The organism is Micromonospora sp. NPDC005172 (genome assembly GCF_040608555.1).
Lineage (GTDB): Bacteria > Actinomycetota > Actinomycetes > Mycobacteriales > Micromonosporaceae > Micromonospora.
In genome coordinates this window covers 1-97,158 of the sequence record NZ_JBEXIL010000024.1, presented here as the reverse complement: position 1 = coordinate 97,158, position 97,158 = coordinate 1, and the positions used below count along the sequence as shown (strand labels likewise).

Annotated in this window: 81 protein-coding genes and 3 tRNA genes; 33 read left to right on the top strand and 51 right to left on the bottom strand. The window is 71.6% G+C overall.

Features of this window, described 5'->3' with window-relative positions; translation table 11 throughout:
• Positions 1-130 precede the first annotated feature (130 nt).
• Positions 131-604: an NUDIX domain-containing protein gene (locus tag ABZV06_RS18370; RefSeq protein WP_355233003.1), complete on the bottom strand. Its 474-nt coding sequence runs from the start codon at positions 602-604 to the stop codon at positions 131-133.
• Positions 601-1,323, bottom strand: coding sequence for an XRE family transcriptional regulator (locus tag ABZV06_RS18365; protein WP_355233091.1), 723 nt, complete (start codon positions 1,321-1,323; stop codon positions 601-603). Before ABZV06_RS18365 ends, ABZV06_RS18370 begins: the two co-directional genes overlap by 4 nt.
• Positions 1,324-1,569: 246 nt before the next feature.
• Between ABZV06_RS18365 and ABZV06_RS18360 the strand changes: the two genes are divergently transcribed.
• Positions 1,570-1,827, top strand: a complete 258-nt coding sequence (locus ABZV06_RS18360) for a flavin reductase (RefSeq protein ID WP_355622761.1) — start codon at positions 1,570-1,572, stop codon at positions 1,825-1,827.
• 134 nt (positions 1,828-1,961) lie between these two features.
• On the opposite strand, the gene ABZV06_RS18355 is transcribed toward ABZV06_RS18360, so the two are convergent.
• From ABZV06_RS18355 to ABZV06_RS18345, 3 genes are all read right to left on the bottom strand, one after another.
• Positions 1,962-2,858, bottom strand: a complete 897-nt coding sequence (locus ABZV06_RS18355) for a TIGR03619 family F420-dependent LLM class oxidoreductase (protein ID WP_355622758.1) — start codon at positions 2,856-2,858, stop codon at positions 1,962-1,964.
• A 125-nt stretch (positions 2,859-2,983) separates the two neighbouring features.
• A complete protein-coding gene (gene recG / locus ABZV06_RS18350) occupies positions 2,984-5,182 on the bottom strand; it encodes an ATP-dependent DNA helicase RecG (protein WP_355622755.1) in 2,199 nt (732 codons plus the stop codon).
• Positions 5,179-6,792, bottom strand: a complete 1,614-nt coding sequence (locus ABZV06_RS18345; protein WP_355233000.1) for a DAK2 domain-containing protein — start codon at positions 6,790-6,792, stop codon at positions 5,179-5,181. The genes recG and ABZV06_RS18345 overlap by 4 nt, the downstream gene beginning before the upstream one ends.
• A gap of 279 nt (positions 6,793-7,071) precedes the next feature.
• On the opposite strand from ABZV06_RS18345, the gene rpmB reads away from it, so the two are divergent.
• Complete coding sequence (gene rpmB, locus ABZV06_RS18340; protein ID WP_091671657.1) at positions 7,072-7,263, top strand: 50S ribosomal protein L28; 192 nt, start codon at positions 7,072-7,074, stop codon at positions 7,261-7,263.
• An 84-nt stretch (positions 7,264-7,347) separates the two neighbouring features.
• Here the strand turns inward: rpmB and ABZV06_RS18335 are convergent, their stop codons facing one another.
• Both ABZV06_RS18335 and ABZV06_RS18330 read right to left on the bottom strand, forming a co-directional pair.
• On the bottom strand, positions 7,348-7,809 hold the full coding sequence (locus ABZV06_RS18335) for a GNAT family N-acetyltransferase (RefSeq protein ID WP_355232999.1): 462 nt from the start codon (positions 7,807-7,809) through the stop codon (positions 7,348-7,350).
• A 29-nt stretch (positions 7,810-7,838) separates the two neighbouring features.
• Complete coding sequence (locus ABZV06_RS18330) at positions 7,839-8,828, bottom strand: thiamine-phosphate kinase (RefSeq protein ID WP_355622752.1); 990 nt, start codon at positions 8,826-8,828, stop codon at positions 7,839-7,841.
• 96 nt (positions 8,829-8,924) lie between these two features.
• Between ABZV06_RS18330 and ABZV06_RS18325 the strand changes: the two genes are divergently transcribed.
• Positions 8,925-9,158 carry an Lrp/AsnC ligand binding domain-containing protein gene (locus tag ABZV06_RS18325; RefSeq protein WP_007456453.1) on the top strand — a complete coding sequence of 78 codons (234 nt, stop codon included), beginning with the start codon at positions 8,925-8,927 and terminating at the stop codon, positions 9,156-9,158.
• Complete coding sequence (locus ABZV06_RS18320; protein ID WP_355232997.1) at positions 9,159-9,854, top strand: DUF3515 family protein; 696 nt, start codon at positions 9,159-9,161, stop codon at positions 9,852-9,854. It begins immediately after the preceding gene.
• 49 nt (positions 9,855-9,903) lie between these two features.
• Here ABZV06_RS18320 and ABZV06_RS18315 read toward each other — a convergent pair whose 3' ends face one another.
• Together ABZV06_RS18315 and ABZV06_RS18310 are read right to left on the bottom strand one after the other, a co-directional pair.
• Complete coding sequence (locus ABZV06_RS18315) at positions 9,904-11,004, bottom strand: D-alanine--D-alanine ligase family protein (RefSeq protein ID WP_355232996.1); 1,101 nt, start codon at positions 11,002-11,004, stop codon at positions 9,904-9,906.
• Positions 11,005-11,177: 173 nt separating this feature from the next.
• Entirely contained in the window at positions 11,178-11,396 is a 219-nt protein-coding gene (locus ABZV06_RS18310) for a hypothetical protein (protein ID WP_088946586.1), read from the bottom strand.
• A 274-nt stretch (positions 11,397-11,670) separates the two neighbouring features.
• Between ABZV06_RS18310 and ABZV06_RS18305 the strand changes: the two genes are divergently transcribed.
• Together ABZV06_RS18305 and ABZV06_RS18300 are read left to right on the top strand one after the other, a co-directional pair.
• Positions 11,671-12,516 carry a helix-turn-helix transcriptional regulator gene (locus ABZV06_RS18305; RefSeq protein ID WP_355232995.1) on the top strand — a complete coding sequence of 282 codons (846 nt, stop codon included), beginning with the start codon at positions 11,671-11,673 and terminating at the stop codon, positions 12,514-12,516.
• A 5-nt stretch (positions 12,517-12,521) separates the two neighbouring features.
• Positions 12,522-12,722, top strand: coding sequence for a DUF397 domain-containing protein (locus ABZV06_RS18300; RefSeq protein ID WP_355232994.1), 201 nt, complete (start codon positions 12,522-12,524; stop codon positions 12,720-12,722).
• Between the two features lie 104 nt (positions 12,723-12,826).
• On the opposite strand, the gene ABZV06_RS18295 is transcribed toward ABZV06_RS18300, so the two are convergent.
• The 5 genes from ABZV06_RS18295 to ABZV06_RS18275 form a co-directional block, all read right to left on the bottom strand.
• A complete protein-coding gene (locus ABZV06_RS18295; protein ID WP_355622749.1) occupies positions 12,827-13,876 on the bottom strand; it encodes an ROK family protein in 1,050 nt (349 codons plus the stop codon).
• 333 nt (positions 13,877-14,209) lie between these two features.
• The gene (locus tag ABZV06_RS18290) at positions 14,210-14,980 is read right to left on the bottom strand and encodes a putative protein N(5)-glutamine methyltransferase (RefSeq protein WP_355622746.1); all 771 of its coding nucleotides are present in this window, start codon (positions 14,978-14,980) and stop codon (positions 14,210-14,212) included.
• A gap of 15 nt (positions 14,981-14,995) precedes the next feature.
• Positions 14,996-16,114, bottom strand: a complete 1,119-nt coding sequence (locus ABZV06_RS18285; RefSeq protein ID WP_355232991.1) for a cystathionine gamma-lyase — start codon at positions 16,112-16,114, stop codon at positions 14,996-14,998.
• A gap of 7 nt (positions 16,115-16,121) precedes the next feature.
• Positions 16,122-17,129: an NAD(P)H-dependent glycerol-3-phosphate dehydrogenase gene (locus ABZV06_RS18280; protein ID WP_355232990.1), complete on the bottom strand. Its 1,008-nt coding sequence runs from the start codon at positions 17,127-17,129 to the stop codon at positions 16,122-16,124.
• The gene (locus ABZV06_RS18275; RefSeq protein WP_355232989.1) at positions 17,126-17,860 is read right to left on the bottom strand and encodes a lysophospholipid acyltransferase family protein; all 735 of its coding nucleotides are present in this window, start codon (positions 17,858-17,860) and stop codon (positions 17,126-17,128) included. The genes ABZV06_RS18280 and ABZV06_RS18275 overlap by 4 nt, the downstream gene beginning before the upstream one ends.
• 129 nt (positions 17,861-17,989) lie before the next feature.
• Between ABZV06_RS18275 and cofC the strand changes: the two genes are divergently transcribed.
• From cofC to ABZV06_RS18250, 5 genes are all read left to right on the top strand, one after another.
• Positions 17,990-18,637 (top strand): 2-phospho-L-lactate guanylyltransferase, encoded by a 648-nt coding sequence (cofC, locus tag ABZV06_RS18270; RefSeq protein ID WP_355622743.1) that lies wholly within the window; start codon positions 17,990-17,992, stop codon positions 18,635-18,637.
• 72 nt (positions 18,638-18,709) lie between these two features.
• The gene (locus tag ABZV06_RS18265; protein WP_355232987.1) at positions 18,710-18,907 is read left to right on the top strand and encodes a cold-shock protein; all 198 of its coding nucleotides are present in this window, start codon (positions 18,710-18,712) and stop codon (positions 18,905-18,907) included.
• Between the two features lie 54 nt (positions 18,908-18,961).
• The gene (locus tag ABZV06_RS18260; RefSeq protein ID WP_355622741.1) at positions 18,962-21,307 is read left to right on the top strand and encodes an RNA degradosome polyphosphate kinase; all 2,346 of its coding nucleotides are present in this window, start codon (positions 18,962-18,964) and stop codon (positions 21,305-21,307) included.
• Between the two features lie 24 nt (positions 21,308-21,331).
• The gene (locus tag ABZV06_RS18255) at positions 21,332-22,852 is read left to right on the top strand and encodes a CYTH and CHAD domain-containing protein (RefSeq protein ID WP_355622738.1); all 1,521 of its coding nucleotides are present in this window, start codon (positions 21,332-21,334) and stop codon (positions 22,850-22,852) included.
• Entirely contained in the window at positions 22,840-23,718 is an 879-nt protein-coding gene (locus ABZV06_RS18250; RefSeq protein ID WP_355232984.1) for an NUDIX hydrolase, read from the top strand. Before ABZV06_RS18255 ends, ABZV06_RS18250 begins: the two co-directional genes overlap by 13 nt.
• 73 nt (positions 23,719-23,791) lie before the next feature.
• On the opposite strand, the gene ABZV06_RS18245 is transcribed toward ABZV06_RS18250, so the two are convergent.
• From ABZV06_RS18245 to leuC, 4 genes are all read right to left on the bottom strand, one after another.
• Positions 23,792-25,720, bottom strand: coding sequence for an endonuclease/exonuclease/phosphatase family protein (locus ABZV06_RS18245; protein WP_355622735.1), 1,929 nt, complete (start codon positions 25,718-25,720; stop codon positions 23,792-23,794).
• Positions 25,721-25,865: 145 nt separating this feature from the next.
• Positions 25,866-26,540, bottom strand: coding sequence for an HU family DNA-binding protein (locus ABZV06_RS18240; protein WP_355232982.1), 675 nt, complete (start codon positions 26,538-26,540; stop codon positions 25,866-25,868).
• A gap of 172 nt (positions 26,541-26,712) precedes the next feature.
• The gene (gene leuD / locus ABZV06_RS18235) at positions 26,713-27,300 is read right to left on the bottom strand and encodes a 3-isopropylmalate dehydratase small subunit (protein WP_355232981.1); all 588 of its coding nucleotides are present in this window, start codon (positions 27,298-27,300) and stop codon (positions 26,713-26,715) included.
• 14 nt (positions 27,301-27,314) lie between these two features.
• Entirely contained in the window at positions 27,315-28,760 is a 1,446-nt protein-coding gene (leuC, locus tag ABZV06_RS18230) for a 3-isopropylmalate dehydratase large subunit (protein WP_355232980.1), read from the bottom strand.
• Between the two features lie 49 nt (positions 28,761-28,809).
• Here leuC and ABZV06_RS18225 point away from each other — a divergent pair, with 49 nt between their 5' ends.
• On the top strand, positions 28,810-29,496 hold the full coding sequence (locus ABZV06_RS18225; RefSeq protein WP_091671614.1) for an IclR family transcriptional regulator: 687 nt from the start codon (positions 28,810-28,812) through the stop codon (positions 29,494-29,496).
• 220 nt (positions 29,497-29,716) lie between these two features.
• Here the strand turns inward: ABZV06_RS18225 and ABZV06_RS18220 are convergent.
• The 4 genes from ABZV06_RS18220 to ABZV06_RS18205 all read right to left on the bottom strand — a co-directional run bounded on the left by ABZV06_RS18220 (position 29,717) and on the right by ABZV06_RS18205 (position 31,307).
• Positions 29,717-29,789, bottom strand: a tRNA-Glu gene (locus ABZV06_RS18220).
• Positions 29,790-30,113: 324 nt separating this feature from the next.
• Positions 30,114-30,186, bottom strand: a tRNA-Glu gene (locus tag ABZV06_RS18215).
• A 137-nt stretch (positions 30,187-30,323) separates the two neighbouring features.
• Positions 30,324-30,395: transfer RNA gene (locus ABZV06_RS18210), tRNA-Gln, on the bottom strand.
• Between the two features lie 108 nt (positions 30,396-30,503).
• On the bottom strand, positions 30,504-31,307 hold the full coding sequence (locus tag ABZV06_RS18205) for a fumarylacetoacetate hydrolase family protein (RefSeq protein ID WP_355232979.1): 804 nt from the start codon (positions 31,305-31,307) through the stop codon (positions 30,504-30,506).
• A 175-nt stretch (positions 31,308-31,482) separates the two neighbouring features.
• On the opposite strand from ABZV06_RS18205, the gene ABZV06_RS18200 reads away from it, so the two are divergent.
• Together ABZV06_RS18200 and ABZV06_RS18195 are read left to right on the top strand one after the other, a co-directional pair.
• Positions 31,483-32,928, top strand: a complete 1,446-nt coding sequence (locus tag ABZV06_RS18200) for a hypothetical protein (RefSeq protein ID WP_355622732.1) — start codon at positions 31,483-31,485, stop codon at positions 32,926-32,928.
• A 34-nt stretch (positions 32,929-32,962) separates the two neighbouring features.
• A complete protein-coding gene (locus ABZV06_RS18195) occupies positions 32,963-33,826 on the top strand; it encodes a 3-methyladenine DNA glycosylase (protein WP_355622729.1) in 864 nt (287 codons plus the stop codon).
• 8 nt (positions 33,827-33,834) lie between these two features.
• Here the strand turns inward: ABZV06_RS18195 and ABZV06_RS18190 are convergent, their stop codons facing one another.
• From ABZV06_RS18190 to ABZV06_RS18150, 9 genes are all read right to left on the bottom strand, one after another.
• Positions 33,835-34,428, bottom strand: coding sequence for a TetR family transcriptional regulator (locus ABZV06_RS18190; protein WP_355622726.1), 594 nt, complete (start codon positions 34,426-34,428; stop codon positions 33,835-33,837).
• A gap of 73 nt (positions 34,429-34,501) precedes the next feature.
• Positions 34,502-35,500: an aldo/keto reductase gene (locus ABZV06_RS18185; RefSeq protein WP_355622723.1), complete on the bottom strand. Its 999-nt coding sequence runs from the start codon at positions 35,498-35,500 to the stop codon at positions 34,502-34,504.
• 112 nt (positions 35,501-35,612) lie between these two features.
• A complete protein-coding gene (arfB, locus tag ABZV06_RS18180; RefSeq protein ID WP_355232974.1) occupies positions 35,613-36,038 on the bottom strand; it encodes an alternative ribosome rescue aminoacyl-tRNA hydrolase ArfB in 426 nt (141 codons plus the stop codon).
• Positions 36,039-36,072: 34 nt separating this feature from the next.
• Positions 36,073-36,369 (bottom strand): hypothetical protein, encoded by a 297-nt coding sequence (locus ABZV06_RS18175; protein WP_355232973.1) that lies wholly within the window; start codon positions 36,367-36,369, stop codon positions 36,073-36,075.
• A 99-nt stretch (positions 36,370-36,468) separates the two neighbouring features.
• The gene (locus tag ABZV06_RS18170; protein ID WP_355232972.1) at positions 36,469-37,329 is read right to left on the bottom strand and encodes a trypsin-like peptidase domain-containing protein; all 861 of its coding nucleotides are present in this window, start codon (positions 37,327-37,329) and stop codon (positions 36,469-36,471) included.
• 32 nt (positions 37,330-37,361) lie between these two features.
• Positions 37,362-38,321 (bottom strand): VWA domain-containing protein, encoded by a 960-nt coding sequence (locus tag ABZV06_RS18165; RefSeq protein ID WP_355232971.1) that lies wholly within the window; start codon positions 38,319-38,321, stop codon positions 37,362-37,364.
• On the bottom strand, positions 38,318-39,349 hold the full coding sequence (locus tag ABZV06_RS18160; protein ID WP_355622720.1) for a DUF58 domain-containing protein: 1,032 nt from the start codon (positions 39,347-39,349) through the stop codon (positions 38,318-38,320). Before ABZV06_RS18160 ends, ABZV06_RS18165 begins: the two co-directional genes overlap by 4 nt.
• A complete protein-coding gene (locus ABZV06_RS18155; RefSeq protein WP_355232969.1) occupies positions 39,346-40,395 on the bottom strand; it encodes a MoxR family ATPase in 1,050 nt (349 codons plus the stop codon). The genes ABZV06_RS18160 and ABZV06_RS18155 overlap by 4 nt, the downstream gene beginning before the upstream one ends.
• 283 nt (positions 40,396-40,678) lie before the next feature.
• Positions 40,679-41,191: a hypothetical protein gene (locus ABZV06_RS18150; protein WP_355232968.1), complete on the bottom strand. Its 513-nt coding sequence runs from the start codon at positions 41,189-41,191 to the stop codon at positions 40,679-40,681.
• A gap of 294 nt (positions 41,192-41,485) precedes the next feature.
• Here ABZV06_RS18150 and ABZV06_RS18145 point away from each other — a divergent pair, with 294 nt between their 5' ends.
• Positions 41,486-42,481: an endonuclease/exonuclease/phosphatase family protein gene (locus tag ABZV06_RS18145; protein ID WP_355622717.1), complete on the top strand. Its 996-nt coding sequence runs from the start codon at positions 41,486-41,488 to the stop codon at positions 42,479-42,481.
• 90 nt (positions 42,482-42,571) lie between these two features.
• Here ABZV06_RS18145 and cimA read toward each other — a convergent pair whose 3' ends face one another.
• Entirely contained in the window at positions 42,572-44,155 is a 1,584-nt protein-coding gene (gene cimA / locus ABZV06_RS18140) for a citramalate synthase (protein ID WP_355622714.1), read from the bottom strand.
• A 291-nt stretch (positions 44,156-44,446) separates the two neighbouring features.
• Between cimA and ABZV06_RS18135 the strand changes: the two genes are divergently transcribed.
• From ABZV06_RS18135 to ABZV06_RS18125, 3 genes are all read left to right on the top strand, one after another.
• Positions 44,447-44,977: a carboxymuconolactone decarboxylase family protein gene (locus tag ABZV06_RS18135; RefSeq protein ID WP_355622711.1), complete on the top strand. Its 531-nt coding sequence runs from the start codon at positions 44,447-44,449 to the stop codon at positions 44,975-44,977.
• Between the two features lie 133 nt (positions 44,978-45,110).
• On the top strand, positions 45,111-45,569 hold the full coding sequence (locus ABZV06_RS18130) for a PRC-barrel domain containing protein (RefSeq protein WP_355622708.1): 459 nt from the start codon (positions 45,111-45,113) through the stop codon (positions 45,567-45,569).
• Between the two features lie 56 nt (positions 45,570-45,625).
• Complete coding sequence (locus ABZV06_RS18125; protein ID WP_355622705.1) at positions 45,626-46,372, top strand: tyrosine-protein phosphatase; 747 nt, start codon at positions 45,626-45,628, stop codon at positions 46,370-46,372.
• 46 nt (positions 46,373-46,418) lie between these two features.
• Here the strand turns inward: ABZV06_RS18125 and ABZV06_RS18120 are convergent, their stop codons facing one another.
• Both ABZV06_RS18120 and ABZV06_RS18115 read right to left on the bottom strand, forming a co-directional pair.
• On the bottom strand, positions 46,419-47,516 hold the full coding sequence (locus ABZV06_RS18120; protein ID WP_355232962.1) for a branched-chain amino acid aminotransferase: 1,098 nt from the start codon (positions 47,514-47,516) through the stop codon (positions 46,419-46,421).
• 163 nt (positions 47,517-47,679) lie between these two features.
• Positions 47,680-48,711 carry a 3-isopropylmalate dehydrogenase gene (locus tag ABZV06_RS18115; RefSeq protein WP_355232961.1) on the bottom strand — a complete coding sequence of 344 codons (1,032 nt, stop codon included), beginning with the start codon at positions 48,709-48,711 and terminating at the stop codon, positions 47,680-47,682.
• A 224-nt stretch (positions 48,712-48,935) separates the two neighbouring features.
• Here ABZV06_RS18115 and ABZV06_RS18110 point away from each other — a divergent pair, with 224 nt between their 5' ends.
• Positions 48,936-49,778 (top strand): FAD:protein FMN transferase, encoded by an 843-nt coding sequence (locus tag ABZV06_RS18110; RefSeq protein ID WP_355622702.1) that lies wholly within the window; start codon positions 48,936-48,938, stop codon positions 49,776-49,778.
• 7 nt (positions 49,779-49,785) lie between these two features.
• On the opposite strand, the gene ABZV06_RS18105 is transcribed toward ABZV06_RS18110, so the two are convergent.
• Complete coding sequence (locus ABZV06_RS18105; protein ID WP_355232959.1) at positions 49,786-50,811, bottom strand: hypothetical protein; 1,026 nt, start codon at positions 50,809-50,811, stop codon at positions 49,786-49,788.
• 370 nt (positions 50,812-51,181) lie between these two features.
• Here ABZV06_RS18105 and ABZV06_RS18100 point away from each other — a divergent pair, with 370 nt between their 5' ends.
• Positions 51,182-51,538, top strand: a complete 357-nt coding sequence (locus ABZV06_RS18100) for a hypothetical protein (protein WP_355232958.1) — start codon at positions 51,182-51,184, stop codon at positions 51,536-51,538.
• 108 nt (positions 51,539-51,646) lie between these two features.
• Here the strand turns inward: ABZV06_RS18100 and serA are convergent, their stop codons facing one another.
• The 5 genes from serA to ABZV06_RS18075 form a co-directional block, all read right to left on the bottom strand.
• On the bottom strand, positions 51,647-53,245 hold the full coding sequence (gene serA, locus ABZV06_RS18095) for a phosphoglycerate dehydrogenase (protein ID WP_355232957.1): 1,599 nt from the start codon (positions 53,243-53,245) through the stop codon (positions 51,647-51,649).
• A gap of 501 nt (positions 53,246-53,746) precedes the next feature.
• The gene (ilvC, locus tag ABZV06_RS18090) at positions 53,747-54,760 is read right to left on the bottom strand and encodes a ketol-acid reductoisomerase (RefSeq protein WP_355232956.1); all 1,014 of its coding nucleotides are present in this window, start codon (positions 54,758-54,760) and stop codon (positions 53,747-53,749) included.
• Between the two features lie 56 nt (positions 54,761-54,816).
• Positions 54,817-55,332 (bottom strand): acetolactate synthase small subunit, encoded by a 516-nt coding sequence (ilvN, locus tag ABZV06_RS18085; RefSeq protein WP_007456364.1) that lies wholly within the window; start codon positions 55,330-55,332, stop codon positions 54,817-54,819.
• Positions 55,333-55,414: 82 nt separating this feature from the next.
• On the bottom strand, positions 55,415-57,295 hold the full coding sequence (locus ABZV06_RS18080; RefSeq protein ID WP_355232955.1) for an acetolactate synthase large subunit: 1,881 nt from the start codon (positions 57,293-57,295) through the stop codon (positions 55,415-55,417).
• Positions 57,296-57,483: 188 nt separating this feature from the next.
• A complete protein-coding gene (locus ABZV06_RS18075) occupies positions 57,484-59,856 on the bottom strand; it encodes an EAL domain-containing protein (protein WP_355622699.1) in 2,373 nt (790 codons plus the stop codon).
• 111 nt (positions 59,857-59,967) lie between these two features.
• Between ABZV06_RS18075 and ilvD the strand changes: the two genes are divergently transcribed.
• Positions 59,968-61,815 carry a dihydroxy-acid dehydratase gene (gene ilvD / locus ABZV06_RS18070; protein ID WP_355232953.1) on the top strand — a complete coding sequence of 616 codons (1,848 nt, stop codon included), beginning with the start codon at positions 59,968-59,970 and terminating at the stop codon, positions 61,813-61,815.
• 115 nt (positions 61,816-61,930) lie between these two features.
• Here ilvD and ABZV06_RS18065 read toward each other — a convergent pair whose 3' ends face one another.
• Together ABZV06_RS18065 and ABZV06_RS18060 are read right to left on the bottom strand one after the other, a co-directional pair.
• Positions 61,931-63,916: a hypothetical protein gene (locus ABZV06_RS18065; RefSeq protein WP_355622696.1), complete on the bottom strand. Its 1,986-nt coding sequence runs from the start codon at positions 63,914-63,916 to the stop codon at positions 61,931-61,933.
• Positions 63,917-63,954: 38 nt separating this feature from the next.
• Positions 63,955-64,206 carry a hypothetical protein gene (locus tag ABZV06_RS18060; RefSeq protein ID WP_355622693.1) on the bottom strand — a complete coding sequence of 84 codons (252 nt, stop codon included), beginning with the start codon at positions 64,204-64,206 and terminating at the stop codon, positions 63,955-63,957.
• A 308-nt stretch (positions 64,207-64,514) separates the two neighbouring features.
• Between ABZV06_RS18060 and ABZV06_RS18055 the strand changes: the two genes are divergently transcribed.
• The 6 genes from ABZV06_RS18055 (at position 64,515) to ABZV06_RS18030 (ending at position 67,601) form a co-directional block, all read left to right on the top strand.
• The gene (locus ABZV06_RS18055; RefSeq protein ID WP_355622690.1) at positions 64,515-65,396 is read left to right on the top strand and encodes a helix-turn-helix transcriptional regulator; all 882 of its coding nucleotides are present in this window, start codon (positions 64,515-64,517) and stop codon (positions 65,394-65,396) included.
• Positions 65,389-65,583 (top strand): DUF397 domain-containing protein, encoded by a 195-nt coding sequence (locus ABZV06_RS18050; protein WP_355622687.1) that lies wholly within the window; start codon positions 65,389-65,391, stop codon positions 65,581-65,583. The genes ABZV06_RS18055 and ABZV06_RS18050 overlap by 8 nt, the downstream gene beginning before the upstream one ends.
• 415 nt (positions 65,584-65,998) lie before the next feature.
• Positions 65,999-66,262 (top strand): hypothetical protein, encoded by a 264-nt coding sequence (locus tag ABZV06_RS18045; protein WP_355622684.1) that lies wholly within the window; start codon positions 65,999-66,001, stop codon positions 66,260-66,262.
• A gap of 16 nt (positions 66,263-66,278) precedes the next feature.
• On the top strand, positions 66,279-66,539 hold the full coding sequence (locus ABZV06_RS18040; RefSeq protein ID WP_355622681.1) for a hypothetical protein: 261 nt from the start codon (positions 66,279-66,281) through the stop codon (positions 66,537-66,539).
• Positions 66,536-67,189 carry a hypothetical protein gene (locus ABZV06_RS18035; RefSeq protein WP_355622678.1) on the top strand — a complete coding sequence of 218 codons (654 nt, stop codon included), beginning with the start codon at positions 66,536-66,538 and terminating at the stop codon, positions 67,187-67,189. Before ABZV06_RS18040 ends, ABZV06_RS18035 begins: the two co-directional genes overlap by 4 nt.
• Positions 67,176-67,601: a hypothetical protein gene (locus ABZV06_RS18030; RefSeq protein WP_355622675.1), complete on the top strand. Its 426-nt coding sequence runs from the start codon at positions 67,176-67,178 to the stop codon at positions 67,599-67,601. The genes ABZV06_RS18035 and ABZV06_RS18030 overlap by 14 nt, the downstream gene beginning before the upstream one ends.
• 273 nt (positions 67,602-67,874) lie before the next feature.
• Here the strand turns inward: ABZV06_RS18030 and ABZV06_RS18025 are convergent, their stop codons facing one another.
• Complete coding sequence (locus ABZV06_RS18025) at positions 67,875-70,325, bottom strand: glycoside hydrolase family 2 protein (RefSeq protein ID WP_355622672.1); 2,451 nt, start codon at positions 70,323-70,325, stop codon at positions 67,875-67,877.
• A gap of 123 nt (positions 70,326-70,448) precedes the next feature.
• On the opposite strand from ABZV06_RS18025, the gene ABZV06_RS18020 reads away from it, so the two are divergent.
• Positions 70,449-71,468, top strand: coding sequence for a LacI family DNA-binding transcriptional regulator (locus ABZV06_RS18020; RefSeq protein WP_355232942.1), 1,020 nt, complete (start codon positions 70,449-70,451; stop codon positions 71,466-71,468).
• A 9-nt stretch (positions 71,469-71,477) separates the two neighbouring features.
• On the opposite strand, the gene ABZV06_RS18015 is transcribed toward ABZV06_RS18020, so the two are convergent.
• Positions 71,478-73,871: an EAL domain-containing protein gene (locus ABZV06_RS18015; protein ID WP_355232941.1), complete on the bottom strand. Its 2,394-nt coding sequence runs from the start codon at positions 73,869-73,871 to the stop codon at positions 71,478-71,480.
• Between the two features lie 232 nt (positions 73,872-74,103).
• Between ABZV06_RS18015 and ABZV06_RS18010 the strand changes: the two genes are divergently transcribed.
• Positions 74,104-74,496, top strand: coding sequence for a PH domain-containing protein (locus tag ABZV06_RS18010; protein WP_355232940.1), 393 nt, complete (start codon positions 74,104-74,106; stop codon positions 74,494-74,496).
• 39 nt (positions 74,497-74,535) lie between these two features.
• Here ABZV06_RS18010 and ABZV06_RS18005 read toward each other — a convergent pair whose 3' ends face one another.
• Positions 74,536-75,462, bottom strand: coding sequence for a 2-hydroxyacid dehydrogenase (locus ABZV06_RS18005; RefSeq protein WP_355232939.1), 927 nt, complete (start codon positions 75,460-75,462; stop codon positions 74,536-74,538).
• Between the two features lie 184 nt (positions 75,463-75,646).
• Here ABZV06_RS18005 and ABZV06_RS18000 point away from each other — a divergent pair, with 184 nt between their 5' ends.
• The 3 genes from ABZV06_RS18000 (at position 75,647) to ABZV06_RS17990 (ending at position 80,317) form a co-directional block, all read left to right on the top strand.
• Positions 75,647-77,464 (top strand): SpoIIE family protein phosphatase, encoded by a 1,818-nt coding sequence (locus ABZV06_RS18000; protein WP_355232938.1) that lies wholly within the window; start codon positions 75,647-75,649, stop codon positions 77,462-77,464.
• A gap of 47 nt (positions 77,465-77,511) precedes the next feature.
• Positions 77,512-78,684, top strand: a complete 1,173-nt coding sequence (locus ABZV06_RS17995) for a PQQ-dependent sugar dehydrogenase (RefSeq protein WP_355622669.1) — start codon at positions 77,512-77,514, stop codon at positions 78,682-78,684.
• A gap of 61 nt (positions 78,685-78,745) precedes the next feature.
• Positions 78,746-80,317: a metallophosphoesterase gene (locus ABZV06_RS17990; RefSeq protein ID WP_355622667.1), complete on the top strand. Its 1,572-nt coding sequence runs from the start codon at positions 78,746-78,748 to the stop codon at positions 80,315-80,317.
• A 41-nt stretch (positions 80,318-80,358) separates the two neighbouring features.
• Here the strand turns inward: ABZV06_RS17990 and ABZV06_RS17985 are convergent, their stop codons facing one another.
• From ABZV06_RS17985 to ligA, 6 genes are all read right to left on the bottom strand, one after another.
• Complete coding sequence (locus ABZV06_RS17985) at positions 80,359-86,724, bottom strand: hypothetical protein (RefSeq protein ID WP_355622664.1); 6,366 nt, start codon at positions 86,722-86,724, stop codon at positions 80,359-80,361.
• Between the two features lie 799 nt (positions 86,725-87,523).
• Entirely contained in the window at positions 87,524-89,023 is a 1,500-nt protein-coding gene (gene gatB, locus ABZV06_RS17980) for an Asp-tRNA(Asn)/Glu-tRNA(Gln) amidotransferase subunit GatB (protein ID WP_355232934.1), read from the bottom strand.
• 13 nt (positions 89,024-89,036) lie between these two features.
• Complete coding sequence (gatA, locus tag ABZV06_RS17975; RefSeq protein WP_355622661.1) at positions 89,037-90,512, bottom strand: Asp-tRNA(Asn)/Glu-tRNA(Gln) amidotransferase subunit GatA; 1,476 nt, start codon at positions 90,510-90,512, stop codon at positions 89,037-89,039.
• Between the two features lie 76 nt (positions 90,513-90,588).
• Entirely contained in the window at positions 90,589-90,894 is a 306-nt protein-coding gene (gatC, locus tag ABZV06_RS17970; protein WP_088991147.1) for an Asp-tRNA(Asn)/Glu-tRNA(Gln) amidotransferase subunit GatC, read from the bottom strand.
• A 122-nt stretch (positions 90,895-91,016) separates the two neighbouring features.
• On the bottom strand, positions 91,017-93,722 hold the full coding sequence (locus tag ABZV06_RS17965) for an EAL domain-containing protein (protein ID WP_355622658.1): 2,706 nt from the start codon (positions 93,720-93,722) through the stop codon (positions 91,017-91,019).
• A 152-nt stretch (positions 93,723-93,874) separates the two neighbouring features.
• On the bottom strand, positions 93,875-96,010 hold the full coding sequence (gene ligA, locus ABZV06_RS17960) for an NAD-dependent DNA ligase LigA (RefSeq protein ID WP_355233089.1): 2,136 nt from the start codon (positions 96,008-96,010) through the stop codon (positions 93,875-93,877).
• Positions 96,011-96,356: 346 nt separating this feature from the next.
• On the opposite strand from ligA, the gene ABZV06_RS17955 reads away from it, so the two are divergent.
• The gene (locus ABZV06_RS17955) at positions 96,357-96,917 is read left to right on the top strand and encodes a type II toxin-antitoxin system PemK/MazF family toxin (RefSeq protein WP_355622655.1); all 561 of its coding nucleotides are present in this window, start codon (positions 96,357-96,359) and stop codon (positions 96,915-96,917) included.
• Positions 96,918-97,158: the final 241 nt, after the last annotated feature.

Sequence of the window (97,158 nt, the reverse complement as noted above, 5' to 3'; positions counted from 1 at the left end):
GTCGACCACCCGGTCGACGCGCCCTCGGTCGTTGTGCGGTGACAGCGTCCGCGCGCAGTCGGCCGCCCCGGCTGAGTGTCGACCCCGACGACAGCGGGAGAGGGGTCGTCAGCGCGTCGAAGTATCGGTGCTATCCGAGGTAGGGAGTGCCGCGGTCTTCGACGTGGTGATCGAGGCGGAGTCGCACGGTGTCGTGGATGGGGATGTTGTCGAACTCGGCGGGATCGACGAAGCGGACGTCGCTCGACTCGTCGCTGATGCTGATCGTGCCGCCGATGACGTGGGCGCGGTAGGTGATCGTGAATTCCTGGCGGACCTCGCCGTCGGAGTAGGCGATGACGTGCGCAGGATCGCTGTAGATGCCGAGCAGACCGGTCACCTCGACGTCCAGGCCGGTCTCCTCCCGTACCTCGCGGACCACGCACTGTTGTAGGGTTTCGCCGATATTCATGGCACCGCCGGGTAGAGACCAGTTACCGGAGTCGCTACGCCGCTGCAATAGCACGCGACCGCGCTGGTCGGTGACGACGGCCGCGGCGGCGGGAACGAGACTGTTGGCGACCGGCGCTTGCGGGTCGCGGTAGTAGTCACGCCGTCCGTTCACCGGGTCTCCCTCGGGTAGGCAGTGGTGGTCTGCCAAACCTGCTCGAACTGGTCCGCGTGGGCGGCGAAGATGCCGTGCGGCGACAGTTCCCGTAGGTGTAGGGCTGGGTGCTGGTAGCCGCGAGCGCGGTACAGGTGTGGGGTGACGATCATCTGGTGGTCGAAGCGGAACACCGAGTTGTACAGGTGCACGGTGTGCAGGCCGATCTCCACACCGGCCACGCGGTGGAGGGGCTCGCAGAAGTTAAGAGCGTTACGGATTCGGCCGGGCAGCGTGCCCCCGATCTGTTCGAGAGCGTCGCGTTCAGCGACGTGCGGGCAGTCGGGATCAGCGAACGCGAACCGGACCTGAGCACCGTCGGCCGCCTTGTCACAGATGAGCTGCATCGTGTTGGGCAGCAACTCCAGCAGGAACGGGTAGGCGTAGCCGAGCAGGTCGATTCGAGTGGTCGCGCCGGTGAGGAGCGCGGCCCAGACATGGTGCGGGATGTCGGCGCGGTGGGCGTAGGCGGCGACGACCTCAGCAGTGGCCTCCGCACCGGGCGCCTGGTCGGGACGGGTCTGAGGCCAGAGGTCTGCTTCGGTCTCGCCGAGGGCGTCGGCGACGGCGAGGCGGGTGCGCTGGTGTGGGACGCGGCCGGCGAGCCAGCGAGTGACGGTCTTGACGTCGACACCGACGGCCGTGGCGAGGGCGGCCGAATCGAGGTGGGCGCGGAGCATGGCCGCGCGGAGGCGGTGACTCATACCGTCCCACCGTAGTGGACACAGCGGGACGCTTCAGGATCGCCAAAGTGTCAGCTCTAGTGTCCACGGGGACGTTGGAGTGCCCAGGACCGGTTCGTAGGTTCACCGGCAGGGCCTTGCTGGTTCGCACGCGGCAGATTCGCCGGGCTGGTGGGTGCCAAGGGGGAAGGGTGCCGACGCCTCTGGGAGGGACCCTTCCCCCTTCAACGATCCGGGAGGGTGGTGGGGTTGTTGTCCGCGCATCAGCCAGTACGGCCGCAGTGGATCTGCGCGGGTTGCAGGGCACCGTGGCCGTGCAGAACTGTAAAACGGCAGCTCATCAAGGAGTTCACCGGCGCACGGATATCGCTGATGCTGCACCTGTCGGCGTACCTGGTGCAGGCGTGTGCGGACCTGCCGCGGACACCGTCTGGAGTGTTGCACTCGCGGTTTCTCGCCTGGCCACGTTCGTCGGCACTGCGCGACGAGCAGCCACGGTGAGATTGGCGGCCGACCCGGTGCAGGAACACCGGAGTTCGTCGGCGGCATCGAATTGCGATGCCACCGACGGCCTTCATCGGCACGTTAGGCGATCACCCTCGTCGGGGTGTGCAGGCGACCACGTCCGCGACGGGTCAGCCGGCCCGGACGATCCCGATGAACCGGCCAGCGACATCCAGCAGTTCCGGGACCGACGCGCATGCCTGACCAAGGTCGATGAACGCCTCGTCGAGGCCGAGCGCGGACGCCTCTCGCACGTACGCGGCGGTCTGCTTCAACGCGTCGTCCGACACACCGGTCGGCTCGACGTTGATGCGCAGCGGCGCTCGGAGGGTCGCCGGGTCCCGGCCAACGCCCTCCCACTCGGCCCGCAGAGCGCCCCACAGGTAGGTCAGGTTCTCCATCGGCATCTGGACGGGCAGCCAGCCGTCCGCGCTGCGGGCGATGCGCTTCAGAGCAGGCGGCGCGAATCCCGCCAGTAGGATTGGCGGGTGCGGCCGTTGCGACGGCTTGGGCTCGATCGTCGTGGGCACGATGTCGAAGTACGTCCCGTGATGCTCGACGACCTCCTGCGTCCAGATCGTCTTCAGTACGTCCACGGTTTCGTCGAGGCGACCGCCGCGGTCCTTCCACGGCACGTTCACCGCGCTGTACTCGTCGTGCAACCAGCTGATGCCGAAACCCGCGTCGACCCGGCCGCCGCTGAGGATGTCCAGGGTCGTCAGGGTGCGAGCCAGCAGGACGGGCGGGTACCACAACGCGTTGAGCGTGCTCATGCCGAGCCGCATCCGCTCGGTGTGCGCGGCGGCGAAGGTCAACGCGGTAAGCGGATCGAAGTACGTCTTGAAGGGTGCCGGCATGGGCGCCCCGGGCACGCCGCCGTAGCCGTCGCTGGGATCGAGCGGCGCGAGGATGCGATCGCCCGTCCAGAGACTGTCGTAGCCCATCGCCTCCGCCGTACGGCTGACCTCGACGACGGCTTCCTTCGTCGTGAACGTGCCGTAGTGGGGCAGGCTGATCCCGATCCGCATGAACTTCTCCTGGCACCGTTCCTGGCGGCTGACGAGGACCGCCAGCTCACGTCAACACTCGCAAGTCAAGCACCACCGCCGTGACGGCGTCTTGACACTCACTGGACGTGCACCAGGGGGGTCCGTCAGCCCTTCTCCAGGTACTCCGCGCGATCCTCGTCGACAAGCGCGGCCACCGACGCGGCCAGCGCCGGGTTGCCCGTCAGCTCCGGATCGTCCCCGATGAGGGTGATGGCCTCGGCGCGGGCGTCGCGGATCAGGTCGGCGTCGCGGCGCAGCGACAGCAGCCGCAGATGTGAGCGGTGCCCGGACTGGGTGGCCCCCAGCACGTCACCCTCGCGGCGCTGCTCCAGATCCAACTCGGCGAGCTTGAACCCGTCGCTGGTGGAAGCCACCGCGTCCAGCCGTTCCCGCGCCGACGACCCCTCGGCGGCCTCGCTCACCAGCAGGCAGAGCCCGGCGGCGGCACCCCGGCCGACGCGGCCCCGGAGCTGGTGCAGTTGGGAGACACCGAAGCGGTCGGCGTCCAGCACGATCATCACGGTGGCGTTGGGCACGTCGACGCCGACCTCGATCACCGTGGTCGCCACCAGGACGTCCAGGTCGCCGGCCGCGAAGGAGCGCATGACCGCGTCCTTCTCGTCGGCCGGCAGGCGGCCGTGCAGCACCCCGATCCGCAGACTGTGCAGCGGCCCCTCGGCCAGCAGCGGGGCCACCTCGGTCACCGCCAGCGGAGGCCGCCGGCCGTTGTCGTCCTCCGGCGGCGGCTCCTCGTCCGACGTCGGGCCGTCACCGATCCGCGGGCACACCACGTACGCCTGGTGGCCGGCGGCCACCTCCTCGCGCAGCCGTCGCCACGCCCGGTCGAGGAAGGCCGGTTTCTCGGCGGCCGGGACCACGTGTGAGGCGATCGGCGACCGGCCCCGGGGCAGTTGCGAGAGGGTGGACACCTCCAGGTCGCCGTAGACGGTCATCGCCACCGTGCGCGGGATCGGCGTCGCCGTCATCACCAACGTGTGCGGCGGCTGGTCGGCCTTGGCGCGCAGCGCGTCACGCTGCTCCACGCCGAAGCGGTGCTGCTCGTCGACCACCACGAGGCCGAGGTCGGCGAAGTCGACGCCCTCGTAGAGCAGTGCGTGGGTGCCCAGCACGATCCCGGCGGCGCCGCTGGCCACCTCGCCGAGCGCCCGCCGTCGGGCCGCCGCGCCCAAGGAGCCGGTGACCAGCTCGACCCGGGTGGCGTGCTCGGCGGAATCCAGCTCACCGGCCCGACCCAGCGGCCCGAGCAGGTCGAGCATGCCGCGGTGGTGCTGCGCGGCGAGTACCTCGGTGGGTGCCAGCAGCGCGGCCTGCCCGCCCGCGTCGACCACCTGGAGCATCGCCCGCAGGGCCACCACCGTCTTACCCGAGCCCACCTCGCCCTGCAGGAGGCGGTGCATCGGATGCGCGCCGGCCAGGTCCTCGGCGATCTCCGCGCCCACCTCGCGCTGGCCGGCGGTCAGCTCGTACGGCAGCCGGGCGTCGAACGCGTCCAGCAGCCCGCCGGCGCGCGGCGGCCGGGGTCGGGCCGGCCAGTCGGCGGCCCGGTGCTTGCGCTGCACGAGTGTCAGCTGGACGGCGAACGCCTCGTCCCACTTGAGCCGCCGCCGCGCCCGGTGCAGGGCTTCCTTCGTGGACGGCCGGTGGATCTCCCGCAGCGCCGCGCCCAGGTCGACGAGGTTGCGGCTGGCCCGTACGGCGGCCGGCAGTGGGTCGTCCGGTGGGGTGAACGTGTCCAGGACAACCCGTACACAACGGGCGATGACCCAGGTCGGTACGGCGGCGGCGGCCGGATAGACGGGGATCAGCGCACCCGCGAACTCCTCGATCTCGTCGTTGACGGCCGCCTCGCCCTCACCGCCCTCGCCGAGCAGGACGTACTCCGGGCCGTTGAGCTGCCGTTTTCCCCGGAACTCGGTGACCTTGCCGGCGAACAGCCCCCACCGACCCGGACGCAGCTCCCGTTCGCGCCACGCCTGGTTGCCGAAGAACGTCAACGTCAGCACACCGCCGGAGCCGTCGCCGACGGTCACCTCGAGCAGGTTGCCCCGGCGCTGGCGCATCGGCCGTACGGCGGTGCGCTGCACCTGGGCCAGGACGGTGACCTGCTCGCCGACGTCCAGCGAACGGATGTCGGTGTGCTCACCACGCTCGTCGTAGCGGCGCGGGAAGTGGTAGATCAGGTCTCCCGCCGTGTGCAGGTCGAGCTGGGTGGCCAGCGCCTTCGCCGTCTTGTCACCGACGAGCTTCTTCAGCGGCGTGTCCACCGTGGCCGGCTCACTCATTCGACCCCCACCAGGAGCGGATAGAACGGCTGCCCGCCCGGGTACACGTGCACCTCGACGAACGGCCAGCGCCGCGCGACGTGCGCGCGGACGGCATCGGTGAGCCCGGCGGGGGCGTCGACGCCGGCGAGCAGGGTGACCAGCTCCCCGCCGCCGCCGAGCATCCGGTCGACCACGGCGGCGCAGGTGTCGGTGAGATCGGCGCCGATCAGGTGCACCTCCCCCTCGACCAGCGCCAGCACATCCCCGGGGCGGCAGGGGCCGGCGACCGTGAGCGCCTCCCGGCTGGCGTGGCAGACCTCGGCGTAGCGGCACGCGCCGGCCGCCTCGGCCATCGCGATCACGTCGTCCTCGAAGCGACGGGTGCCGTCGCGGACCGCGAGGGCCGCGAGGGCCTGCACCGGCGATCGCGTCGGCACCACGCTCACCTTGACGCCGTGCCGGTGCGCCTCGCGGGCCGCAGCGCTGGCGACCGCCTCCGTGTTGGCGTCGTTCGGCAGCACCACCACCCGCGACGCCCCCGTGCCGCGCACCGCGGCCAGCAGCTCAGCCGTGGACGGGTTGCCGGGCACCACCGTCGCGCCCTCGGCGGCGAACAGCTCGGCGATCCCCGCGCCGGTGGCCACCACCACGGCCGCGCGGCCGTCCTCGGTCGGGCCGCCGGGCGGCTCCGGCTGGTCGGCGAAGCGGGTCACCGAGATCCGGTACGGCCGGCCCGCGGCGATACCCGCCTCGACCGCCGCGCCCACGTCGTTGACGTGCACGTGCACGTTCCAGGTGCTGTCCGGCTCACGCCCGTCGCCGACGACGACCAGCGAGTCGCCGAGCGCGCCCAGCGTGCCGCGCAGCACGGCCACCGCGTCGGCGGGAGCGTCGAGCAGGTACTGCACCTCGTAGGCGTACTCCTCGGAACCGGTCTCGCGCGCGACGGTGGCCGCCGGACGGGCGGTGCGTGGCGGCGGCGCGGGCGGGGTTGCGCTCTCCCCGGTGAGCACCTCGACCAGGGCGTCGAGCAGGACGCAGAGCCCGCGCCCGCCGGCGTCGACGACGCCCGCGCGGGCCAGGGCCGGCAGTTGCTCGGGGGTACGGGCCAGCGCGTCGGCCGCCGCTCGCGCCGCGCCCTGGGCCACCACCGGCAGGTCGTCGCTGGCCGCCTGCTCGGCTCCCGTGGCCGCTGCGGCGACGACGGTGAGCAGGGTGCCCTCGACGGGACGCCCGACCGCCGTGTACGCGGCGGCGGCCGCCGCCCGCAGCGCGACGGCCAGGGCCTGCCCCCGCACCGCCGGCACGGCGACGACCGCGTCGGCGAACCCGCGCAGGATCTGCGAGAGGATGACCCCCGAGTTGCCCCGCGCGCCCAGCAAGGCACCCTGCGCCATCAACCGCAGCGCGTGCCCGTGGGCGGTGGAGCCGCTGTCCGGGAGGGTGTCCAGGTCCATCGAGAGGGCCTGCTGAGCCGAGGTGAGGGTGAGCACCAGATTGGTGCCGGTGTCGCCGTCGGGCACCGGATAGACGTTCAGCTCGTCGATCTCGCCCTGGTGGCGCTTGAGCGCGACCAGCCCGCTCGCACACCAGCGACGGACCGTGGCGGCGTCGAGGGTGTCCAGCACGGCCAGAAGCCTACTGGCGCACACCGACACGCGTCGGACTCGTCCGGCGTTTCCGTCCGCGTCCGCTCCGACGGTGCTCCCCGGCCTGGTCGGCACCTCCGGTACGGTTGCCGCCGGGCCGGCACACCGGCCCACCAGCAGGCCCGCACCGGGCCGTGCACGACCCGCCCCGACCGGGCCGGTTGGCCGGGCCGGCGGGGCATCGGGTAGGCTGACGCGGTTGCCCGTGCAGCACCTCTGCCGGCGACCTCATGAACGTTTCAATCCCAGGAGTATCCCGTGGCTAGCGTGTGCGACGTCTGTGGCAAGGGGCCGGGCTTCGGCCACAACGTGCCCTGGTCCAAGAAGAAGACCAACCGCCGCTGGAACCCGAACATCCAGTCGGTGCGCACCCCGGCCGGTGGCGGTAACACCAAGAAGCTGCAGGTCTGCACCTCGTGCATCAAGGCCGGCAAGGTCACCCGCGCCTGACGCGGTAGCGCCAACTCTTCTCGTTCGGCTCAGCCGGCGGGCCCCTGCGGCCCGCCGGCTCTGTCGTGTCCGTGCTCGGGCCGCTCAGAGTGTGCGGCCGAAGGAGACGCAGCCCTCCGCGTCCTTGTAGAAGCCAAAGTTCGGGATTCGGTCATAACCGGCGGACGCGTACATGGCGATCGCCTCGGGCTGCCTGTCCCCGCACTCCAGGACCATCCGCTTGCGGCCGTGCTCGCGGGCGGAACGCTCGACGGCCGCGAGCACCGTGCGTGCCACGCCGCGCCCACGGGCCGCCGGGGCGGTGTACATCCGCTTCAACTCGGCGGTGTCGTCACCGTGACTGCGCCAGCCACCGCAGCCGACCGGCTCACCGGCCAGGTAGGCGACGAGGAACGCGCCGTCCGGTGGCTCGAACTCACTCGCGGCGACCGGGGTGTCATCGCCGGTGCCGCCGTAGCGGACCGCCAGGTCGGCCAGCGTGGCCTTGATCAACTGCTGTGCCACCGGCGCGTCGAACCGCACCAGCCGGATCTCGATCTCACTCACGGTGTCCAGGGTACGGCCGTCGCGCGGCCCTATCGGAAGTGGTCCCAGCCCCGGGGCCCGTCGTAGGCACCGCCGTCGACGGTCACCCCGACACCCTCGGTCACCACGCCGACGGGACGCCACGGCGGCGGCAACGCCACCGTCGGGGGAAAGGTCGCGGCCAGCGCGTGGTCCTCGCCACCCGCCAGGAGCCAGGTGTACGGGTCGACGCCCAACGCCTGCGCGGCGTCGGCCATCTGCCGGGGCACCTCGAACGCGTCACGGCGTACGTCGATCGCCACACCGCTGGCCCGCGCCACGTGCCCGAGGTCGGCGAGGAGCCCGTCCGAGACGTCGATCATCGAGGTCGCGCCGAGCTGGGCGGCCTGCGGCCCGGCCGGGTACGGGACCTGCGGCCGGCGGTACGCCTCGACCAGCAGCCGCGGAGTGCGGAAGCCCCGGCTGAGCACGGTCAACCCGGCCGCCGCGTACCCGATGCGACCCGCCAGGACCAGCACGTCGCCGGGACGGGCGCCGGAACGCACCACGGGCGCCCGGCCGCCGAGGTCGCCCAGCGCGGTGACCGCGATGGTCAGGGTGGGACTCGACGACATGTCCCCACCGACCACGCTCGCGCCGACCGTGGCGGCCTCCGCGGCCAGCCCGTCGGCCAGCTCCTCGGCCCAGCTCGTCTCCAGGTCGGCGGGCATGCAGAGGGCGACCAGCAGAGCGGTCGGGACGGCGCCCATCGCCGCGACGTCGGCCAGGTTGGCCGCGGCGGCCCGGTGACCCACGTCGCGCGCCGACCCCCAGTCCCGCCGGAAGTGCCGTCCGTCGACGAGCACGTCCGTGCAGGCGACCACCCGGCCGTCCGGCGCGGCCACCACCGCCGCGTCGTCACCCGGCCCGAGCACTGTCGTCGGGCCCATCGACAGGCGGGCGGTCACCCGCCCGATCAGCCCGAACTCGCCGATCCCGGCCACGCTGGCACCACCGCCGACGTTCGACCCGTTCTGCCCGGCACCGCCGCGCTCGCTCACCGCTGCTCCTTGACCACCGATAGGGATCGGACCTGGTCCGTAAGGTAGTTTCACCCTTCGGGCCGCCTCCGGGCGGCGACGGACGGAGGTCGAGTCGTGGTACAGGCGTACATCCTCATCCAGACCGAGGTCGGCCGCGCACGCGACGTGGCGGGTCTCATCGCGGACATCGCCGGCGTGGTACGCGTCGACGCCGTCACCGGACCGTACGACGTGGTCGTCCTCACCGAGGCGAACACCGTCGACGAGCTCGGCAAACTCATCGTCAGCAAGGTGCAGATGGTGCCCGGCATCACCCGCACCCTCACGTGTTCGGTGGTGCGGCTGTAAGTGGACGAGATGACGACCCCCTCGGCTGCTCTGGACGACGACGGCAGGAAGCGGGAACCGGCGGACGAGTCGCACGAGCCGGCTGACGGTACCCACGCCGACACCGATCCGATCGTCGACGCGCCGGCCGGCCGGGACCGGACCATCCGGGGAGCGGCACTGCTGGCCACGGTGATCGCGTTGCCGATCACCCTTCTGGTGGCTGTGCTGGCCTTCACCAAGCTCGCCCCGGAGACGCCGGCCGCCGCCCCGAGCCCTTCGGCGAGCACCACCCGGGCGCAGTCCAGCGCTCCGGTCGAGATGGCCGCGCCGGCACTGGCCGGACGTCCGGCCACGGTCTGCCGCGCGCTGCTCTCCCAGCTGCCGCAGACCATCCGTGACCTGACCCAACGTCCGGTCACGGCGGGCCCGGAGCAGAACGCCGCCTACGGCGACCCCGCGCTCACCCTGGCCTGCGGAGGCACCGAGCCGACCGTCCCGGCCACCGACGAGGTCTGGATGGTCAACCGGGTCTGCTGGCACCCCGTCGAGGAGACGGACGTGACAGTGCTCACCACCGTCGACCGGGAGACTCCGGTGACCGTCCGCATCCCGCGCTCCTACACGCAGCCGCTGCAGTGGGCCGCCCCGATCTCCAGCGCCATCGTGGCCTCGGTGCCCTCGGGCGGTGCCGTCCCCGCCGGTTGCAAGGGCTGACGCGACGACGCGTGACCCGCCACACGGGTCACGCGTCGAGGGCGGCGGCTCAGTGCAGGCCGACGCCGCGCCGCTGGGCGGTACGGATCAACCGGTTGACCAGCTTGGGGTACTCCAGGCCGGAGGCCGCCCACATCCGGGGGAACATCGACGTCGGGGTGAACCCGGGCATCGTGTTGACCTCGTTGAGGTAGATGTCCAGTTCGGGAGTGACGAAGAAGTCGGCCCGGGCCAGACCGGCGCAGTCCAGCGCGGTGAACGCGCGGACGGCGTACTCCTGCACCTGGCGGGTCACCTTGTCCGGCAGGCCGGCCGGGATGTCGTACTCGCAGGAGTCGTCGAGGTACTTGGCCTCGAAGTCGTAGAAGTCGTGGTCGGCGACGACGCGCACCTCGGCCAGCACGGACGCCTCGGGGGTGCCGCCCGCCTCACCCTCCAGCACACCGCACTCGACCTCGCGACCGATGATCGCGGCCTCGATGATGACCTTGGGGTCGAACTGCCGGGCGGTGGCGACCGCCTCGTCCAGCTGGGCCCAGTCGGTCACCCGGGTGATGCCGAACGAGGAGCCGGCGCGGGACGGCTTCACGAAGACCGGCAGGCCGAGCCGCTTCTTGTCCTGCTCGCTGAGCGTCATGCCGTTGCGCAGCACCGCGTACGAGCCGACCGGGATGCCCTCGATCGCGCAGAGCTTCTTGGTGAACTCCTTGTCCATCGCCGCGGCGGAGGCGAACACGTTCGCGCCCACGTAGGGGATGCCGGCCATCTCCAGCATGCCCTGGATGGTGCCGTCCTCGCCGTACGTGCCGTGCAGCACCGGGAAGACCACGTCCACGTCGGCCAGCGCCCGCGGACCCTCGGTCGGGTCGAGCACCATGAGCCCGTTCCCGGTGGGGTCGGCGCGTAGCACGATGTCCGCGCCGGAGTCGGCGGTGATCTCCGGGAGCTGGCGGGCGTTGATGGCGAGCTGGGCAGGATCACCGCTGGTCAGCACCCACTGGCCGGCGCGGGTGATGCCCACCGGCACCACCTCGTACTCGTCGGGGTCGAGGGCGCCGAACACGCTGCCGGCGCTGACGCAGGAGATGCCGTGTTCCGGGCTGCGGCCGCCGAAGACGATCGCCACGCGGGTCTTGCCTGGGGTGGTCACTCCGGTCACCTCTTCGTACGCGACTGCGGCTGGTCGTGCTCGCCGGTGGCGCTCACCCGGTTGACCTTACTGTGCGTGGCGATCAGACGCGGCGATACCCGGCGAGCCACGAACCGACACGGCATTCGGTCAACAGAGCATATACGGTGCGTGACGATTGATGAGGGTCGGAATCAGTCCCGTGAGTGCCGGCGACCGACCGCGATCACCTTGACCCGCTGCCGGCCGGCCCGGACCATGCCCAGCGCCATGAAGGCCCCGGCGATCCGGTCGGCGGCCTCCCTGCTGCTCGCGCCGACGACCTGGCGGCGGCGCTCGGGGGCGACCCGCTCGTTGCGGTCGATGCCCTCGACGGGCCGCACGTCGGTCAGGACGACCAGGAAGCGGGTCATCGCCGACCCCCCGGGCGCGGGGGCGGAGACTTCGAAGCGGTAGGCACGTCGTCTCCTTCCGGCGGGCTGGCGCGGGCGGCACGCGGCGATCGGGTACGGGGGAGAAACCCGATCGCCGCGCGCCCTATCCCCTCCGGTCGCTCACCACCACCGTCGCCACGACAACCGGCGGTGAGGACGCGATAACAGATTGACACGTCTACAGCCATGAATGCAACTCTCATCGGCCATCTCTCATGTACCCGTTCCCGTAAATGTGTGCGACCATCGATGCATGGCCCCGAAGACCGCCCGCGCCCGTCGACTCGGCATCGCCCTACGCCAGTTCCGGGAAGCCGCCGGGCTGACGCTGGAGACCGCCGCGGACGAGATCAACAGCACCCGCAGCACCCTCTCCCGCTACGAGAACGCCCAGACGCTGGTCAGCCCGGCCACCGTGCGCGCCCTGCTCACCTCGTACGGGGCGAACGCCGAGGAGGTGGCCGCAGCGGTGCAACTCGCCAAGGACGCGCGCAAGCCGGGCTGGTGGGTGTCGTACTCGTACCTGCTCGACCCGCGCACCATCGACTTCATCGCGCTGGAGGCCGAGGCCACCGCCATCTCCAACTTCGAGCCGTCGGTGGTGCCCGGTCTGTTGCAGACGGCCGACTACATCCGCGGAGTGATGCGCGGCGGCCCGCACACCCTCGGCGACGAGCTGGTGGAGCAGCGGGTGAAGGTCCGGCTCGACCGCCAACAGCGGCTCACCGCCGACACCCCACCCATCCTCGACGCGATCATCGACGAGGGCGCGCTGCTACGCCCGGTCGGCGACGAGTCGGTGATGGAGGGCCAACTGCGGCACCTCGTCAAGATGGCCGAGCTGCCGAACATCACCGTCCAGGTGATTCCGCTCTCCGCCGGCTACCACCGGGGCACCCGTGGCTCGCTGCACATCCTGGAGTTCGCCGATCCGGAGGACCCGATCATCGCGTCGGTGGAGACCGTCGCCGGTCAGATGATCCTCGACCGGGCGGGCGAGACGCGTACCTGCACCAAGATCATGGAGCATCTGCGCAGCGTGGCGCTCAGTCCGGCGGACAGCCGGGCGATGCTCCTGTCAGTCCTGAAGGGACGGTAGGACCGATGACACCGACTATCACAGCGGCGTTGGCCGCGGCGGCGTGGCGCAAGAGCAGCCGCAGCGGCGACGAGGGTGCCTGCGTGGAGGTGGCCACGATCCCCCGACTGGTCGCCGTCCGCGACTCCAAGGACCCGGCCGGCCCGGCCCTGCTGTTCCCCCCGGCGGCCTGGGCCGCCTTCGCCCAGGCTCCACCGCACCGCTGACCGCCGCGCTCCCGCACGACACCCGCGCCCCGCCGACCGGGCTGACACAGCCCGGGACGCGGGGCGCGGGCGGGTCAGAGCGGTCGTCGGTGTTCGCGCGACGGTCAGGCGATCAGCGGGCGGGGCTCCGGCGCGGCGCGTACCGCCTCCAGGGCGGCGATCGCCACCCCACGGGCGCCGGCCATGTCGCGGTCCGGCACGAGGGCGAAGGTGGCGACGGCGGCCTGCTCGGCGCGGAGCACGGTGTGCTCGCGGACCGTCGCCAGGAACCAGTCCCGGAACGCCGGCGCGGCTTCCACCACCCCACCACCGACGAAGTACGCGTGCGGGTCGGTGAAGTTGGCCGCCAGGGTGAACAGGCGACCCAGCGCCATCGCCTGCTGGGTGAAGAGGTCCCGGGCCAGCGCGTCACCCCGCTCGCCGTAGCCCCGCACGAGCTTCGCCGCCCGTGCCAGCGGCTCGGCCGCGAGGGGATGGTCGGGATGACGGGTCAGCCAGTACGGCAGCAGGTTGCGCTCGATGCCGGTCAGCGACGCGACGCTCTCGACGTCGCCGCTGAAGCCACAGGCACAGGTCGGCTCCGGCTGCCCCGGGCCGATCAGGGCACCCAGCGGGATGTGCACGTGACCCAGTTCCCCGGCCATGCCGGAGGCCCCGGCGATCACCTTGCCGCCCTCGACCACCCCGCCGCCGAGGCCCGTGCCGACGATCGCCGAGACCGACGAACGGGTCATCGCCTCGTCGCCGAAGTACACGTGGTGGGCGTAGAGCGCGGCCGCGTTGCCGTCGTTGTGGTAGGTAACCGGCAGGCCGAGCCGCCGCTCCAACGCGCCCCGCACGTCGAAGCCTCGCCAGGCCGGCTGGGAGAAGTTGGTCGAGCCACGCGACGAGATGACGCCGGTGGCGCTGGCGGGACCGGGGGTGTCCAGCCCGACCGCACGGACCAGCTCACGCGGGACACCGGTCTGCGCCAGCGCCCCGTCCAACGCCCGCGCCAGGGCCTCGATCGCCGCCTCCGGGCCGGCCTGCACCTCGCTGGGGATCTCCAGCAGGCCGTCCACCAGGAATCGGCCGTCCACGGTCAGCACGGTGGCGTTGTTGCTGGTGCCACCGTTGTCCAGGCCGACGACCACCGGCACCCCTGCGCTGCCCACCGCAACCGCCTCCTGCCCTCATGAGTGTGAGCCGAGGCTAGTGCCAACCCCGCTCCCCCGCCACGCCGCCCCACGCCGCCCCACGCCGCCCCGCACCGCCCGCCGCGCACCGCGCCACCGGGCGGGGAGGAGCACGGGTGCTCGGGTCGCCCTTTGCTCTGCTTCAACCCGGGAAACACCTGACGTCCGGTAATCGGACAGCGCGGTGTTTCCTCCGTTGAAGCAGAGCAAAGGGCGCGAACAGCAGGTGCGTACCCAGCGCCGCCGCCATGACCGCGCGCCTGGACGACCTGATCCCGCGCACCACCACGACACCGACGGAGCGGGGGCAGCTCAACCCGGGCGGCGAGCTGTCACCGCAGTGGCGTCGAGGTTCTCGTCCGCCCGCACCGTAGGGATCAGTCCTGCGGCCTCGAACGACCGGCAGAGGTCGACCACCTGCGTCTCGCCGGCCTCGACGATCAGGTGCCCGCCCGGAGCCAGCCAGGCTGCCGCCTCGACGCCCACGCGGCGTAGCACGGCGAGCCCGTCCGGCCCGCCGTCGAGCGCCACCGTGGCCTCGTGCAGCCGCGCCTCCGACGGCATCAGGGCCACCGCGTCGGTCGGCACGTACGGGGCGTTGGCGACCACCAGATCGAGTCGCCCCCGCCAGTGTCCCGGCAGCGGGGCGAACAGGTCACCCTCGTACACCTCGGCGGCCAGCCCGGCGAGGTTGCGGCGGGCGCACGCCACCGCCGCCGGGTCGATGTCGACGGCGGCCAGCCAGCGGGGCGCGAGCCGGCGCACCAGCGCGACGGTGGTGGCACCGGAGCCGCAGCAGAGGTCGACCACGGCCGGGGCGGGGCCGGTCAGCTCGGCCGCCAGCTCGACCAGCAGCGCCGTCCGGCCACGTGGCACGAAGACGCCCACGTCGACGGCGATCCGCAGGCCACAGAACTCGGCCCAGCCGAGCAGGTACTCCAGCGGCTCACCGGCCACCCGTCGGTCGGTCAGCTCGGCCAGTCGCATTGGATCATCGGTGGCGGTGATCAGAAGTTCTGCCTCGTCCTCGGCGTACACGCAGCCCGCGCCGCGCAGCCGGCCCACCAGGGCGGAACGGTCCACCGACGGTGACCCCACTCAGGCCCCTCCGCTGGCGTCCAGCGCGGCGGCGATGTCGGCGACCAGGTCGGCCGGGTCCTCCGCGCCGCAGGACAGCCGGACGAAGCCGGGAGCGGTGTCGTCCCCCCACTGCGCCCGCCGGTCCGCCGTGGTGTGCAGGCCACCGAAAGAGGTGGCGGCCGCAACCAGCCGGGCGGCGTCGATGAAGCGCGCCACCCGATCGGCGTCACCCAGGTCGAACGACAGCACCCCCGGCATCCGGCGCATCTGCGTCGAGGCCACCGCGTACGCGGGGTCGCCCGGCAGCCCCGGCCAGCGCAGTCCCGTGACGTCCGAACGGGCCGCCAACAGGTCGGCGACGGCGGCCGCGTTCGCGGTCTGCCGGGCCAGCCGCAGGTCGAGTGTCGCCAGCGACCGGTGGGCCAGCCAGGCGTCGAACGCGCCGGGAACCGAGCCGGTGCTCGTACGCCACAGCGTCGCCGCCTCCAGCACCTCGGCCGACCGGCTGGCCAGGTAGCCGAGCAGCAGGTCGGAGTGGCCGGTGAGCGCCTTGGTGCCGGAGGCCACCACCAGGTCGGCGCCGAGGTCCAGCGGACGCTGCCCGAGCGGGGTGGCCGTGGTGTTGTCGACCGCGAGCAGGGCACCGGCGGCGTGCGCCCGCTCCGCCAGGGCGGCCACGTCGACCACGTCCAGGCCGGGGTTGGCCGGAGTCTCCACCAGGACCAGCCGGACGCCCTCGAAGGACGGGTACGGCCCCACGGTCGGCACGAAGAGCACCCGTACGCCGATCGTCTCCAACACGGCCGTGGCGAACGCCCGCACGGGGAAGTACCCGTCGGAGGGCAGAACCACGGTGTCCCCCGGCCGCAGCAGGGTGAACAGCGCCCCGGTGATGGCCGCCTGGCCACTGGCGAAGACGCGGCAGTCCCCGCCCTCCAACTCGCCCACCGCGGCCTCCAGCAGCCGCCGGGTCGGGTTGTCGGGGCGACCGTAGCCGTTCGGCGACGTGCCCTGACCCTGCCACGGGTCGAGGTGGTACGGCGCGGCGAAGACCGGCCCCGGCAGGAACGGATCACCCGGCGCCGGCTCGGGCAGACCGGCGCGGACGCAACGGGTGCCGTCTCCCAGTTCGCTCATCGAATCCTCACTCGTACGACTCGGGCTTGGCGGTGCGGCTCATCAGCGCCCGGACGGCGAGGCGCGGGTCCATCCCCTCGTGGCAGATCCGTTCGACGTGCTCGGTGATCGGCATCTCCACCCCGTGGGCGCGGGCCAGGTCACGGATCGCGAGGCAGCTCTTGACGCCCTCGGCGGTCTGTCGCGTGGCGGCCTGGGCCTGTTCGAGCGTCTCGCCCCGGCCCAGGTGCTCGCCGAAGGTCCGGTTCCGGGCCAGCGGGGACGAGCAGGAGGCGACGAGGTCCCCCATGCCCGCCAGGCCGGCGAAGGTGATCGGGTCCGCGCCGAGGGCCACCCCCAGGCGTGCCGTCTCGGCCAGCCCCCGGGTCATCAACATGGCCCGGGTGTTGTCGCCGAAGCCCATCGCCGTGGCGATGCCGTAGGACAGCGCGATCACGTTCTTGACCGCGCCGCCCAGCTCGCAGCCGATCACGTCGTCGTTGGTGTACGGGCGCAGGTACGGCGTCCGGATCGACGACTGCACGAGCACGGTCCGGTCGGCGTTCGTCCCGGCCACGACCGTTGCGGCCGGCTGCTCGGCGGCGATCTCCGGGGCCAGGTTCGGGCCGGAGACCACCACGACCCGGTCCGCGGCAACCCCGGCGGTCTCCACGATGACCTCGCTCATCCGCTTGGTGGTGCCGAGTTCGATGCCCTTCATCAGCGACACCAGGGTCGAGTCCGGGTGCAGGTGGACGGCCCACTCGGCGAGGTTGCCGCGCAGGGTCTGCGACGGCACGGACAGCACCACCACCTCGGCGCCGCTGATCGCCTCGGCGGCGTCGGTGGTGGCGGTGACCCGGGCCGGCAGCAGCAGGTCCGGCAGGTACTCCGGGTTGCGCCGCTCGGCGCGGATGCTCTCGGCGACCGGGGCTCGGCGGGCCCAGACGGTCACGTCCCGCCCAGCGTCGGCGAGGATCTTGGCGAAGGCGGTGCCCCAGGAGCCGGCGCCCAGGACGGCGACGTGGCCGCTCATGCCGCTTCGCCCTGAGGCCGCTCGACGGACGGGCGGACCGGTCGTTCCCAGAGCGGCGGCGGGGTGCCGCCACGGATCTCCGCGAGCATGTCCCGCAACCGCAGCATGATGGCGTCCGTCATCTCTTCGAGGGTCTCCCGCGTCGGCGGCGCGTCCGCCCAGCGGCTCAGGTCGACCGGTTCGCCGGCCACCACGGTGACCGGAATCCGGGGGCGCGGGTTGAGCCGACTGGTACGCGGGTCGAAGATCCGCTCGGGGCCCCACATGACCACCGGCACCACGGGCGCGCCGGTGGCCAACGCCAGCCGGGCGGCACCGGTCTTCGCCTTCATCGGCCACAGCTCCGGCTGCCGGGTGGTGGTGCCCTCCGGGTAGATCACGACCGCGCCGCCCGCGTCGAGGGCGGCGATCAGCGCGTCCAGCGACCGGACCGCCTCCACGCTGCCCCGCTCGACCGGGATCTGGAGGCACCGGTGCAGGATCCAGCCGACCACCGGCACCCGGAACACGCTGGCCTTGCCCAGGAACTGCGGCCACCGGCCGGAGTCGTAGACGAAGTGGGCGGAGACGAGCGGGTCGGCGTGTGAGATGTGGTTCGGGACGATGATGATGCCGCCGTCCCCGCCAAGGTGCTCCTGGCCGCGCCAGGTCCGCCGGGTCCAGATGGTCATCACCGGCTTGACCAGCCCCACGGCGAACCGTTGCCAGAACCCCAGCCTTCGCCGTGCCACTGTTGCCTCCTCGTCGCGCCCCGACCCCGCCGCGGGGCCCCACCCGCAACACCCGCAGCGGAAATCATGCCTGCTCGCCCCCGGTACGGCCAGCGAGGGTCCCGCCGCCCGGCTGGCAGGATTGCGGACGTGAGTCAGCCGAGGTGGACCGTCGTCGTGCCGGTGAAGCGTCTGACCGAGGCCAAGAGTCGGCTGCGGGGCGGGCTGCCCGGCGTACCGCATGAGGAGCTGGCCCTGGCGCTGGCGGCCGACACCCTCCGTGCGGTGCTGGCCTGCCCGGCGGTCGCCGAGGTTCTGGTGGTGACGGACGACCCTCGGGTGGCGCGGGCGACGCGGGCCGCCGGGGCGCGGACGCTCGCCGACGTGCCGGAGGCCGGCCTGAACGGCGCGTTCCGGCACGGCGCGGCACAAACCCCGGCGCGGTGGGTGGCCGGGCTCACCGCCGACCTGCCGGCGCTGCGCCCGGACGAGCTGGCCGCCGCGCTGCTCGCGACGCAGCGCGGCCCCGAGGGGGTACGTCGGTTCGTCGCGGACACGCCCGGCACGGGAACGGTGCTGCTCGCCGCGCCGCCGGGCGTCGACCTCGACCCACGGTTCGGGGTCGGCTCGGCGGTGGCGCACGAGGCGAGCGGGGCGCTGCCGCTGACCGGCGACTGGCCGAGCCTGCGACGCGACGTGGACACCGCCGAGGACCTGGCCGCCGCCGCCCGACTGGGGGTGGGACCACGCACCGCCGCGCTGCTCGCCGCCGCCCGACCGGCGCCCGTCACGGGCTGACGGCCACCGCCCGAGGAGCCAGCTGCCGGAACGGCGCCGCAGGGCCGGACCCCACCGGTGTACGGTGCCAGCATGCAGGGCACGGTGGCCAGCTACGACGCGGCGACACGCAGCGGTGTACTGCTGCTCGACGACGGCACCGAGCTGCGTTTTCCCCGGCGGGCGTTCGATGCCTCCGGCCTGCGGCTGCTCCGGCTCGGTCAGCGGGTGCGCATCGACACCGATCCCGACGGCGAGGTCGTCCGGGTGACATTGCCGACGATGAACTGAGCTGGCAGGGCCAAGTTCATTTTGCGTTAACTCGAATCGGGTGATTATGAGCGGGTGAGCACCCCTCGCGAGCATCCGGTCACCCCACCCGCCACCGACCCACGCAACGGCACCCGCATCCGCGGCACCGACGGCCGTTTCCGTCCCTCCCGGGCCGAACGGGCCGGCGCCGCCCGCGCCGACACGCTGGCCGACGACCCCGGCGGAGCCTCCTCCGGGTTGGACGAGGTCCTCGACCCCGCCGTGGCGACCCCCGAGACGGACGGCCCGGCGGCCGGCGGCCTGCAGCCGACCGCGCCATCAGCGGCCGACGACGACGAGTCGCCGGCCCCGCCTCCGCTGCCGGAGGACCGCTTCCTCAACCGGGAGCTGTCCTGGCTCGACTTCAACGCCCGGGTGCTCGCCCTCGCCGAGGACCAGCGCACTCCCCTGCTGGAGCGGGCCAAGTTCCTGGCGATCTTCGCCAGCAACCTGGACGAGTTCTACATGGTGCGGATCGCCGGCCTGAAGCGGCGGCTCTCCGCCGGCCTGCCGGTACGCGGAGGCGACCGCCTCCCCCTGCGGGCGCAGCTCGATCTGATCGCCGAGCGGACCGCCGCGCTGGGCGCCCGACACGCCGCCTGTTTCGTCGACGACGTGCTGCCCAAGCTGGCCGACGAGCGCATCCGAATCCTGCGCTGGGGTGAGCTGGGCGACGGTGAGCGGGAGCGGCTGCGCACCTACTTCCGGGAGCACATCTTCCCGGTGCTCACCCCGCTCGCGGTGGACCCGGCACACCCGTTCCCGTACATCTCGGGACGTTCGCTGAACCTGGCGGTGGCCGTCCGGGACCCGGACGGCGGTTCCGAGCTGTTCGCACGGGTGAAGGTGCCCAACAACGTCCCCCGCTTCGTCCGCGTCGACCGGGACCAGCCGGGCGTACGGATGCTGCCCGTCGAGGACCTGATCTCGGTACATCTCGGTCAGCTGTTCAGCGGAATGCAGGTGGTCGAGTGCCACCTGTTCCGGGTGACCCGCAACGCCGAGGTGGAGGTCGACGAGGACCGCGACGAGGACCTGCTCCAGGCCCTGGAGCGGGAGCTGGCCCGGCGCCGGTTCGGCCCACCGGTCCGGTTGGAGGTCGCCGCGTCGATCTCCGACCACATGCTGGAACTGCTCGTCCGCGAGCTGGACATGGACGACCAGGACGTGCTGCGCGTACCCGGTCTGCTCGACCTCTCCGCGCTCTGGCAGGTGTACGGCGAGGCCGACCGCCCGGACCTGAAGGACCCGCCGTTCGTACCGGCCACTCACCCCCGGCTCGCCGAGGGTGAGGTGCCGCGCAGTGTCTTCGCCACGCTGCGGGACGGGGACATCCTGGTGCACCACCCCTACCACTCGTTCGCGACGAGTGTGCAGCGCTTCATCGAGCAGGCCGCGGCCGACCCGAACGTCCTCGCCATCAAGCAGACCCTCTACCGGACCAGCGGCGACTCGCCGATCGTCGACGCGCTTGTCGACGCGGCCGCCGCCGGCAAGCAGGTGGTGGTGCTGGTGGAGGTGAAGGCCCGCTTCGACGAGGTGGCGAACATCGGCTGGGCCCGCACCCTGGAACGCGCCGGCTGTCACGTCGTGTACGGGCTGGTGGGGCTCAAGACGCACTGCAAGACCGCGTTGGTGGTCCGGCAGGAGGGCAACCAGATCCGCCGGTACTGCCACATCGGCACCGGCAACTACCACCCGAAGACCGCCCGGCTGTACGAGGACTTCGGCATGCTCACCGCCGACCCGGAGATCGGAGCGGACCTCACCGACCTGTTCAACGTGCTGACCGGCTACAGCCGGCAGACGGCCTACCGACGGCTGCTGGTGGCCCCGCAGGGCATCCGCAGCGGGCTCATCGAACGGATCGAGCGGGAGATCGCGCACGTCCGGCTCGGCATGCCCGGCCTGGTCCAGTTCAAGGTCAATTCGCTGGTCGACGAGGGCGTGACCGACGCGCTCTACCGGGCCTCCCAGGCCGGCGTCCACGTCGACCTGCTGATCCGGGGAATGTGCACACTGCGTCCGGGGGTGCCGGGCCTGTCGGAGAACATCCGGGTCCGCTCGATCCTGGGCCGCTTCCTGGAGCACTCCCGCATCTTCCGGTTCGGCAACAACGGCGAGGCGGAGTTCTGGATGGGCTCGGCGGACCTGATGCACCGCAACCTGGACCGGCGGGTGGAGGCGTTGGTGCAGGTGAGCGATCCGATCGCCCGGGCCGAGCTGGACCACGTGCTGACCGCCGCGATGAGCCCGGACATCGACGCGTTCGAGCTGGCCGGCGACGGCACCTGGACCCGGCGTACCGGCGGCGACGAGGCGGCCCGCGTGCATCTGCAGGAACTGCTGCTGCGCCGCGTCGGTGGCACGGCCGGCTGAGCGATCACCGCATAGGCTGAGCTGATGCTGGAGGAGGAGCAGAAGTACGCGGTGGACGACACCTTCGTGCTGCCCGACCTGTCCGCCAGCGCACCGACCGGTGGACGGGTCCGGGCGCTGCCGCCCGTGACGCTCGTCGCCCGCTATCTCGACACTGTCGACCTGCGGCTGGCCCGGTCCGGGGCGTCCCTGCGCCACCGCGACGGTGACGAGCTGCCGTGGACGGTGAAGCTGCCCACCGGCACCCCCGGCGTCCGGCACGAGATCTCCCGCCCCGGACCGGCCGGGCAGCCGCCGCCGGAGCTGGTCGAGCTGGTCACCGCGCTGCACCGGGGTGCGCCGCTGGCGCCGGTCGCGGTGGTGCGTACCGTCCGGCACGCCCACGAGGTGTGCGCCGGGGACGGCACGGTGCTCGCCGAGGTGGTGGACGACCGGGTGCGGGTCCTGGACGACGCCGGTGCCACCACGGGCGCGTTCCGCGAGGTCGAGGCCGAGCTGAAGGCCGGCGACCGCGACCTGCTGGGCCGCGTCGGCGAGGTGCTGCGCGACGCCGGGGCGCGGGCCGGCGCGTTCACCCCGAAGCACGTACGGGCGTTGGGGGCGGCCGCGCGGGCCGAACCCGACCTGGTCCCACCGGGCGGGCTGGCCGACGACCCGAGCGCCGGCGCGGTGGTCACCGAGGCGGTTCGCAAGGAGGTACGCCGTCTGCTGACGCACGACCCGCTCGTCCGGCTGCGCGGCTCGACCGAGGGCGGCGACAGCGCCGTACACCAGATGCGGGTGGCCTGCCGACGGCTGCGGAGCGACCTGCGGACCTTCCGGCCGCTGGTACGACGGAGTTGGGCCCGTCCCCTGCGCGACGAGCTGCGCTGGCTGGCCGGGGTGCTCGGGGAGGCGCGCGACGCCGAGGTGCTGCGCGACCGGCTGCGACGCACCGCGACCGCCGACCCGCTCAGCCCGCTCGACATGGACGCGGTCGGCCGGCTCGACGACGCTCTCGCGCGGCGGCAGCGACGGGCGCTCGCCGCCATCGACGGGGCGCTGCGCTCGCCGCGTTACCTGGCCCTGGTGGACGCGCTGGTGCTGGCCGCCCGCGCGCCCCGGCTCACCCGGCGGGCGGCCACCCCGGCGGCCCGGACGCTACCGAAGCTGGTGGCCCGCCCGTGGCGGCAGCTCACCGGTCCGGACGGCGTCGACGGTCTCGACCCCCTCGCGCCCGACGACCGCTGGCACGCCGTCCGCAAGGAGGGCAAGCAGGCCCGGTACGCGGTCACCGCCGTGCTCCCCGCGGTCGGCAAGGACGCCCGACGGCTGGCCCGCGCGCTGGCCCGGGTGCAGGACGTGCTCGGTGAGCACCAGGACGCCGCGGTGGCCGCCGAGACCTGGCTCGCCCTCGCCGCCGAGCGGCCGGACGACCACGAGGTGGCGGTCACCGCCGGACGGCTGGCCGAGCGGGAACGCGACACGGTCCACCGGATGCGGGCCCGGTTCCCGGACGCGTGGCATCGGGCAACCCGGCGACGGCGGACCAGATGGCTGCCGTGACGGGCATCCGGGCCGCCGGCGGGGTCTGCTGGCGGCCGACCGACGACGGCGTACGGGTCTGCGTCGTGCACCGCCCGCGCTACGGGGACTGGACGCTGCCCAAGGGCAAGTTGGAACCGGGCGAGCACCCGCTCGTCGCGGCGGTCCGCGAGGTGGCCGAGGAGGCCGACGTGCGCGGCGTACCGCAGGTGCGGCTGCCGTCGGTGCGCTACCGCAGCGAGGGCCAGGCCAAGCTGGTCGACTACTGGTCGATGCTCGCCGTCGCCGAGGGGGGTTTCCAGCCGGGCACCGAGGTCGACGACATCCGGTGGCTGACCGTCGACGACGCGATCCGGCTCGTCAGCTACCCGCACGACGCCGAGGTGCTGGCCGCGTTCGCCACCGTGCCACCGGTGACCGCGACTGTCGCGCTGGTGCGGCACGGGCACGCCGGCAAACGGGCCACCTGGACCGGGCCGGACACCGCCCGTCCGCTCGACGACGAGGGGTGGGCCCAGGCGTACGCGCTGGCCCCGCTGATCGCCGTGGTCCGGCCGGCCCGGCTGCTGTCGGCCTCGGCGCGCCGGTGCGTGCAGACGCTCGACCCTGCCGCCGCGCTGCTCGACCTGCCCATCGAGGTCTGCGGCGACCTGGACGAGCCGCAGCCGGGCCAGCAGCGCGACGAACGGGTGCTGGCCACCGCCGCCCAGCTGCTGGAGCTGGGCTGCGCCGGCGGGCAGGTGGCGGTGTGCAGCCAGGGCAAGGTGCTGCCCGGCGCGTTGGAGCGGCTGACCGGCCGCGCCGACGAGGATTTCACCACCCCGAAGGGCGGCGGCTGGCTGCTCGCCTTCGGCGGGGACAGACTGCTCGCCACCGACCGCCTGTGACGCGCCGACCGCCACGCTGGGGCGTTGGGCGGCGCAGGGTCACCGAGATCAGGCTCCGCTGACGCCGGGTGCGTCAGCGCGGCGGCAGCGCGACGGTCACCGCCACCGGCAGGTGATCGCTGGCCTCGCCGCGCGGCGCGACCGGGTCCGTCGCCGTCAGTCCGGGTGAGACGAAGACGTGGTCGATCTGCTCCCGGGGGTCGTCGGCGGGGCTCGTCGCCAGTGGTCGGGAACCCGCCAACGCGTCCACCAGGCCCGCCGCCGTGAACTGCCCGAACGCCTCGTCACCCGGTTCGGTGTTCAGGTCGCCTGCCACGACGAGTGGCCGTCCCGCCGCGTACCCCGTGGCGAAGTCGGCGACCGCGCGGGCCTGGACCACCGGCCCGCGCCCGGGCGGTGGTTGCAGGTGGGTGCTCACCACTGCGGCACGTACGCCGTCGCCGAGGTCGAGTGTCACGGCGAGGGCCTGCGCGCCGGTGGGCGCCCCGACTGCCGGCAACGGCAGGGACTTCGGCTCGGTGACCGGCCAGCGGCTGAGCACCGCGTCACCCCACACGGGGTCGGCGGCCGGCCCGAAGACGTACGGCATACCGAGCCGGTCGGACAGCAGGTCCAAGGTGTCGTGGCCGCCGTTGAGCAGCCAGCCCCGGTCCACCTCGCTCAAAAGCACCACGTCGGGCCGCTGCCCGTGGATCGCGGCGGTCAGCGCGGTCAGGTCGAACCGGCCGTCCAGGCCGAAGCCCATCCGGACGTTGTACGCCACCACCCGCAACCGCTCCGGCGGACCCTCCCGGTTGCTGGCCACCGGGAGTTCCTCGTTGACGAGCGGCGCCAGCAGGGCCAGCACGGTCACCGCGGCCGTGGTCGGCAGTGGTGCCAACGGTCCGGGGAGCCGGAGGTGGGTGGGACGGGCCGCCAGGGCCACGGCGGCGACCACCCCGGCCACCACCACCGGTACGGCGGCGTTGGGGTAGCCGAGGTCGTAGGCGGAGTAGTAACCGACCGAGCCGAGCACGAAGACGAGCATGCCGCCGGCCACGGCGTAACCCCGGCGGGCCGCCGCCCGCCGGCCGTCGTCGGCCTCCTGGGCAGCAGGGTCCCGGTCGGGTCCGTCGGTGGCGGCGGTCTCAGGCCCGGCGACGCCGTCGGTGACGGCGAGGCACGCGCCGAGGCCGACGGCGCTGAGCAGCATGGCCACGACCAGCAGGTCGCCACTGTCGAGGGCGAAGAGCACCGCGCCCGCCAGCAGGGCCGCCGGCCCGAGCGGTCGGGCCCACCGACGGTTCGGGCCCGTCAGCGCGGCCAGCAGGAATCCGCCGACCGCCACCGGCACCGGCGCCAGACCGAAGAGCGGTGAGCGGGCGACAGACCCACCCGCTTCCAGGTACGACATCCCGGCCTGCGCCAGCGCCGGAGCGAGGGCCACCATGCCGGACAGCAGCAGCGTCGGCCCGAACAGCAGCCACGATCGGGCGCCGGCGCGGCCGGGCGGCGCGGCGGGCAGGGCCGCGTCGAGCAGGAACAGCGCCACCGCGACGCTGCTGAGCAGCCACGCCACCCAGCCGCCACGCCAGACGAGATCGTAGGTGTCCAGTAGCGCGTGACCGACGGCGTTGACCGCCAACCCGAGCGCCAACCCGGGCACCGGGCGGTCGGTGCCGGCGGCGACGCCGACCAGCCACACCAGCCCGGCCAGCAGACCCGCGGTGGCCAACCAGAGCTGGGGACGACCGCCGGGAGTCGCGGTGAGTGCGAGACGGGCCACGGCCAGCGCGACGGCCGAGACGACGGTCACCGGGCGGGCACCGACCCGGCGGACCAGGGCCGGCGCGGCCAGCGCCAGGACGAACCAGCCGAGCGCGAACGCGCCCATCAGCTCGGCAGGAGTGGACGCGGCCTGCCCGAAGATGGTGATGATGCCGGGTAGCCAGACCCGCAGCACGTCGATGAGCAGGATGACGCCCAGCGCGAGCGATCCGGTGGTGAGCTGGCGGTAGCGCACCGGCGCCCCACTTCCCGTCGACGGACCGGCACGAAGGGGGAACCGGCACGGCGATTCTGCGCGTACGACCCGACCCGGTCAACGGTCCCGGCACGCGCAAGGGGCGCCCACCACGCGGGTGGACGCCCCTTGCGCTGGCCGTCGGTCAGCGCTTGCTGGCCGCCTTCTTGGCCGGAGCCTTCTTCGCAGGCGCCTTCTTCGCCGCCGTGCTCTTGCTCGTCGCCGCCGCGGTGGTCTTCTTCGCCGTGGCGGACTTGGCCGCGACGCTCTTCTTCGCCGGGGCGGTCTTCTTGCTGGCGACCGTCTTGGTCGCCGTGGTGGTCTTGCTCGCCTTGGCCGGGGCGGTCTTCTTGCTGGCCGCCGTCTTGGTGGCGGTGGTGGTCTTGCTCGCCTTGGCCGGGGCGGTCTTCTTGCTCGCCGTCTTGGTGGCGGTGGCCTTGGTGCCGGCCGTCTTGGCCGTGGCCTTGGTGGCGGCGGCCTTGGTGCCGGTCGCCTTGGCCGTGGTGGTCGCGGTCTTCTTCGCCGCCACCGTGGCCTTCGGCACCTTGCCGCTGGCCACCATCTCCTTGAACCCGGCGCCGGGACGGAAGGTCGGGACGGATGTCTTCTTGACCTTCACCGCCTCGCCGGTACGCGGGTTGCGCGCTGTTCGTGCGCCACGCACACGCTTTTCGAATGCTCCGAATCCGGTGATCGCCACCTTCTCGCCCTTGGTGACCGCCGCCTGGACCTCAGTGAGGACCGCGTCGAGCGCGGCCGTCGCCGTCTTCCGGTCCCCCAGGCGAACGGCGAGCGCCTCGATGAGCTCGGCCTTGTTCACGACTTCCTCCCGATTGTGCAACTGACTCGACGCGAGCCATTCTGCGCGCACCGTATGCCCTGTAGTGCCTGGACACAAACATTCGGCGGAAAAAAGCCCTTGTGTCGTAACGGATTCGCCCCCACCGGTTGGACCGGTGGGGGCGAAATCCGATGTGGGGGTGGGCGTACGGCTATGCCACCGAGGGCAGGAACGACTGTCGGGTCGCCTCGTAGGAGTCGATGTCAGCGGCGTGTCGGAGGGTGAGTCCAATGTCGTCCAGGCCCTCCAACAGGCGCCAGCGGCTGAAGTCGTCCAGCGGGAACGACCAGGTCGCATCCCCTGCCCGGAGCTGTCGGGCGGTCAGGTCGACGGTCACCGGCGTCGTCGGCTCGGCTTCGACGAGATCCCACAACTCCTCGACGGCTTTCAATTCCAACTCGACCGGCAGCAGGCCCTCCTTGAGTGCGTTACCGCGGAAGATGTCACCGAAGCGCGGGGCCACGACAGCACGGAAGCCCCAGTCCCGCAGCGCCCAGACGGCGTGCTCCCGCGATGATCCGGTGCCGAACTCCGGTCCGGCGATGAGGATCGACGCCCCGGAATAGGATTCATCGTTGAGCACGAATGACGGATCTTCCCGCCAGGCGTTGAACAGTCCGTCGGCGAAACCGGTGCGGGTCACCCTCTTGAGGTACACGGCCGGGATGATCTGATCGGTGTCCACGTTGGACCGACGCAGTGGCACGGCCGTACCGGTGTGGGTGGTGAACTTGTCCATCTCGTCGGTCCCTTCTACAGGTCGGCGGGGGCGGCCAGCCGGCCGACCACGGCGGTGGCGGCGGCGACCGGCGGGGACACCAGATGGGTACGTCCGCCCCGGCCCTGCCGGCCCTCGAAGTTGCGGTTGGAGGTGGAGGCGGAGCGCTCGCCCGGCTTGAGCGTGTCGGGGTTCATGCCCAGGCACATCGAGCAGCCGGCGAACCGCCATTCGGCGCCCGCGTCGGCGAAGACCTTGTCCAGCCCCTCGGCTTCGGCGGCCTCCCGCACCGCGGCGGAGCCGGGTACCACGAGCATCCGCACCCCGTCGGCGACCCGGTGACCGCGCAGCACGTCGGCGGCGGCCCGCAGATCCTCCAGGCGGCCATTGGTGCAGGAACCCACGAAGACCACGTCGATGGGCAGCTCCCGCAGCGGCGTGCCGGGGCGCAGATCCATGTACTCCAGGGCCCGGCGGGCGGCGGCGCGCTCCGCGTCGGTGACGAACTCCTCCGGGTCGGGCACCGGCGCACTCAGCGGCGCGCCCTGCCCCGGGTTGGTGCCCCAGGTGACGAACGGCGTGATCCGGCTGGCGTCCAGCGTCACCTCGGCGTCGAAGCGGGCGCCCTCGTCGGTGGGCAGCGTCCGCCACCAGTTCAGCGCCGCGTCCCAGTCGGCGCCCTGCGGCGCGTTCGGCCGACCCTTGAGGTACGCGAAGGTCGTCTCGTCCGGCGCGATCATGCCGGCCTTGGCGCCCCACTCGATGGACATGTTGGCGATCGTCATCCGCCCCTCCATGGAGAGGTTGCGGATCGCCTCGCCGCGGTACTCCACGATGTGCCCGCGGCCGCCGCCGGTGCCCACCTGGGCGATCAGCGCGAGCACCAGGTCCTTCGCGGTGACACCCGGCGCGAGCTGGCCGGTGACGTTCACGGCCATCGTCTTCGGTCGGCTCTGCGGCAGCGTCTGGGTGGCCAGCACGTGCTCCACCTCGCTGGTGCCGATGCCGAAGGCGAGCGCGCCGAACGCGCCGTGGGTGGCGGTGTGCGAGTCGCCGCAGACGATCGTCATGCCCGGCTGGGTGACGCCCAGCTGCGGGCCGATGACGTGCACGATGCCCTGGTTGTCGTCTCCGAGCGGGTGCAGCCGTACCCCGAACTCGGCGCAGTTGCGGCGCAGCGTCTCGATCTGCGTACGCGACGTCGGGTCCGCGATGGTGAGCAGGTCACCGCGGCGGAGGCGGAACGCCGGATCGTCGTACCCGGTCGGGGTGTTGTGGTCCTCGGTCGCGAGGGTCAGGTCGGTACGACGCACCCGGCGCCCGGCGAGCCGGAGCCCGTCGAACGCCTGCGGGCTGGTCACCTCGTGCAGCAGGTGCAGGTCGATGAAGAGCAGATCCGGCTCACCAGCGGCGGACCGTACGACGTGCGCGTCCCAGACCTTCTCGGCCAGGGTCCTCGGCTCAGGAGTGACTCCCACCATCTGGACATCCTAAATTCTGGGAGGTAAGTTTCGGCTTGTGGGACACAGTATGAGCGGTGTCGGCGTTCTCGACAAGGCGGTGGTCATCCTGGCCGCCTGTGTCGACGGCGCCAGCCTTGCCGAACTCGTTGAACGCACCAAGCTGCCCCGGGCCACCGCGCACCGGCTGGCGCAGGCCCTGGAGATCCACCGGATGCTGGTCCGGGACACACAGGGCCGTTGGCGCCCCGGGCCTCGGCTCGGTGAACTGGCCAACGCCGCCCCGGACGTCCTGCTGACCGCCGCCGAGCCTCTGCTCGCCGCGCTACGCGACGCCACCGGTGAGAGCGCCCAGCTCTATCTGCGCCGCGCCGACGAGCGGATCTGCGTGGCCGCCGCCGAGCGGGCCAGCGGCCTGCGGGACACCGTCCCGGTGGGCTCGGTGCTGCCGATGACCGCCGGCTCGGCGGCCCAGATCCTGCTCGCGTGGGAGCCGCCGGAGGCGGTGATGCCGCTGCTGCCCCGCAGCAAGTTCACCGGCCGCACCCTGGCCGAGGTGCGCCGCCGGGGCTGGGCACAGAGCGTCGCCGAGCGGGAGGCGGGTGTGGCGAGCGTCTCCGCCCCGATCCGCGACCGCACCGGCCGCGTGATCGCCTCGATCAGCATCTCCGGCCCCATCGAACGCCTCGGCCGCCGCCCCGGCGAACGCCACGCCATGGCCGTCGTGAGAGCCGGCCAACGCCTCTCCGGCCTCTAACCCCACCCCCACCACCCCCACCAGCTGCCCGCTCGCCCGCCCGCCCCTGCCCGCCCGCCCGCCTGCTCCCCGTTGATCATGAAGTTGTTGTCCCGACACGCCGACGCGGATGGCAATAGCTTCATGATCAACGGGGCGGGCCGGGCGAGGGCCGGACCCGGGGGCTGGGTGGGGATATGGAGAAAGGCTCACCTCGCGGGGCGAGGTGAGCCTTTGGTTGTAGCCCCGACCGGATTCGAACCGGCGCTACCGCCTTGAGAGGGCGGCGTCCTGGGCCGCTAGACGACGGGGCCAGAACTTTCCTGTTCACCACCCTTGCGGGCGGTGCGGCTTGTAGTCTAGCGGCACCGTGCGCGAAGGCGAGAACCGGGTACGGGCAACAGCCGTGGGTGGGGTGGCCAAGATCGACTCGGGTTCCGTGAACTCGGCCTATCAACCGCCTCAGGACACCACGGTCTCATGCAAGCCGAGTCGATCAAGCCAGGCCGCCACAAGCCAGGCCGCCACAAGCCAGGCCGCAACAAGCCAAGCCGCCACAAGCCAGGCCACGCCGCGACCGGCAGGCGGCGGACACGAAACAGCCCGCCTCACCGCAGTGAGACGGGCTGTGCACGATGTAGCCCCGACCGGATTCGAACCGGCGCTACCGCCTTGAGAGGGCGGCGTCCTGGGCCGCTAGACGACGGGGCCAGAACAACTTTTTGCTCCCCCACCCTCGTCGGGCGGAGGAGCTGCACTCCACCGGAGACCGCTCTCCGCCCCCGTAGGGACGGAGCCGATCTCCGTCAGAATCCAGCGTCCCGGGATTCTCGCGAATCCCAGCTGCGCTGGGGTACCAGGACTCGAACCTAGACTAACTGAACCAGAATCAGTCGGGCTGCCAATTACCCCATACCCCATTGGCCCCTTGCGGCGCCGGGAGTGAACATTACCCTCCCGGTGCCAGCAGGCCAAATCCGATCCCCCCGAACCGCCCGTGAGCTGCGGAAACAGGGGCATCGAACCGATCAGGCGACGGGGACCACCGGGTTGCTGAGCTCGCCGATGCCCTCGATCCGCACGGCGACCGTATCCCCCTCGACGAGCGGGCTAACCCCCGCCGGGGTGCCGGTGAGCACCACGTCTCCGGGCAGCAGCGTCATCACGTGCGAGATGTACGACACCAGGCCGACAACGTCGAAGACCATGTCCTTCGTCCGGCCGAGCTGACGTACCTCCATCTCGTCGGGGTTGCGACCCACCTCACACCGGATCTCCAGGTCGGAGACGTCCAGGCCGGTGGTGATCCAGGGGCCGATCGGGCAGAACGAGTCGAAGCCCTTGGCGCGGGTCCACTGCCCGTCCGAGCGTTGCAGGTCCCGGGCGGTCACGTCGTTGGCGCAGGTGTAGCCGAAGATGGCGCGTTCGGCGGCGGCCCGGTCGGCCCGGCGGGCGCCCGGTGCGCCGATCACGACGGCCAACTCGGCCTCGTGCTCGACCTGCTTGGAGAAGATCGGCAGCCGGATGGCGTCGCGGGGGCCGATCACCGAGGTGGACGGCTTGAGGAAGAGCAACGGCTCCTTGGGCACCTCGTTGCCGAGTTCGGCGGCGTGGTCCGCGTAGTTGCGGCCCACACAGACCACCTTGCTGGGCAGGATCGGCGAGAGCAGCCGTACGTCGGAGAGGGCCCAGCGGGCCCCACTGAAGGAGAGCTGGCCGAACGGGTGACCCTCGATCTCGGCGATGGTCAGGCCCTGCGGCCCGGCCTCCGGTTCGCCCTCGACGGCACCGAACGACATTCCCTTGGCATGAGCGAAACGAGCGATACGCACCCGGTCAATCTAGCCCCGCCGAGGCGTCCACCGGCCACAACGGCGGGCCGGTGTGCGCAACCCGTCAGTGGCGGCGGCACCCTACCCCTCTTCCGGGTGGCCGGGGCGGGATTCCGCGCTTCGTACCCGCACGGAGGCCGGACGGCCCTAGCGTCGGCTCCGGAGGTTCGTTCGTATGCCTGCATCGACACGACACCACAGAGCCCTGGCAGTGTTCGTACACTGCCTCGGCATCCTCGCCGCCGTGCCGGCCCTGCCCGCGGCGGCCCCGGAGGCGGCGGCCGCGCCACGACCAGCGGCCGTCACGACGCCACCGGCCGCGCCACCGCCCAGAGCCGCGCCGCCACCCACGACCGGGCCGACGGCGGTCGGACCGGCGATGGCGGTGGCGGTGGCCGCGCGGGCGACCAGCGCGGAACCGACCCCGCCCTCGGCGCCACCGGCGGTGGCACCACCCTCACGGGCACCCGCCCCGGCGCCCCCGCCTCCGGTCACGGTGGCGGTCGCGCCGGAGAGCAGTCCGGCACCGCGCTACCGGATCCACGTCCGCAACGTGGGCAACTCGCCCGTCGACACCACAGTGCGTCAGGAGCTGCCGTCCGGCTCGTCGGCGACCGCGATCAGCGCGGGCGGCCAGTCCAGTCGCTCCGGCGGGTCCAGGGCCGAGGTGACGTGGCGGTTGCGGTTGCCCGCCCACAGCAGCACCACGCTGGGCACGGCCCTGACCGCGACCGCGCCGGGCCAGCCGCTGACCGCGCCGGCCTGCGCGTTCACCAGTGACGGCACCCGGCCGTACGACTGCGCCACCGCCACCTGGCGGGCGGCGGGCGCCGCTCCGGCGGCCGAGGTCACCGAGGCGCCGCCGTGGCGGCGGTACCCGGTGCTGCTGGCCGGCCTGGGGATTCTGCTGCTGATCAGCGCCGTCGTGGTCTGGGTGTGGCGTCGACGACGCGGACGAGGAGGACGACGGGTGACCGCCGCCGCCCTCGCCGACGGGGCAACGGACGGTGGCCACGGAACGATCTACCCGCGCCCGGCGACGCCGAGCCCGAGCCGACGTCGGCGTACGCCGCCGGTCTGGCTGCTGGTCGGCGCGGCGGCGGTGGTCCTGGCGGGTGTGGTCGGCACGGCCGGCTGGACGGCGACCCGACAGGTCTCGTCGATCGACACCCAGAAGCAGCCGACCAGCGGCGCGTGGCGGGGTACCGGGGTTGCCGGCCCGATGGGCATGCCGCTGCGGGAGTCCGCGTTCGAGTTCACCGTCTACCGGATGACGTGCGGCGCGGCGGGGAGCGCGGCCACCGCACCGGGGGCCAGCGCGCCGCCGCCGGGTGCGCGCAGCTGTCAGGCGACCGTGGGTGTGCGCAACCTCACCGGAGCCCAGCAGCCCTGGCACGGCCAGTTGCAACGGGCCTACCTGCCCGGCAACCGGTGGGTGAGCACGGACGAGCCGGCCACCCGGGCGGCCAACCTGGGCCGGGACGTCTTCGCCAACCCGGTGGCCGCGGGCAGTCGGGTGGTGCTCCCGCTGGTCTTCACCGTGGACGGGCAGGACCCGCCCCGGCAGCTGGAGCTGCGCAGCGGGGTGTTCTCCGCCGGCGTCCGGGTGCAGATGCCCTGACCGGCGAGCGGGCGGCGGTCGTACCCTGGGGTCCGTGACCGCCGCCCTCGCCCCCGCCGTGCTCGACGTGGCGACCTGGCAGGCCCGCCGCCGGGCCCACGAGGAGCGGGTGGACGCCTGGCTGACGCCGCACCTGGCCCGCCGACGTCGTGGTGAGCGGCATCCGGTGGAAGACTTCCTGTTCACCTACTACTCGCACCGGCCGGCGCAGCTCCGCCGCTGGCACCCCGGCGCGGGGGTCGGGCTGCGCGACGCGGATCCGACCGAATTCGGTCGGGACTACCGCGCCACGTCCGTCGGGGTCACGCTCCACACCGAGGGAGTACGCGTCAGACGCGGCGAGTCGATCGCGTGGATCCGTTCGCTGCTGGGGGCCACGGCGGGCCGAGCGCCGCACTTCGGCTGCTTCGGGATGCACGAGTGGGCGATGGTGTACCGGCAGACCCGCGAGGAGCTGCGCCACAACGCCTGGCCGCTGCGGCTGGCCCCGGAGCGGACCGCCGAGGTCGTCGAGGAGCGCGGCGTGCGGTGCAGCCACTTCGACGCGTACCGCTTCTTCACCCCGTCCGCCCGGCCGCTGAACCTGCTCAACCCGACCCGCGAGACGCAGCACGCGAACGAGCAGCCGGGCTGCCTGCACGCCAACATGGACCTCTACAAGTGGGCGTACAAGCTGTCGCCGCTGGTGCCGTCCGAGCTGCTGGCGGACTGTTTCGAGCTGGCCCGCGACATCCGCACGCTGGACATGCGCGCCAGCCCGTACGACCTGGCGGCGCTCGGCTGTCCGCCGGTGCGGGTGGAGACGCCGGAGGGTCGGGCCGAGTACGTCACGGCGCAGCGCGGGTTCGCCGATCGCGCGGCCGTGCTCCGCGACCGTCTGCTCGCGGCGGTCCCCTAGCCGCCTTGTCAGCGCGGGCGGGACCGTAGGCCGTCGAGGAGCAGCGCGACCACCGCGGCCAGATCGTCGTCGAGGCCCGGCTCGTTCCATTCCGTCCGGTGCGACGGGTGGTGGAAGCGTGCGGTGGCCTGGAGCAGCGCGCGGCCGGCCACCGCCGGGTCGGGCACGCTGAACTCGCCGGCGGCCACGCCGTCCGCCACGATCAGGCTGAGCTGACCGGCGAGGACCTCCAGGTGGGTGGCGACCGCTCCCTCGGAGAGCGTGGCGAGCTGGTGGAAGTTGTCGAACAGCTCCGGGTCCTCCCGGGCCATCCGCCGCTTGGTGCCGCTCAGCTCGGCCAGCCATCGGCGCAGCCGCTCGGGTGCGGGACCGGTGCCGGTGGCGACGTCGATCAGCGGGGTCGACACCCGCGCCAGCCAGCGTTCGGCCACCGCCTCGCGCAGCGCGGCCTTGCTGGCGAAGTGGCGGTAGACGCTGCCGTGGCTGACGCTCAGCGCGCGGGCCACGTCGAGCACGGTGGCCTTCGCCGGGCCGTACCGACGCAGCACCTCCTCGGCGGTGTCGAGGATGCGGTCGGCCGTCAGGGCGGTGGCGTCGCTCATCGTCCCAGCCTCCCTGACGACGCCGGCGGTCGTGGCGCGACCCCCGGCCCGCGGTCGCGCCACGACCGGGCCGTCATGCCCGCTCGCTGTCCAGGAACGCCATCTGCGCCTCGTCGTACCGGGTGCCGGCGACCGCGCTGGACGGTACGGCAGCCTCGATCGCGGCCAGGTCGGCGTCGGTCAGCGTGACCGTCGCGGCGCCGAGCGCCTCGGTCAGCCGCTCCCGACGGCGGGCGCCGATCAACGGCACGATGTCCTCGCCCCGGGACAGCACCCAGGCGATGGCGATCTGCGCCACGGTGACCCCACGCGCCTCGGCGACGGCGCGCAGCGCGTCCACCAGGACGAGGTTGCGATCCAGGTTCGCGCCGGCGAACCGGGGCAGGTGGCTGCGGAAGTCTCCGGCGGTGGTCTGCCGCTGCGGCGTCCAGTGGCCGCTGATCAGGCCCCGGGACAGCACCCCGTACGCGGTGATGCCGACACCCAGCTCGCGGGCCGTCGGCAGGATCGCGGCCTCGATGTCGCGGGAGACTAGCGAGTACTCGATCTGGAGGTCACTGACGGGGTGCACGGCGTGCGCACGCCGCAGCGTCTCGGCGTTCACCTCGGACAGGCCGATGTGCCGGATGTGGCCCGCTTTCACCAGGTCTGCCAGCGTGCCCATCACGTCCTCGATCGCCACGTCCGGTGCCAGCCGGGCCGGGCGGTAGATGTCGACGTGGTCGGTGCCGAGCCGGCGCAGCGTGTACGCCAGGAAGTTCTTGATCGCGACGGGTCGGACGTCGTTGCCGTTCCAACCACCGTCGACGTCGCGCAGCGCGCCGAACTTGACGCTGATCACGGCATTGTCGCGGTTGCGGCCGCGCAGGGCGTCGCGCAGCAGCATCTCGTTGTGACCCATGCCGTAGAAGTCGCCGGTGTCGAGCAGGGTGACGCCGGCGTCCAACGCCGCGTGGATGGTGGCGATGCTCTCGGCCTCGTCGGCGGGGCCGTAGAGGTCCGACATGCCCATCAGGCCGAGCCCGAGGGCGGAGACGGTGGGGCCGTTGCTGCCGAGGGTGCGGGTGTCCATGACGTTCTTCCTCTCCTGGGTGACACGTCGACCATACACACTTCGACTAACAGATTCCAGATTCTGTCACCCGAGGGCAGGAGAGGTTGCCCACACGGTGCGGTCATCATCGCTAGTCGCCGTCGACGCGGCGGTCGCGCTTGCGCTGCGACTGGCGCTTCTTCTCGGCCAACCGGCGCTCCTTCGCACCCCGGGACGGCCTGGTCGCGCGACGCGGCGGCGGGGGCGGGGCGGCGGCCTCGCGCAGCAGCGCGAGCATCCGCTCGCGTGCCGCCTCCCGGTTGGCGAGCTGCGCCCGGTGCTCGCTGGCCGCGATCGTCAGCACACCGTCGACCAGGCGGTTGGCGAGACGCGCCAACGCCCGCGCCCGCAGCGACTCGGGTACGGCCGGGGAGTTGGCCAGGTCGTAGCTCAGCTCGACCCGGGAGTCCGCCGTGTTCACTCCCTGCCCACCGGGGCCGGACGAGCGGGAGAAACGCTCCCGCAGTTCCCCGGCGGGGACGACCCACCGGTCGGTCACCCGCAGTCCGTCGTCCACGCCCCGAGGCTAGCCCGCCGCCGGTCGTGCCGGGTCACCGGCGCGAAGGCTCACTCTGCGTCGTGGACGAGGTGGGAGCCGGGCCGGCGGTCTCGTCGTCCGAACCGACCGCGGCGTACGCCACCGCGCCGAACAGCAGCAACCCGACCACCGCGGCCTTCACGGCGACCCCGCGGATCAGCAACCACGCGCCGCGGCGAGCGCCGGGCACCGAGTTCTTCGCGGTCCGGTAGTCGGTCCACCCGCGCCGTGCCCGGGCGTACGCCGACCCCACCGCCCATCCGATGACCAGGCCCACCAGCAGGAGGACCGTGAGAAGAGGACGCTCCACCCGAGTCAGTATCCATACCGAGCGTCATATTTCCATGGTCCGATGGCATCGGGCCGGATATCCGACACTGGCGGCGGCCCGCTGGGCCGTTCGGGCAGGTCAGCCGCCCTTGCCGATGATCGTGTCGGCGGTCCGCTGCACCTGCTCGATCGGGATGGCGAAGCCGATACCGATCGAGCCGTTTCCGTCGATGGTGGCGATGGCCGTGTTCACTCCGACCACCTCGCCCCGGGCGTTGACCAGCGGCCCGCCCGAGTTGCCGGGGTTGATGGACGCGTCGGTCTGCACCGCGCGGTGCCGGTTGTTGCCCAGCCGCACCTGGCGGTCCAGAGCGCTGACGATGCCCGCGGTGACCGTCCCGGACAGACCCAGCGGTGAACCCACCGCCAGCACCGGCTCACCGACCCGGGTGGCACCCGGCTTGGCCAGCGGCAGCGGGGCGAGCCCGGCCGACGGTGGCACCTTCAGCACCGCCAGGTCGCTGCGTGCCTCCCGACCGACCACCTCGGCTTCGTACCGCCGGCCGTCGGGCAGTTCCACAGTCACCGGTCCCCCACCGCCCTTGGCCAGGATGTGGTCGTTGGTGACGAGGTGCTGCTGGTCGTCGATGGCGAAGCCCGAGCCCGTCGCGGACGCGCCGTTCGCGCCGCCGGCGAGCACCGACACCACGCCGGGCACGGTCCGCTCGGCGGCGGTGACCAACTCCGCCGGCACCGGCGCGGCGGATGCCGCCGCCGGCCCGGCGCCGCCGTCCCGGCTGGCCACCACCCCGCCGGCCAGTGCGCCCGAGACAGCCGAGACCGCCACGACCGCCAGGGCGGCGAGCAGCCGGCCGGAGCGCCGCCCGCCGGGGTCCCGCCCCGAGCCGGGAGCGTCCCACCACCCTCGCCCGTCCGGATCGAGGTCCGGTGAGATGAACCAGGGACCGCGCGGTTCGCCCAGTCCGGTCTGCACTGCCATGCGTACTCCTCACGGTCGACGTCTGCTGCGGGTCAGGGCAGTCGGGAGAACCAGCGCATCGAGCCGGCGGCGGCGCCCATCGCGAACACCAGCCCGAGGCCGATGAACCGCGCCGAGACGTCCTGGCGTTCGGTGCGGTAGCCGACCGAGCTGCCGATGTCGTCGTAGACGGCGCGCAGCTCGTCGATGGTGCTGGCCTCGTGGAACATCCCGCCGGTCTCGTCGGCGACGGCCCTGAGCGTCTGCCCGTCGACCGGCACCTGGATCGGCCGTCCGCCCCGGTCCACGAACCCCGACGGCGTACCGAAGGAGATCGCGTGCACCGGCACCTTCGCCGCGACCGCCTCCGCCGCCGCCTCCATCGGGTCCATCCCCGACGTGTTGGCCCCGTCGGAGAGCAGGATGATCCGGGCCGGCGGTGTCTCCTTCGCGGCCTCGCTGTCCAGGCTCTTGACCGCGCCGAGTGAGGTGTTGATGGCCTCGCCGATGGCGGTGCCCTGCACACCGGTCACCCCCTCGGCGAGGCGGCCGATGCCCTCGTCCAGGGCGTCCCGGTCGGTGCCGGGCGGCACCAGGACGGCGGCGCTGCCGGCGAACGCGACGAGCCCCACGTTGAACTCGTCGGGCAGGCCGTCGACGAACCGTCGGGCCGCCTGCTTCGCCGCCGCGAGCCGGTCCGGCTCGACATCGGTGGCGAGCATCGACGTGGACACGTCGACGGCCACCATCACGGTGGCACGCTCGCGGGGGACCCGGACCTCGGCGGAGGGCCGGGCGAAGCCGACCACCAGCAACGCCAGCATGGCCAGGAACAGCCCGGCGGGTACGTGCCGTCGCCAGGCCGGACGTTCGGGCGCCACCCGGTCGAGCAGCCGCAGGTTGGTGAAGCGGACGGCGTACCGCGCACGTCCCCGCTGCATCACCAGGTACGCGACGACCAACGCGAGCACGGCGACCAGCAGCCACAGCCGCAGTGGAGACTCCCAGCTCACGCGGCACCTCCCCGGGCGGCCCCGGCCGGCGCGGCGGCCATCCGCCGTTGGGCGTGCACGTGACGGACGATGTCCGCGCTGGCATCGCGGTCGGTACGCAGCGCCAGGTGTGCCGCCGCGCTCCGGCGCAACGACTGCCGGACCTGGTCACGCTGGGCGGCGGCAGCCGCGGCGTAGCGCTCCCGCAGTCGGCGGTCCGATGTGCACACCTCGCGGCGACGGCCGGTCTCCGGGTCGACGAGCGTGATCAGACCGACGTCGGGGAGCTCCAGCTCACGTGGGTCGGTCACCTCGATCGCCAGCACCTGGTGACGTACGGACAGCCGGCGCAGCGTCCGCTCCCAGGGCGGCGGCTCATTCGGGTCGTCCGGCAGACCGTCGAGGAAGTCGGAGACCACCACGACGAGGCCGCGCTGGTGGGCCACCCGGTGCAGGGCGTCGAGCCCGTCCGCCAGCTCCGGAGCCGGTGGGGACGCCGTCGACCGCCGCCCCGGCCGACCGGTGGGCGCGGTCGCACGCGGGGCCGTCAGCAACGTCCGCAGCAGACCAAGCAGATGGGTACGCCCGCTGCGGGCCGGAAAGCGTCGTACCCCGTCGGCACCCAGCACCTGGGCGCCCAACCGATTGCCGACGCCGGCGGTCAGGAAACCGACCGCCGCCACCGCGGTCACCGCCAACTCCCGCTTGTCCAGCTCCGCGGTGCCGAACTCCATGCTGGCGCTGGAATCCACGAGCAGCCAGGTCGTCAGTTCCCGGTCGGCGTCGACCTGGCGGACGTGCGGCACAGCGGTCCGGGCCGTCACCGCCCAGTCCATCCGGCGGACCTCGTCCTCCCCCGGCCGGTACTCCTTGCTGCCGGCGGGTTCGCTGCCCGGCCCGGGCAGCAGGCCGCGATACTGGCCATGCAGCAGACCGTCGAGTCGCCGGGTGACGGTCAGTTCGAGTCGGCGCAGCCGCTGATCGGGAGTCAGCTCGGCCAGGCCCGGGTCGGGCGACGGGCCCGCCGTCGTACGGCTGGCGCGTCTCATGCCGCCGCCAGATCGGGCGTTTGCTGCGGGTGCCCGGCGGCCAGTCGGGGCGGAGGCACCGCCTCCACGAGCCGCCGGACGATGCTCTCCGCCGAGACTCCGTCGGCCACGGCGTCGAAGGACAGCACCAACCGGTGGGACAGCACGTCCACCGCCAACTCCCGGACGTCCTCGGGCAGCACGTACTCCCGTCCGCGCAGCAGCGCCTGCGCCCGGGCGGCGGCGACCAGGCCCAGCGTGGCCCGCGGGCTGGCGCCGTACGCGAGCAGCGGCGCGATGTCCGCCAGGCCGAACCGGCCCGGGTCGCGGGTGGCGAGGATCAGCCGGACCACGTACTCGGCCAGGGCGTGGTGGACGAAGATCCGCTCGGCGGAGGCCTGCAAGTCCTGCAGCCGTTGCGGATCGAGCACCTGCCGCGCGCGGGGCCGGTCGCTGCTCATGCGGTAGAGGATCGCCAGCTCGTCGGCGTCGCTGGGGTAGTCGACGACCACCTTCATGAGGAATCGGTCGCGCTGCGCCTCGGGGAGTTGGTAGACCCCCTCGGACTCGATCGGGTTCTGGGTGGCCAGCACCAGGAACGGCGCGGGTACCGGCCAGCTGCGCCCGCCGATGGAGACCTGCCGTTCCGCCATCGCCTCCAGCAACGCCGACTGGACCTTGGCCGGTGCCCGGTTGATCTCGTCGGCCAGCACCAGGTTGGCCATGATCGGGCCCAGCTCGATGTCGAAGGTCTCCTTCGACGCGCGGTAGATCCGGGTGCCCACGATGTCGGAGGGGACCAGGTCCGGTGTGAACTGGATCCGGGAGAAGGTGCCGCCGACAACGGTGGCGAGGGTCTGCGCCGCCAGGGTCTTGGCCACCCCGGGCACGCCCTCCAGGAGGCAGTGCCCGTTGGCGATCAGTGCGGTGAGCAGGCGCTCGACGAGCCGATCCTGCCCGACGATCACGCGTTTGACCTCGAAGAGGGTCTGTTCCAGCTCGACGCCGGTCGGCTCGGGATCGACCGAGGTGGGCATGCTGGCCAGGGTGTCCGAGATGTCCGTCACGGTGCTTGCTTCCCGGGCCGGGGCCCCGACAAACGTCGGATTGTGCGGCCCGGACCGGCCCGGAGCACCCGCAACGGGCACGGTCCGCGCGAAAGAGTGACGAGCGACGCGAGCCGGGTCGCGGAGGGCGAAATCGCCCCGGGCCGGCCCCGACGGCACGACGCGGGTCGGTCACCGAGGCAGCGTGCGGGGCATCCCGATCGCCTGGGGAGCCGGACGGGTCGAGAACAACGCACGATCCGGCCCCCGCACAGGATGCGCGGGGGCCGGCCGGTCGGTTCGGTCAGGGTGTGTGGGTGAGCAGCGTGAAGCCCAGGTCGGTCGGCGTACCGGCCGAGTTGCGGGTCTGGACGAACACCGCGTTCGGGGTGCTGAGCCGCGGGGCGACCGAGACCTCGCCGGCCGGCGGGATGCAGCAGGCGTCGGACCGCGAGATCGTCGCCAGGAAGGCGCCGGCCGAGACGGTGTAGCCGAACTGCACCTCGTACTGGCCGGGGCCGTACTTGAGCACGGTGCCCGTGCCCCGGGCCTTGGTGCCGTTGGAGTTGACGACGGTGAAGACGGTGGTGGCCGCCAGGGTGGTGGCGTTGCCCGACTTCAGCGCGGCCTTCGCCGTGCGGGCCGACTCGGCCGTGACGGGCGGCTGGCTGTCCGTGCTGCGCGCCGCCGCCGGTTGGACGGACGCCTGCGGCGCCTTCGCCGACGGCTGGGCGACGGCGATACCCCCACCAGCGAGGGTGAGCGCCGCGACAGCGAACGTGATCGCCGCCGCCTTACGTCGGAAGGATGTACTCATGACAGGTCCCCCTTGTGTGACCGTGCGAATTCGGCCGACCCGCGGGGCGGGACGGATAACTGCCAACAATGGCTCTTACGGTTGATTCCTCGGTGATTTACACCTGCTCTGAGCTGCTGTTACTACTCAGAGTTGCGTCGTTTCAACCAGATGGAACGTAGCACCGCAAAAAGCCGCGAGTCAATAGTTGATCTCGCATTATCGGCCTGTCATCCAACCGTCAGATAATTGTGAAAGGTGAACGCGACACCATTCGCATAATTGCTCGGGACCGGGACCGTTAGGCTGACCGACATGATCGTCACCGACGGCCCGTCCACGCCGACCCGCCGCCGGACGCCGATCGGCACACTGCTCTGCTGGGTGGCCGTCGGGCCCACAGCCGTCTGGGCCGCCGTACGCCTCACCGGGCTGGACCGGGGGCCACTGGTGCAGGCGCTCGCGTTCACCCCGTACGTCGCCGGCTGGAGCGTGCTGGCCCTCGGGCTCAGCGTCGCGCTGCGGCGTCGGTGGCCGGCGGCGGTCGCGGCCCTGGTCGCGGTGGCGCTGCTCGGCGTGGTCGCTCCCCGGGCGCTGGCCGCGCCGCAGCCGACGGTGACGGGGCCGACGATCCGGCTGCTCACCGCGAACCTGCTGGCCGGCTCCGCCGACGCGGCGACGCTCGTGGATCTGGTCCGCCGGCACCGGGTCGACGTGCTCACCGTGCAGGAGTTCACCCCGGACGCGCAGGCCGCGCTGGACCGGCTCGGGCTCGACCGACTGCTACCCCACCGGCAGCTCAACGCGCACGACGGCGCGCCCGGCTCCGGGCTCTACTCGCGCTGGCCGATCAGCGACGTCGGTGTCCGGAACAACCGTGGCGGCTGGCGATTCAGCCAGTCGTACGGCACCCTCGCCGTCCCCGGCGGTCCACCGGTCCGCGTCGAGTCGGCCCACCCCGCGGCGCCATCCGCACTGGACCAGGTCGACGCGTGGCGTACCGACCTGGCCGCCCAACCGCCGGCCACCCCGAACGGTGGCCTGCGGATCCTCGCCGGCGATTTCAACTCCACCCTGGACCACGGGACGCTGCGGGCGCTGCTGCGCACCGGTTACGTCGACGCCGCGGACGCGACCGGGAAGGGACTGACCGGCACGTGGGGCCCGTACGACGGCGACCTCATACCCCCGGTCACGATCGACCACGTGCTTGTCGACCGCCGCATAGCCGTCAACGAGGTCAGGGTGCTGTCTCTCCCCAAAACCGACCACCGCCCCGTCCTGACCACCCTGAGGCTCCCCACCCCCTGACCCCGCGATCTTGCACTTTGTGTCGCCGCATCAGGGACAAAGGCCGCGTGACGTCGACACAAAGTGCAAGATCGCGGGGGTGGGTGGGGATCAGACCGTGGCGGGGGCCAGGCCGTAGGTCAGGGCGTCCACCAGAGCGTGCCAGCTCGCCTCGACCACGTTGGGGTGCACGCCCACCGTGGTCCAGTCCCGGCCGGCGCCGTTGGCGGTCTCCAGCAACACCCGCGTCACCGCGCCGGTGCCGTGGCTGCCCTCCAGGATGCGCACCTTGTAGTCGGCCAGCTCGAACTCGCGCAGCTGCGGATAGTGCCGGGCCAGCCCCACCCGCAGCGCCTCGTCCAGCGCGTTGACCGGGCCGTTGCCCTCGGCCGTGGCGATGATCCGCTCACCGCGTACCCGGATCTTCACGGTCGCCTCGGAGACCACGGAACCATCCTCGCGGTGCTCGACCAGCACCCGGTACGACTCCAGGGTGAACGGCCGCGCCGGACCGCCCTCGGGGAGTTCGGAGCGGACGAGCAGCTCGAACGAGGCGTCGGCGGCCTCGAAGGACCAGCCACCGGCCTCCAACTCCTTGACCCGCTTGGTGACCCGGGTCAGCGCCTCCGGACGGTCGGCCAGGTCCAGGCCGAGCTCGCGGCTCTTGAGCTCGACGCTGGCCCGGCCGGCCATCTCGGTCACCAGGATCCGCATGTCGTTGCCCACCACCGACGGGTCCACGTGGTTGTAGAGCAACGGGTCGACCTTGATCGCGCTCGCGTGCAGCCCTGCCTTGTGGGCGAAGGCGGCGGCCCCGGCGTACGCCTGGTGGGTGTCGGGGGCGATGTTGGCGATCTCGGCGATGGCGTGCGAGACCCGCACCATCTGCTCGAGGCAGCCCTCCGGTAGGACCGGCATGCCGAGCTTGAGTTGAAGGTTGGCGACGACGGCGAAGATGTCGGCGTTGCCGGGGCGTTCGCCGTACCCGTTGGCGGTGCCCTGCACGTGCCGGACACCGGCCTCGACGGCGGCGATCGTGTTGGCCACGGCGCACGCGGTGTCGTTCTGCGCGTGCATGCCGAACAGCGCGGGGTCGACGCCGAGGCGCTCGGTCAGGTCGTGGATCGCGGCGGTCACCTGGGACGGCAGCATGCCGCCGTTGGTGTCGCAGAGGACCATCCGCTCGGCGCCCGCGGCGAGCGCGGTCTGCACCACTGCGGCGCCGTACGCCGGATCGTGGCGGTAGCCGTCGAAGAAGTGCTCGCCGTCGACGAAGACCCGGCGGCCCTCGGAGACCAGGTGGCTGACGGTGTCGTGGATCATCGCCAGGTTCTCCGCGCCGGTGGTGCGCAACGCGCGTTCGACGTGGCGGATGTCGGCCTTGGCGACCAGCGCGACGGCCGGGGTCTGCGCGTCCAGCAGGCCGCGCACCTGGGGGTCGTCGGTGACCGCGACACCGACCTTGCGGGTGGCGCCGAACGCCACGAGCACGGCGTGACGCAGCGTCAGTTCGGTGCGGGCGCGACGGAAGAACTCGGTGTCCTTGGGCACCGCGCCCGGCCAGCCCCCCTCGATGAAGCCGACGCCGAACTCGTCGAGCAGCCGGGCAACCGCCAGCTTGTCGACCACCGAGTAGGTGAGCCCCTCGCGCTGGGCGCCGTCGCGCAATGTCGTGTCGAAGACCTGGAACGTCATCAGGATCCTTTCTCGGAGCAACAAAAAGACCTCCCGCGGGATGCGGGAGGTCTGCGCGCTCGGCAGAGGGGAGAGCCGGCGCGCTAGGTCGCAATAATCAGGGCGGTGCTGGTCACAATCGTTACTCTGCCACTCACCCCGGTTCTTGGGAGAAACTATCCACATCGCGGGACGGTACGAGCGGTGTCGCGACGCCTGACCGCCGGAGGACCACCCCGCCCGCAAGGAGGACCCGTGCTCACCGTGTCGCTCGACGCCGACGCCCCGCCCGCCGAGGTCGAGGGCTGACCCGTGGGACTGGACACCATCCGGGCGGCCCTGCCCGCGTACGCCGAGGACATCGCCCGCAACCTCGACGCCACCATCAGCGACTCGACGCTGACCCGGGCGCAGACGTGGGGCACGGCCCTGGCCTGTGCGGTGGCCGCCCGTAATCCGCTGGTACTGCGCGAGATCGCCGCCGAGGCGCTCGACCACCTCGGCCCGGACGGCGTCGAGGCGGCCAAGGGCGCGGCGGCCGTCATGGCGATGACCAACATCTACTACCGGGCGACCCACCTCGTCGGCGACGCCGCGTACGCCTCGATGCCGGCCCGGCTCCGCATGCAGATCATCGCCCGTCCGGGCGTGGACAAGAGCGACTTCAAGCTGTGGTGCCTCGGCGTCTCGGCGATCAGCGGCTGCGAGGTCTGCCTCCAGACCCAGGAGAAAGCGCTGCGTCGCCGTGGCGTCACCCGCGAACAGGTACACGAGGCGCTGCGGATATCCGCCGTCGTGCACGCGGCGGCGGTCACGCTGGACGCCGAGGCAGCTCTGGGCTGACGCCCGGCCGCCCGGGCACGCCACCCCGGCGCGCCGGCCGGTTGCCGTTTCCGGCACCCCGCCGCCGGGTAGCTCCTGCGGTGACCCAGGCACGCCAGGCCGAGACGATCGGCGACAGTCAGGAGTGAACGGCATGGACAGGATCGACCCGCACTCCGCCCACGCCGGGCCGGACCCGCTGCGCGGCGGCGACCAGGGCGCCATTGCCGGCGGCGCACCCGCCGGCGTATTCGACCCCTGGCGCTACCGCGACGTCGCCGCCGTGGCCGACGCCGACCTGGTCGGTTACAAGGTCGAGGCCACCGACGGCGGAGTCGGCAAGATCGACAGCGCCAGCCACGAGGTCGGCGGCAGCTACCTGGTGGTGGACACCGGGCCGTGGATCTTCGGCAAGAAGGTGATGCTGCCGGCCGGCACGGTCAACCAGGTCGACCACGACCAGCGCACCGTCTCCGTCGACCGGACCCGTGACCAGATCAAGGCCGCCCCGGAGTACGACGAGACCAGCCACAGCGACCCGGCGTACCGCGACAAGCTGGGCGGCTACTACGACGAGACGTACGGCGCGCTCCCCCCGGGCACCGCCCGTTGACCGATAGGGCTGCACGGCCGGTGGGGTACGAGCCCACCGGCCGTTACCGTGTGCGGGTGGACGCCATCGATGACGCACGACACCGCACACTGCCGGCGACCTTCAACTTCCGCGACGTCGGCGGCTACCTCGGCCACGACGGCCGCACCGTACGCCATGGTCGCCTCTACCGCTCCGACTCCCTGCACCGGCTCGACGAGCAGGACCGCGACGCGTTCGCCGCGATCGGCATCCGCACCGTCATCGACCTGCGCCGCCCCACCGAGGTGGAGCGCGACGGTCGAGTGCCGGCCTACCAGGGGCTGACCTACCGGCACATCCACCCGGAGCACGAGGACTGGTCGCTGACCCCGCACGAGAAGGGCACCGACCTGGCGCGCTACCTCGCCGACCGCTACGCCGCCCTGGCCCAGACCGGCACCGTGGGCCTGGGCGAGGCGGTCGGGCTGATCGCCGACGCGGTGAACGCCCCGGTGGTGGTGCACTGCGTGGCCGGCAAGGACCGCACCGGCATCGTCTGCGCCCTGACCCTCGCCGTCCTGGGTGTGGACGACGCCGACATCACCGCCGACTACGCGCTGAGCACCGAGGCGTCGGCCCGGTTCAGCGCCTGGCTGGCCGCCACCATGCCGGACGCCGCGGAGGTGCCGGCGCCGTTCCTGGCGTCACCCGCCGAGGCCATGCAGATGTTCCTGGACGAGCTGCGCGAGGGGCACGGCTCGATCGAGGCGTACCTGCGTCATGCCGGAGTGACCGACGAGCAGCTGGCGGCCCTGCGCGACCACCTGCTGGACGAGGGTTAGGCAACGGCTGACCGGCCCGTCGTACGGGCCGGTCAGCCGACGGACGTCAGAGGACCTGACGCACCCAGCCGTGCGGGTCGGCGGCCTTGCCGCGCTGGATGTCCACCAACTGCTGGCGCAGCGACATGGTGACCCGGCCGGGCTCGCCGCCACCGATCAGGAACTCACCGTCGGGGAAGCGCACCCCGCCGATCGGGGTGATCACCGCGGCGGTGCCGCAGGCGAAGACCTCGCGGAGCCGCCCGCTGGCCGAGTCGGCCTGCCAGTCGGCGAACGAGACCGGTCGCTCCTCGACCCGGTGCCCGGCCTTGTCGGCCAGCGTCATGATCGCGTTCCGGGTGATGCCGGGCAGGATCGTGCCGGTCAGCGGCGGGGTGACCACCGTGTCGTCGTCGTAGACGAAGAAGACGTTCATGCCGCCCAGCTCGTCGACGAAGCGGCGCTCCACGGCGTCGAGGAAGACGACCTGGTCACAGCCCGCCTCGATGGCCTCCGCCTGGGCCGCCAGCGACGTGGCGTAGTTGCCGCCGCACTTTGCCGCGCCGGTGCCGCCGGGAGCGGCCCGCGTGTAGTCCGGCGAGACCCACACCGTGACCGGCTTGACCCCGCCGGTGAAGTACGACCCGGCCGGTGAGGCGATCACCATGTACAGGTATTCGTTGGCCGGGCGGACGCCGAGGAACACCTCGCTGGCGAACATGAACGGCCGCAGGTAGAGGCTGCCGTCCTCGTCGGTGGGAATCCACTCCCGGTCGATCTCGATGAGCTTGTGCAGCGAGTCGACGAACACCTCGGGCGGCAACTCCGGCATCGCCATCCGCCGCGCCGAGTCGACGAACCGCGCGGCGTTCGCGTCCGGCCGGAACATCGTCACGCCACCGTCGGCCGTCCGGTACGCCTTCAACCCCTCGAAGATCTCCTGCGCGTAGTGCAGCACCGCGCTGGCGGGGTCCATCGGGATCGGCCCCCGCGCCTCCACCCGCGCGTCGTACCAGCCCTTGCCCTCCGCGTAGCGAATCGTGACCATGTGGTCGGTGAAGACGCGGCCGAACCCGGGGTTGGCCAGCAGGGCGGCCCGGTCGGCGGCGGATACCGGCGTGGGATTCGGACGGATCTCGAAGTCGATCTTGTCACCACCGCTCATCGCGCTGACCTCCCTGCGGGACAACGGCATGCGGGACCGCACACCGAATTGGCTGTGCCAGAAACTTACCCCGAACGGTCGTTCAGAAGGTAGCGCCGCTCGGGACCGGGTGGACTGCCCGGACAGGCGGATTCCGCCCCGGCCGGGAGCCGGCCCGGGGCGGTCAGGCTACGACGTGGGCGGCGAGCCGGTCGCCGACCTCGGCCGTACGCAGCGTCGCACCCGGGGTACGGGCGGCAAGCTCGGCGGCGACCGCCGCGTCGACCCGGGCCGCCGCCTCGGCGTGCCCGAGCTGCTCCAGCAGCAGCGCCACGGAGAGCACCGCGGCCACCGGGTCCGCGACTCCCTGCCCGGCGATGTCCGGCGCGGAGCCGTGCACCGGCTCGAACATCGAGGGGTACGCGCCCTCGGGGTTGATGCAGCCACTGGCCGCCAGCCCGATACCGCCGGTGACGGCGGCGGCGATATCGGTGAGGATGTCGCCGAAGAGGTTGTCGGTGACCACCACGTCGTAGCGCTGCGGCTGGGTCACCAGGAACATCGCGGCCGCGTCGACGTGCTGGTACTCCGTCGCGACGTCCGGGTGCTCGGCGGCGACCGCCGCGAATGCGCGCGACCACAGCGACCCGGCGTGGGTCAGCACGTTGGTCTTGTGCACCAGGGTGACCTTGCGCCGCTCCCGGCGACCGGCCCGCGCGAACGCGTCGCGGATCACCCGCTCCACGCCGTGCCGCGTGTTCAGGCTCTCCTCGGTGGCGACCTCGGCAGGCGTGTCGCGGTGCAACGTCCCGCCGGCGCCGGCGTACAGCCCCTCGGTGCCCTCGCGGACCACCACCAGGTCGACCTCGCCGGGCTTCACGCTGCTCAGCGGACCGGCGACGCCGGGCCACAACCGCGACGGACGCAGGTTGACGTACTGGTCGAAGGCGAACCGGAGCTTGAGCAGCAGACCGCGCTCCAGGACACCGGGCGGCACCGTGGGGTCACCCACCGCGCCCAGCAGGATCGCGTCGTGCCCGGCCAGCTCGGTCAGCACCGAGTCGGGCAGGACCTCTCCGGTACGGTGCCAGCGGGCGGCGCCGAGGTCGTACTCGGTGGCCTGCACACCGGGGAGCACCGCGTCGAGAACCTTGCGAGCCTGCGCGACCACCTCGGGCCCGATGCCGTCCCCGGCCACCACCGCGATCCGCGTCACGCCCACTCTCCCCACGCTCGGACTGCCCTGTCCGGCAACGGTACGTCGCCGTCCCGCCCCCCGGTACGATGCTTCCAAGATGCGGGACGGGCGGATGCACAGCACCCTCTCAGCTGGGACTCATGTAGCGATCATGTCCGCTGCCTACGGTGGGGGTCAGCGGGCAGGGGGCCCGCGAACGGTGGTCGCGACGACGCGACGTGAACCGCGAGGGGGCAGGCGCCATGCGCATCGACGAGCAGCCGCGGACCCGCTGGCCGGAGCTGTCGACGTTCCGGCACCGCAGGCCGGACCTCCGCCTCGGCAGCCGCCGAAACCGGATCGACCCGGCCGGCGCCACCCAGGGACGCATCGCCGTGCAGCACACCGTACGCACCGCCACCGCCGAGTACACGCTGCTGCTCAACGCCCCCGAGCAGCTCGGCCGTCGGGGCGTCGGCGAGGCGCTGCGGGACAGCGTCGCCGAACTGCGCGCCGTCGACCTGACCTACGGCCCGAACCGCCCGGAGAGCCTCGTCTCCAAGCTGCGTCGGGGCGAGATCAGCCCCGAGTCGTACCCCCCGCTGGCCGACCTGGTGGACCGCTGTGTGGCGATGCGCGCCGCCACCGACGGCTGGTTCGACGCCTGGGCGGTGCCCGGCGGCTTCGACCCGGGCGGTCTCCTGGGCGGCTGGGCCGTGGAGCGTGCCGCCGCCCGGCTGCGCGCCGCGGGCATCCACGACTACGCCGTGCTCGCCGGCGCCGACCTGGTGGTCCGCGGCCATGCGCCGCACGGAGGGCCGTGGCGGGTCGCGATACACCACCCGACGGCACCGGACCGCGCGCCACTGGTGCTGGAGATGACCGCAGGAGCCGTCGGCACCTCCGGAGTGTCCGGACGGCAGGGACACGTGGTCGACCCGCACACCGGCGAGGCGGCCGACCACCTCGTCGCCGCGACCGTCGTCGGCCCGGACCTCACTGTCGCCGACGCGTACGCCACCGCTCTCTATGCCGCCGGCCCCACCGGCCTGGCCTGGTTCCGGGGTGGCTCCGAGTATCGCGCGATCTTCGCCCACCGCCGCTGAGCGCGCCCTAGCGTCCCGTGCTGGGGTCCGGCACGGTGACCCGCGCCGGAGTCCGGGCCCCGAAGACGGTGGCGATCAGGTCGCTCACCGTGTGCACCCCCACGTCGATCCCCTTGCCGGGTGGCAGTTGGTACATCACGGCGACCACGTAACGCTGGTCGTCACCGGCGAAGCCCACCGTGTTGGTCACCCAGTGCTCGCCGCCCGGATCCGGCTCGATCGACCAGCCGTCCTTCGTGCCGGGGTGCATGTCGCTGCCGGCCGCCCAGACACCCCAACGCTGGATCGAGCCGACCGAGCGCATCGCACCGACGAGATAGGCGCGGTCGGTCGGATCGAGTTTGTCCAGCACGTACGACATCAACCGCTGTAGATCATCTGCCGTGCACTTGAGGTGGCCCCAGAAGCGCGAGAACCCGGAGACGGTGCTCAGCCCGGTCATCCCATAGCGCTGCTGGAAGCGTTTGAGCTGTTGGTCGCGGCCGTAGCGATTCCACAGCGCGGTGGCGGCGTCGTCGGAGGAGAAGTTCAACATGTCGGCGATCTGTCGACGCGCGGTGGCGTCGAGCGTGATCTCGCCCGCCCGGGCCCGTTCCAACAGCCCGACAGTCATCGCGAGCTTGATGGTGGAGGCCGTCCAGATCGGGTGGTCGGTGGTTCCCGCCCGCCAGAGCTCGCCGGTACGCCGGTCCCGTACCAGGATTCCGAGAACCCCCGGTCGGCTCTTCAGAAGGGTTGCCGCCGCCGCGAAGCGTCGGCGTTGCGCCTCGTCGGCACCCGACGTGCCGGTTTGCCGGCCACCGGCCGGCCCCAACCCACTCGTCGACCGCGGGCCGGCGGTCCCCGTGGACGCCGACGAGCCCGGCGGGCCACTCGGCTCAGTCGAACAGCCAGCCAGCACGAGTACCGCCACCAGGGCCGCGAGGAGCCTCGTCGGCCACACCGTTCGTCGAGGCGTCGCGGGTCGCCGCAGTCCAGCAGCCCGCCGAGCGACCTGACGGGTCTCGTCGTCCGAGAACCGAGCGCTAGTCACGGCGGCCGATCATAGCGGGACGGCCGGACGCGTCGTCGCACCTGAGGCCCGCCGACTGCCTCGCGACCCGGATTGCGATCGGCCCCCACGGCCTCGGCAACGGCTGTGGGGGCCGGTCAGCGACGAGTGCGCGTGGCTCGCACAATCGAGGGGTGCGGACCGGTCGGGCCGGACGTCGGCCACGCCACCCGAAGACGGGCCGGCGCCACGGCCTGGCGGCCAGTAACCGCAGTCGTACGCTAGCGAATCGACGCAACTCGACGCAAGAGTCTCCACAGCGGACCCCTTCGGACGGAAAGCGACGGCTCATCGATTGGCCTGCGGCGAGGCAGTTTCGACATGGTGAACGACGGATGGCACGCTGTCCGCCGTGAGTTTCGATCTGAGTGTGTGGGCCCTGGAGGACGGGGCGACGCCCGAGGACGTGCGGGCAGCGGTCGACGGTTGCCGGCAGGGGCGGCACGTGGACCGATACCCGGACCCGCGCGTCGTCGGCTTCTACCGGGCGATCACCGCGTCCTATCCGGACCGTCACCCCGGCCCGGACAGCCCCTGGGCTGTCGCGCCGCTGCACGCCGCCCACGATCACGTCGAGCTGAACCTGCACCCGACCTGCGCGGACCAGGTACTGCTGGACATCGAGCGGCTGGCCGGGGAGCACGGGTTGATGCTCTTCGACCCCCAGGACGGCTCGGTCTACCCGCCCCCGGCCCGACTGACGCACTGACCACTCCCCGGGCGGAACACCTCCCGGCGTACGACGAAGGGGCCCGGCGCTGTCGCCGGGCCCCCCGTGGTGCTGCCGTGCGTGCCTGTCGCGCCGCCGGCCGACGGACTACTCGTCGCGCAGGTCCGCCGCGCTGGCAGCGGTCGCGCCGATCGAGTCGGCCGCCGAGGTCAGCAGGTCGGCGCCGAGCGCCTGGTCGACGGTGAGGGTCATCAGCGTCTCGCCGCCCGCCTCGCGCCGGGCCACCTGCATCGCGGCGATGTTGATACCCGACTCGCCCAGCAGGGTGCCGACGGTACCGACGACACCCGGCCGGTCGGCGTAGCGCAGGAACAGCAGGATGCCCTCGGCGGCGATCTCCACGTCGAAACCGTCCACTTCGGTCAGCCGCGGAACGTCACGGGTGCCGGTGTGGTTGACCGTCCCGGAGACGCTGACCGCCCGACCGTCCGGCAGAGCGCCGCGCACCGTGACCAGGGTGGGCTGCTCGGCGGTCTCGGCCTGGCTGTCCAGGGTGACCTCCACGCCACGCTCGGCGGCCAGGTGCGGTGCGTTGACGTAGGTGACCTGATCCTCGACGACCGAGCTGAAGAGGCCCTTCGTCGCGGCCAGCTTGAGCACCGACACGTCGTGGCTGACGACCTCGCCGCGAACCTCGACGGTGACGCTGGCCGCGACCCCGCCGGCGACGGCGGTGAAGGCGCGACCCAGCTTCTCGACGAGCGGCAGCAGCGGGCGGACGTCCTCGGCGACCACGCCGCCGGCCTGGACGTTCACCGCGTCCGGAACGAACTCGCCCTGCAGCGCCAGCTTCACGCTCTTGGCCACCGCCAGACCGGCCTTGTCCTGCGCCTCGTGCGTCGAGGCGCCCAGGTGCGGGGTGGCCACCACGTTGTCGAAGGCGAACAGCGGCGAGGAGGTGCAGGGCTCCTTGGAGTACACGTCGACGCCGGCGCCGGCGACCCGCCCCTCGGCGATGGCGTCGGCGAGCGCCTGCTCGTCGACCAGGCCGCCGCGTGCGGCGTTCACGATGCGGACGCCGGGCTTGACGAGCGCCAACTCCTTCTCGCCGATCAGGCCGACCGTCTCCGGGGTCTTCGGCAGGTGGATCGAGATGAAGTCGCTCTCGCGCAGCAACTCCTCGAGCCCGACCAGTCGTACGCCGAGCTGCGCGGCACGGGCCGGCTGGATGTACGGGTCGTACGCGATCAGCCGGGTGCCGAACGCCGCGATGCGCTGCGCGAAGAGCACCCCGATGCGACCCAGCCCGACCACACCGACGGTCTTGCCCTGCACCTCGACACCCGTGTACTTGGACCGCTTCCACTCGCCCGCCTTGAGCGCCGCGCTGGCGCTGGCGGTGTTGCGGGCCACGGCGAGCAGCAGTGCGACTGCCTGCTCAGCGGCGGAGACGATGTTCGAGGTGGGTGCGTTGACGACCATCACGCCCCGCGCGGTGGCTGCCGGCACCTCGACGTTGTCGAGTCCGACGCCCGCACGGGCGACCACCTTGAGTCGCGGCGCGGCGGCGACCGCCTCGGCATCGATCTGTGTCGCGCTGCGGACGATGACGGCGTCGGCCTCGGAGAGCGCCGAGAGCAGGGCCGGACGGTCGGTGCCATCGACGTGACGGACGTCGAAGTCGTGAGCGAGCACCTCGATGGCGGCGGGGGCGAGTTCTTCGGCGATCAGTACGACAGGATTCATCGGTCCTCGTAGACGTCGTGTTTGCGATCGGCGCGGGTGGCGGGGCGCCGCACTGCACCCCGTGCTGATCCGTGCCGTGGCCGTCAGGTGCCGGCTCAGCGCACCTACCCGCGATCGTAGGGGCCGCGCTGGCCGGCGTGTTCCGGTCTTCGGGGTGAGTGCCCTCACACGCCCGGTCAAGTGACCGACATCAGCCGTTCACCACCCCGAAACGCACCCCACCCCACCCCCACCCTCGCCCCTACCCCCGACCCCGCCCTCGTCCCCGCCCTCGTCCCCGCCCTCACCCCGCCCTCACCCCGCCCTCACCCCGCCCTCACCCCGCCCTCGTCGATCTTGCACTTGCTGTGGCGACGTAAAGGACACTGCCCCACAAATCGCCATCCGAAAGTGCAAGATCGACGAGGGCGGGGGGCGGGGCGGGGGGGGCGACGGGTTGGCCCCGGGGGCGCTGGGGAGAGCGCGACCCGGGGCCGGGGAACCGTGGGTGTTGCGGTGCGGTCAGGCGGTTTCGGTGATCGGGCGGTCGACCCAGCTCATCATGCCGCGCAGCTTCTTACCGGTCTCCTCGATCGGGTGCGCCGCGCCCTCGGCCTGCCACTTGGCGAAGTTGGGGCGGCCCGCCTCGTCCTCGGCGACCCACTCGCGGGCGAACTCGCCGGACTGGATCTCACCGAGGATCTTGCGCATCTCCTCCTTGACCCGGGCATCCACGATGCGCGGACCACGGGACAGGTCGCCGTACTCGGCGGTGTCGGAGATGCTGTACCGCATCTTGGCGATGCCGCCCTCGTACATGAGGTCGACGATCAGCTTCAGCTCGTGCAGGCACTCGAAGTAGGCCACCTCCGGGGCGTAGCCCGCCTCGGTGAGCACCTCGAAGCCGGCCTGCACCAGGGCGGTCGCGCCGCCGGCGAGCACTGCCTGCTCACCGAAGAGGTCGGTCTCGGTCTCCTCGGTGAAGGTGGTCTTGATCGCGCCGGCCCGGGTGCCGCCGATCCCCTTGGCGTACGCCAGGGCGAGCGCGAACGCGTTGCCGCTGGCGTCCTGCTCGACGGCGACCAGGACGGGCACGCCCTTGCCGTCGACGTACTGGCGACGAACCAGGTGGCCGGGGCCCTTCGGCGCCACCATCGCCACGTCCACCTCCGCGGGGGGCTTGATGAGCCCGAAGCGGATGTTGAAACCGTGGCCGAAGAAGATCGCCTTGCCCGGGGCCAGGTTCGGGGCGATCGACTCGGTGTAGATCTTGCGCTGGGCGGTGTCCGGTGCAAGCACCATGATCACGTCTGCCTCGGCCGAGGCCTCTGCCGGCGTGAGTACCCGCAGGCCCTGCTCCTCGGCCTTGGGACGGCTCTTCGAGCCCTCCGGCAGACCGACCACCACGTCGACGCCGGAGTCGCGCAGCGACAGCGCGTGGGCGTGGCCCTGGCTGCCGTAACCGATCACCGCGACCTTCTTGGCCTGGATCAGGCCGAGGTCGGCATCGTCGTCGTAGTAAACCTCAACGCTCATGAGAACTTCCCTTTCGTACGACGGCCTGAGTGCCCGTCGTGGTCTGTGCGGATGGGTCAGGCGGCCCGCAGCGCGGGACCGGCGGTGATCGAACGCGAGCCGCGCCCGATGGCAACCAGTCCGGACTGGACCATTTCCTTGATGCCGAAGGGCTCGAGATCGCGCAGCAGCGCGTCGAGCTTGTCCGGCGTGCCGGTGGCCTCGATGGTGAGCGTGTCCGGTGCGACGTCCACCACCCGGGCGCGGAACAGGTTGACGGTCTCCAGCACCTGGGACCGTGCGGCACGGTCGGCGCGGACCTTCACCAGCAGCAGCTCCCGGGCAACCGAGACCTGCGGGTCAAGCTCAACGATCTTGAGCACGTTGACCAGCTTGTTGAGCTGCTTGGTGACCTGCTCCAGCGGGGACGACTCCGCGTTGACCACGATGGTGATCCGGGAGACGTCCGGGTTCTCGGTCTCGCCGACGGCGAGGCTGTCGATGTTGAACCCGCGCCGGGAGAACAGGCCGGACACCCGGGCGAGCACGCCGGGCTTGTTCTCCACGAGCACGGACAGAGTGTGCATGGTCATGCCACGACCTCGCTTCGCTCGGTCGCGCCCTGACGACCCGCATCACTGAGCTTGATGATTCGTTCGCTTCGCTCACTCATGGTCAGATGTCATCCTCGTCGAAGACCGGGCGGACGCCGCGGGCGAACATGATCTCGTCGTTGCTGGTGCCGGCGGCGACCATCGGCCAGACCATGGCGTCCTTGCCGACCACGAAGTCGATCACGACAGGAACGTCGTTGATCTCCATGGCGGCGGCGATCGTCTTGTCCACGTCGTCGGCGGTCTCGCAGCGCAGTCCCACGCAGCCCAGCGCCTCGGCGAGCTTGACGAAGTCGGGAATGCGGTGCTTGTGGGTGCCCAGCTCGGTGTTGGAGTAGCGCTCGTTGTAGAACAGCGTCTGCCACTGCCGGACCATGCCGAGATTACCGTTGTTGATCACGGCGATCTTGACCGGGATGCCCTCCAGCGCGCAGGTCGCCAACTCCTGGTTGGTCATCTGGAAGCAGCCGTCGCCGTCGACCGCCCACACCACAGTGTCCGGCTTGCCGACCTTCGCGCCCATGGCCGCCGGCACCGCGTAACCCATCGTGCCGAGACCGCCGGAGTTCAACCAGGTGTACGGCTTCTCGTAGGAGATGAACTGGGACGCCCACATCTGGTGCTGCCCCACCCCGGCCACGAAGATCGTGTCGGGGCCGACGATCTCTCCCAACCGCTTGATGACGTACTGCGGGGAGAGCGTGCCGTCGGACGGCTCGTCGTAGCCCAGCGGATAGCGGTTGCGCAGGTCGTCGAGCTGGGTCCACCAGTCGCTCAGGTCGGCGACGCGGCCGCCCGCGCGCTCGACGGTCACCGCGGCGATCAGCTCGTCGATGACGTGCTTGGCGTCACCGACGATCGGGACGTCCGCGTGCCGGTTCTTGCCGATCTCGGCGGGGTCGATGTCGGCGTGCACCACCGTCGCGTCCGGGGCGAACGAGTCGAGCTTGCCGGTGACCCGGTCGTCGAAACGCGCGCCCAGGGCGACGATCAGGTCGGCCTTCTGGAGGCCGTACACGGCCGCGACGGTGCCGTGCATGCCCGGCATCCCCAGGTGCTGCGGGTGCGAGTCGGGGAACGCCCCGAGCGCCATCAGCGTGGTGATGACCGGGATGCCGGTCAGGTCGGCGAGTCGACGCAGCCCGTCGGTGGCACCGGCCTTGAGCACGCCGCCGCCCACGTAGAGGACCGGCCGGCGGGCGCCGGCCAGCAGGCGGGCCGCCTCGCGGATCTGCTTGCCGTGCGGGTGCAGGGTCGGCCGGTAGCCGGGGAGGTCCAGCGTGGGGGGCCAGCTGAAGGTGGTCGACGCCTGGAGCACGTCCTTGGGGATGTCGACCAGCACCGGGCCGGGCCGACCGGTGCTGGCCAGGTGGAACGCCTCGGCCAGCACCTGCGGGATCTCCTCGGGGGTCTGCACGAGGAAGTTGTGCTTGGTGATCGGCAGCGTGATGCCCTGGATGTCCGCCTCCTGGAAGGCGTCGGTGCCGATCGACGGGCGCGCCACCTGGCCGGTGATCGCCACCATCGCCACCGAATCCATGTACGCGTCGGCGATCGGCGTCACCAGGTTGGTCGCACCCGGACCGGAGGTCGCGATGCAGACGCCGACCTTGCCGGTGGCCTGCGCGTACCCGGTCGCCGCGTGCCCGGCGCCCTGCTCGTGACGAACCAGGATGTGCCGGACGGTGGAGTCGTAGAGCGGGTCGTACGCCGGCAGGATCGCGCCGCCCGGGATGCCGAAGACGACGTCGACGTCGAGCGCCTCCAGGGACCGCACCAGCGAGCCGGCGCCGGAGACCTGGGCCGGAGCGGATGTCCGTACGGCCGGAACTGCCGGCGTGGCCGCAGCGCGCGCGGCGGCGGGGTCGGCGGTGGCCGGGTCGGCGGACGCGCGGGCCCGTCGGGCGGTGTGGGCGAGGGTCTCGGGCGTAGGTCTCGTCATGGTGGTTCTGGCCTTCGGCTGGAGTGGCTGGGGCTTGTTCAGCGATGCGACGTGGGCGTGGGCCCGTCGCGACAGGTTCCGACGGCAATAAAAACGGCCCTCGTGCAGATGCACGGGGCCAGCGCACTCTCGACGGAGGAGAGTGCGCTCAGATAAGTACTCGCAGCGACCGGTACGACGACATGCGGCTAAGCCTGACGCATCTCACGCGATGAGTCAACTGATCCCACATGTTGGTTAACCGAGGGCGGCGCGTCGGTCGACGCCGCGCCGCCACCAGGCGGCATGACCTGCCCGGACCCGCCGGAACCCCGGCGCTGAGCGGGCAACGGGCCGGGACGCGCACCGGGCGACGTGGCCGCCTCCAGCATCGCCTCCAGGTGTTCTGCGGGCACCCCCCAGCCGAACAGCGCGCCCTGCCCGAACCGGCACCCCGCGGCGACCACCGCGGCCAACTCGGTCGGCGTGGTGACCCCCTCGGCGATGACCTCCATGCCCAGCTGGTGCCCCAGCCGCATGACGATGTCGACCATGGGCGCGAACGCCGGGCCGTCCTGGCCCACCGGATGCACCGGCTCGTGCTCGGCCACCAGACTGTGGTCGATCTTCAGGATGTCGATGGGCAGCCGGCGCAGCTGACCCAGGGACGAGTACCCGGCGCCGAAGTCGTCGAGCGCGATCCGTACGCCGGTCAGCCGCAGCGCGGTCAGCCGCCGGATCAGCTCGTCCAGATCGGTGGCGACCGCGTGCTCGGTGACCTCCAGCACCAGCCGCTGCGGCGGTACGTGGTGGGCACGCAGGGCCTCGGCGACCTGGACCACGTACTCCCGGGCGTGCAGTTCCCGCGGCGAGACGTTCACCGAGACCCAGACGTCGTGCCCGTCGGCGAGCCAACGGGAGAGCTGGTAGCAGGCCTGGTGCAACACCCAGGCGCCGAGTGAGGCGATCATGCCGCACTCCTCGGCGAGCGGGATGAACTCGTCCGGTCGGACGTTGCCCAGCTCGGGATGGTGCCAGCGGAGCAGCGCCTCGGCGCCGACCGGCCGGACCGACGGCAGCGACGCCACCGGCTGGAAGGCCAGCCGCAGCTCGTCGCGCTCGATCGCGCCCCGCAGCTCGTGCTCGACGGTGGTGCGGCGACGCAGCAACTGGTCGTACGCGGCGTCGTAGCGCTCGATCCGGTTCTTGCCGCGCTGCTTGGCGTAACGCAACGCCAGGTCGGCGTGGCGCAGGAGCAGCTCCACGTCCGGATCGGAGGACCATCCGGCCACCCCGATGCTCACGGACAGGAAGATCGGGCCCTCCGGCTGGTCGTACGGCCGGTTGAGCACCCCGAGCAGCCGCTCGGCCACCCGGTCCGCCTCGACGGGCTGGGCCGGCATGAGCACGGCGAACTCGTCGCCGCCGAGCCGGGCCGCCACGTCGCCCGGGCGCAGGTTGCCGCGCAGCCGGCGACCCACCTCGGCCAGCACGGCGTCACCCACGTCGTGGCCACGCATGTCGTTGACGTTCTTGAAGCCGTCCAGGTCCAGACCGAGCAGGACACATGGCGTGCCCGCCGCCGCGCCGGCGTGCAACGCCCGCAGCAGCCCGCGCCGGTTGGCCAACGAGGTCAACGGGTCGGTGTGTGCCAGCTCACGAAAATGCGCCTCCCGCTCAGCCAGCCGGCCGGCGTAGTCCCGGACGTCCTTGAGGGTGAGGTACTGCCGGGCGACGAGGGCGAAGCCCTCCACGCTGCCGGCGAGGATGCCCGGCGCGGTGAAGCGGCCGTCCTGGAGCAGGTGGTACATCGCGGAGGCCGCCATCGCCAGCATCGGCGCGAGCGCGTACTCGCCGTCACGGCCGATGAGGTCCAGCGCGACCTCACCTGGCTGGTCGACCCGGCGCACCGCGAGCGCGACGGTCAGCAGACCGGCGGACAGCACCGCCGCGCCGGTGAGCGCCATCGTCGGCCCGGCCTGGCAGAGCCCCGCGCTGAGGCCCAACCCGCCGCAGCTCACCGCGGTGCTGCCGGCCGCGAGCACACCCAGCCGGTGACGCGGGGCGGCAGCCCGGAACACGACGATCACGGCGAGGCCGGCACCGAGCGCGGCGCTCACCGTCGTCACCAGGATCGCCGGGCAGGCCATCGGGGTGGCGGCGCCGAGCAGCCGGGTCGGCTCGGAGAAGAGCACCCAGCCGACGAACCACAGCGCCGCCGCCACGGTGACGCCGTCCAGCGCCAGCCGGGCGGTCCCCGCGGCGGTCGCGGCGACCCCCGGCAGTCGGAGCAGCCCAGCCGCGAAGGCCAGGCCGGCCACCGCCATACCGATCGCCGCCGCCGTCGCCCAGCCGGTGCGCTGCCCCTGCTCGTGAGCCCAGTGGTCGCTCGCCGACAGCACGGCCGCGAGCCCGGCCAGCAGGCTGACCACCGACACACCCGCGGCGGCCACGAGCAGCACGTGCGCCGGTCGGCGCGGCCCGGTGCGCCGCCGGGCGACCACGGTCAGCAGCGCGGTGGCCGCGACCGCGACCAGCCCGCTCAGCGCCGCGACGGCGACCATGCCCGGGGGAAGATGCACGACAACAAGAGTGCCGGATGAGCGCACGTCGTGGGAGGCCCGATGTGCAACTGTTGGGACACGGCCCATCTCCCCAGGGGTTCGGGCGGTGGCGGTGTCATGCTGGTATGCATGCCTGAGCTGCGATCGAGGACGTCCACACACGGTCGGACGATGGCCGGCGCCCGGGCCCTCTGGCGGGCCACCGGGATGACCGACGACGACTTCGGCAAGCCGATCGTCGCCATCGCCAACAGTTTCACCCAGTTCGTGCCGGGTCACGTACACCTCAAGGACATGGGCGGCCTGGTCGCCGACGCGGTGGCCGAGGCCGGCGGCGTCGGACGGGAGTTCAACACGATCGCGGTCGACGACGGCATCGCGATGGGCCACGGCGGCATGCTCTACTCCCTGCCCAGCCGCGAGCTGATCGCCGACGCGGTGGAGTACATGGTCAACGCGCACTGCGCGGACGCCCTGGTCTGCATCTCGAACTGCGACAAGATCACCCCGGGGATGCTGCTGGCCGCGCTGCGCCTCAACATCCCGACCGTCTTCGTCTCCGGCGGTCCGATGGAGGCCGGCAAGACGGCGGCGATCGAGGGCATCGTCCACAGCAAGATCGACCTGATCGACGCGATGATCGCCTCGTCCAACGAGGCCGTCACCGACGACCAGCTCGGCGAGATCGAGCGCTCCGCCTGCCCGACCTGCGGCTCCTGCTCCGGCATGTTCACCGCCAACTCGATGAACTGCCTCACCGAGGCCATCGGGCTCGCGCTCCCCGGCAACGGTTCGACGCTGGCCACCCACGCCGCGCGCCGGTCGCTCTTCGTCGAGGCCGGCCGGACCGTCGTGGAGATCTCCAAGCGGTGGTACGACGGTGACGACGACTCCGTCCTGCCGCGCACGGTCGCCTCCAAGGACGCCTTCGAGAACGCGGTCGCCCTCGACGTGGCCATGGGCGGCTCCACCAACACGGTGCTGCACCTGCTCGCCGCCGCCCGCGAGGCGGAGCTTGACTTTGGCGTCGCCGACATCGACGCCATCTCCCGGCGGGTGCCCTGCCTGGCGAAGGTGGCCCCGAACTCCCCGAAGTACCACATGGAGGACGTGCACCGCGCCGGTGGCATCCCCGCGATCCTCGGCGAGCTGGACCGCGCCGGGCAGCTCAACCGGGACGTCCACGCCGTGCACTCCCCCTCGCTGGCCCAGTGGCTGACCGACTGGGACGTGCGCGGTGGCTCGCCGACGCCGGAGGCGGTCGAGCTGTTCCACGCCGCACCGGGCGGGGTGCGTACCGTCGAGCCCTTCTCCACCACCAACCGCTGGTCGACGCTCGACACCGATGCCGCCGAGGGCTGCATCCGGGACGGCGAGCACGCGTACTCCGCCGACGGTGGCCTCGCCATCCTGCACGGCAACCTGGCCCCGGACGGCTGCGTCGTGAAGACCGCCGGGGTGCCGGACGACTGCCTGACGTTCCGCGGCCCGGCGAAGGTCTACGAGTCGCAGGACGACGCCGTCACCGCGATCCTCGCCAAGGAGGTCGTCGCCGGGGACGTCGTGGTGATCCGCTACGAGGGTCCCAAGGGCGGCCCCGGCATGCAGGAGATGCTCTACCCCACCTCGTTCCTCAAGGGTCGCGGGCTGGGCCGGTCCTGCGCGCTGCTCACCGACGGCCGCTTCTCCGGCGGCACGTCCGGTCTCTCCATCGGCCACGCCTCCCCCGAGGCCGCCTCCGGCGGACTGATCGCCCTGGTCCGCGAGGGCGACGAGATCGTCATCGACATCCCGGGCCGGTCGATCAACCTGAACGTGCCGGAGGACGAGCTGGAGGCACGACGGGTCGCCGAGGAGAAGCGCGACAAGCCGTACACCCCGACCGACCGGCAGCGTCCGGTGTCGGCGGCGCTGCGCGCGTACGCCTCGATGGCCACCTCGGCCAGCGACGGCGCCTACCGCCGCGTCCCCGAGTAAGCCCGCGCGGCCTCCGGCCGCTTGATCAACGCGACTTCGCCGATGTCGCGGTATCCAGCCCACTCGGACACCGCGATATCGGCGATCTCGTGTCGATCAACGCGTCGGACCGGCCTCAGGCCAACCGAAGATCACGCAGGTCGGGGCCCTCGGCGAGGAGGCGTACGCCGTCGTCGTCGTGTCGGTGCACCGCGCAGCCGGCGCGGGTGAAGCGCACGGTGACTGCCTGCCCGGCGTGCCGAGCGGCGAGCCGCACCAGATTCGCCACCGGGTCGGCAACGATGGCGCGCGGCCCCGACCACGGCATCGGGATCGGGACCGCCGGATTGGCAGGGGCTGCGCTGGCGACCGCGTCGGTCAGACCTTCCCGGCACCAAGCGAGGGCGGCCGCCAGACTGGGCCGATAGGGCAGGTCGTCGGGGAGGACGGGTGCGTCGCGCGGCTTCACCTCGACCGACCAGCGCAGGCCGTCGGCCAGCAACGGGTCGCCTGTGTTGTGCCGCCTGTCGCATAGGGCCACCACGAGCGCCAGGTCGAGGCCTAGGGTGAGCCGCAGCAGCTCGGGCAACGGCGGCGCGTCCGGGGGTGCCGCCACCACGATCAGGCGACCCGCTGCGGTGCCCCTTCCGGCGCTGCGCACGTGCTCCCCCACCGGGTCGGCGCCGGCCCAGGGCAGCGTGACGTACCCGTCGCGCAAGTTCCGGTCGAGGTCGTGCCCGCCATCTGCGTCGCGGAGGTCCTCGGGTCGCGCACCGAGGACGGTGGCCCAGGAGCCGAGCCGGTACCGGTCGGGGAGCTGAATCACGGGCCGACCGTTGGGCTGGGTTGCGACCAAAGGGGCCACCTCCGGCGTGCCGGCCTGCCAGGTCAGGTGCACCACCCGGTGCCGCAGGTCGGTGACGGTGACCAGCACGGCCTGGTGCAGGCGGTGGGTGTCGCCGCAGGTGAAGCAGCGCAGCGCCGACGGGCGTAAGCCGGCACCACAGCAGTGCGGGCAGTCGGTGTCGGCCGGGCGACCGCCGAGCAGGCAGTCGCAGGCGCGCAGCCGACTTCCGGGCCGGCAGTCCGGGCAGGGACGCCACGTGGCGGGTTCGCCCAGCCAGGACGGATCGGGTGCCTCGTAGCCGCGGCTCAACGACACGTGAACCCGACGGACCACCTGACCGGTGGACTGCTCCACGAGGATCTCCACCGGGTCGCCGGGGCGGAGGGTGGTGTGCCACCAGCGGCCGTCCCGCCAGAGGGCCTGCGCGCCGGGTAGCTCCTCGCCGCCGGCCGGGTCGACGCAGTCGGCGAGGACGCGCCGTTCGAGCTGGTCGACGTCCACGGCCGGGGCGACGGGCGGGCGCGGCCAATCGGGATGCAACAGCCGGGCGGGGACGGCCAGGCCGCGCTCGGCGAGGCCGGTGAGCGCGTCGCCAACGTCGGTGTGGGTCAGCGCTTCCAGCAGGTGCCGCCAACGGCCGGGCGACCCGGACGGCACCGGGGAGCCGGGCACCTCGTACCGGACGGCCCAACCGAACCCCGTGCCCTGCCGGCGGGCCTCGATGACCAGGTCGAGCAGCAACAGGTCGGCCAACGCGCACAGCCGAGCCAGTCGTGCTGCCGGATCGACGGTGGGCGCGGCGGTGGAACGGCCCAGCACCAGCCGCCACGGGGCGTAATCAGCCCGCAGGATGGCGTGGGCCTCCAGCTCGTGCCGAGCGGCCGCGGGCAGGTCGGGTCGCCACTGCTCCGACAGCCACAGCGACGGCGCGTCGGTGTCGGTCACGACCGCGCCGACGCTGGCGGCGAGTTCGCGTACTCGGGAAGCAAGGTCGACCCCCCAGCGACCCGTCGGGTCGCGGTAAGGGTCGAGGCCACCGGGCACGACCTGGTGGGACGCGACCGCGCCGGTGTCCAGGTTGGCGACCGTAACCACGAGCTGCGCCCGTCGCCGGCCGCGCCGGTCGCAGCGATAACAGGGGTGCGCGACGCTGCCCGCGCCCCGGCACTGCTCGCAAGCCCGGTACGCCTCGCGAGGCGGGCCGGGGAGGTCGCCGTCGGCGAGGAACCGGTCGCCGTAGGTGGTGCAGCGGCACGGGTCCAGGGTGAAAGTCATCCCGTCGCAGTCGGGGCAGGTGACGACGGGCGCGGCGGTCACCGATACCGCCGGGCCGCGCAGTCACCGTCGTGCTCGACCCGGCGCACACACCGCCGGCCGCCGTCGAGCGGCAGGTCGCAGAAGACCCGATGACGTACGCCCTGAGCGTCCTCGACGGAAACGGTGGTCTCGCCCGCGTCCACCTCGGACAGGAAGGTCAGGGAGCGGGCCAGGGCGCCGGCGAAGTGCTGAGCGGCGGGCAGATCGGCGGCGGTGAACGGCAGATGCGCCACCCACCGGGCGCTCACGGACGGGCCGCCAGATCCGTGCGGGTCCGCCGGCTGCACTGGCGTCTGCTGACGGGTCGGGGCGGCTCGGCCCGGAGATGACAGAGAAACGCGCGCACGATAGCAGCACCACCCTTCCTCGCAGTTGCTCGACGTTCAGCGGCGTGGGAATTGCGCGTCCATCGCCGTTGTCGGACCAATCTTGTAGGGTCGGAATCACCATCGCAATGAATGTCCGCTCACACTGTTCCGATAATTGTGTACAACATTCCCCTGTTGCAGAACGGCTCTCGGGATGTTGCAAAACTCAACACAGGAAGGAGAGCCGGGTGGCCGATGACATGGGCTCGACGGTGCCCCGACGCCAGCTCGGCAGGGCGCTACGCGACCTGCGCACCGAGGCGGGAGCGACCCTCGACGCGGTCGCCGAAGCGCTGGAATGCAGCCGGCAGAAGGTCTGGCGGATCGAGAGCGGGCTCGGCTCAGTGCGCGGCGTCGACGTCCGAGCGATGTGCGAGCTGTACGGGGCGACCAGCGAACTGACCCGGGCGCTTATCTCACTGGCGGGCGAGACAAGGGCGAAGGGGTGGTGGCACGCGTACGGCGACGCCGTCCCGGAATGGTTCGAGCTGTACGTGGGTCTCGAATCCGCCGCGTCGAGACTCCGCTTCTTCAACGAAGCAATGGTGCCTGGTCTGTTACAGCACCGAGGCTACGCACTGGGCGTCTACCAGCACCGAACGGAGGTGAGCGACGAAGAGCGGGAGTGCCTGGTGCAGGTCCGTCTGCAACGTCAAGCCCTCCTGCGGCGCCGCCTGCCTCCGCCTCCGAAGCTGGACGTGATCCTCTCCGAGGCCGCCCTAATTCGCACCGTCGGCAGTCCCGAGACAATGACAGATCAACTCAATCACCTGCTGATGTTGGGAACTACACCGACCAACTCGATCCGAATCCTCCCGCTCACCGCGGGTCTGCACCGTGGGGTCGAGGCGGGATCCTTCGTGATGCTCAATTTCCCGTTGGGCAACCGAGCACAACCGGAGCCTTCGGTGATCTACTGCGAATCCTGGACGGGCGCTCTCTACCTTGATCGCCCGGACGAGTTCGCCGCCTACGAGCAGGTCTGGTCAAGCCTGGATCAGCTTGCCCTCGATGAAGGACAATCAAGGCACCTGATCAACAAGATCATCGGGGAGGTCCATCATGGTTGATCTGACCGGCGCTCGTTGGCGCAAGAGCACCCGCAGTGGCAGCAATGGCGGTGAGTGCGTGGAAGTCGCCGTCAACCTGCCCGGCGTCGTCGCCGTACGCGACAGCAAGGACCCGCACGGCCCGGCCCTCACCTTCGCTCCCGCCGCCTGGGCCACGTTCGTCCAGGTGACCGGCACCTTCCGCTGAAACTTCGGTGGGTGTCTCAGCCGCCGCCGGGACGCCCACCGAACTCGCAAGCGTGCATAGTCACGCAGCGGCACCCGCCCCGAGAAGCAGGGACCATTCCCGATCCTCCAGCTCTTAACGAACCAAGATCCGAGCAGCTTCCCTGTTGTTGCCTGCCCGCAACGGGCGTGAGGCAGTAACAGCCCTGATGTTGCTCGAGTCTTGTGAGGGAGCTGCCCATTCAGGTGGCCCGGTTCGCAACCGAGACTCACGCCCAGTTCCCAGGCGCTCAATCGCCTTCCTCACTTGGGATGGAAGGCGTGGACCTCCGCCGAGCACGTCTGAGCAGCGGGGCTGCGGCCTGCCAGCATCTCCGATAGTGTCCGTCCGACCACGCAAACGTGAACTCGTTGCGCGATCGGCAGACGGAGGCGGCATGGCGAGCATTGAGGAAGTCAAGGCGGCGCTGATGCAAGCCGCCGAGCAGGGCAACGTCTCGGTCGGCCAGATCCGCGCCGCCGCAGAGAACACCGAGCAGATGCTGACCCGGCTGCGGGCCATCGCCGCCGGCACCGGCCACCCGACGATCGCCGAAGCCATCGCCCGCGGGGAGCAGAGCAAACAGCGTCTGGCCGAGGCCATGACCCTGGTACAGGGGAGCGCGGAGGCAGCACGCCGCTACATCGGCGTGCTCGGCTGACCACCGAACCTCCACGATGAGCGTCGGCGAGGTCAAGACAACCCTCCGTGCGGCCATCGAAGCGGCCCTTCAGGGGAGGGACGCCTTCGATCGGGCATCCGCCGGGGCGAACGCAGCGAGCGAAGCGGCAGAAGCCATTCTGAACCACAGCCGAAACGAGGACGTAAGCGCCGTTCAGCAGGCACTCGACACCGCGAGGGCCGAGGTCGAGCCGACCCGCCGCCGATTCGTCAACATCGCGGAACACACAAGTCGATACCTCAATCGACTCGGATGAGCGGCAGCATCGGCGAAGTCGTCGCGCAGCTTCTCGTTGTACGCGGGCAGCTCGACGCCGCCGCCGTCAGGGCCTTACGCGCCCGTGCGGATGCGGAGCACGCCTTGGCTCTCTTGGAAGGTGTCCGTCGGGGTAGCAGCGACCCGCAGTTGCGGGAGGCCGCCACCGACGCCGAGGTGGCCCGGGACAAATCCGAGCGCTATGCCCGCCTCCTGGCCAAAGCCTCCCGGCACCTCACCCTCTACATCAACACCATCGCCCCCGGCACCGCGCCATCCGGGCCAGACGACGCCGCATCACCGTCGGGCGAACGGCTGGTGGAGGAAGCCGAAGGCCGCAGCAGCAAAGCAGAGGCGTTCCTCCGCCGTCATGTCAAGAAGGCGGACGACTCCGAGGACACTCTCAAGCAGACCGAGCAGTCGGTCACCGCTGGCCTTCGCGCGCTACAGAAGAGCCTGAAGGGCTCGGGGTCGACTGGTAGCACGACGTCGACCCCCGCCAACCCCGGCACGCCGGCGGATCGCCCCCAGTTGGAGCACCCCGTCACATCAGTCATCATGGCTGCTGGCGCGGTCGTCGTAGGACTTCGAGGGGTTTGGAACACAGCAAAGAAGCGCCGCGAGAGGAAGCGATCTGATGAGCAGCCCTGAGATGGTCGACTACATCCGGACGATGATCAGAGGTGACCACGAGGCCAACGATCGGGTCGAGGCCCGCCTCGACGAACTTGGCTGGGATGGTTTTCCAACCCTGCTCGGTGCTGTCTTCTACTTCGCGGTCACCCGACGCTTCGATGAGCAGACCGCGCCTGGTGAGATCATGCGATTTGTCGCCGAAATGCGAGCGAGCACACCGGCCGGCACACCAGAGATCGACGCCAACGCGGCCGAGCGGCTGATCCGCGCTGCACTGAACCCGGACATCGAGACGGACATCGATCCAGAGATGGCCGGGAGGGTCCAGGGCTTGGCAATCTTGCGAATTCTGGGTCACGGTGCCACTTCGGACGAAGATCTGGACGTTCTCCTCGCCGAGGCGGCAGACCTCGCCAGCCGGGTATGAGCTGCTCTTGAGCACACAGACGAGGTTCAGCGACCTGATCCGCGCGATGGCACGGCATGACTGGGGCTCGGAGAGGATTACCGACCCGACAACCGCCCGGCCAACTCCAATGGGCCGCACGTGTTCCGTCAAGCCGGGCCAACGTCCTGCTGCCCGTCAGCGGTAAGCAGGCCGATCCGGCCGCGCCCTTACGAGCTCGGATGATTGCGCTCAACCAAGGATGTAGTGCCCTCCGCACGGCAGGGAGGCCACTACATCCTGGATCGAGCACGATCATTCAAGGGTGAGGTCGTTCACGCAGCGCAGCACCGGGCGGGTCGTCAACGCGACGGTGTCCAGCGGAATCCCGGCGTGCACTGTGAACGTCGTCGACTCACCCGGCAGCAATGTGACCAGCGCAGCGTCTACTGTGGCCGATCCGTCCAGCCGGTCCGGGAAGAGGGTCAGGTCGCGCAGCACCGTGCGCGCCGTCACCCGGACCCGCTGGCCGCCGTCCACCGGCTCGACAGTCGCGTCCCACGCCGCCGCCGGCCAGTCGACGTCCCGATCCTCGGCGAAGAACCACAGCGCACGCTCCGCCGTGCCGCCGGCCTCGGCGACCAGCAGCTCACGGCGGCTCTCGTCCGGCCGCGCCAGCTCCGCCGGCAGCGCCAGCACCACCGAGGAGTACGCCGGGACGTCGAGGTCCACCGAGGTCTTCGCCCTCGGCTCCCCGGTAAGGCCGACCCGGGTGACCGTGGCCGGCGCGGTCCACGGCTCGGCGGTCTCGTTGACCGCCACCAGCACCAGCCCACCGTCGCGGGGTTGCACGGTCAGCAGCCGGTCGGCGTACGCGTGGCGTAGCGCGTACCACAGGGGTTTGCGGCGGCCGTCGCCGTCGATGGCCGACCAGGAGGTCACCGGCCAACAGTCGTTGAGCTGCCAGACGATCGTGCCGGCGCAGACGTCGCGGTGGGAGCGGAAGTGCTCCACCCCGAGCTGGATGGCCCGTGCCTGGTTGAGTTGCGTGAGGTAGTGCCAGTCGTCGAAGTCGGCCGGGGCGGGCAGGTGGGCGTCCAGGCCCCGCTGGAGCTTGGCGTCACCGCCGACGGCCTTCTGGTGGTGGGCCATGCCGGGCGAGTCGGGCGCGAGCGGTTCGTCGCTGAGCGCCCGCCGCAGCGTCGCGTACGTGGGCGGACCCTGGTAGCCGAACTCGGCCACGAAGCGCGGCACGTACTCCCGGTATTTCGTGTAGTCGTCGGTGTTCCACACGTCCCAGATGTGGGTGGTGCCGTGCGCCGGGTCGTTGGGGTGGATCGTCTCGGTGCCCGACCAGGGGCTGCCCGGCCAGTACGGGCGGGTCGGGTCCAGCTCGCCGACGATGCGGGGCAGGACGTCGAGGTAGTAGCCGCGCCCCCAGGTGCGGCCGGCGAGGGCTTCCTGCCAGTCCCAGTCGTGCCAGCCCCAGATGTTCTCGTTGTTGCCGGTCCAGAGCACCAGCGACGGGTGCGGCGTCAGGCGGGTCACCTGCTCGGTGGCCTCGGCGGCGACCTCGGAGGCGAACGGCTCCTCCTCGGGGTACGCGGCGCAGGCGAAGAGGAAGTCCTGTTGGACGAGCAGGCCGCGTTCGTCGGCGAGGTCGTAGAAGTCCTCCGACTCGTACCGCCCGCCGCCCCAGACGCGCAGCAGGTTGACGTTGGCGTCGGCGGCCTGGTCGAACCGCTCGGCGAGCCGCTCGCGGGTGATCCGGGTGGGGAACGCGTCGTCGGGGATCCAGTTGACGCCCCGGACGAAGACCGGCACGTCGTTGACCGAGAGCGCGAACGGCGTGCCGTGCTCGTCGGGGGTGGTGTCCAGCCGGACGGAACGGAAGCCGATCCGTCGGGACCAGGCGTCCAGCGCGTCGCCGTCCGGCGCGTGCAGGGTCACCTCCAGCAGGTGGCGGGCCTGCTCGCCGTACCCCCGGGGCCACCAGAGCGCGGGCTCGCGGACGGCGAGGGTCAACACGGCCGTGCGCTGCCCGGCCGGAACGACCACCTCGGCGTGGGTGTCGGCGACGGCGGCGCGGACGGTCAGCGGGACGTCCGCGGCGCGCTCGACCTCGACGTGCAGCTCGACCCGGCCGTCCCGGCCGGCGAGAGTGACGAGCGGGCGGACGGTGGCCAGGCGGGCGGTGGACCACGCGTGCAGGCCGATGTCCTGCCAGATGCCGGCGGTGACCAGCGTGGGCCCCCAGTCCCAGCCGAAGTTGCAGGCCATCTTGCGGACGAACTGGAAGGGCTCGGGGTACGCGTTGGGTCGGTCGCCGAGCCGGTCACGCTGCGCCTCGGCGTAGCGGTACGCGGAGTCGAACGCGACTGTCAGCTCGTTGTCGCCGTCGCGCAGCAGTGAACGGACGTCGAACCGGTGCCCGCGGTGCATGTTCTCGGTGCGGCCGACCTCGACGCCGTTGACGCTGACGGTGGCGACGGTGTCCAGGCCGGCGCAGACCAGGTCGATGCGGTCGTGATTGCCGGCGGGCGGTCGGAAGGTCGTCCGGTACGTCCAGTCGGCGCGCCCGATCCAGGTCAGGGACAGTTCGTTGTCGTCGAGGTACGGGTCGGGGATCAGCCCGGCCCCGAGCAGGTCGGTGTGGACACATCCGGGCACGGTCGCCGGGACGGTGCGGTCGACGATGTCCGCCGGCACGTGCGCGCCGGTTGTCGCCCGCAGGGTCCAGCCGTCGTGGAGGGCCTGTCGGCTCACGATTCACCGCACCTTCGTGATCGAGACGTTAGCTGAACCGGATAAGCTCAGCCACCGTACGATCCGACCCCCGGGGTGTCAACGATCGGTTGACGAGCCCCTCAGCGGCAGAGGAGCACGCCGGTGAAGCGGCCGACCATCGCGGACGTCGCCCGACGCGCGGGGGTGTCCAAGGGTGCCGTGTCGTACGCGTTGAACGGGCAGCCCGGCGTCTCCGAGGTCACCCGGCAACGCATCCTCGCCATCGCCACCGAGATCGGGTTCAGTCCGAGCAGTGCGGCTCGGGCACTGTCCGCCGCCACCGCCGAGGCGGTCGGCCTGGCCCTGTGCCGGCCCGCGCGGACACTGGGCATCGAGCCGTTCTTCATGGCGCTGATCAGTGGTGTGGAGGCCGAACTGTCGGCCCGCTCGTACGCGCTGACGTTGCAGGTGGTGGCCGATCACGACGCCGAGATCGCCGTCTACCGGCGCTGGTGGGGCGAGCGTCGGGTGGACGGGGTCCTCGTCTGCGACCTGCGCACCGACGATGCGCGCATCCCCGCCCTGGAACAGCTTCGCCTTCCGGCCGTGGTCATCGGCGGGCCGGGCGGCACCGGGGACCTGGCCAGCCTCTGGTCGGACGACGCGGCCGCGCTGACCGAGGCGGTGGAGTACCTCGTCGCGCTCGGGCACCGCCGGATCGCCCGGGTCGGCGGCCTGCCCGACCTGCGGCACACCGAGATCCGTACCGACGCGTTCGAGGCGGTGTGCCGGCGTCTCGACCTGGCCGAGGCGGTCACCGTCTTCTCCGACTACACCGGGGAGGAGGGCGGGCGCGCCACCCGACGGCTGCTCAGCACCACTCCCCGGCCGACCGCTGTCATCTACGACAACGACGTGATGGCCATCGCCGGGCTCTCGGTCGCGCAGGAGATGGGCCTGACCGTGCCGGCTGACCTGTCCATCGTGGCCTGGGACGACTCGCCTCTCTGCCGGCTGGTGCACCCGCCGCTGACGGCGCTCGGGCGGGACATCTCGGCGTACGGCGCGCACGCGGCCCGCCACCTGCTGGGCGTGATCGCAGGCGAGCCGGCGACGCGTGCGCGGGACGAGACCCCGCAGTTGACCCCGCGCGGCAGCACCGCACCCCCACGGCAGAGGTGAACCGGTTCATCAGTGGTATGCGGAGGGGAACTCCTCGAAGTACGCCTCGACGCGCTCGGCGGTCGCCGGCCGGGACAGCGCGAAGCCCTGCCCGTAACGGCAGCCGGCCCGCTGCGCCCCCTCGACCTGGGTCGCTGACTCCAACTCCTCGGCGACGATCTCCACACCCAACCGTTCGCCGACGTTGACCACCACGTCGATCAGCGGCGGCTGCCCGGCCGGCTGCGCCCCCACCAGCTCCGGACCCACCTTGAGCAGGTCGATCGGCAGCCGGCGCAACTGGGCCAACGAGGCGTGTTCGGCCCGGAAGTCGTCCAACGCGGTGCGTACGCCCAGCGACCGCAGACCCGCCAGCCGGGCCACCACCGTCGACAGGTCGGCGGCGACCCTCGGCTCGGCCACCTCCACCACCAGTCGCTCCGGTGGCACCCCGTACGCGGCAAGGACCGCCGCGGCGCGCTGCACGAAGTCGGGCGTGGTCAACTCCCGGGTGGTCACGTTGACGGCCATCCACAGCTCGCGGGAGCCCGCCACCCAGGCGGCCAACTGCCGGCAGGCCCGGTCCAGCACCCACCACTCCAACTCGCCGACCAGATCCAGGTCCTCGGCGACCGGCAGCAGCTCGGCCGGGAGCACCGTGCCGAGCACCGGGCTGCGCCAGCGCAGCAGCGCCTCGGCACCCACCGGCTGCCGGTCGGTCAGGTCGAGCACCGGCTGGTAGACCAGGTCCAACTCGCCCCGGGCGACCGCGCCCGGCAGCTCACGTTCCAGGTCGAGCCGGCGGACCAACTGCTCCTCCAGGAACGCGTCGTACCACTCGACCCGGTCCCGGCCCAGCTGCACCGCCCGCCGCCGCGCCAGCTCGGCCTGCCGGAGCACGTCGGCCGGACCAGCGCCACTCACCTCGGCCAGCCCGATGCTCGCCTGCACGCGCAGCACCGAACCGGCCAGCTGGTACGGCACGGTGAGCGTGGTCAGCAGTCGGGTGCCCAACGCGTACGCCAGCACGGGCCCGGCGCCGGTGACCACCGCGAAGCCGGCACCCATGCAGCCGGTCACCAGGTCGCCCGGCGCGACGACCGCCCGGACCCGCAGAACCGCCTCGGCGAGAGCGTCCTCGCGGGCCACCAGGCCCAGCCCTTCGGTGCCGTGCAACTCCACCAGCAACAGCGCACCAGCTGGCGCGGGCACGTCACCGATCGCGGCGAGGGCGGCGAGCAGGGCCGCCCGATCTCCCGGCCCGTCGCCGGTCGCGCCGGATTGACGGTGTGCCGGCGACCAGGCGACACCCGTGTCGGGCCACGTCGCGCCGGCGCCGCTCGCATCGGCGCGCCAGACGCCGTCGGCGCCGGACGTGGTGGTCGCGGGAGCCCAGGACTCCGGTGTCGCGGCCGGCCGGTGCGGTTGCGGCTCCCGGCGGCGGATCGGGTGGTCGGCGGCTCTGCGGTGTGCGGCGTGCCGCTCGGGAGCGCCCGCGCCACCACGCAGCAGCTCCCGCAGGACCAGAGGTGGCACCGCCGCGAGGGCGAGCAGCAGACTCGTCCGGTCCGGAGTACGACCGGAACCTAGGTGCAGGCCCGCCGCGAACAGCAGCACCGACGCCGGGAGAACCGCCCGCGGCCAGGTCGTGGCGGGGGTACCGGTCGGTGGCGTGACGCTGGACGTCGCCACCGCTGACGTCGCGCCGAGGGCGGTCAGCAGCATCCCGAGGACCAGGGGCGGCACCGCGAGAAGCGGCGCACGACCCGTCGACGCGGACGGCAGGATCGCCAACAACACCAGCCCCACCAGGGTGAGCAGGACGCCTCCCCGGCAGATCGCGCCACCCGAGCGCCGCCGGCGGCCGGTGAACGCGCTGAGCGCGGCGTTGCCCAGGCCCGCCAGCACTAGCGCCGCGACCAGCCGGACCGGCGCGGGGAGGGTGGCGGTGGGCAGGAGCAACCAACCGGCGAGGGTCAGACCGACAGTCGGGCCGGCCGCGTCGACCAACCCCCGTAGTCGGGCCGGCGCGGGCGTCCGTGCCGAGAGCCCACGCAGCCCGGCCACGGACAGGACCGCGACGATGAGCGAGCCGAGCAGCGCGACCGCGCGATGCCGGGTGTCGACCAGCGGCCACACGGCCGCGACCCAGCCGGCCGCCACCACGGCGGCGTCGAGCAGGATCGCCGACACCCGCCACGAGGAGTCGGCCGGCGGCGGGTCGGCGGGTCGGTGCACGGCCAGCCGGGAGAGTCGGACGCCGGCGAGGGTGGCGCCCGCGCCACCGGCCAACGCGATCACCACCGGGGTCGGGACCACAGCGGCGGCACCGGCGAGGACGAGCAGCGCCACGGCCGTCGACACGGCGGCCTCCGGGACCGCCCGGCGGGGGACGAGAAAACGGAACGGGTACGCGAGGAGCACGGCGGTCGCCTTCGTGAGGGGGCACGGGGCGGTGCGGGCGGTGCTGCGGTGCTGAGCGGTGGGACGGCGGAGGTTGCGAGTCCACTGCCCAAAACTGGAAAACGACCGGCGACCGAATTTGTTACGCGTCGGTCATCGGCACGAAGCAGTGACCTGTGTCACTGTACGACGTACGGGCCCCGTGGCACCGCCCGCCGCGACCCCTGCCGGCCAGGGGTGGGATCATCGCAGGGTGAGTACGCCCGACACGGTCCGCTTCCGTTTCAACCAAGCCATCCTGGCCGCCGCGGTCATCGCCTTCATCGGTGCCCTGCCACTGGCGAACGCCCGGGCGTACCTGCTGCCGGTGCTGCTCATCCCGCTCGGCGTCGGGGTGTGGGCCTGGCGGGCCGGCACCGACGCCGACTCCCGGGAGCTGCGTCTGCGGGCGCTGTTCGGGCAACGCCGGATCGGCTGGGACCGGGTCGCCGAGTTGGCCACCGACGCGCGCGGGCGGGCCGTCGCCCGGCTCGACGACGGCCAGCAGCTCGTCCTGCCGGCGGTACGCGGCACCGACCTGCCCCGACTGGTCTCGGCCACCGGCCAGACCCTGCCGGACGAGGCCGCCGAGGCACCCGGCGCGTAAGCCGGGACCGCTCGCCGACCCCGGCGCCGCCCCGACGGCTCAGTAGCCGTCGACCACCGTGTTGACGAGTGGTTCACCGGCGGCGAACCGTCGCACCTGCTCGCCGACCAACCGGTACGCGCGCGGCAACAGCCCTCGCACCGATCCCCCCACGTGTGGGGTGAGCAGCACGTTCGGCATCGTCCACAGGGGAGATTCGGCAGGTAGCGGCTCCGGATCGGTGACGTCCAGCGCGGCCGAGATCCGGCCGGTGGCCAGTTCGGCGACGAGCGCCTCGGTACGCGCCACCGGGCCCCGGGCCGCGTTGACCAACAGCGCACCGTCGGGCATCGCGGCCAGGAAGTCCTTGTCGATCAGGCCGCGGGTCTGGTCGGTGAGCGGCACCAGCACCACCACCACGTCGGCGTCGGGCAGCAGCCGGGGCAGCTCCGCGACGGCGTGCACCGACTGCTCCGGTCGGGCGGTGCGGGCGACCAGGGTGAAGCTCACCCCGAAGGGCGCCAGCCGGTCCCGCACCGCCGCGCCGATGGACCCGGCCCCGACGATCAGCACCCGTTTGCCGGTCAGCTCGTCGGTCGGCGCGTTGCCGTCGTACGCCCACTGCCGCTGTGCCTGCGCCCGGGCAAAGGCGGGAAACGCCCGTAGCTGCGCCAGGATCGCGGTGACCACCCACTCGGCCGTGGACGGGTCGTGCACACCCCGGGCGTCGCAGAGCGTGACTCCTTCGGGGACACGGCCGACCCAGGCGTCCGCCCCGGCGGAGAGCAGCTGCACCACCGCCAGGTCGGGTAGCTCGCGCAGGAGCGCGGTCGCGTCCGAACCGCTCAGGAACGGCGGCACCCAGAAACGAACGTCGGCCACGGCGGACGGCAGGCGATCGGCGTGCTCGGCGACCTCCACCGTCACGCCCGGGGGCAGCTCGCCGACGAGGTCCAGGCCGGCCGGGTGCGGAATCCATACCTTCACGTCCGCCGACGATAGCCGCCGGCGAGACGGCCGGCGCGGGCACGGCGGGAACCGGCGCCACGGAGGACCGAACTCGGCGCTGGGTGGGCGCGACGCGACGCACAAGTGTTCGGTTCCGGCCATGAGGAGGTATAACCGAGTGTTGGAGGGCCGGTTGTCCTCCACCCCGGCAGACAGGTGCTCGATGACGGACGGCTCCCCCGCCAGCACGCGACCTTCGAACACCCCACCCGGAGTGCTCGGCGACGCGGCGCGGCTGCGTGCCCTCGCCGACACGGGCCTGGACGCCGCACCCGACGAGGCGTTCGACCGGTTCGCCCGCCTGGTCAGCGACCTGCTGGAGGTGCCGGTCGCACTGGTCTCGCTGGTCTCCGCCGACCGGCAGTTCTTTCCGGGCGCGGTGGGGCTGCCCGAGCCGTGGTCACAGAGGCGGCAGACCCCGTTGAGCCACTCGTTCTGCCAGCACGTGGTGGACATCGAGGTGCCGATGGTGCTGCCGGACGCCCGCCTCTACCCCCGCGTACGGAACAATCTCGCCATCGACGACCTCGGCGTCGTCGCGTACGCCGGGATGCCGTTGACCGACCTCTCCGGCCGGGTGCTCGGCTCGTTGTGCGCCATCGACAACAAGCCTCGGGCGTGGACCGCCGGGCAGGTGCGGACGCTGTCCGACCTGGCCGCCGCCTGCTCGTCGGAGCTGCGCCTGCGGATCGCGCTCGACGGGGCGCAGGAGGCGCGTCGTCGGGTGGTGCAGGCGCACGAGCGCCTGGAACTGCTGGCCGGAGTGAGCGAAACGCTCGCCGGCACGTTGGACGTGGGCACGTCGCTGCGCCGGCTCGCCGCCGCCATGGTGCCGCTGCTCGCCGACTGGTGCCTGCTCACCCTCGTCGGGCCGACGGGCCAACCCCGCGAGGTCGTCGCGGTGCACCGCGACCAGGCCCGGATGCCGGACATCGCCCGCTTCGCCGACCTGCTGCGCACCGGCCTGAGCCAGGAGTCGATCATCCGCACGGTGCTGCGCACGGGCCAGCCCCGGCTCGGTGAGGTGGCGTCGCCGGCCGACGTAGCCCGGGGCACCATGAATCCGGAGCTACCGGGGATCGCCGATCGGCTGGGCATCGCCTCGTACCTCAGCGTGCCGGTGCGGGCCGTCGGAGGCACCGTGCTGGGCGCGATCACCCTGGTCAACGGTCCCGGTCGGCAGCAGTTCGACGCCCGCGACCTGCTCACCGCCGTGGACATCGGCCGCCGGGCGGGGCAGGCCATCGGCAACAGCTCGATGTACGGGGAGCAGCGGCACGTCGCCGAGGTCCTGCAACACAGCATGCTGCCGCGGTTGCCGATCCTGACGGAGCTGGAACTGGCGGCCCGCTACCAGCCGGCGGCCGACCGGGTCGAGGTCGGCGGCGACTGGTACGACGCCTTCGTGCAGCCCGACGGCGACGTGATCGTGGCGATCGGGGACGTGGCCGGGCACGACATCGAGGCCGCGGCGACCATGGGTCAGCTCCGCAACCTGGTGCGCGGCAACGCGTTCGGCCGACCCGACCAGGTCGGGGCGCTGATGAGCCACCTGGACGACGCGATCCGCGGTTTGCGGCTGCCCATCGCGGCCACCGCCACGCTGGTACGGGTCAGCCCGGCGCGCTCCGGTGTCCGCGAGGTGACGTGGTGCAACGCCGGGCACCCGCCAGCGCTGGTGGTCCGCGCCGACGGCTCGGTGGACGTGCTCGAAGCGACGCCGGAACCGCTGCTCGGCCTGGCCCGACCCACCCCGCGGACCAGCCACTCGACGAGCCTCGCTGCCGGAGACACCCTGCTGCTCTACACCGACGGGCTGATCGAACGCCGGGACCGGTCCATCGACGACGGCCTCGCCGAGCTGGTGGGCAGGTTGACCCGCACCGAAACGGTGCCCCTGGACGAGCTCTGCGACCTGCTGCTCGCCTCGATCCACCACCGTGAGGACGACACGGCGCTGCTGGCGGTCCGGGCCCGCTGACAGCGGAGCACCCCGGCCGGGCCATCCGTCGGGCTACGCTGGGCCCGGTGAGAGCCCGTCCCCCGTACCCTCGCATCCACCGCCTCCGGGCGGTCCTCGCGGCGTCCTGCGCGGTGCTACTGCTCGCCTCGGGTTGCAGTTTCGGCGAGCCGGAACCCGACCCGGCGGGCGAGCCGCCCAACCTGCCGACGCCGTCGGCGTCGGCGAACCCCGGCCGTGCAGGCCAGCAGGCGGTGACGACCGTCCTGGCCAAGGGGCTGCGGGTGCCGTGGGCCATCGCGTTCCTGCCCGACGGCGGCGCGCTGGTCACCGAACGGGACAGCGGCCGGATTCTCCAGGTGGGCCCCGAGTCCGGCCCGGACGGGCTGCGCGTCCGGGCGGTGCAGACGATCAGCGACGTGGCGGCGGCGGGCGAGGGCGGCCTGCTCGGCATCGCCGTCTCCCCCGGCTACGCCCAGGACCGGACGGTCTTCGTCTACTACACGGCCGAGCAGGACAACCGGGTTGCCCGCCTGCAACTCGGCGGGCAGCCCACCCCGATCCTCACCGGCATCCCGAAGGCGAACGTGCACAACGGCGGCGGGTTGGGCTTCGGGCCGGACGGTCAGCTCTACGTCAGCACGGGTGACGCGGGCGAGCGGCCCAACGCGCAGGACACGAAGAGTCTCGGCGGCAAGATCCTGCGGATCACCACCGATGGCAAACCCGCGCCGGGCAACCCGTTCCCCGGCTCGCCCGTGTGGTCGTTCGGCCACCGCAACGTGCAGGGCTTCGCCTGGGACGCGGCCAAGCGCATGTACGCCGTCGAGTTCGGCCAGAACACCTGGGACGAGATCAACCAGATCACCAAGGGCGGCAACTACGGCTGGCCGGAGGTCGAGGGGCGGACCGGCGACAAGCGCTACACCGACCCGATCACACAGTGGGCGACGTCCGACGCGTCCTGCTCCGGCCTGGCCGCGACGGACCGGCTGCTGGTCACCGGCTGCCTGCGTGGCAAGCGGCTCTGGGTGATGGAGCTGACCGACACCGGGACGCTGCTCGGGCAGCCCAGCGAGCTGCTGACCAACCGGTACGGGCGGTTGCGCGCCGTGGCCGCCGCACCCGACGGCTCACTGTGGGTGAGCACCTCCAACCACGACGGGCGGGGTGACCCGGCGGCCGACGACGATCGCCTGCTGCGGGTGGTCTTCGCCGGTGGCGACGGCGGTCGCAGCTGAGCTGCGTCACCTTCCGCCCAGGTTTGCCAAGATCCCTTCACGGGCAGGTCAGAATCTCAGCATGGACGGGCAACGCGACGAGCGGCACGACGACGCCGAGGACCGGGACGACCCGGTGACCGGCGGCGAGCCGTCGCGCCCAGCGGCCCGTCGGATCGGCCGCCCGGGCGGGCCGGTACGGCGCACCGGCGTGGTCCTCGCCGTGCTGGCGGTGGCCCTGGCCGGGGCGGTGCTCGGGGTGCTGGCCGGCGGTCGGGTGAACACCGACATCGGGCCGTTCCGGGCCAACCTCACCCTCTCCCCAGCCAGCGACGGCGGGACGACAATCGACGTACCGCCGCTCGGCGCGCTGCTGATCGACAGCCACAGCGGGCCGACGCACCTCACCGTACGACTCGGCGCGCTGGACCAGGGGCGCACCGAGGCGCTGCTCGACGATCCGGCGAGCATCAGTCGGGCCAGCCAGAGCGCCGTGGAGGACGTCCGCTCCGGGGTGATGCGGCTCGGGTTGCGGACCCTCGGCTCGGCGGTGCTGGTCACCCTGATCCTGGCGGCGTTGATCTTCCGGAACGTGCGGCGTACGGCGTGGGCGGGCGGTTTGGCGCTGCTGGTCACCGCCGGAAGCCTCGGCACTGCCGCCGCGACCCTGCGCCCGCAGGCGATCGAGGAACCGCGCTACGAGGGTCTGCTCGTCAACGCGCCGGCGATCGTCGGTGACGCCCGCCGCATCGCCAACGACTACACCAAGTACGCCGAACAGCTGCAACGCATCGTCGGCAACGTCAGCCAGCTCTACACGACGGTGTCGGCGTTGCCGGTGTTGGAACCGGCGCCGGGCACCACGCGCGTCCTGCACGTCTCCGACATGCACCTCAACCCGACGGGCTGGCAACTGATCCGCACGGTGGTGGAGCAGTTCGGCATCGACGTGGTCATCGACACCGGCGACATCACCGACTGGGGCAGTGAGCCCGAGGCGTCGTTCGTCGGCTCGATCAGCCTGCTCAAGAAGCCGTACGTGTTCATCCGGGGCAACCACGACTCGGGTAAGACCGGCGCCGCGGTGGCGCGCCAGCCGAACGCGATCGTGCTCAACAACTCGACGACCACGGTGGCGGGGCTGACCATCGCCGGCATCGGCGACCCGCGCTTCACTCCGGACAAGAACACCTCACCGGCCGGCAGCGGGCTGACCCAGGAGGTCGCCGACCAGGTAATCGGGGCCGGCAACCAGCTCGCCGCGACGGTCCGCAGCTCGCCACGGCCGGTCAACATCGCCCTCGTGCACGACCCGGCGTCGGCCGGGCCACTCGCCGGCACGTGCCCGCTGGTGCTGGCCGGGCACACGCACGCCCGGCAGGTCTCCAAGCTGCCGCAGGCACCCGGCCAGCAGCCCACCGCCCTGTTCGTGGAGGGCTCCACCGGCGGGGCCGGGCTGCGCGGCCTGGAGGGTGAGAAGCCGACTCCGCTGTCGATGACAGTGCTCTACTTCGACCAGCAGAAAATGCTCCAGGCGTACGACGACATCACCGTCGGCGGCACCGGCCAGGCCCAGGTCAACCTGGAACGCCACATCGTGCAGGACCCGAACGCCGGCGCCCCCGCCTCGGTCACCCCCACCCCGACCCGCTGAGCGCGGGCCGGGGCGGCGTCTGCCCTGAGGTGGCCGCGTTTTTAGCAGTCCATGACCACGTTCGCGAGTTCCTGCAGTTCCGTGCGTTTTTCGGAACGTTCGGTGTCTACGGCGAGTTTTGCTATGGCGTTCACCCAGGCGGATTTTTGTTCGTTGCGTAGCTGGCGGGAGTGTTCGTGGACGTAGGCCTTCGCGGTGTCTATTCCCTTGACGAAGAGAAGGTCGACCGCGTGTAGGGCAATGTCGGCGCCGTCGGCGGGATGGCCGGATTGTTTGATGAGGTCGACGCGCAGGTCGGTGGCGGGATCGATGGAGCGGGCGTGGTCGGTGATGAGGTGGAAATTGCGGGTGGCGGGGACGAGCTCTCTCTGGTAGTCCAAGACAATGGGAGCGGCATCGGGTGTGCCCAGCTCACCCAAGAGGGGTTTGAAGCGGGTGAACCAGGAGTCGCCCTGAACGAGGTCCACGATTTTGTCGAGGTCTGTGCGAGCCGCTGAGCTGGTCAGCTCTTGGCGGTATTCGTTGAGGATGGTGAGGGTGGCGCCGCGGTCGGGCGCGAGGAGGAGTTCGCGCAGGGCCGGAGTGACGACCTCGGTCTGGGCCTTTGCCTGACGCGCCGCGTTGGTGAGGCCTGCTGCGGTGAGGGTGGCGCCCAGTGCGAGGTCGGTGCCGAGCCTCGCCGTCCACGTCTGGCCAAGCGAGACCTGGCCGGGTGAGCGCTTCGGGATAACCGGGTGAACGATGCTGACGTTGGAAGCTTCGGACAGTTCGGTGAGTGGGCCCTCGATGTTCGCGGGGGTGACCACGACGCGGGGCCGTCGCCCCAGGGCCAGGTGTAGTGCCAGGCATCGCACAGCGGCCAGGGAATCGGCGGTCGCCGCGCGACCCGGGCGGACGCCCAGGAAGATCACCTCTCCAACGAAGCCGGCTGCCGCGGCGAGCACCTCCTTCTTCATCGCCGTCGAGGCTCGCTCGCCGAGCCAGTAGACCCGCCCCGACGGATCCACCTCGACGCCACGCCCGGGCGGCACCACCACCGGCCCGACCGTCCACTTCGCCCACGGCCGCTGCACGCCGGCAGCAGAAAGCGCTGCCTGGTTCATGCCAGCGGAAACGCGCGTGGTCCTCGCTGCCTCAGGCGCCGCGCTCTGGACGTTGTCGGCCGGCGCCGCGCTCTGAACGTTGTCGGCCGGCGCCGCGTCACTATCCGGTGTCTGGCTGCTGCCGGCGGCGCTGATTCCGGATGACACCTGGGTGCGGCGCGGTGGCTGGGCAGTGGACTGCACGGCGGCAGGCAGGGCCAGTAGTGGCTCGTGCGGCGGTGTGGACGGTGTGTCGCCGAACAGGGATGCCAGGTCGTCGTCGGGGGTGGGTTGCCGGGATTGCGGCCGGGGTGGGTTGATGAGGATCGGGTTCGGCGTGTGGTCCTTGCTGGCGGTGGGGTCCGGCTGGGTAGACAGTTGACCAGCGGCTATCGCCTGCGTGAAGTCGCGGGCGTAAGCCGAGGAGTTGGCCCACTCTGGCTGATTGTCCATCCAGCCAAATTCGCCATCCCCGGCGACATCGACATCCATCGTGTCCAAGGTGTCCGGTGGCACGTTCTCCTGGTCAGGAGCGTCGGCATCCCGGGCGATAACACCAGTGGCAACGGAACCGTCAAGACCCCCGGCCGCAGCAGAGGCAAGCCGCACATTCCAAGAACCGTCAGAACCGCCAACGAGACGCCAACCCTCGCCAGACTTCCATTCCATCGTCCACAAATCTGCTATCGAAGTGATGGAACGCAGCGACCTCCGCAAGTTTCCTATAGCATCTCTTGGCAGAGAACGACCGGCATATGTACTCCTGATCTCGGCAGTGGTTGCCAACGTGCCGCGCTTCTCGACAAGAAGTCGAAGGAGTGGAGCCTGTTCTCTTGTGAAAACAAATTCTGGAATTCCGTTGCGATACAGGGTTTCATTGTCAAGAACCCATGAATCGTGCGCAGCTGCGTAACTGCCCTCGGCCGCCGCAGGCGATGAGTCTGGCGCGTGCCGCTGGCTGGTTCTCTGGTGGGTGGAGGTCGAGGCGTACTGCTGGTTGGTAGACATGCCGGTATGGACGATTGGCGACGGATCCAGCAACGCGCCGACGAGTGGGACCTGGGCGTCGTCGAGGCTGAGGTTGGGGTGAGGGGCGTTGTGGTGGCCAGCGGTGACCGACGTGAATGGGTTCCAGGTGCTCGATGACTGCTCTGCGGCGTCGTGAAGGAGTGTGTCAGCGCCGAGTATCGAGATGCCCGGCACGCCGGCCGGACGCAGGGACCGATAGTGGTAGCCGTTGCGGTGGAGGTAGAGCGCGGGGTGGCCTGGGTTAGGGACGTGAGTCACATCCACGATGCCGGCGACGGTGCTTTCGAGAATGCGAATGTCGAGGTTGAGAAGCCGGGCCAGGACGTAGGGCATCTCGAGGCCGGCCTGGGACTGCCAGGATTCCGGCTCCCGCAAGGCTTCCCGCAACACCTCGGGATACGACCCGGACCCCAGGACGATGATGCCGAATGCGATCTCGCGGATTCTCCCATCAGCCGGGCGGTCATGCGGGCGCGATACGCTAAACTCACTCCACATTTCGGCTGAGCGCCCCTTGAAATACTCAAGACCAGCCAGGTCCGCGACGACCTGATCGGTGAAGTACTCAGAGATCTTGCGCCGGAACAACTGCACCAACGGCCGTTCGGACGTCGAACCCTCCGGAGCGCCAACAAACCCGGATAACTCGACAACGAAATCCGGCGGCAGGAACACCCCCTGCGCGGTGGCGCTGGCCAACACCGCCTCGAACAGACCACCAGCGCCCCCGGGCACCGCATCGATCCACATCAGAACATCAGGACGACCAGGCAGGGAAATCAACGACCCGACATCCGCCGCCGGCAACACCCGCCCACCCACCGGCAACAGCCGCTCCCGCCCATCCCCGTCAGACAGGTCGAAACCCTGCCCTGTCCCATCACCCCCAGACATGTCGACATCCATCGTTTCCGCCGGCTGCGCGTTCGCTCCCTCGGGAACATCGACACTCGCCCCGACGACACCCCCACGAGCGTCGAAGGCCCCCGTCAACGACACAGCCGACGCGGACACCACCTCGACATCGGCATCACCAGGCCCCGATGGCACATCAGCCACGTGACCAGCGGCAACCACACCGGGCGCGTGCTGCTCGCTGACGCCTTCGTCGGTGACGGTCGACGCACGGGGCTGATCGGCGGCAATGCCGGCATGGACGGCCGATGACTGCTCTGCGGCGTCGTGAAGGAGTGTGTCAGCGCCGAGTATCGAGATGCCCGGCACGCCGGCCGGACGCAGGGACCGATAGTGGTAGCCGTTGCGGTGGAGGTAGAGCGCGGGGTGGCCTGGGTTAGGGACGTGAGTCACATCCACGATGCCGGCGACGGTGCTTTCGAGAATGCGAATGTCGAGGTTGAGAAGCCGGGCCAGGACGTAGGGCATCTCGAGGCCGGCCTGGGACTGCCAGGATTCCGGCTCCCGCAAGGCTTCCCGCAACACCTCGGGATACGACCCGGACCCCAGGACGATGATGCCGAATGCGATCTCGCGGATTCTCCCATCAGCCGGGCGGTCATGCGGGCGCGATACGCTAAACTCACTCCACATTTCGGCTGAGCGCCCCTTGAAATACTCAAGACCAGCCAGGTCCGCGACGACCTGATCGGTGAAGTACTCAGAGATCTTGCGCCGGAACAACTGCACCAACGGCCGTTCGGACGTCGAACCCTCCGGAGCGCCAACAAACCCGGATAACTCGACAACGAAATCCGGCGGCAGGAACACCCCCTGCGCGGTGGCGCTGGCCAACACCGCCTCGAACAGACCACCAGCGCCCCCGGGCACCGCATCGATCCACATCAGAACATCAGGACGACCAGGCAGGGAAATCAACGACCCGACATCCGCCGCCGGCAACACCCGCCCACCCACCGGCAACAGCCGCTCCCGCCCATCCCCGTCAGACAGGTCGAAACCCTGCCCTGTCCCATCACCCCCAGACATGTCGACATCCATCGTTTCCGCCGGCTGCGCGTTCGCTCCCTCGGGAACATCGACACTCGCCCCGACGACACCCCCACGAGCGTCGAAGGCCCCCGTCAACGACACAGCCGACGCGGACACCACCTCGACATCGGCATCACCAGGCCCCGATGGCACATCAGCCACGTGACCAGCGGCAACCACACCGGGCGCGTGCTGCTCGCTGACGCCTTCGTCGGTGACGGTCGACGCACGGGGCTGATCGGCGGCAATGCCGGCATGGACGGCCGAAGGCGGCTCCGCGGCGTCGTGAAGGCTGGAATGGACCGCGCTGGGCTGGTCAGCTGTCACCCACGTGAGAGGGTACGAGACGCCCGATGACGGCTCCGAGGGAACCCCCACATTCCACGAACCGCCCGAACCACCAACAAGACGCCAACCCCGAGGATGCACAAAGTCCAATTTCCACAGACCATCCAACGCTGCGACGCCGCCTAGTATGTCGCGAAGCGCGGCGACATTTAGGGCTGCCTTTCCTGTGCCGCCATACGCTTTGTTGACCTCGGCATGGGTCACCACGTCGCCGAACTTGCGAACAAAAAGATCCAGCAGAGCAGCAGCCGCAACTGGGAGCATTTTTACTCGGCGGCCACCGTGAAGCAGTATTCGGCCGTGGAGGAACCACGAGTCTTGGGGACCACTGCCACTGGCATCGGCCGTAGCAGGCGACGAGTCCAGCGCGTGCTGATCGCCGGCGCTCTCGTGGGTGAAGGTCGACGCATACGGCTGATCGACGTGCATACCGGCCTGGGCGGTCGACGACGGATCCAGCAACGCGCCGACCACCGAGTCGAGGCTGGAATGGACGGCGCTGGGCTGGTCAGCTGTCATCCACGTGAGAGGGTACGAGACGCCCGATGACGGCTCCGAGGGAACCCCCACATTCCACGAACCGCGCGAACCACCAACAAGACGCCAACCCCGAGTAGGCAAGACTACTATTTCCCACAAACCGTTCAACGCTGGGATTCCGATTATGCTCTCGCGAAGCGAGGCAACATCCATGGATGCGTCCCGTGTGCCGCCATACGCTTTCTTGACCTCGGCATGAGTTACCAGGTCGCCGAATTTGCGAACAAAAAGATCCAGCAGAGCAGCGGTCCCAACTGGGAGTCTTTTTACTTGGCGGCCACCGTGAAGCAGTATTCGGCCGTTGAGGAACCACGAGTCTTGGGGACCACTGCCACTGGCATCGGCCGTAGCAGGCGACGAATCCAGCGCAGGCTCGGCGGAAACCTCACCAGCGGCGACCAGACCGGCAGGATCCCCGACCCGACCAGAACGAACCCTCACATTCCACGAAGCGCGCGGACCACCAGCAAGACGCCAACCCATGCGAGAACGCACGTCTATCTTCCACAAACCCTCCAACGCTTCGATGCTATCTAGTTTTAGGCGAAGATTTTTGACAGCCGTGGCCGCGGAGGCTATGCCGCCATACGCTCTCTCGATCTCGGCATGAGTTACCAGGTCGCCGAATTTGCGAATAAAGAGCTCCAGCAGCGCAGCGGCCGGCTTTCCAAGCTGTGCTATTTCGAGGCCATCGTGAACCAGTGCTCGGCCGTCGAGGAACCATGAATCTTGCCGTGCACTGCCACTGGCCTCGGCCGTAGCAGGCGACGAGTTCTGCACATGCCGCTCGCTGGTGCTCGGGTGGGTGGAGGTCGATGCGTACGGCTGGTCGCTGCGCATGCCGGTATGGACGGTCGACGACGAATCCAGCAACGCACCCACCAGTGGGACGTCGATGGGGTCACCATGGATGCTCGACCGCATGCGGAGCATGTCCCACTGCCGAAGCCGCCGGTTGTGATCCAACACAAGAGACACCGCCCCACGCAACGGACCCGGCACCGCCCCTGCGTCCCGCACCGAACTGGGCAACTCGAACTCAACGATCCGCCCACTTGGTCGAGCCTGCGTCTCGACCAACAACAACTGACCATCAGGACGACGCGCCACCACCACCAGATGACGCGGCACCTTCGGACGGTCCACCCGCACCACCGTCACCGCACCCGGCGCCAACCCCCCCAACCCACCAAGGCCCGCAGCAACGAACGCCCCACCCAACCGCCGGCCAACCCACCCCACCCCATCAGCGTCATCACGCGTCACCAACGGCAGACCCACACCCGTGAGCACCTCACCGACCCGAGGCACACAATCAGCCGCACCATCCCAGTCAGCGACACCCTCCAGCGCCACGCCCAACCGCCACCGCATCACCGCCGACGACAACCCCGACACCCCGGCCACCGACTCCACATGGCCACCAGCCGCACCCGGAAACACCACCACATCACCCGACACCCACCCCGGCAGCACACCCGCGCGCACCCACAACGGCACACCCAACTCACCCACCCACCGCAACACCCCCCACCCATCCACAGCCGCCGACGCCAACGCCACCACCGACCGCCCCACCACACGAACCGACTGCCCCCGCACCACCTCCCGCACCCAACCCGACCCCACCGACCCCCCATCAACCCACATCACCTGCACACCCACCACCGGCTCACCAAGACACACTTCCTCCGGTGGCACACCCCCGCCCAAAAACACCCCCGACCGCACCCACGTCAACCCAAACTCCACACACCCCACAACCCCACCCTCACCCACTCGAAACAACCCTCCGGATCAGCGCAACCACTCGACGAGACCTCCACTTAAAACCATAAAGCCCACAAAGAAGGCCGACCAGACAGGAAACTTCAGGTTTGACAGAACGGCGCCACAGGCAGTGTGTTTCAGAATGCGCTCCGGGCAGGTCAACACCGCAACGAGGAAAGTGCAGATGTGCGGTACAGGCCGGGACCGCGTACGCAGTGGGTGATTCCTACGCGGACTTCAGATGCAAGCGTGACGAGGCGAGCGGCACAGGTGTTTCAGTCACAGCCCCCGCCGCCGTGCAACCTGTCGGGGCGTCGACGGCCGGATCAGCCGAGTGCGACGGCGGGGACGCAGCGCCAGGTCCCAAGACCCGGGCCCGGGCCGATTGCTCAACCACACGTGCCAACGCCGCCTCGAACCCGACCTAAGTGTGGTGAACACGGCGAACGGGCTGGCACACACCGCGCCAGCCCGTGCACACCGAGATTGGTCAGCCCTGGACGCCCAGGCGCTCCAGGATCAACGTGCGGACGGCTGCGGCGTCGGCCTGACCACGGGTCGACTTCATCACCGCGCCGACCAGCGCGCCGGCCGCCGCGACCTTGCCGCTGCGGATCTTGTCGGCGATGCCCGGGTTGGCGGCGATGGCCTCGTCCACCGCGGTGGTGAGCGCACCGGTGTCCGAGACGACCTCCAGGCCCCGGCTGGTCATGATCTCGGTGGGTGAGCCCTCACCGTCGACCACGCCCTCCAGCACCGTACGGGCCATCTTGTCGTTGAGCTTGCCGGCGTCGACCAGACCCTGCAGCTCGGCGACCTGCGCCGGGGTGGCGCCGATGTCGGCCAGCTCCACGCCGCTCTCGTTGGCCCGGCGGGACAACTCGCCCAGCCACCACTTACGGGCCGCGGCCGGGGTGGTGCCGGCTGCCACGGTGGCCTCGATCAACTCGACCGCTCCGGCGTTGAGCACCGACTGCATGTCCAGGTCGGACAGGCCCCACTGCTGCTGGAGCCGACGCCGGTGCACCCGAGGCAGCTCCGGCAGGGCGGCCTTCAGCTCGGCGACCCAGGCCGGGTCCGGGGCGACCGGCACCAGATCCGGCTCCGGGAAGTACCGGTAGTCGGTGGCCGTCTCCTTCGAGCGGCCCGACGTGGTGTCGCCGCTCTCCTCGTGGAAGTGCCGGGTCTCCTGGGTGATCCGGCCGCCCGCGTCGAGCACCGCCGCCTGCCGCAGCATCTCCGAGCGGACCGCCCGCTCCACCGACCGCAGCGAGTTGACGTTCTTGGTCTCGGTACGCGTACCCCACTCCTGCCCCGGCAGGTTCAGCGAGGTGTTCACGTCGCAGCGCAGCGAACCCTCCTCCATCCGCACGTCCGAGACGCCGAGGGTACGGATCACGTCACGCAGCTCCGCGACGTACGCCCGGGCCACGTCCGGGGCGAGCGCCCCGGTGCCCACGACCGGCTTGGTGACGATCTCGACCAGCGGGATACCGGCCCGGTTGTAGTCCACGAGCGACTCCGTCGCGCCGTGGATCCGCCCGGTGGCACCGCCGACGTGCAGAGTCTTGCCGGTGTCCTCCTCCAGGTGCACCCGCTCGATCTCGATCCGCACCGTCTCGCCGTTGACCTCGACGTCCAGGTAGCCGTCGACGCAGATCGGCTCGTCGTATTGGCTGATCTGGAAGTTCTTCGGCATGTCCGGGTAGAAGTAGTTCTTCCGGGCGAACCGGCACCACTCGGCGATCGAGCAGTTCAACGCCAGGCCGATCCGGATGATCGCCTCGATGGCGGCCTTGTTGGCCACCGGCAGCGACCCGGGCAGGCCCAGGCACACCGGGCAGACCCGGGTGTTCGGCTCGCCACCGAAGTCGGTCGGGCAGCCGCACCACATCTTGGTGTTCGTGCCCAACTCGACGTGGGTCTCCAGGCCGATCACCGGTTCGTAGCGCGCGACGACCTCGTCGTACGCGGGCAGCGTCGTCGTCATCTGGGCTCCTGCCTCACAGTGCCGGTGGGGTGAACGTGCCGACCGCGGACTCCAACGCGGCAGCGACCCGGTACATCCGGTCGTCGGCCATCGTCGGGGCCATCACCTGCAGGCCCACGGGCAGCCCCTCGGAGAGACCACAGGGCACCGAGATGCCCGGCCCGCCGTACAGGTTGGTCGGAATGGTGAACAGGTCGGCCAGGTACATCTGGTACGGGTCGGCGGTGCGGGCGCCGATCGGGAAGGCCGTGAACGGGGTGGTCGGCGAGATCAGCGCATCCACCTGCTCGAACGCGGCGTTGAAGTCCCGCGTGATGAGCGTACGGACCTTCTGCGCCTGGCCGTAGTACGCGTCGTAGTACCCCGACGACAACGCGTACGTGCCGATCATGATGCGGCGCTTGACCTCGGGGCCGAAGCCGGCCTCGCGGGTCAGCGACATGACCTCCTCCAGCGACCGGTTGCCGTCGTCGCCGACCCGCAGGCCGAACCGGACGCCGTCGAACCGGGCCAGGTTGGAGGAGCACTCGCTCGGGGCGATCAGGTAGTACGCCGGTAGCGCGTACGCGAACGTCGGGCAGGACACCTCGACGACCTCGGCGCCCATCTTGGTCAGCGCGTCGACCGACTCGCGGAACGCCGCCATCACGCCCGCCTCGGCGCCCTCGCCGACGAACTCGCTGACGATGCCGAGTCGTACGCCGGTCAGGTCACCGGTCGCGCCCAGCTTCGCCGCCGCCACCACGTCCGGTACGGGCTGCGGGATCGACGTCGAGTCGCGCGGGTCGTGCCCGCCGATCACCTGGTGCAGCAGGGCCGCGTCGAGCACGTTGCGGGCACACGGGCCGGGGGTGTCCAGCGACGAGGAGAACGCCACCAGGCCGTACCGGGAGGTGCCGCCGTAGGTGGGCTTCGCCCCCACGGTGCCGGTGACCGCGCCGGGCTGCCGGATCGAGCCACCGGTGTCCGAGCCGATCGCCAGCGGCGCCTCGTACGCGGCCAGCGCGGCGGCGCTGCCACCACCCGAGCCACCCGGGATGCGGCTCAGGTCCCACGGGTTGTGCGTCGGGCCGTACGCCGAGTACTCGGTGGAGGAGCCCATCGCGAACTCGTCCATGTTCGTCTTGCCCAGCATGACGGTGCCGGCGGCACGCAGCCGCTGCACGATCGTCGCGTCGTACGGCGGACGCCAGCCTTCGAGGATCTTCGAGCCGACGGTGGTCGGCACGCCACGGGTGGCGAGCACGTCCTTCACCGCGACCGGCACACCCGCGAGGGCGCCCAGCTCCTCGCCGGCGGCCCGGCGCTCGTCCACCTCGCGGGCCGCGGCGAGCGCGCCGTCGGTGTCCACGTGCAGGAAGGCGTGCACCCGGTCGTCGACCGCGGCGATCCGGTCCAGGTGCGCCTGGGTCACCTCGACGGCGGAGGTCTCCCCGCCGGCGACCAGGGCGGCGATCTCCGTCGCGGTCATTCTGGTCAAATCGCTCATGCCGTCACTCCGCTTCGCTCCGCGACGCCATGAGGCACCACAGCGCTGCACTGTTGATTCGCTCGCTGGCGCTCGCTCATGAGGCCACGTCCTCGCTCAGAATCCGGGGTACGCGGAACCGCTGGTCCTCGGCGTCCGGCGCGCCCGACAGCGCCTCCTGCGGGGTCAGGCACGGCGTGACGACGTCCTCACGGAAGACGTTGGTCAACGGCACCGAGTGCGAGGTCGGCGGGATGTCCGCGGCGGCGACCTCGCCGACCTGGGCGACCGCCTGGAGGATCACGTCGAGCTGGCCGGCGAACGTGTCCAGCTCCTCCTCGGTGACGGCGAGCCGCGACAGGCGCGCCAGGTGCGCGACCTCCTCGCGGGAGATGGCGGCCATCCGTGCCCCCTTCTGATGTCCTGCTGGTCGGGCGGTGTGCCGGCGCGCGGCGGGTGCAGCGTGACGCGCGGTGACCGGAGCGAGTCTATTGTTCCGCCCCCCGCGCCGGCTGCTCGGGTGGGTCAGCGCGTCAGTCTGCGGGCGGCGTCCGGCTCCGGACCTCCGCTGGGGCGGACCGGCCGGTAGCGGGCCAGCCAGGTGACCAGCTCCTCGGCGGGCATCGGGCGGGCGTAGAACCACCCCTGGGCCGCGTCGCAGCCGGCCGCGTACAACATCCGCCAGGTCCGCTCGTCCTCCACGCCCTCGGCGACCACCCGCAGGCCCAGCGCGCCCGCCAGCTCGATCGTCGAGCGGACGATGGCCGCGTCGTCGGCGTCCTCGGCCATGCCCAGCACGAACGACCGGTCCACCTTCACCTCGGACAGCGGCAGTCGGCGCAGGTGTTGCAGCGACGAGTACCCGGTGCCGAAGTCGTCCAGCGCGATGGCCACCCCGATCTGGTGCAACCGGGAGATGGTGGCCAGCACCCGGCGCGGATCGGCCATCAACGCGCCCTCGGTGATCTCCAGTTGCAGCCGCTCGGCCGGCACCCCGTAGCGGGCCAGCCGGTCGGCGATCTGGTCGGCGATCTCGCCGGTGTGCAGGTCGCGCACACTGACGTTGAGCGCCGCGCGCAGCCCGATGCCGGCCGCCGACCACTTGGCGAGCTGCTCCACCACGTCGTCCACGACGCGCCGGGTGAGCAGCCGCATCACCGCGCTCTGCTCGGCGACCCGGATCAGCTCCTCCGGGTCGACCATGCCCCGACGCGGGTGCCGCCAGCGCAGCAGGGCCTCGACACCGACCACCTCGCCGGTCGCGATGGCGATCTGCGGCTGGTAGTACATGGTGATCTCACCGGCGTCGTCGGCCGGCTCGCCGCCGTCGCGTACCCACCCGGTCGCCTCGATCACCCGCTCCCCCGCAACGGGCCCACCGTCGCGCCCCGGACGGTGGTCGCCCGCCGGTGGCAGCGCGCCGCCGTTCGGCGAGCGACGGCCGTGACCGCCGGAACGCCGGTCCCGGCTCGGGCCCGGGCGGGTACCCGGAATCGTCGCGCGACTGTTGCGGCCCCGGATCGGGTCGGCGCCGGTGGCGATCCGGTTGATCAGCTCATCGGCGTGCGCCAACTCGCCGTCGGCGCGCCGACGGCGAGCCCACCACCGCCCGCCGGTCGGCGGCGTCGCGGCGATCACCGGCGCCGCACCGGCCGGCAGCGCCGCGCCGTCACCGCCGCGCACCTCGGCCTCCACCGCAAGGGGTACGTCTGCCGTCCGCTCCGACTCACCCGACTCGGGGTCGTCCACGGGTACGGGATGGCCTGCTCGTGTGGCGGAAGCGGCTGGTGCGGCGTGCGTGGCCTCGTCGGCGTGGCTTGCGGCGTCGGCCTGGCTTGCCTCGTCGGCGTGGCTTGCGGCGTCGGCCTGGCTTGCCTCGTCGGCGTGGCTTGCCTCGTCGGCGTGGCTTGCCTCGTCGGCGGACGAGCCGGACTCGAGCACCCGGCGGAGGTCGGCGAGGAGCCCGAGACGCTCGGCCGAGTTGTGGTCGGACTCCGGCGCGTACACCGCGACCGTGTCGTTGCGGTGCTTGGCGTCGTACATCGCCACGTCGGCGTGCCGCATCAGGGTGGCGAAGTCCTCGCCGTGCTCGGGGAAGAGGGCGATCCCGATGGAACCTCCGACGTCGAGCGGCAGTCCGTCCAACGGCACCGGCTCGGCCAACGCCCCGACCACACGATCGGCCAACTCGCGCGCCTGGCCGACATCGGTCAGCCCGGTCATCACGATGGCGAACTCGTCGCCACCCAGGCGGGCGATCATCTGCGGCTGGGGCTCCACATCGGTGAGCCGGGCGCTGACCTCGACCAGCAGCCGGTCACCGACGGCGTGCCCGAGCGCGTCGTTGACGTTCTTGAAGCGGTCCAGGTCGATGAGCAGCAGCGCCAGATGCCCGCCGGGCTCGCCGCGGGCGGTCCGCTCGGCGTGCAGGTGCACCTGCTCGGCCACCTCGGTCAGCAGCGCCTTGCGGTTGGGCAACCCGGTCAGCGGATCCGCGTCGGCGAGATGCTGCTGCTCGACGGTCAGCCGGGCCATCCGGTACACGGCGAAGAGCGGCACCAGCACCAGCGGGATCAACGCCGCGCTGAGACGGGCGGCGGCGACCAGCACCGGGGCGAGCAGCAGCAGCGAGCCGGTGGAGAGCAGTTCGAAACCGACGCCCTGGCGGACCGTGGGCCACCAGCGGTCGCCGAAGCGCAGCCGCACCGCCCAGCTCACCAGGCCGTAGTTCACGACGAACCAGGCCAGCGTCGCGCCCCCGACGGCGGCCACGTCGGTCCAGTGCAGGTGTCCCCCGGAGAAGATGGTGCCCGGCCCGAGCTGGATGACGCCGTACGCGGCGGCGAGCGCGCAGGCGTACTGGCCGACGTTGAACGCGGTCCGCCACGCGGCGTTGCCCATCCGCCAACCGGAGACGATCACCCCGACAGCCTGCACCACCACCGCCGGGCCGAGCCCCCAACCGAGCAGGATCGCGAAGGTGAAGCAGGTGGACGGGAAGACCGCCGAGGTCTGCCGTCGCCCGGGTGGGACGAACGGGCGCGCGTCGCAGACCACCGCGAGCGCGGCCATCGTCCAGAACGCCACCGGCAGGCGGGACACCTCGTCGGGAAGCGTCGTGAGTGGACCGGCGGCGGTCAGCGCCGCCACCACGAGGATGCCGACGACGAAGGCGGCGAACGGCGCAGCCCGCCCAGGTGGGAGGGAGTTGCGCGGGTCGGCGACCTCCATCACACCTCCCGAGGACCGGTCGACGTGTCGGTGGGCACGTCGTGACCCAATGAAACGCCCTCGGCCCCGGGTTTCCCGGTATGACAGTCACGAATCGGTCGTAGTCGTAATTAAGTTGGTATACGCGGCGGCCACTCCGACGCGTGGCGGAGTCAGCCCTCGACTCGGGCGACCTCCCGCGCGGCGTCCGGACCCGCGTCCAGCAGCAGCCGGAACCCGTCCTCGTCGAGCACCGGCACCTTGAGGCTGGCCGCCTTGTCGGCCTTGGACCCCGGGTTGTCCCCCACCACGACGAAGCTCGTCTTCTTGGAGACCGACCCGCTGACCTTGCCGCCCCTGCTCTGCACGGCCTCGGCGGCCTGGTCCCGGGAGAAGCCGGCGAGGGTGCCGGTGACCACGACGGTCAACCCCTCCAGCGGGCGCGGGCCCTCGTCGACCGCTTCCTCGGCCATCCGTACGCCCGCCTCGGCCCACTTGCGGACCACCTCGCGGTGCCAGTCGACCGCGAACCACTCCCGGATGCTGGCCGCGATGGTCGGCCCGACCCCGTCGACCGAGGACAGCTCCTCCTCGCTGGCCGCGTCGATGGCCTCCATCGAGCGGAAGTGCCGGGCCAACGCCTGGGCGGCCGTGGGGCCGACGTGCCGGATGGAGAGCGCCACGAGCACCCGCCACAGGTCGCGTTCCCGGGCGACGGCCAGGTTGTCGAGCAGCTTGACCGCGTTGGAGCCGAGGCTGCCGTCCTTGTTGACGAAGAACGGTGACCGGGACAGCTGGTCGGCGTCGAGCTGGAAGAGGTCACCCTCGTCGGCGATGATCTCCGCGTCCAGCAGCGCCGCCGCACCCTTGTAGCCGAGCACCTCGATGTCGAACCCGCCCCGGCCGGCGAGGTGGAACACCCGCTCCCGGAGCTGGGCCGGGCAGCTGCGGGTGTTGGGGCACCGGATGTCGACGTCGCCCTCCTTGGACGGCGCGAGCGGGGTGCCGCAGGACGGGCAGCTTGTCGGCATGACGAACGGGCGGGCATCGGCGGGCCGCAGGTCGACCACCGGACCGAGCACCTCGGGGATCACGTCGCCGGCCTTGCGCAGCACCACCGTGTCGCCGATCAGCACACCCTTTCGCTCCACCTCGCGGGCGTTGTGCAGGGTGGCGAGCGCGACGGTCGAGCCGGCCACCCGCACCGGCTCGAGGACGGCGAACGGTGTGACCCGACCGGTACGCCCCACGTTGACGTCGATGTCGAGGAGCTTGGTGGTGACCTCCTCGGGCGGGTACTTGAAGGCGATCGCCCAACGCGGGGCCCGACTGGTCGAGCCCAGACGACCCTGGATGGAGACCGGGTCGACCTTGACCACCACACCGTCGATCTCGTGCTCGACGTCGTGCCGGTGCTCGGCGTAGTAGGCGATGTATTCCGCCACGCCGGACAGGTCCGGCACGACACGCCACCGGTCGCTGGTCGGCAGCCCCCACGCCTTCAGCGCCCCGTACGACTCGGACTGGGCCGTGGGCTGGAAGCCCCGACGGGCCCCGATGCCGTGCACGACCAGCCGCAGTGGCCGGGAGGCGGTGATCCGTGGGTCCTTCTGCCGCAGGCTGCCGGCGGCGGCGTTGCGGGGGTTGGCGAACGGGGCCCTGCCCTGCTCCACCAGACCCGCGTTGAGGTCCGCGAACGCGGCGATCGGGAAGTAGATCTCGCCCCGGACCTCCAGCAACTCGGGGATCGTCGGGAACTCGGCGGACGGCGTGAGCTGGCCGGGTACGTCCCGAATGCTGCGCACGTTGGCGGTGACGTCCTCGCCGGTGCGGCCGTCACCCCGGGTGGCCGCCCGGACCAGCCGCCCGGCCTCGTAGGTCAGGTTGATCGCCAGACCGTCGACCTTCAACTCGCAGAGGTAGGGCACCGGCCCGCCCGCGTCCCGCTCGACCCGCTCGGCCCAGGCTGCCAACTCCTCGTCGGCGAAGGCGTTGTCGAGCGAGAGCATCCGCTCGGCGTGCGTGACGGGGGTGAAGTCGGTGGAGAACGTGCCGCCCACCCGCTGCGTCGGCGAATCCGGCGTGCGCAGCGCCGGAAACTCCTCCTCCAGCGCTTCGAGCTGGCGCAACTGCTTGTCGAACTCGGCGTCGGTGATGATCGGCGAGTCGAGCACGTAGTAGCGGTACTGATGTTCGGTCAGCTCACCGCTCAACGTGGCGTGCCGCTCCCGCGCCTGCGGCGTCGGCTCTGCGCCGGCCGCCGCCTCCTGAGCCCGGCTGACCTGCTGACCGATCTGCTCCTCGGACACCCCGCCACTTTCGGACACGCCTGCGACCTCCCTGATCACGCTACTAAGGCACGGTATCGGTCCGGGGTGACAATCCGCCGCCCACCCGCAAGGAGGCCGGAACGCGGCCCGTTGATCGACTCCAGATCGCCGATATCGGGGTATCCGCGCGCCCAGATGCCCCCAGATCGGTGATCTCGAGTCGATCACGACGCACTACCGCGCGCCCAGCGCGTGCGCCCAGCGCGTGCGCCCAGCGCGTGCGCCCGTGCACGGGCGGCGGTGTCGCCAGCGGGCGACGGGGGTCATGACGTGCGAGGATCGCCGGACGAAGCGGCCGGCGCGCCGCCCTGACGTGGAGGTGGCGATGAACGAGGCGCTGCTCTGGGCGGTCGCGATCCTGCTGGCGGTGGCCGCCGGTTGGGCGTGGAACAGCTGGCGGAGCCGGGCGGCCACGCGACGCTCGACCGACCGACGCTCGACCGACCGTCCCGGCCGGGGTGCCGCGACCGGCGGGGGCGGCCGTCGACCCGCGCCGCCGAGGCCGCGTGGCACCGACCGACCGGCCGGTACGACCCGCTCCCGGCAGACCGATCGTGCGGCCGACGCTCCGGCAGCGGGCGAGATCTGGTGGGCCGATGTGCCGTACGTCGACGGCAGCGGCTCGAAGGTGCGGCCCTGCCTGGTCCTCCGCGTCGATTCCCGGGGCGCCGACGTCCTGAAGATCACCAGTCAGGACAAGAGCGACCGGGACGACCACGTCCGGATTCCCACCCGGGAGTGGGATGCCGACGCCGAGCACGACAGCTACCTGAGCCTGACCGAGCCGGTCCGGGTCAGCCTCGCCGACTTCGCCGACCGCGCCGGCCGTTGCGACGCCGACCTGTGGCGCAAGGTCCGCAGCCTCCGCCATCTGCCCGCCGGCTGACGCCAAGCTCAACCAAAGGCCATCCCGACCCCACGCCGTAGATCCACTCGACTTCCACGAAACCGGCCGGTCCACCCGCCAGCGACAGCCCGACTTCCAGAAACCCGAGTCGATCACCCCATGACCGGCCACGGGCCGCATCACCCCAGACCGGGCGCGGCCGCGTCAGGCGAGCCAGGCCGCACGGGCCGGCCGCACGGGCCAGGCCGCACGGGCCAGGCCGCACGGGCCAGGCCGCACG

What these genes read in the sequence shown, in the direction of transcription:
- ABZV06_RS18365 (WP_355233091.1), bottom strand. Translation starts at nt 1,323, where the DNA reads ATGCTCCGCGCCCACCTCGATTCGGCCGCCCTCGCCACGGCCGTCGGT.
- ABZV06_RS18355 (WP_355622758.1), bottom strand. Translation starts at nt 2,858, where the DNA reads ATGCGGATCGGGATCAGCCTGCCCCACTACGGCACGTTCACGACGAAG.
- recG (WP_355622755.1), bottom strand. Translation starts at nt 5,182, where the DNA reads ATGAGTGAGCCGGCCACGGTGGACACGCCGCTGAAGAAGCTCGTCGGT.
- ABZV06_RS18310 (WP_088946586.1), bottom strand. Translation starts at nt 11,396, where the DNA reads ATGACCCGCTTCCTGGTCGTCCTGACCGACGTGCGGCCCGTCGAGGGC.
- ABZV06_RS18305 (WP_355232995.1), top strand. Translation starts at nt 11,671, where the DNA reads ATGGCCCCGAAGACCGCCCGCGCCCGTCGACTCGGCATCGCCCTACGC.
- ABZV06_RS18300 (WP_355232994.1), top strand. Translation starts at nt 12,522, where the DNA reads ATGACACCGACTATCACAGCGGCGTTGGCCGCGGCGGCGTGGCGCAAG.
- ABZV06_RS18285 (WP_355232991.1), bottom strand. Translation starts at nt 16,114, where the DNA reads ATGAGCGAACTGGGAGACGGCACCCGTTGCGTCCGCGCCGGTCTGCCC.
- ABZV06_RS18280 (WP_355232990.1), bottom strand. Translation starts at nt 17,129, where the DNA reads ATGAGCGGCCACGTCGCCGTCCTGGGCGCCGGCTCCTGGGGCACCGCC.
- ABZV06_RS18265 (WP_355232987.1), top strand. Translation starts at nt 18,710, where the DNA reads ATGCAGGGCACGGTGGCCAGCTACGACGCGGCGACACGCAGCGGTGTA.
- ABZV06_RS18255 (WP_355622738.1), top strand. Translation starts at nt 21,332, where the DNA reads ATGCTGGAGGAGGAGCAGAAGTACGCGGTGGACGACACCTTCGTGCTG.
- ABZV06_RS18250 (WP_355232984.1), top strand. Translation starts at nt 22,840, where the DNA reads ATGGCTGCCGTGACGGGCATCCGGGCCGCCGGCGGGGTCTGCTGGCGG.
- leuD (WP_355232981.1), bottom strand. Translation starts at nt 27,300, where the DNA reads ATGGACAAGTTCACCACCCACACCGGTACGGCCGTGCCACTGCGTCGG.
- leuC (WP_355232980.1), bottom strand. Translation starts at nt 28,760, where the DNA reads ATGGTGGGAGTCACTCCTGAGCCGAGGACCCTGGCCGAGAAGGTCTGG.
- ABZV06_RS18225 (WP_091671614.1), top strand. Translation starts at nt 28,810, where the DNA reads ATGAGCGGTGTCGGCGTTCTCGACAAGGCGGTGGTCATCCTGGCCGCC.
- ABZV06_RS18200 (WP_355622732.1), top strand. Translation starts at nt 31,483, where the DNA reads ATGCCTGCATCGACACGACACCACAGAGCCCTGGCAGTGTTCGTACAC.
- ABZV06_RS18190 (WP_355622726.1), bottom strand. Translation starts at nt 34,428, where the DNA reads ATGAGCGACGCCACCGCCCTGACGGCCGACCGCATCCTCGACACCGCC.
- ABZV06_RS18185 (WP_355622723.1), bottom strand. Translation starts at nt 35,500, where the DNA reads ATGGACACCCGCACCCTCGGCAGCAACGGCCCCACCGTCTCCGCCCTC.
- ABZV06_RS18170 (WP_355232972.1), bottom strand. Translation starts at nt 37,329, where the DNA reads ATGGCAGTGCAGACCGGACTGGGCGAACCGCGCGGTCCCTGGTTCATC.
- ABZV06_RS18160 (WP_355622720.1), bottom strand. Translation starts at nt 39,349, where the DNA reads ATGAGACGCGCCAGCCGTACGACGGCGGGCCCGTCGCCCGACCCGGGC.
- ABZV06_RS18150 (WP_355232968.1), bottom strand. Translation starts at nt 41,191, where the DNA reads ATGAGTACATCCTTCCGACGTAAGGCGGCGGCGATCACGTTCGCTGTC.
- ABZV06_RS18145 (WP_355622717.1), top strand. Translation starts at nt 41,486, where the DNA reads ATGATCGTCACCGACGGCCCGTCCACGCCGACCCGCCGCCGGACGCCG.
- cimA (WP_355622714.1), bottom strand. Translation starts at nt 44,155, where the DNA reads ATGACGTTCCAGGTCTTCGACACGACATTGCGCGACGGCGCCCAGCGC.
- ABZV06_RS18130 (WP_355622708.1), top strand. Translation starts at nt 45,111, where the DNA reads ATGGACAGGATCGACCCGCACTCCGCCCACGCCGGGCCGGACCCGCTG.
- ABZV06_RS18120 (WP_355232962.1), bottom strand. Translation starts at nt 47,516, where the DNA reads ATGAGCGGTGGTGACAAGATCGACTTCGAGATCCGTCCGAATCCCACG.
- ABZV06_RS18110 (WP_355622702.1), top strand. Translation starts at nt 48,936, where the DNA reads ATGCGCATCGACGAGCAGCCGCGGACCCGCTGGCCGGAGCTGTCGACG.
- serA (WP_355232957.1), bottom strand. Translation starts at nt 53,245, where the DNA reads ATGAATCCTGTCGTACTGATCGCCGAAGAACTCGCCCCCGCCGCCATC.
- ilvC (WP_355232956.1), bottom strand. Translation starts at nt 54,760, where the DNA reads ATGAGCGTTGAGGTTTACTACGACGACGATGCCGACCTCGGCCTGATC.
- ilvN (WP_007456364.1), bottom strand. Translation starts at nt 55,332, where the DNA reads ATGACCATGCACACTCTGTCCGTGCTCGTGGAGAACAAGCCCGGCGTG.
- ABZV06_RS18080 (WP_355232955.1), bottom strand. Translation starts at nt 57,295, where the DNA reads ATGACGAGACCTACGCCCGAGACCCTCGCCCACACCGCCCGACGGGCC.
- ilvD (WP_355232953.1), top strand. Translation starts at nt 59,968, where the DNA reads ATGCCTGAGCTGCGATCGAGGACGTCCACACACGGTCGGACGATGGCC.
- ABZV06_RS18065 (WP_355622696.1), bottom strand. Translation starts at nt 63,916, where the DNA reads ATGACTTTCACCCTGGACCCGTGCCGCTGCACCACCTACGGCGACCGG.
- ABZV06_RS18050 (WP_355622687.1), top strand. Translation starts at nt 65,389, where the DNA reads ATGGTTGATCTGACCGGCGCTCGTTGGCGCAAGAGCACCCGCAGTGGC.
- ABZV06_RS18045 (WP_355622684.1), top strand. Translation starts at nt 65,999, where the DNA reads ATGGCGAGCATTGAGGAAGTCAAGGCGGCGCTGATGCAAGCCGCCGAG.
- ABZV06_RS18040 (WP_355622681.1), top strand. Translation starts at nt 66,279, where the DNA reads ATGAGCGTCGGCGAGGTCAAGACAACCCTCCGTGCGGCCATCGAAGCG.
- ABZV06_RS18035 (WP_355622678.1), top strand. Translation starts at nt 66,536, where the DNA reads ATGAGCGGCAGCATCGGCGAAGTCGTCGCGCAGCTTCTCGTTGTACGC.
- ABZV06_RS18030 (WP_355622675.1), top strand. Translation starts at nt 67,176, where the DNA reads ATGAGCAGCCCTGAGATGGTCGACTACATCCGGACGATGATCAGAGGT.
- ABZV06_RS18000 (WP_355232938.1), top strand. Translation starts at nt 75,647, where the DNA reads ATGACGGACGGCTCCCCCGCCAGCACGCGACCTTCGAACACCCCACCC.
- ABZV06_RS17990 (WP_355622667.1), top strand. Translation starts at nt 78,746, where the DNA reads ATGGACGGGCAACGCGACGAGCGGCACGACGACGCCGAGGACCGGGAC.
- gatB (WP_355232934.1), bottom strand. Translation starts at nt 89,023, where the DNA reads ATGACGACGACGCTGCCCGCGTACGACGAGGTCGTCGCGCGCTACGAA.
- gatA (WP_355622661.1), bottom strand. Translation starts at nt 90,512, where the DNA reads ATGAGCGATTTGACCAGAATGACCGCGACGGAGATCGCCGCCCTGGTC.
- gatC (WP_088991147.1), bottom strand. Translation starts at nt 90,894, where the DNA reads ATGGCCGCCATCTCCCGCGAGGAGGTCGCGCACCTGGCGCGCCTGTCG.
- ABZV06_RS17965 (WP_355622658.1), bottom strand. Translation starts at nt 93,722, where the DNA reads ATGGAGGTCGCCGACCCGCGCAACTCCCTCCCACCTGGGCGGGCTGCG.
- ABZV06_RS17955 (WP_355622655.1), top strand. Translation starts at nt 96,357, where the DNA reads ATGAACGAGGCGCTGCTCTGGGCGGTCGCGATCCTGCTGGCGGTGGCC.